Raw genomic sequence first — 115343 nt, forward strand, 5'->3', positions numbered from 1 at the left:
TCTCGCCGACCATCGAGCAAAGAGCGCTGTCCCTTCAGCAGGTCAATCTGTTTGCGCAGATCTGGCAATTGGGCAGCCAATGCGGTCAACGCGGCATCAGGTTGCAATTGCGTACGACTGGTGTGAATGGCCGTCAGTTCGGCATCAAACTGTTTATTAGCATTCTGGATTTCGGATCGTTCGTGCTCCAGTTTTTGCCCCAACTTCTGGGCATTTTTTTCCAGAGCCACTATGTCCTGTTCAATGGCCCTCCGTTGTTGTTCTTTCTGCCGTAGTTCAGCCAATTGCATTTCAATCTTGTCAAAAGCTTCTTTTCCGGCCTTTGATTCCTCAACTATCTTCTGTGCCTGCACGCTCTCGTTGATCCGGAGTTTTTGTTCTGCAGTCTTTCCACTGCCGTCCTTGATTCGGCTCTCAAGCAACTGCACCTCATTGGCCAGGGCAATCACAACCTTCTCGGCTGCATCGAGTTCCACTACTCGTGCCTCGACCGTGACAAGGACTGCCTCTTTATCAGAAATGCTTTGTTTCCGGGTAACAAGATCATTGGTGGTTTGCGTCATTTCAGCCGTCAGAGAGGGCACCACTGCCAGCCGCTCCTGTTTTTCGGTAATTTCTGCGGTCAGGATCTTCACTCGTTCCTGCAATGCCGACAGCATGACACTGGTCCCTTTGTAGGTCTTACGCCAGGCGTCGATACCAAGGATCTCGTCAAATGCCTCCTGCCGTTTGGTCGGTTGCTTGATAATAAACGGGCCGAGGAAGTCGTTCTGAAAGGGGCCAATCACCAGTTTGAACTGATCCGCCAGAGGTCGGCCATTATCCAGCCCGAGCAGTTCAGCAATCCTGGCCTCGGTTTCCTCGATTTTGGCGTGTTCCTCTACCTCGAAGGCGCCACCAACATTCCTGGCCAGAAGCCATTTGGTCGGAGCGCCGACCGTGCGAGTGACCTGCCAGATGTCACCATTATTGGTTTGAAAGGTGACGCTGATTTCACCTCGCTTGGTGCCAATGGTCAGAAACCGCTCAACGTTGGAGACGAAGTCCCGAGCATCAACGCCGAACAGAGCATACCCGATGGCCTCAAAGATGGTGCTTTTGCCGACACCATTCGGTCCGGACAGGACATTGATTCCTGCAGAGAAATCGATACTGGTGTCACGGTGTGATTTGATGTTCTTGAGATGAATGGAGAGTATCTGCATGGCTTATCCCTCACGCAGGAGGCCCAATAGTTCCTCCCCCTCCACATCACCCTTCAGCACCTGGTCACGAATGGCCAGAGCCAGCTTTACCAACTCATCTTCCCGGCCCTTGTATTCGCTCCGGGCAGTTATCAATTCACGCAGAACATCTTTCTCGATCTCTGCCAGATTTTTCTTTTCTCCATCAGCTCCGGCTTCGCGAGTAACCAGGGAGAGATGATTCTTGATTTCAACATGTAGCGGGTTGCAGATCTCATCGATTACCAGCCGCAGCCGCTCACGCCCCAATTCAAATGGATGAAAACGAATGCGGCCTGTAAGTTTAATCTCAAGGAGAGGTTTACGTTCATCAGATATGGCGGTAACTTTTACTGTCAACTGTTCACGGAAACGTTCCAGCGCCTGATCAGCATCTTCCGCGCCATCCAGGTCAATGGTAGTCACCAGCATGGGCCGGGGAGCGGTAGAGCGGAACTCGCTGCTGAATAGTCCATTTTCGACCGTAACCAGGTAATAGCCCTTGTAGTATTTCTCCTCGCCGAAGTTCACGCACTCCGGGGAACCGGGGTTGAAAGCGTAAGGTGTGCCGTCCTGGTCATTGATAATGTATGGCTTATGGCCATGACCAAGCGCCACGTAGTCAAAAACGTCAGCCAATGGCAGCGCCTCCTCCGGTTTCATGTTGCCGATCTCCACCGGTGAAAAGGTCCAGACACCCACATGAAATAGAAGGATGTTGTTCTTGGTGATAACTGACTCGCAGATTCGCTGAACATGATTACCGGCCTGGGTGCCGATGTAGCCGAGGCCGTAGATGTTAAGCCCCTTGATTTCGATATGTCCACCGATTCCCTGTTCGTAATCGAACGGATCGAAATGGTATCCTCCGTTTTCTGTGCGGGTAGGACGGAGAAGATGGATGTATCCCATCTGTGAAAGTGCCTCCATCCAGGAGATGCTGTCCCGCCGGTGAATCCAATCGTGGTTCCCTTCCACTGCGATGCAAGGAATACCGGCATCCTTGAGCGGTTGCAGGGTTTCAATGGTACGGGCGAAGGTGCGGGGGAGTATCTGGCCGGTGTGGAACAGGTCACCGGCAATCAGGACGAAATCAACCTGCTCAGTGATGGCATCGGATACTATGCTGCCGAGAACACAGAAAAAATCTTCGTAGCGTGCGGCTTCATCGGCAGCAGTGCGGTATGTTTTGCCGAGGTGAATGTCGGCGGTATGGAGAAATTTTGAAGTAAACATTGTCACCTAGTTAAGCCTTACCCACAACAAACCAATATGGGCCAAAACGGCACAGTAGTCGATTTATCCAACTCGTGCTTCTCTGAATTGATTCTTGATCATTGCATTGAATGCCTTCCCTAATGAGCCAGCGGATCGAACTTCGTTATATGTATACTCTGGCACATCGTAATACTGCCATACCTGACCACTTGATCGGAACTCAACCTCCACGGTGCCTGAAGATTGGTCGTATCCAATACTTGCCATCATTGATGAATCTACGGTATCCCTATCCATATTTACCTCCCCAATTTTTGTTCGCGTTGTGAAGTTACAACCTGTTTATAATTTTCTACATTTTGTTCGAAATTTTTACGCCAACACTCAACCAGTTGAGGGTCTTCACTTGTAGGTCGTGGTGATCTAAGCGGTATACGGACTCTTGAAGGAATTTTAACAGCTTCTCCGATTACCAGCGCTTCACCCGTTCGTAATGACGGAAGCAAATCAATAAGGCTAATTAGGTTGTCTGGAGCAGACGATTTGACAATCGATTGATCACTTGAATTTGTTAGTCTTAATGCAATAAAAGTCCCTATTTGGGCCAAGATCGTTTCTGAGATTTCAGATGGCCTTTGCGAAATTATCATGGCACCAAAACCAAACTTCCGTCCTTCCTTAAAAATTCTCTCAACCGCATCTTTTGCGTAGTTGTTGCCTTGCGATTTATTAAGGTAAGAATGAGCTTCCTCATATGCTATAAAAAGTGGTCTCTGTCTCCCTGTATAGGGTTCATGCCTACCCCAAAACATGCTGTCAAATACAAATCGAGTTATAAGACCAACTGTTATATCCAATACATTAAATGGGACTCCGGCGAGGTCTAGTATGGTGAGTCTCTCCTCACCGCCAATCCAATCATTCAGTAAATCGTGTAAGTCTTTTGGGGAAGTTTCGTCTGCGTAATCCCCAGGGTGAAAGAGAAAATCATAGGCTGAATCCCTTAGACGGCTAATAAGTTTCTTTTCGTAGACATAGAATTCTTGATTAACCTTCGATTTGTAAGGTGCCGCATTAGTTACGGCATAGGGTCTAAATCGTGGCGGCTCAAGTAAATTGAAGTCTCCAATATCTTCGACTAAGGCATTCTCCTTGGTATGCTTGTCCGCAGAAGCATCAGGAAACGTCGCATTCAGCCACCAGTACATCTCATGCCATAACTCCCGCACATTGAATGGAATCGGTGAATCTGCTGAAACACGATCAGGGTTAACTACACCAGATTTTAATACACCTGCATTTGCTCTCTTTCTTTCAACTACCATTTCGCGTAATTTTCTGTATTCGGGCCGCTGATCATCTTTTGGTTCCGCACCAAAAAGAAAGAAGGCAAGCTCATCAAAAGTCATTAGCCAGAACGGAATATGTAGCGGCCGAGTAGTATCATTAATTCTAAATACGCTCGCATTTGGGAATGCTGAGGCATACTCACCGTGGGGATCAACTAGAATCACTCGTGATCCTGGATACTCACCTAGAATTGCAGATAAAACGCTAACAGTAGTATTTGACTTACCGCTCCCTGTTGATCCCAAAATAGCGCAATGTCTCAATACAAGTTTATGAATATCAGCGTTGACACTGAGATTTTCGGACGATGAGTGCTTTCCGATTTCTATAGATCCGCTGTCCTGTTTTCCGTAAATATCAAACAGATCCTTTTCAATTACCAAGTGCACTTCATCATTTATAGTCGGATAGGTGCCTACCCCCTTTTGAAAATCGTCATCACCGATCTTCTCTCCGACCAGTTGAACAGACAGGAAGCGTGAGCCATGAACATATGAACGATTATCATCCTTAACTGTACTTGGTGTATTACTAACCGCAGAGACAATGCCGTAAATACTTACATTGCCAACTGGAATTTTCACAAAAGTTCCTATTTGGCCAATTTTATATAATCGGCCATTAATAATAGGAGCAGCAGAGGGAATCTCTTCTGAAACCTCAACCTCAACTGTGCTCGAATCAACTCGGATGATCCTTCCCAGAAAAGTAATGTCACCAATCATGGTCTCACCTTTTCAGAACTGTCCCACTTCCCAGAACTAACTACGAGAAAGTTGACAAGAGCGTTGAAGTCACCCAAGCTTAATTGCGATTTTTCTTCGTTCCAGAATGTAGAGGTAACTTCATTTGGCATAATAGCCTCTTTGTTAAAGCTCCATTCACCCAACTCACCGTTTATTATTGCCTTTGTCGGTCCAAACACATGCAAATTCAGATATGCTGAACAAGACTTATAAAGGATTTCCACATCATCATCTTTGTAGAAGAAAACAATTACGAACAACCTGTTGTTTTGCCGCATGCAGTTAAAGACAATTTCATTGATATGCTGGTCTGAAAATGAATATCCGGTGATAATAAAAAGAAGTTCACCACTTAGAAGGTAGTCTCGCATTCTGTCAAAATAGGCAATAAATGGTTGTTTTCGAGAAGAATCATACTTATCTTTTGACGGATAAATAACTAGTTCGTTCTTAATATCATCCACGCAACCAATGTTGCCAATTCTGATGATCCGATGAGATTTTGTTGTCTCAGAGTATCGCCAGAACCAACTTAATGAACCATGGATTTTCCAAAGTCGTATCCAGTTTTTAGTTAAATCCCCGTGCTGTGCATAATGATCCACACTTTCCTGCCAGAAAAAGGGTTCAAAAGAGCCTACAAATCCGTCGAAATACGGAATTTCGCTGGCTTCAAGCGACTTTTCGATAACAAGATCATAGTTTGTTGTGAAGACCTCTTTTGTGAAGTCGCGATTAAGAAGGTTATACCAAGCAAAGAACCGTTTGGTGGAGTCGAGAGTAGCGCCAGATTCTTTTTCGGTGATAATTTGATAAATGGTTTTACATATATCTTCATCGACCGCCGCAGCATCTTTACCACAGACGCCTTGGTAAGTTTTGGTTTCACTTTCTTTCGTAAGTTCACGAATACGTCTCAATTGATTCAGAATATCTTCAATATTGACTTCATGTTCAGGAGTCAATGTCTTCAGATCGTCCCTTATAATTCCAAATATCTTTTTAGCACTGGTATCTAAGGCAGCCTCAACCCCTCTAGTAAGTTGCGCAATATCAGGAATTCCAAGCGCACAGGACGTACCCGCTCCAAAAAAGAAGCCTATGTTTTTTGAATAAGACAAATAGTTTTTAAGTTCTCTTATCTCGCGAAGTACGTCAATATTGCTCATTGGTCCTCCTTGTTCAAATCAGAACTATAGTTCACATTTTTTTAGATACTAATTTGAGCTGCTGCTCAGCACCCCGCCATCACATCATCAATATTCCGCGCTTTGATATACCTCGCTGGATTTTCACCAACAGCCAATGCTAGAAAATGCGCTTCGCCGCACTTGATCTTGGCGCTTTCCTTATCACGGAGATCGTCAGTAAAGAGACTGCTTTTCGTTTCGACAACGAAATACAACCGTTCCACGCCGTCCTTTTCGATCAAAACGGCCCAATCCGGGTTGTAACTGCCCAGCGGGGTCGGCACCTTGAACCAACCCGGCAATTTGGCGTAGACCTTTACTGATTCGTTCTTCTCCAACTGTTCGGCAAAAGTTTTCTCCACACCGGAGGAGTCATACACGACATGTTCGTATACCGACTTCTCCGTCGCAATCATGTTTTTCAGATATCCGGTTAGCTCTTGCTGCTCGAACAACTCCTGAGCGTAGTAATGCTCTTCTCCCAGGCGCTGGTAGCGGATACCATCCACCAGTGCCATACGCTTGGTCCTATTGATCGTCTCTGACGTCAGTTCAATGAATTGCTGCGGATTCCGCTTGAAATCATTCAACCGGCCGCTATCGCTCAGAATCTGCACAATACTGCGCCGGGTCAGTTGGGTCTTGTCCTGAAGATCAGTCAGCAGATCCGGCAACTCGATATCGTGCTCGTCGATGGTAATGGGGGCAGAAACAGATGTCTCTTGCGCATCGATACCTGCCTTGCCAATAGAAAGTTCTGCTTTGCGCCATTGTAGCCGGGTTTTGGCTATCGGTGGACAATCTCTGATTGCCTCGGCGCATTTCGTGATCAATGCGTCGTTGTCGAAGTGGACCCGGTAGGTGGTTTTATGCTTGATCCGGTTCCAGAGCGCCTTGAACTCCTCACCGTTTAGAACTGCTTGCCGGGTCTTGACCGATGTACGTTCGTCTGCATTCTTGATTTCCAACCTCCCGGACAACTTGCGCAAGACTTCCTTTACTTGCGGTAACTGAGCTTTGAACTCATCCGGCAGTGTGATGGTCCCGTCCTTGAGTGCTTTTCTGAGACTATCCTGGACCTTGCCCTTATGATCCACGAAACCTGATTGCTTCAGGTGACTCCAGATCGCCTCGGACTGCTCCACTCCCAGCGGAGACACTTTGCCCGCCGGATCAGTCACCGGTATTGCCGCGAACTGGTGCTTTTCGACAACACCGAAACGGATGCCGGTATCTTCTTCAATTTCCTTCTGTAAATTATCCGCGAACTGTTGATAACTTTCCGTGGCTATGACTGTCAGGGTATTGAGGTCAAAACCCCGTAGCCGCTCTCCCTGCTGATTGACGCAGAGTCGCAGGCCACGGCCAATGGTCTGGCGGCGCTCCCGCTCGGTCCCGATCTCACGCAGGGTACAAATCTGGAATACGTTGGGATTGTCCCACCCCTCGCGTAGGGCAGAGTGGGAAAAGATGAACTTGAGCTTGGTTTCAAAGCCCAGAAGCTTTTCCTTCTCCTTCATGATCAGGTTATAGGCGCGTTCAGCGTTGTCCCGGCTCCCCTGGTTATTTTCGGCGGTTTCCGTCCAGGCGCCTTTCTTGTCGATGGAGAAATAACCGTTGTGTACCTCGGCGGCCTCTGTCTCCAGATCCACATCATGGAAGAGCGTCTGGTAATCAGGGTGTTTGATGAGTCGACGGTACTCTTCCTCGAACATCAACGCATACTTTCCTTTCACCTGGTTGCCGTCGGCGTCGTATTTCCGGTAATGCTCGACGCTATCAATGAAGAACAGGGAAAGGACCTTGACGCCACGGGTCTTGAGCCTCAGCTCCTTGTCCAGGTGTTCCTTGATGGTGCGCCGGATCATCTGGCGCTTGAGTGCATCCTCGTCCACATCGCCGATGGCTTGTCCCGGCTTCAGCCATTCCTCGCCCCCCGGAATCCGAACCTCCACCAGTTCCTGCCCCTTGGCGCAGCGGATCTCACCGATGCTGCAATTTGAATAGATGGCCCGATTTGTCACCAGCTCCAGATCATCACCATCCTGCACATTGACTTCCGCTCGGCTTACCTGTCCGCCGCGCTGCATGTCCAGTTCCACCCTGGCGGTGATACTGCCTCGCTTGTTGGATACTGACAGCAGACGCACGAAAGCTTTGTTGTTGCCGCCTTCAACGCTGGCCGAAGCAACCTCAATCTGTTTCACCAGTTTCTGTTCATAGGCATCCACGGCGTCGAGACGGTACAGCATATGATGTTTGTCCACATGGGTTGCGGAATAGCGCAATGTGCAGAGCGGATTCATGGCCCCCAGAGCCTCTTTGCCTCGGCCTTCCAGACCACCGTCAACACTCTGCGGCTCGTCAACTATGATGATTGGCGATGTCGCCCGAATCAGGTCAATCGGTTTTTCGCCGCCGGTCTTCTCACTGTCCTTGTAGAGGTTGTTGACATCCTTTTTGTTGATGGCACCAACCGTCACTACCATGATCTGAATGTTAGGACTGGTGGCAAAATTGCGCACCTTGCCTGGCTTGGAGGAATCATACTGGAAGAACTCATACCCCTTGGCGCCTGGATAGAGCCCTTCAAAATGATCCCTGGTGATTTCCAGTGTCTTATTCGTTCCCTCCTTGATCGCCACTGACGGGACCACGATCACGAACTTGGTAAAGCCATAACGCTTGTTCAGCTCGAAGATCGACCGGAGGTAGACATAGGTTTTGCCGGTGCCGGTTTCCATCTCAACGGTAAAATCGCCCGATGAAATGGAATCCGATGGCCGCAGTCCATTGCGCAGCTGAATGTCGCGCAGGTTGGCAAGCAGTTCATCTTCAAGCAGTTGCAGTCGGTTACCGATCCCCAGATCATTCTGGGCAAAAGCAAGCAGGTGTTGCTCACCAATGCTGCTGGTAACAGTAAACTCGGTACGACAGATTTCTTGGCCCCGGAAAAGGTCGGCAACCGCTTCAATAGCGGCATGCTGGTAGTCAAGATTTGGCTCAAAGTGCAGTTTCATGAAATCCTCAATTACGTATGTAAGCAAAAAAATATTATTGTCGGCTCTTTATGAAACGGCGGGTTTCGTCTGTACGTTCTAGCCATGTCACAAGCCACGGTGCACAACCGAGACAAGAAGTTTCACGAACCAACTTGCGATTAATCAAATATGCCATTGCCGGATTCAAGCGTCTGGCATTCCAGCCATATTGCTCAGCAATCAATTCCGGAGATGTTGGGAAGTCACTTTTATTAAGCATGTCAGTTGCCAGAGTTAGAGCATCGTCTTTCGGGTCCCATGGCATCCAAAAACAGTCGAACGTTGCAAACAATTCATTTTCCGGGTAGTAGTTCCCAGCCGAATGAACGGTAATCATTCCTCGGAGTTCATGCACAGCATCAATCACATCTTCCTCAGAGAGCCCAGTTTTCTTGATTAGTTCATCAATTTCCACCCATGGATCAAATTTCATTGCATGTTCAGAAGACGTCACGAAAAACTTTGCAATTGCGTTAGCTGCCGCAGAATAACCGGAATCGCTAGATGGAATCTTGATGTTAGATAGGACAGGTGATTTACCTAATGCAGGTTTTTTCGTCACACCATGAATATCATTAATAAGTTGGGATATATCTCGTTCAGGATCATCTACACATGGTGAAAGCATGCCTTGTAAAAGTGGGCTCAACTTTTCAACTGGGAGCTGATTTCTCAAAGGAATAAACTTTGCCCGGGATTTCAGCTTTAACATCAGCCCGGAGTCAATCTCCAGATTAACCCACGGTTTAATGATTGAATTGGGTGTTAGAAGAACGACAAAATGTGAACAGTCTCCTAAACCTTCATCAATTTTCTGGCGTAGACTGTCACCAGCAGATATGCACCATTCATCCCACCATGTATCAATACCATTGGCTTGCAGCGTATGCGCAATCAGTGATGCCGTGTCCTTATCTTCCGAAGCATAACTGAGAAATACCTTTGGCGTTGGATGTGCCACCAACTCTGATTCACCTTCTGACACAGCATCCGTTACGACCCCAAGACGTTCATTGACCAATGCAAGTAATTCCGGTGATCCCTCAATCCGCATATTGATGTCATCAAGAGAAGTTCCAAAGACTACGACTGTTGGAAATTCGCCGGTTACAGGGTGGCGTATTGCACTTACCTTGTCGTGCATTTCAGAAGCTACACTTTCCATAGCCGCTTTAAGAAGCGATTCAGTAAAATTTTGAGGGTCAAACGGTTTTCCGTTGAATTCCAATCTAATCAAGAAAACTCTCCTTTTTCCTTATCCGGATTCACTCACTACATTCAAAGGATAGGTTTACAGGCTCCGCACATCATCTAACCCGTGCTGCTGGAGAATTGCGGTGATGTTGGTCTTGGCCACATCATCGGCAAAGGCGCTGTCCCGGAAAACTACGCGGGTATCCACGGCAGGTTTCAGCTCCTTGTGCCATCCGACGATTCCTTGAGCTAGAGGCTCAATGGTATCGCGATCAATAGTCTCGGACAGACACACCAGCAAGGCACCGGCCCCGACACTGTGAACGAACTTGCCGGCAATCGTTTTCTGTTCAATGGGGACGGTCAAGTCAAGGCCAAGCTTCAGAAGAAGTTCGTAAAGAATGTCTTGTTCGGAGCGACCGGCAACAATATGTTCGGCGTGATCCAGAAGAGTTTTCTCCAGATCGTCACGGTTGGGCTGCCAGGCTCGAATGTTGGAAGAATCAAGCTTGAAGACGCGGAAGCCGAGGTCACCGGCGAAGAGCGGGTTTTGGGCTTTTATTTTTTTACTAGCACGGCGGAGGCGTTCTTTAGTGAGTTCCGCGATTGTACGGAACTTACCAAGTTTGTCGCAATAATCTGCAGCAGTTTTTTGCTCTTTATTTTCTGGGTCAAGTTGTTCGGGGAGTTGCACAAGAATAAATCTACGATTTATGTTTCCACCGGCATTGCTAGCCATAGCCGCGTGACCAGTTGTGCCTGAACCTGCAAAAAAATCGAGTACAATATCGTTTTCGTCCGACCCTTGCTCAAGTATATCCGTAATGAGTCGGACAGGTTTAGGAAAATTGAAAACTCGAACTTCAAATAGACTATCAATATCCGCTGTACCATCTCTAGTAAAGACGCCTTCGCCCACAATTGTTGAAAAACCAGTGAAGTCAGAGTCCAGCTCATTTATGAATGCCTTCCGTCGAGGACGACCGTCAGGTGATGCCGGCCAAAGAATGCGATTTTCAGCTATTAATTTTGCCATGGTACTGCGTTCATATCTCCATCCCATTTCAGGGCAACCGTAGTTCAATCCTGTTGCAGGATCAATGAGGTCGTAATGAAGATTTGGACGACGATCAGCAGTAGCTATACCGACCATGTTTGCACTAGCCCAATCACCGCGTGGATCACCATCTGGGTTAGAGTACTGACTTTTGTCTCGCGCAGCTCCTCTAATTGAATTGCCGTAGCAAACCAGATATTCATGATCAATTGATGCTCCGGTTACAGTTCTGTTGTCTTTATTTTGTCGGCTCTTCCAAATGAAACAGGCGATAAAGTTTTCCTCCCCGAATACGTCATCAGCAACAAGGCGGAGTCCTGGCAGTTCACCGTCATCAATACTTATAAAGATAACACCATCGTTCCGAAGGAGATTCCTTGCGAGCTTTAACCTCGGATATATCATGTTCAACCAATCAGTATGAAAACGACCGGACGCCTCACTGTTACTGGTAATTTTGCGTCCATCGCTATCTATCTGCCCGGTTAGCATCTGGTAATTTTTGATGTTATCTCGGAAGTCGTCAGGGTAGACAAAATCATTTCCGGTATTGTAAGGCGGATCGATGTAGATCAACTTGATTTTGTTTGCATAGCTCTTCTGCAGGAGTTTTAGCACTTCCAGATTATCTCCTTCAATCATCAGGTTCTGTGTGGTATCCCAATCCACACTCTCTTCCGGGCAGGGTCGAAGTGTACCGGTTGAAGGCGTAAGCGCCAACTGGCGAGCACGACGCTTGCCGTGCCAGTTCAGGCCGTACTTTTCTTCACGTTCCTCTACAGTGCCACCAAGAAGCTGCTTCAAGGTATCAAAGTCAATATTTCCCTCGGTGAAAGCTTCGGGAAAAAGAGTTTTCAATTGGTCAATATTTTCCGCAATAACATCGGCGGATTGGCCGTTCAGTTTTTCCATGTAATCAACTCCTGATTTTTTGAGTCAGTTCAGATTATCCGCCTGACCTTTGTGCAATTGACAGTCTGATGATGCCGAATGTTATACATTCATCTGCTTGACATCAGTGTATAGTGTTTTTAAATGTTCAGGCGCCATATCTAAAATCGGTTCATACATGAATGAGTTCAGGTGGATATTCTCTGGTGTCATTAAATTAACTTGTTCGAGCAAAGCGATAGAATCTGTTTCGCCAGGAAAATCTGTTTTAAAGCGTGACAGCAATTTCGATGTCTGATTGGACGTAATTGCATCTACAAATAGTTGATCAGAGATTTTTTTGACCATGAATTCTTCAGCTTGAAGCCTTATAGCAATTGAAAGAATAATTTTGCTCTCCAATTCCGCAGTAGCATCTGCCTCCGGCAAAATCGCGTCAGCAGTCTCATAAACAAGTTCAATGACAGGCTTGGTTGGATCAGTTAAGGTCAGGGCTGCCTTATCCTTTAAAATTTGACGATAAATAGTTTCAAGATCCATTTTTGTAATACTTTTAGTGCCTGTCTTTAAGTGGAGAAGCGAGGTAAGTTGCAAATATTCATGTTCCCAGCCGCAATACTCAGCAAGATTTCTAACGAATGGAATAGAGGATATAACAAATCTGTTATCATCTAAATTTCGTTTCCAATGCTCAAATGGGTTTTTTTGATACTTTTCTTCTACTAAACTCAGATTTCGGCCGTTTTTAATGGCAAATAGCCGACTTGCTCTTGGTATATCTAATCTGCTACTGATTGTTCTGTGAAAATCGAAATTATGGGTCAAGAAAATTGGGTAGAAATTGTTATGCTGTGAAACTTCCTTTAAATATTCAATGATTGCATACTTGTTTTTGTAGTCAAAAGAATCTGCAATGTCATCAACAACTAGAATTGTATCGATTATATGTTTCAACCTAGCATTCAGTTCAAATAGTATATTCAAGATGTAAAGTGCCTTCTTCTCGCCTTGGCTTAGAACTTTTAAAAGAGAGGTCTTGTCAATCGAGCTTGATTTCTCTGGATCAGAAAACGTAAAAGATATTTGCGGACTGGACCCTTTAAGAATGACCTCTTCTTGATTTAATACTTCCATCTTGAATGGCACAGAAAACCTTTTGTTAAAAATACCTACAACCTCTTCCCAATCAGTCCTTTCATTCTTAGCAGCATCAATAGCCTCTTGTATTATGAGTTTTCCACTCCTATATTCTTCAAGCAATCCATTGAATGTTTCTCTCTGACTTGAAAGATAGGAGAGAAGAATCTCTTTCTGAAAAGATTTGTAATCAGCCAGTTCTGCAACAATATCTTTATTATCGAATAAATAATCACGAAATTTTCTTAGTTCGATAGTTGTTAGTTTTTTGTCTATTGCGTCGAATTTCTTTGTCAGGTCGTCGTCGGACAGGATTTTCTTCTTCTCTTCTTCGATTTTTTCATCAAGTTGCTCAGCCGAGGTAATTTCATCTTTTCCAATGCCGTTGAAGAGATTGACAGAATGTTTGGCAGAGAAAAAACCATTTTCTGCTAGATTCTTGTGAACGGTCTTGGCATGATAATGGTTGAAAGTTTTACTTAGAACCGGTGAACGCTCTACTAGTTCATTATATTTATCAATATAATCTGTTAACTGTGTTCTTATTTGTCCCGACTCTAAGAATGCAATAGTTTTATCGTTAAAAAGTTCTGAATAAGTTAGCATTGAAAGTCGCTCGTCGCTTGAAGAGTTAACCTTCACTTCTAAAGCCTCAAACAGATCAAATATGGAAGCCCCTCCAAAACATTTCAACAGTTCCGTCTCAGGAGTTACCGATCTCCCTGTAAGTCCTGATAATTGTTTTAACTTCTTTATCAAGACCTCTTTTTTCTCCTCTATTTTTTGAAGTTCATCATCATACTTCTTTTTTATGGTTTGGTTTACTAAGAGCAGTGAGGTTTTATCTGAATTGAACTCTTCATTATATGGTTCAATGACAAATATGTTTTCACCTTTTATCTCCGAACCATTTTCATCTTTGATACTTCTTGTATTGACTCGATCAGGAAAAATCAAATCTCCAGATACCTTGTTTTTACTTACATCCGAAAATGTCTTTGAGAATGAGGTTTTCATGAAGCCGTTTGGGGCATAAATTGAAAATCCCTTGGTATTACTGAAGTCGAATTCGTGACTCAAGTCCTTAATCCCGTAACAATTCTCAAACTTGAGCATAATCTTATTCACATGTCACCCCGAGGCTTATATCGATTTTTGCAATTTAACGCTTGGCACTAACCTGCATGATTCGTCAACTACTCACTCCCTGACGAATTAATCAACCTACAAGCATACTTTCGTGGCCCCCATTGAACTGCACATGTTTCAGATACTACATACCATTTACCATTAGGGCTGCCAGAGCCATGATTTTCTCCCATACACGAACATTCGCACTCAAATCCGGTAGCATTCCAACAAGCAGGAGCACATTTTTGTTGTTCCACATACGGCTGAATCAAATAAACCCTTCCGAATCGTTTTAGAGTCCGTCTAATTAGATCATCAAGCCAAGTATTCGGGACTTCCCAACACTTGAATTTTGAATCCCACTTAGGCTTACGTTGATGATCATCTCTGAGCCAATCGTAATTATTTTCCGCATATGGTAAGCGCAACAATATCGGTTTTGGTCTACCTTGGCGGTAAACTACAGGGATAAGTTTCTGTGACCATACATTGCGTAATTGCGGGTCCTGATTGTCCATGAAGTTCTCGCTTACTGAAAATAATTACGATTACAACTTCCCTTTTGTCTCGACCAACTCTGCCTCAAGCCCCTTGATCTCAATATTCAACTCTACTCGACGCCCCATTTGCTTCTCCTTGGCCGCAGCGTTCCTCAAGGAAGTAATCTTAGCCTCCAACTCCCAACATTTTTGCACGGCCTCCCGACGGTCGATTGCAGCATCATTCGTGATGGCTTGGCTGAATGACCCACTGATCAATGACGCCTGGAGCGCCACAAGTGTATCAATCCACCCTTGATACAGTTGCCACAGACTTGCTCTCGGCTGCTTACTAAGCGCCAGCGCGGCCAGAAACTGCTTGAAAACCTCTGCAGACGAGGAAGCATTACCGGAAGCAGTTACATCAACACAATCGCCATCCAGAACAAATTTATCCGCCTCATTCTGTGCTCGGCGTTTATGAGTCAGCGAGAGGATGGTTTGATCCCCTTGCACCAGAATAAGAAATAGAGGGTACGGTATGGCGCGATGGATCAATTCAGCCAGTCGGACAGCTTTGGCATCAGGTCGCAGTATGACCGACAACACAGCAATTTCCAGGTATTCCCGGACATCATCACTGTATTCCGGCACACCGATGGTGTTCGGCTTCAGTGCCGCCAGCCAGTGAATCTCCTCAATGCCGTCGTTGATCCGTCGTTTGTCGGCTGCGGTTGGCGCACCATTCTCCACCAACATTTTCTTTGGTACTCGCTGATTTACCAGCACATCAGCAGGTAACGCTAATGCGGCAACCAGAGCTGATTGCCGGGGGACGATCATGTCAGTGCAGCCCCAAAAGATTTGATTGTTTCTTCGCTATCTCGACCTGCAATACTCTTTCCGGTTACCGTTTCAATCAACTTCAGTAGAGCGCTCGCGCGAGCCCACGTAAACCCGTCAAAATCATCACTACGCAGGTATGATACTGGAATTACGTGTGACACAAGAAACGTATCTAAACTGTTCTGATCAACTTGCTTGTGTTTCTGAATACGCGATAGATAATTGCTCGGCGCATCGCCACCGATATAACGGTTAGTGCCCGCCGCCAATGGTGCCTTGTTGATCACACTGTTCCACTTCTCCCTAGGCAGTTTCTGAGCCTCACACCAGGCCCGCGGGAAGATATGGTGGATGTCGATGGCGTTGTTGAAGTAGGTATTCAAGTCAATCGGTGTGCCGGTGATAAAATCTTTGCCACCGTGCTTCATCAAAAGAGCTGCGAGGCCTTTGTAGGCAGCTGCGAGCCGTGACTGTAGCGATAATAGCCTGATCGGGCTGAAGCTGGAATCACGGATAGTCCTGGGTTCATTGCCACCCGCCACCCACTGGATAACATCCGGCAGGTCAAGACCGAACCTCGTCTCATTGGCTCCTCCATAAAGCTCTCCAAACACACCGCACCAGTACCAACGCAATACTTTTTGTTTCACACCATGCTGGTCAATTTTGTCTGCCATGCTCGCGCAGATAGCGGCCAAAGGTATCAATTGAGTTGCATACGGCAGGCTACGATCATCGAAAATCTTTTCCTCGGCGAGAATCTCAGCGGCTTTCTTAAGCCCGGCTTCAATTCGGTCAGCAAGTTTTTTGTAGTCTGAGAGTTCAAGCCGCAGCACATCAGCACGTTTGCACGATACAGGTGCTTTCGTAGCCTGGTGTCGCGTGAAGCTGGCAAGTAGAGTGACTGAGGTAAGAAAAGCGGTACCATCCAACGCCCTCAGTATTTTGTGGTTCCGGGTCATACGGTCTCGCCGGGCATCCCAGTCCTCGCGAAGATTGAATTCATTCGCTGCAAAGGTTGCAGTCATAAGTTCAAACACCGTCAGGGTCACTCCGCCAGTGTTGACCTTCTCGAACACCTGGCAAACGGCTTCTCGCGGGGTATCCTGCGAAAGCTCAATGGCAGGTACCTTGAATTGCTGGAACCGTAACCAGATCTCCTGCTCGAACCTCATGAGGAACATCATCGCATCAGAATCGTTGGAATAATGACTTGCGTACCCCATCTTCCACTGCATGAAATTGGGCGTATCAAATATGAGAGAGATGGGGAACATCTGTTGCTGATATTGCAGGGCCGGCGTGCTTAGATCAAGTTCGACCTTGCGACCGAAATCTGACGTAATTCTGAGAGAATCTGGCATAGAGATTACCGCATCTTCGCGGTCTTCTGCAGGATCGAGGCACTTTGCCATATCGAGGAAGTAGACCCGCAGAATGTCTACTCCCTTCTCCGTCCTAGTCTTGACCGGTTTCCCGCTTCTAAGGGCCAGGTACATCGAAGTGAGGCGCTGTTGACCGTCGAGCACAAGAGTTTTCGGAAGTGGTGCTGGATGAATGGACATTCCCTCGAACAGTCGAGGTTTAAACGGAACTCCTCCGGCCTCAAGGAACATCACAGCACCAATCGGATACGACAAGGATATGCTGGCGATCAATGAACGGATGTGGAAGTCATCCCATACCCAACCCCGTTGAAAATCCGGCAGTTGGGTGTCGCCTTTTGCTATTGCATCTAAGACATCTTTTAATGGTGGTTCTGCTGTTCTGAAGCTCATAGATTACTCCTTCACGTCCGGTTCTCTGATTCCATAACAACTACAAAAGCCACGACCTCAAAATCATTGATCCCGGCAAATTCCCCCTTGATGGCGTGAGTACCGCCCGGCGAAAAGAGGCTGGCAACGGCCCGTTCTTCGCTCTTGCCGACAACCGAGGCGACCGCCGCACTCAGCAGACGCTGTGCATGGCGCATATCTTCGCCCTGCTTGGTGGACTTGTCGAATCTGGCACATGCTGACGCATCAGGCAAATCACGACCAAGACAAAGACGCTTGAGGCGATCAAGAATGCGTTTGGCCTGCGTGTAGGGCAAAAGAACGGCACCATCGTCACCAACATGCACGAGGTAATGGGGTGCCATCGGATAACCGGACTCTGCAACCTTTGTGGCTGCAATCCCCTCTGCACGCAGACAATAGATAACGCCAGGCGCAATCTCCACCTCTGATGTCGTGGTAACTGTGCTGGTTCCCAACGGGAGTTTTTCAAGTTTGCCGGGATGGGCCTTGATATACTGCGCCAGGTCAATGCGGAAATCGGTCAGAGTCAAATCGGTAATGGAAACACCAGTGGAGAGGTCTTCCAGGTCAATTACGGCGTCCTGTAACTTCAGGAGCTGCTTGCGTCGGTATTCCAGATCGTTCATCTGGTTGCCGGACTGCTGCTCAATCAGGTTTTCCTCGCCAGTTGCTGAAATATCCAGCAGAACCATACGCCCGCTGACCCGCTGTTCCAGGTTGATATACTCTTCCAACTCCATATTGGGCCAGAAATTTACCAGCTGGATACGATCATTGGGTGAACCAATACGGTCAATACGACCGAAACGCTGGATGATCCGGACCGGGTTCCAGTGGATGTCATAATTGACGAGCCAGTCACAATCCTGCAGGTTCTGGCCTTCTGAAATGCAATCAGTGGCAATCAACAGATCCAATTCACCTTCGTGTGCAAGGTCTTCCGGACGTTCTTTTGAGCGGGGTGAAAATGTCGTCAGAATCGATGCCAGATCTTTACGAAGACCGGGTAGTGTGGTCTGGTTGCGGCCGGCACCCGTTACCAGGGCGGTTTCAATACCAAGCGTCTCTTTAGCCCAGGCCGCCAGTTGCTCGTAAAGGTACATGGCGGTGTCGGCAAAGGCCGTGAAGACAATGAGCTTACGATTGCCCGGATTGCTGGGATGCAGGCACTTGTGGGTGATGACTTCCTGCAGCGCGGACAGCTTGGCATCCCGGGCGGCACATACCTGTGTGGCTGCTGCGTGTAAGGTCGCCAGACGGTTACGGTCCTCGATGAGGTCCTGTTTCCAGCGGATCAGATCCACATCTCCCAGCAACACCTTTACCTTGCGACCGACCAGAAGGCTTTCGAAAGCGGGATCGTCGATGTCCACATCGGCAATATTGATTTCCTCGAACTCGTTTGCATGGGCCTCGATTCTGGCCAACGTGGCTTCCACATCTTTCAGTTGCCGATGTACGGTGAGTGCAAAGGATGAAACAGCGCTCTCCATACGCTTGAGCACATTGACTCGCAGCAGGTGGATCAAGCTCTCCTCGCGGTCAACCTGGCGGAAAAAACTTTCACCTCCACGAATCTGAGTGCTGTACTTGGCATCGTAGGCAGCCTGTTTATGAGGGAGTACATAACGGAGCGGTGCATAGGAGGCAAGGTTCAAACGGCGGATTTCCGTGTTGATGTCACGAATGGAGCGAAACTCTCCGGCACGATCCACATCCGGCTTTATGTTGATAGGCTTGAGGCGTTCCGGAAAACGGCCGGTCTCGCTGATGCCGTAGTATTTCTCGATATGCTTTCGCGAGCGGGCAATGGTGAGTTGATCAAGCAAGGTAAAGTAGTCAAAACCAAGCATCTCGATAAGTCGTGACGGTGTTTTCTCTGCTTCCTCCAGATCAAGCCAGCGGTTGAACTGCTTCTGCGCCAGCCGAGTGGTGCTGTCGATACTGGTAATGCCGTACTCAAGAAGTGCAGTATCATCACCCTCGGTGGCAAAGGCTATCTGGTTGCGCAAATCAGCCAGGCGGTTGTTGACTGGAGTGGCTGAAAGCATGAGCACACGGGTTCTGACCCCTTCTTTGATGATTTTACGCATCAGGCGGTCGTAACGGGATTCCTTACCCTTGTGTGTAGATTTGTTGCGGAAATTATGTGATTCGTCGATGACCACCAGGTCGTAGTTGCCCCAGTTGACATGGGTCAGGTCGATATCGCCGGATGAGCCGCCATCACGGGAGAGGTCGGTATGGTTGAGGACATCATAGTTGAAGCGGTCGGCAGCCAGGATGTTACGACGGTCATTGGCCTTGTAAATGGTCCAGTTATCCCTCAAGCGTTTGGGACAGAGCACAAGGACACGATCGTTACGCAATTCGTGATACTTGATGATGGCCAGCGCCTCGAAAGTCTTGCCCAGGCCGACGCTATCGGCGATGATGCAACCGCCGAAGCGGTTGAGCTTGTCGATGGCGCCGACCACACCGTCACGCTGGAACTTGAAGAGTTTCTTCCAGACTATCGTATTGCGAATACCGGTGGCGGATTTGACAATCTGGTCCTCATCAAGCTCTTCGCCGCGGTCCTTGAACAGGTGATGAAGTATCAGGGTGTAGATGGTGAAGGGATCACGATGGGAAGCCAAGTCTTGGAGAGAAGCGATGAGGGCACTTTTTGCTTCAGTTGTGTCAGGCAGGCTATTCCAGAGAGTAGTAAACCAGGAACCAAGCATGGCGGATTCTTCAGGGCCTTCGGCGCACTGGATCAGGCTGAACTGATTGCCGGGGGTCAGTCCCAGACCGTCAGTCGTGAAAGGGCAATTCCCGGTTATTATCGTTTGTTTTGCAGCATCAGGCTCGCCTGCAATAATGGTTGATTGGGGAAGGTATGTCGGGGCGCCACGAACTTCTGCTTTTTTTTGAATCCACTCGCAGCAATTTCGAGCCAGCCAGCGAGTTTGCAAATGATTACGGAACGGTCGGTCGGACTCGGAACCGAGCAGACCAAGATTGACGTCCTCGGTAACCGGGATCACCAGGCGGCACCGTTCAAGTTTTTCAAAAAGAGAACGCACTTCTGCGTACGCTAAGAGGGAAAAAGCTGACGAAGCGATATCAAGATTTGACCGGGGCACCAAACATGTGCGCAGTTCATCGATCACTCGATCATTACCAGTGTTCTTGATAAGCTTCATTTGGATGAGGTCCTTGAATTATTGAATATTTATGGGAGATAAAAATAAAGCCGCCTGTCAGCACTTGAGAAGACAATGCGGCATCATTTAGAACAATATGTCCTGAAGGGCACTGAGCCCATCTCCTAACCCTCCATAAATGCATGAAATTACGCCATGTTAATACCTCTTTTTGCCTCAAAAGTCAATTTGATACAAACTCTGCCAGGAAATGCACCACAACAACTCCCTGTCCGAACAGGACTGAGTAGTGCAACTAACCGATATATTAACAAATAAGTGCGATTTGTAATTGACAATTCATTTCAGGCTGGTCAAACTTACTCTGAAATATTGGTGGACATTGACTGTCGAGAAAGGAGGGAGGAAGAGATGACAAGAAAATTTGCAGCACTCGTTATTGCGGTTGCAGGAACTTCTCTCCCTTGCCTTCTTGCGGGAGCATTAGTCGGTTTGTTCTTTAGATCTTCATTCTGGTACTGGACACTGGGTATTGCTATCCTCGCGTTTTTCTATGCGTGCTTGGATCGCATACCAGTCCGCTTGTTTGCAGGAGCAATGAAAGGGCTGTCTCTGGGCGGATTGTTAAAGTATGGCTACACAAGCACAGACAAAAGACCTGTGCCCACTGACGACGAAGTCGAAGAACGACAACGATTCAACATCTATTCTTACGATCATTTCTACGGTGATCGTGACAAATAATCCCAGGCACCTTTTGCTTTCAGGACTTCATCTCTGAGGAGAGTTATTGATCCTCTAAATTCAGGAATCAACTCATACGGATAGACGGCGTAAAAATAAATGCTGGTACCCTCAGCAGTCTCGAAATGCTCAAGAATGGCTCCCGGAAGAGTAACTTCATTTCCTTTTATTATTAATTTTGCTCCAAAATCCTTGAGACTCACTTCTACGTCGTTATCATTCAATGATTCAGGAACTGTAAAATCATCTTGTACCAAACATATGACGCCATCTGAAACTGGTATCAAACGTTCGACTATCATTGGTTATCTCCCCCTTCTGACAGGTGATGGTCCGCCGGATTTCGGCAAATTGCTCGACTTGCTCTGGTGCTGCAGAATTTTTGATGTACGTTGAACTTCCTGCTGAACCTCCCTTGATTTCTCTGCTTTGCCCCTATCAATAGTTCTGATTACTTGGGCTTCTTCTCGGACAGATTCTTTCGTTGCACGTTCTCTTTTTTCCGCCATTTTTAAATTCGGGCCCACGACACCTTCAACATCTCTGACTACACCCGCAGTCTCATGCAGCGCACCTTGCCCAACTGCAATCATGGTGGCAGCCGTGCCGGCATCAATAGATCGCCCATCGGTGAAATCCTGGGTAGCTGCACTCCCAGCCAGATTCTGCTTGGATTCAACCCTCGTCCCAACCACCTGCGAACTCGAATAATCCGCCTTGACCCCGCCATCGGCACGGACACTCCCGGTAATTCCACCACCAGACCTGGTACTGACAACCGCCGCTCCCTGCTGTGACGACTGAACAAACTGATCCTCTGTGATTTCGGAACGCTGCCCGGCAATAAGATTCCCGCTCTTGTCCATCTTTCCCTGAACCTGGGAGTAGTGCAGGTTGCCATCCTTGTCCTTGGCGTACATAAGGACATTACCGTCAAGCCCGTTGGAGAATGAACCGCCGACTACCTCCATATTGCCGGTTTTCTCATTCTTGGCGTAATACCAGTCCCCATTGACCATCATCTGCTTGCCGCCAGCCTGGATCATATAACTGCCGGACTTCCGCGAGACATTCAGAGACTGGTTCTCGTAGCCCGTCTTGATAAAATCACCAACTGTCTTACGAAGTCCCTTGTCTGTGGTCGACACGTTCCGATCCAGACGCTCGATATCAGTCCCGGTTTTACTCTGACCGAGATCGAACTTCTGTACCCGGCCACCCTGATCAATAGCAAACGACGCAAGATTGCCGTTCCGGTCGTAATCTGCCTTGTAGTCGAAGGCTTGGCCAGACAGTTTGGCAACATGGGCGGCGGCGCTTTGGAATCCGGCAGCACGGAGTTGCTTCTGCATTTCAAGAGCCTGTCCTCTGTCACCTTTGGCAACGGTACCGGAATCAGACGAATTGACAATCCCACCATCCATGCCGACATTGACAGCACTCTTGCCATCAGCTGTCGTGAAGTTGATGTTTTGACCCTCCATTGCCTTCTGCATCTCGGCAAAGCCCCGTTCGGTCAGGTGGCCGTTCTGGTACATCTCCGGATCGTTCTTGAGTTGAGGAGCAATCCTGCCTACCATTTGATCCGCTGCCGCGTGGACCAGCTGATTGCGGGCGATCCTCCCTGAAACATCATTGCTGGTGAGCTGCTGGTAGTTCTCGTAGCCACCACCTGCATAGATGCCCTGGATCTTGCCACCGATTTCCGTTGCTAAAACATGACCAGCCTCTGTGCCAGCAGCAACCGGGCCTCCCATTTGATTTGATAGCCCGGTTACCTCTGAAGCATGCTTGCTTTGCTGGAACTGGGCATTCATCTGCATGAGCTGTCCGGAAGAGATACCGTATTTATCCGCAATCTTGTTCACCGCATCGGCATTGGCAAAATCCCCAAGGGCCGTAACCTCAGAACGCATGGCATGGAAATCTCGCCAGTTTCCGCTGAAACCCAATGACTTGGCAGCGGCATAAGCACCCATCTCCCCCTGCAGTTGCCCGACACTCTTGTCCATGTTGGCAGTCAGGAAATCAGAGTAGTTTTCACCGGAGCCAAAGACATTTGCCAAGGCCCGGTCATTGGCAACTCCCATCTTGGCAAAGGCCAGAGTGTTGCCACCATAGCTACCTGAAACAACATCCTTGGTCGCAGTCGACTTATCGAGTCCCAACCGGCCATCAAATGATTTCAATTCGTAGGCTGATGACAGACCGCCTTCCCGCATTGCCCTGCCGCTACCACCGAAACCGATTGATCTGCCAATCTCGCTATCAGCAGATATTCTGCTCGAAAAATCCATCCCGAAGTCCCGGATCATATCACTCGATGCAGTTGTCTTGGCCGACATCCCGACCAGCGATTGCGCCTGTCTCGCCTGGAAGCTGTGCTCGTTACTCCATGCCTGCGTCGGCATGGCTGTCACGTTGCGCTGCATGGCTGATGCTCTACCGGCTGGATCTTCCACCTCATGTGCCGCCCGGGTACCTGCCGACTGCACCTGATTGACCATCCCCCCGGCCATCATTGACATAGCGTGCCCGCCGAACCGAATCAACATCCCGGTAATAACTGTAGCCAGCATCATCCCACTCATCCGGAGTGTGCCAAACATCCCAAGGATCTTCACCGTTTGATCGGGGAAGAAGTAGAGCGCATCCATGCCGAGCTTGTTCTGCCGCACCATCTCATAGGCCCGATTGGCATAGTCCACGGCAAATTGGTGAACTATGGCATCGGTGACACCCCAGGCAGTGAGCCAGATGAAAAAGCCGGCAATGATTCCCACAGCCTTGCCGATCAGCGGCGTGGGTATAAAGAGCGCCAAGAACGGCAGTAGACCAACTGCAATGGCTGTAAGCGCCGCCTTCATGATCGGCAGCCATTCGTTGGCTGATTTCATAGCCCCAGAGGCGTTGAGCAGAAACTGATAGTTGGTGGCGCCGGATGCGTTGCCACTGCGGAAAATCTCCTCCAGCCTCTGGGAGACGTATGCCTGTTTCAGAAAGTCATCAATGCTCGCCGCTCCGAGACCGGTCCCGGCGTTCACGTTGTTCAGCACCGTCTTGCACTGAGTCAGAGCAGCGGCATCAGTAACATCGTAACCAAGATTGGCGCACACCGATTCAATATTCTTCCCCAGATTGGCCGGGGTAAGCGCTGCCTTGATGTTGGTCCAGGAGTCAGTACAGGTAAGCGCTTGGCCCTGCGGGTTGGCGGCATTGAAATATACCGTCCAGATGGCCGGGTTGACCGCCTTGTCCAGGGACCCAACAAAGTTGGTGGTAGTCTTGCGCAATTCATCCACCGTAAGGTTGGCATTGGGATTCATCAGTGCGTAGGAAACGCAATCCTTGACGTATCTCCGCATAGAAGCGTCCAGATTGCTGTCCACTGCTGATAGGGGAATGCTGGTGAGTTGAGCGAGACCCAGGAATCCCTTTCCACCCGCCTGCGTCTGGTAATTAAGGGGATCTCCGGCAGTAGTTACGATATCCACCAAGCCCCGCTCAATCTTGTTCAGAATACCGGCCACTGCCACAACGCCGTCAGGGATTCCGCCTACCGCCTGATTCTTGTTGAAGACCGGATCATAGACATGGATAGTCCCTTTGGGGACGACCAAGGCGAGATAGACCATGACGCCGATCAAAGTCGGCACGATCCAGGTCATGACGGAGCCGTTGGCTGTTCCCAGCGACTTGGCAAAGACCGTCACCCCGCCAAAGAAGAGCCCGGCGGTGATGACCACGAAATAGAGTGACTTGTAAGCGTTGTCGCCGAAGATCAGTGCCAGCTTACCGAAGGCATTCACGACGGCATCGTGGCCTCCCCAGACGTAGAACTCCATGTCCAGAGCCAAGGCCATGGTTGGGATGAGCACCAAGAGTGCCGTAAAAACGAGCCTAGATACTGTCCGTATCGACATGTACTACTCCTGCATCAATCAATTTAAGGTTGCGCCTCCATGCGAACAACATGGCGATAATGGGAATGATGATGAACACCGCCGTGGAAATCAGGACAAAGTAGGCTGAAATAAGGAAGATCCCCTTGAATCCCTGGACCCAGTTATATATTGAGTAAACGGTGCTTTGAGAGGTCTTGGTGTAGTAGAGCTTGGTCACTGCCCACACCACGTTCTTGTCGGTGAAGATCTTGAAATAGAGGAAATGGAAAGCAATGAAGGCCACAACCGCCTTGACGATGGCCCCGAAGATCATTCCGCCCAGGAGGTTTAGCACCATGGCACGTGTGTACTCGCCGATGAAGCACGTGGAGGCCTTCGCCATGAAGATGGCGTAGCCCAACGAGAACCCCAGCGCCAACAGGAAGGCGCTGAACTTGTCAAAGAAGGTCGGCGACGGATCACCGAACATGGGGATGTACTGTTCGATCACCCCTATGGCAACAGGAGTCAGGAATGCCGAAACAATACCCGAGGCAAAGGAACTCCTGAATCCCACTTCCATGAATTCAAGCCTCTGCTTAGTAGTCAGGAAGCGGGACTTGATCATGCAGCCTCCCAGTTCGTTGGCGAAGTTCTGATCGATGTACGAAATTGCCTCCAGGAGCCCTCGCGGGTGGATCTCATTGCTTGGTGGTACCGGCATGATATCCGGAGTGCTGTTGCTATCCTTCGACACGTTATCTCCTATCCCGTGAACGATCTGATCAGGTTCATGATCCCTCCGCCATAGGCGACGATTGCCGCCAGCAGCAGGCAGATGGCAGCCAGGGTCGGATTACGCTGTCGGACTCCTACCCAGAAGGCCGAGACGACAAGTGCAACGAAGAAAAATCGCCCCCAGAAACCGTAGAGCAGCGTCGCGAAGAGTTTCTGCCAGAAGCCGGTATACGCAGCCTGTCCCATATAATGCAGGGGATTGAGTTTCTCAATGGGCACGGAATTCCTCTCAAAAGATCGGGTAGGCTTTCGCCAGGATGCGGTTCTTGTCCACGAAACCGAAATAGCGGGAGTCGTAGCTGTCCTTGTGTTGTCCCATGACGAACATGACACCCTTGGGGATTTGACCATTGAAGACGAAGTGCTGCAGTGGTTCCCCCTTCAGTGAGATGTCTTTGGCACGTACCAAATACTCGCCGTTGCAGTAGAACTTCTTTTCCGCATCGACGGTGAGCTGATCCCCTTCGTTGCAGCCGATGACCTTCAGCATCTCCTCCGACTTTTTCATACCAACCTTGGCCGCAAGTTCCTTATGGTGAAACAGTACGTAATCACCTCTCACCACCTTGTCCGGGTTACGCGTGAGCCAGTAGATCCGATGCTTGAGAGAAGGCGTGAGAGTGACACTGAACTTGTAGGGGATCAGAGTTCCCGCAATTATCAGGCAAGTGATAGCCAGCCAGAGCCGCCAGTTATGGAAATCAAGGTTTAACGGTTTCGGCATTGCGTACCACCGCGTCACCCATGATGATCACCCGGTTCTTTGGAATTGCCGTGATGACGTTTTCCAGTCGATCGAAACTCTTCTTCAATTCGTCATCATTCAGTTTGCCGGCCAGATAGTTGTCCCGCTGCTGAGCGATGTACCCCTTGATATCGACTGCAACTACCTTCTGGGCGAACCATCGGTCATAGCCAACTATGGTGGACAAAGATGCTCCTACAGAGACCGCCACACAGATCGCTATCATGGAAACTAGACTTGGATGCTGTTTTGGATGCTGTTTGGGATACTCTTTGGGTACCGAAACAGCATCCTTGTTGCTTTCCGATTCCTGAGAGACGTTAATCTCCATGTTGGTTTCATCATTCATGCGTAAGTTCCCTCTTTCCTTATTCAGTTTTTGTTTGCAGGAGTGGAAAGCAAAGCGGCCAGAGACTGCGATCCTGTTTCCCTCTGGATCTGATCTAGTAGATATTCCAGGCGGGCATCACCGTATGCCGTATGGTAATCCGCAATAGTGGCGTTCTTGGCATCTCCCTCACTCAAGCCGGCATCCTCAGCTTTGAGCCCCCGGGCATAGACCACGGCTGGAACCCGGTCAATCTGGTACCGCCGGAACAACAGGGGATCTACTGCAAGGCTTGCCGGTATCATCTCGCATTCTCCTTCCTGTGGGCGGCACGACTGGTCACGCTGCAGTACTGAGGCGATGAAGCTGATGGTCGGCTGGATTTTCGTCATCCCATCTACGAACCCGCGCATGACCAGGGTGACGTTCGGGTCTCCCAGGCGGGACACAGAAGCGGCATAGTTCCTGATCGTCTGGAGCGGCATGGCCGAAGAAACGAAAACATAGATGCGCTCGGAGTTGGTGAGTTTCCCTTTGCTTTCTTTTTTGGCCTTATCTGCGTAGTAGCCGGTGACCTTATCCCCAAAGACTTCTTTCTTGATTCGTTCTGTCTCACTCAATACGCGCAACTGAAATTCATCAGAGTGGTAGTAGGAATCAAGCGTTCCGGCCAAATCAGACATTTCGCGGTCATTGCGGTTTTTGGGAATTGCCAATCGCTCTGCAAGTTGGTCGGCTTTGGCCAGGGTATTGGCAAGATCCGGCACACTCATTCCTTCCACGTCAGTCTCCTTCCACACGGTTCCATTCACAACAACCTTCACCTTTTTAAGCTTTGTCTGGATGAAGGCTCTGCCGGGTTTACCGCTACACGTGCCCACTTTATTGAGATAAACCGTATCCTCGACGATCCTATCCACGATGCAGCAGGTATCGGGGGTAGTGATATATCCAGGATTACCGGCAGCAGATACAGCCCAGGGTGCAGCGATAAATAAACAGGACATCAATTGAGTGCATAGCCGACGCAACAGACCCTCCTTCGTGTCAGTGACCAGAGAAAATTGTCAGGAGACGTGTTGGTAGTCCCGAAAGGCGGGTTCTTTGCCGTTCCCCAGATCAGCGAGGGCCTGCCAATGGGTATGCAGTCGTTGCCACGTACCGGTCTAGCTATCTGGAGACGGTAATTGCTTTTGACGAGAATCGGCGTCACGACCCCGGCACTGGCGCACTGGTTGATGCCGGTATCATAGAGAAGCGTTTCTCGCCCGAGCTTGAACAGCATCCGGGCCGCCAGCCCGGCATTGACGTTGAGGGGATTGTTTTCGATCATGCTCCCTGACAGGGGATAGAAAGAGCCCCAGCTCCCCATACACCAGAACAGGGGATCAATCGGATACGTAACAGTTGCCGCCACGCTGTCGGCAACGCACGCCAACTGCGAAACCGGATTACCGAACAGGAGCGCCTCCGGGTTGATGATGAAGGACAGGCTGTCATCGTTCCACATGGGATCGACTTCTGTCATGTAGGCCAGGTCGAACGCCCGGTTCTCCGCGCAGGGGAAATCCATGAACAGCTTCAGGATCGACCAGGCTGGGAAGTAGAAGTAATGTGCCTGCTGGAAGGCAAAGTCCGAATCGCCGTACTCCTTGCTGCGGATCTCTCCGGATGAAAAGCCGGGCTTCGGGTTGGTCATGCCGGTGCCCATGACCGGGAAGCAGAACGGGTCCTTGACCGTCTCGATCAGACGGGCATGCTCCCAGAAAGCAGTTGACACGCCAAGGATCAGTATCCCTTTGCTGTCCGGACAGGCACAGACCGGTGAAGTGACGTTGCCGGGAGCCGGCTCGGCGCCATTGCCGTAGGAGACGCTCCCCATCTTCACGGGGAACATGCATTGCCAGCAAATATCGGTCACTGGGTTGAGCACCTTACCCTTGCAAGCACCGCCAGCCCCGTAGGCAACTGGTACTGTTAGAAAGAGCGTGACCAATACGATGATAGTTATGTTATTGCTCAGGTTCATCCTCATACCGCACCTTGAATTCGGACCCTTCGTCCGTGATTATGATGGCCGCTCCGTTGCTTCCGGTCGGATATCGACCGACAGATCCTTTGCCACGATTGGAATTGCTGTTGGCCTCTAGTTGCTCTGGCGAAACAGCACCCCAGTCGTGGTCACGGAATCGACTCTGCACTGCCAGCAACTCTTCCATGAATTTCCCGTTACTGCTGAAGTCATCCATAACTTTTCGCGACAGGACAAATTGCGTACCTCTATCTGTATCTGAAGATTCCGAGGACTTGCTGGTGACAGCCCTCCCTGCTTTGGCAACCCAGTTGACCGGTGCCAGGATGGGTGCCGCCACGGACGGCAGTCGGGTTGTTTCCTCGACGTTCGTCCAGGATTCGTGTGAACAGCCGGCGCAAAGCGCCAAGATGCCAGCCATACAGAGTGATTGAGTAATAATTGAATTCATTGGGCTCCTTTTTTGTCTTGTGACGATCTGGACGCAGCTTTTGCCTTGCCAACCGGCAGCGCCACTTCAGTTACCTCCATCAACCGACCCTTCTGCTTGATGACCGATGGTACGGCCTTCAGCTTGAGGCGTTCGATCATCTTACTGTCGGCATAGAACAATGGACGACTGATCCGCTTCGACACACCCCCGAAATTCCCCTCGGTCAGGAGGAGCGTTACACCGAGTCGCTTGTCATACTCGGAGGCGGCAAACCACTTCACCTGATCCGGGTCGGTGCCGTTGATGATCACCAGCGTTTTCGGATAGGTCACGTAATCGAGCGGATTGAAGGTGTAACCCTTGGGGTAGAGAATGCTGCCCTTGCCGTCTGGTACGTCGATCTCGGTTGTATAGGTCATGTCAACCGGGAAGCTCCGGCTCCGCTTCGCCCGCGGCAGACTCGCCTTGTCCGGCGGTCCCTGGTAATTCTCGACCTTCCGCTTGTCCAGCACCTTGTTCCAGTCCACTTGCCGGGCCCGTTCTTCGATCTCGGCCAGGGCATCCCGCTCCGTGATTCGGTACGTGGTTCCGTAAGTACCAATCACCTTGGCTTGCACCGACGAAATACCAAGCACCAGAGCTATCACAGCCAATCCTGTGCGCCTGATCATTTCGGCGTCGCCTGGTACTTGTTCTGGATGTTTTGCATGATGGTCTGTTGTGAACCATCAATCTTGGTAGCAAGATCCTTCTGTACATCTTCGAAATATTCCGAAAGATCGATCCTCGAAAAATCCAGTGCCTGGAATTCGTCTGGCGTAAGGCCGCGGCAGTTGGGTGCTTCGGGTACACCCCAGCCGCCGTTCGGCTGAAATGATTGCAGTTGCGGTCTCCCTTGTTCATGTATGATCCTCGCCATTTTCGAGTTGAAGCAGCAGAAACTCTTGGCCTTCTGCACACATCCCACTAACGGCCATTTTTTATAGCAATAGTCCCCCACGTAGTGGCACTGTTTGCCTTCTTTCTGCATCCCGGTCTGAATGTCACCTTGATCACATCCGCTTCCCATCAGCACCTTCATCACTACCAGGACGACTACTGCGATGATGATGGTGGCCGGGTTGAACAGGGCAGCGGCATACGCCTGCAATCCGGCTCCAAGAGCAGAAGCTCCTGTAGCACCACTGGCCATGGTTGCGTATGCACCTGTTGCTGCCGCTCCTGATAGAGTTGTCGTAGTTCCGGTGGCGGTGACTACGGTCATAGAGGTGACTGCACCGGTAGCGGTGGTCGATATGGCAGAAATCTGCGCAGCACCGGTCACCAGAGCGTTGCCGTAATAGGCGACCTGACCTATTTCATAGGCCATCTGAATGCCCTGAACCGCTGTCGAGATGCTGCTGCCGGTATCCTCCGAAGCCACCTTGTCGCTTTCGCAGCAGTTATTGAGGTACCCGACCGTCAAGCCGGGGGGACGGCAACGCGACGCTTTTCCATTGAAGATGTAGATCTGGCCGAGGCAATTTCCATTTGCATCTTTCGGCCCGTCATCCTGAAGCATTGACTCGTCGAGAGTGGTCGTCACCTCAGATCCGGGCGCTCCGGGATTGAAACAGGGGTTCGGGGAACACTGCATCTTGTTCTGGTATTCCATGCAAGCGTACTGAGTCCCGAGCGGACAGGTATTGAACCCCTCGAAGCAGCTGTCCTTCTGCGGATTGTAGATACCGGCGGCGCTGCAGATCGGCACCGCCTCGCACTTGCCGATGGGAAGCGGTGTGTAGGTAGTCCCCGCCGGGCAGTTGTGCTGGACTTCGGAAACGCACTTATCAAGCGTGGTTGAAAAAGTAGTGGTAGCGGCCTGGGAGAAGGTTGGGTCCTTGGGACAGGTAACAGGTTGAAGGCACTTGAAGTCAGCCTGACTCCAGCCGTAGGTGCCGCAATTGCGGGTCAGCGTGGCCTGGCAGACGTTGAGGCTCGCGTCATAAGCACCATTGGCGCATACCGGCGACGAGAAACAGAGATTGGCGGCAGCATCAAAGGAGTAGGTGCCGCAGTCCCTGGTAATGGTTGCTTCGCAGAGGTCAGTTGTGGTGTTTAGGGTGCCGTTCGGACAGGAAGGCACAAGAATACACAGCCCGCTGGCGCTGTCATAGGTTCCCTGGGTGCAGGTTGGCGTATATGCGGCCCAGCAGACATCCATGTTTGGGTCGAAGTTGCCGCCTGAACAGGTCGGGTTGGTTGCAGAAAGGCACTGATTACCATTGATGAGAGCCTGACCGGCAGGACAGACCATCTGGGTCGAAGCCATCGTGAATGCCCCGGATAACATCCAGGCGCTGGCCGGTGAGCCGTCTGAGCAATAACGATCCATGAAGTAGTAGTTGCAGTTGCCGACGCTATCGCATTGCAACGCCGACAGAGCATAACCGGTACTGGTCAACTCGGTTCTGGTCAAGAGGCTGAGGGGTGACTGAATCGTGATAGCGTCAGAACCGAGGCAGCAGTAGTTTGCAGCAACACTAACCTGTCCCTGGGGACCGTTTGGGCAGGAAATACTTACATTGCAGCAGGAGTCGGCATACGGTGCGCAAAGAAATGATTGAGGACTGCAGGATAAGACCTGCTGTGCGCTGGCACCGGTGATGGCGTCACACTTGTTTGTGACCACATTGTAAGTGGTGCCTGCCGGGCATTCGGGAGCTTTTTCGCAGCGCCCCCGGGAACTGTTATAGCTGTAGCCGCTTGGACATGATGGCACGAAGGGCTGGACGCAGAGATTGTACGAGGTGTTGTAGCTGCCATAGGTACAGATCGGCGAACGTTCGCACTTGCCGGTCCCGCCATTGTAGGCATAGCCATTGGCTGCGTCACAGACCGGCATCCATGCTTTTTCGCATCGATCCTTGGCCGCGATGAATGCTCCCCCGTCAGTGCACGTTGCCGACTTCACACAACGGTCATAGGTCTGGCTGGCCGGGTTGGCGTCATAGGTATAGCCAACGGGACAATCGTTTTGAACCAGTTTCTCACAGCGGTCGGCAACCGGATTGAAGGTACCGTTTTCCGGACAGACAACAGCCTTGATGCATTTGTCGATACCAGAGTCCCAGGTATAGCCGCTGCCACACACGTTCTGGGCGTTGGCCTGACACATGTCACGGGTTGTCTCCAGAGTAGAGCCAGCCGGACAGACTGGTGCGGTATAGGTTTCGACGCATTCCGTGGAACCGACCGGGCAGAACTGCCCTTGAGCGGTCTGAATGCAGTTTGCTGTTTCTCCCGGGTCACCGGCATAGCCGTTGTTATTCAGATCCTGACCGCACATGATGTTATTGATGGCATTGGGATCAGGTGGTGGCGGAGGAGGTGGCGGCGGTGGCGGAGTAATCGTGCCGGGATCAATGTACGACAGGGCACAGTCGAGCTTGCCGGGAAATTCGACTATCTGTGAGCTTCTTGTCCCATCGAGACCGCTGGCCCAGATCCCGTCACTCCCCATGACGACTGCCTGCGGGTCCTGTCCGGTATAGGCGCCAGCTGCCGGCCAGTTCGTGAATGGAAGGCCCGAACCGTCAACAGCAGTGAACCCGACGGGCCCGAACTCTTTCCAGGCGTCGATGTAGGTGCTCTTATCCGAGGTTGCTGTCCCCAGATATGCGCCATAGCGCTTGATCAGGAAATCCAGTGTCTGCTGGCTGTCCACGCTGACCGGTTTGGCCGCCCCGAACTGTCCGAGAGAAAGCATCCTCTTGAGCGATGCCGTGTCGGTGCCGGTCATCAGGTACTCCCGACTGATATTCGCAGAAAAGTCGAAATAGATGTCGGGAAGCGACTGACTGCCGCTAACGGCTGACTTGGCGATGGCGTAGGTCTTGCCGTTAAATTCGGTGAAGAACACCAGGGCATCGCTGTAACGATATGTGGTACCCGTCGAGATGGAGTCCTGGCAACTGACAACAGCCTGAGCCGTGGTGGTTATCCCGGAGAGGGAGAGCAGGAGAACGGCATAGAGAACTGAATAGGCGATACGGAATAGCATCTGGTTTTACCTCGACTGCATTGGCTGCTTCTGGCCGCTGGAACAGATATTGTCCTTGCCGGCCAGTCGGAGTGTCTGAATGACCGTGGCAGCCTCAGCAAACTCGTTGATGCACTGGCAATCGATGACGATTTCTTCTCCCGGGTCGGCAGGACAGCTGTTGTTGATGCAGGTCTTGTAGAAAATGTCATAGGACTGTGCCGGTACCCGCATGTCGGTGACATTTCCGGTCGTCGTCACCTGGGTGTCGGTCTTGGCGATGCGGGTTTTGCAGGCCACTTCACATTCGGACGCCGGGTCCCGTTGCGGCAGGTTGATGCTGCCGTTGGCAATGTTCCACCCCGTTGGGCCGAGTCGTGGGTCCTGGAACGTCAGATTCGCTGTGTTGTCGCTGGCAGAAGAGACCACCTTCCCGAAACGGGTTGCCACATCAGAGAAGTCGTATTGCTGGCTGCCGCAGACGTACGTACGCTTCTTGTGCCACCAGTCGCGGCAGATCTTGTTGGTACCCACCTGTCCGGTGAAATTCTTACAGGAAGGAAGTTGGTTGAAGCCGGTCGGATTGAAGTTCTGGTAGGTCACGACACCATCGATATCCTCTTCCTTCAAGCGACAGTCCGGATCGTTGGCCAAGGCGGCACACTTATCCTCAACGGCTTCCGTGTAGGTGTCCTCCTTGAAGTCGAAGAAATAACTCCAGTCGAACGAGACACCTTGAGCACCCTTTGCCGGACAGACGATGCCGGTCTGAACGGAGGTATCGAAACCGTTAATGACACCGTCCACGGATGCTGAAGCGTTATTGCAGCCGCCGCCACTCATGTTGTTCATGTTGAAGGTAGCGGACATGAGCTGGCCGAGCTTTGCCGGGTCTGGTGTGGACACGGTGACGGGTTTAACTGTATGCCAGCCATCTCCGCCCGGACTGCCGCCGCAGTTGTTGTGGGCCGCTCCCGGTCCTCCCGGGCCGGTATCCAGGTATTCCAATTGATAGGTTAGATCATCGATCTTATGAACCCGTATGTAGACCAGGTGATCGGTACAGAGGGCACTGTTTCCTGAGTCGTTGAAGGACTTGGTGGTGGTATCAACACGGCCAGCCCGGTCAACAGTGCAGATGCTTGACTTGCCCTGAGCCTCCCGGGCCGCACCCGAGTTGGAGATCATGTAATAGAAACTGCTCGGGTCGGATGATTGGGAGATGGCAGCAGAATCCCGAGCTGCCGTCAACTGGGGCCAGTTGGTGTAATACCCCGTCAGGGTATCCACTGTTGGGGAAGAAGCGAATGCCGCGACACTCGTGGCGGCATTGTTCGTTTTGGTGGTCACTTGCCCGTAATAGGTAATGGTGGTGATGTCGGTATTGACGTTAGTAATGGTGAAGGAGGTATTGCTGGTATGAACTGCGTTGACAATACCCCCACCGATATCCTTCAACACGATGGCGCTGTTGACCCAGACCAGGTTGCTGCCGCAACTGCTGTTGATGCAATAGCAGCCACCGAGATCGGTAATGGACGCCGGTGCTTCAGTTACCCTGCCATCAGCATCGGCGGCCCACGTATAATATTTGCAATTCGTCCAGCTACCGGCATTACAGGAGATGAAGCCGTTGGCGCAGACCCCTGACACAAGCGACGGCACAGCGTGAACATTGTCGATGGTGCCATCAGTGTTAAGATCCTGGCTGATGATGACCTGCTGCAGGTCACCGGTTCCTGACGGCTGTATCATCACCTCCAGGAATTTTGCCGATGAGGGGGCGTTCAGGGTTGCCGGGAAGCTGGTAGCGCCGTTCACCGTCTGCATGAGGTTCGATGAGTTGGTCATCGGCAACGAGATGTTGCTGTTGACAGAATTCTTACTGCCGAACCGGGAGAGCGCCGACTGACCGGCATTCTGGCCAGCGGTCTTCCCATCGATTCCGAAGGCAGACGTGCTGCCTAACGTCACAGACATCATCAGACTAACTGCGGTATTTCTTGACCATCTCACGGATTGCATCCTCATAACTCACTCCGCCATCAACCATTGCCTCTATTTCAGTTATCTCGCTCGCATCAGACGTGAAGACGTAGTAGGAGAAAGGATCTACGGCCAATCTGCCGACTCCGACGCCGAAAGGAGTGTCCATGAAGATCTCCGAGTACTTGGGCTTGTTGCTCTTCGTTGACTTGAGAATCCGCATGGTAAAATCGTCGTAATCCATCAGCTTCTCGTCCAGAGCCTTCTCAAAGTCGGACGACTCCAGATAGAATTTGAAGGCCGAGTTATTCCGGATGACATCGCCAACCCCGCCGAAGAGCTTCATGTCGAGTACCGACTGGGTGATTATGGTGAAACTGCCATGGTATTTGCGGGCACGACGGTACCCTTCCTCAATGACCTCCTTCAGGGTCGAACTCTCTCCAAGGAATTGCCATGCCTCATCAAAAACGATCAGTCGCTGATCCGACTTGTCGGAGAGATAGAGATCCTGGGTTACGGCATTTATCACCTGAAGGGTGACTACCCGGAACAGTTCCTTACGGGACTTGAGATGTTCCAGTTCCAGCACCACGAATTCGTCGTTGGAGATGTCGAGACTGCTTTTGCCGTTGAAGAAACGGCCAAAGGTTCCGTCGCTCTTGAAGTCGGCCAGGTTGAAGGCGAGTCGGGAAGCAGCCTCCTTGATCTCGCCACCCTCTGACGAGTAGTGGTCGAAATTGAATAGGTACTCGTGGACGGTATCGATATCTGCATCGTTGCCCTTCTGCTGCCAGGCCCAGCGAACTGCTCCCTTGATGAGGGTCATCTCTGTCTCGCTGGGGATGGTTTTTCCGGTGGAAAAGACCATCTGGGCAACGATGGGAGCGATAACCGGGATGTCGTACTCGGGATCGATGATGTTGGTGAAGGGGTTCAGACAGACCTGAGAGTCCTCGCTGAAGTCCAGGTAGCGGGCACCGAACAGTTTGGTCATCTTCTTGTAGGAGCCGCCGATGTCGATGATCCGGATCTTCGATTTCATGGCGAAGTAGTTGTAGACCAGATAGTTGATAAAGAAGCTTTTGCCGGCGCCGCTGGAGGCGCAGACCATGGCGTTGTGGTTGTTGACTCCCTTGTTGAAGATGTCGAGACCGAACAGATTTCCCTTGCGTCCGGCGAAGAGCATTACCGGTTTGCCCAGTCCGGAGAAGTCCCCCTGCACCGGTAACATCACTGCGATACTGTCCACGGGGAGGATATGGTCCCGGTCAAGGGTGTCGATGTTGCTGCCGTGGTCGTAGAGACCGAATGGCAGGGAAGAGATGAACAGGATGGGAAGAATCCCCTTATCCTCCTGCATGACATACCCTTGCCCCTCCCAGACCCGCTTGGCCCTGGTGACGGACTCGTTTACCAGCCATTCGTCGCTGCCGTAGACCCACATGATAGGAATTACCCGGTAGAATTTGGTGCCCCGTTCCAGTTCATCAACCGCCCAGAGGTACTCGTCTTTCTTTCTGGCCAGCGATGGGGCAAAACTGCCGACTCCCTGCTGCTGCAGGACCATGTTGCATTTGGTGTGGAGTTTATTCTTCTGGTTTCGCAGGACGATATTCAGCGTAAAGAAGAATGGCGTCCGAATCTGATCGGAATCGGTAGCCATCCCCATGATTCCACCAAAGAGTTGGTTGGTCTGGATCGGGTCGCCATTCAGAGGGAATGACTTCGGGGTGACGCAGCGGAAGTGTCGGGAACCGAACTTGAGAGAAGAGAACCTTTTCTCTACCTTGGTACCGAGCAGCACCTGCTTGCGGATGATATTGCGATCGTCATAGTGGCTACTATTTGCAGACGGGTCCTCATTCAGCATGCGTCTCAGCCAATCAAGCAAGTTCCCCGGATTGACAACAACCGGTGATAAGCCGGCGCCACGCAGCACTTCCTGGATTGTTCCGAAAACTTCATCAAGATTTACATGAGCACTATCCTTCACCGGAAACTTGACCGTAAAGAACATCCTGAAGTTCCGGATCGGAATACCGCTCAGACAGCCGAGGCCTTCCACACCTTCCTGAAAGAAGCGGGACACGTTGTCAGAAACATCGCGTACCAGTTTGCTGTCACGCAATTTCATGGAAGTGTATGTGTCCACAATCTGATTCACAAAGGGGTCGGCAAACAGGATGAACTGCATGATCGAGCCATCAGGCAGGTTTACACGGAACAACCCCTCCAGAGTTCTGATGGTAGTCTCACAGGCAAAAGCCAGGGGAGCACACTCCCACATCATCCCGAAGGTGTTGTCAGTGTTCAGATAGATCTGATTCTTGGGGTCATGGGCAATCCACGGGAAATATTCGGAAAAATTGTCCCGTTCGGTGAGGCGGCGCAATTCGCTCCTGGTGAAGCCTCCTCCACTTCCAAACAACGCTGACGCTACTCCCATGTCTACTCCTCCTCGCCGGATGTAACGGAGTCACCCATCAACCAGCGCGGTTCATCAACGAAGAAGTAGACATAGCGCAGCATGTAGAATTCATTGTCCTGGCCGGTGTATGGCAGAAGGAGCACCCGCATGGTTTTTGGGGGTGCAACAACCGGTGTGATCGGTTCTTTCAGCAGTCCGCTGAATTTGTCGAACAGTGCCGATTGGTAGCGGTTGTAGGTACCGTTCTCTTTGGCCGACGGATGCAGAGAGATATCCTTCTTGCCTTCGGTGCAGAGACCGGCTGCAGCACTGTCAGCATTACAATCGTCTTCCTTGTGTTCTGCAGGTGCTTCGCTTGATTTGCCAGGGCTTGCTGTCGATTCCTTGTAGGCGGTTTGCACCGAAACGCACTTGCCGTTGCTGGTTTCAGGGCAGCTAAAGCTGCTTTCGTAGGGGTTGAGCAGGGCACAGCCGCTCATTGTCAGCATTCCTATCGTAATAAGGGCTTTCTTCACTTTCCGCCTCCCTTGGCAATTTTCTTGATGTCCAGATTGATTCCTTCGCTGATGACCAGTGTCACCGGCTTTGTGGCTCCGACTTCTATGACCGGCATGGTTTGCCTGGCCAGTTCCATGTAGAACTTCTGGATCTCTTTGAAACCACTCGACAGGCCGGACCCAAGCCCAGACATGGCAATGTCTTTGGGGTCAACGGTTTGTGTTGTACCGAGAGGGCTTACGGACATGGTCGTGGCCGCAGACTTAATCGCGTCACCGGCACCGCCGAAGAAACCGGCCAACATGCTCCTGGCGATCATAGAGCCCATCTTGGCAACGACCCGGCCTCGCAGGCCAATTTTGCCGTCTTCATCAACGACGAACCCTTTGATCTTCTGGTCGACTACCGCCTGCCCCTTACGGTCGAGGCATGACAAGGAAACGAGCAGCAGTTCCGCGCGCTCGGTGGCCAGGTTCCCCTTGCCGTCAGCGATAACAAAGCACCCTTTGAGGTTAGCCTTGACGCTATTGGGCAGTACCGCTGGAGTCTTTACCCTGAGCAGCACCGGCACCGGATTTCCTTTGGCTTCCGAAGTGGTTGGAGCGTCCAAGCCACTCAACAGAGTCGCCTCCATAAAGGAAGGTGGCAGATAGACCGAGACGGTCCCGACGTCTTTTTTTTTATCTTCCGCATCAGCCTTGGCGGGCTTGCCTGATCCAGGAGACGAAACGATGGCGATATCACCGATTTCGGTTTCGGGTGGAGACTGCATCTGACCTGCTGCCATTCCTTGAGCTGTGGCAGGCGGTGGGGGAAGCGAGATGCTGCTGCCTTGCGGCATCGGTGGAATTGGAGGCAACGGTTGTTTTGATATTGCTGTCCTGCCAGAACCGGTCTTTTGCAATTGGCCCTGCTGCTGAGTATGATTGTCTCCCGGTACAGCGGGGGCTGTGCCGATCTGAGCCACCGGCGCTGTAGTCGGATCACCTTTTTTCTCACGGGTGATCTCATCGAGTCTCTTCGTGAGTTCGGCAACCATGTCGTCACGCTTGGCAATCTCCTTCTGGCTTTCGAGGAATTGTGACTTTTCAAGGAGTTTTGGCTCGATGCTCAAGGGCGCCTGCTTCACACTTTTATTGAGAGCAGGATCTTTCCCTTTGTTCATGACGTAATAGCCAATCGTAAATACGGCCACCAGAATGCAGCCAGTCATAATCCAGACAAGATTTCGGCGCTGACTGCCACTTAGACCGTTCCAGAAAGACAGGAGCTTATTTTTCATCGTCTGCCTCCTGTACATCTGACTCGGTACGGTTTTCTGAGGACTCTTTTGGGTTACCAGATTTGTTGACTGTCAGACTCTGCGTTGGTTGATCCATTACCGGCAGGTCACCGGTCAGTCTACGAACTCCCTGTTTCTCGGCACGTTGCTCCACCACAAAAACTCTGGAAGTGTCTCCTGCTCGCAGAACGTGACGTTCAAGAGATACAGCTATGGGGTTCTCCACCAGTGCCGTACGCAGAAACATCTTCTCGTTCATCTTGAATTCGGGAGTTTCTCCCCGCAGTGATGCCTCGTACTCCTTGATCCTGAGACCTTCACCCTCGATATCTACAGTCCGTTTGAGAGTCAGAAGGATTTCACGGAACGTGAAGAAACGTTTTTCTTTCTTGTTGATGCTGTATGAGTCAGGAATGTTCTCGGTGTAAACTTCCCTGATCGCCTTGAGCACTTTCTTCTCGAAGGGTAAACCGGCATAGAGAGACAGGTTCTCCTTGATCTTCTTCTCCTGGCCGGAAGTGAGGCGGATTGTTTGGGATGGCACTCTTTGGGGAAATGCGACCATGCTGAAAACCTTGTCACCGCAGACGACGTAGAGCTCGGTCGGTGTCGATGAGTAGGAAAACTTGTCTCCTTTCTTAATCACCTTGAACTTCACGAATGCATCTTTGCCGGTGATCTTGATCGTTACCCCCTTCTCGGTGGAGGTCAGGACTTCTCGAATGTCAGTTGGGCAGGAGATCCGATTTATGTCGGAACTCGACAGCCGAATACCGGTTGACGATTCGGGCAAGACAACGGTCGGAAACTCCCCTTCGACCGGCTTTTCAATAGCCTGGTCAATTGAAGCTTTCTGTCTCTGGAGACCACCTTGTTCCACTGCATGCGCCAATGTCGGCACCAGCAATGCAGTCAGTAAAGCAAACGTTTTACGCATCACGCCCCCTTGTTCTCGCCTTGCGCTGGCTTCTCATAGAGACGCACCAAGACGAATTTTCCGTTCTCGAAGCGGTATTCGATGAGGTAGACCTTCAGAACGTCCTCTGCCTTCTGATCCACCATGTAGGTCTTCTTGGTACCGGTCACTACGAGACGCCGCTTCTCGGCGTCATTGATGATTGAATGAATGTAAAAGGCACTGGAGGCCTTGGTGTTTTCGATTTTGTCCGCCAGTTCGTACAACTCTTTCCGTGATGCCTGGAATTCGGCGGGGTCGTAGACTGCTAGCAGCTCGCTGAACTGCGACCGGACGTTGACCGGATTGTAGGTAAGCGCCAGACTCAGGATGTAGCGGGTGAATTCCTTGAGGTATTCATCCGAGGCTTTGTCACCGGAAACCGAGATCTTTGAATTGATGGTCGGCGGCACGAGAATCACCCGCTGACTGTTCAATGCAGTGAATAGTCCGGCTGTGTTGATGACAACGGCAATGCCAAGTGCTACGACCACGAACTTGAGCAGCCGGTTTTCGGCGAAAATGTTGGAACTTTTCTGTAGAAATATGTCGAGGTTCACTTCTTTCTCCCTCTGTTTGTGGTCATTCCAGAAAATCTCTTTCGAAGAACTGCGGGTACCCCTTCATCGGTGCCAGACCGATGAAATAGAGAACGTGGCGCAGGAAACCTCGCGGGTACTGACGCTTGAATCGGCTGTATGCCCACGGTACGATGATCATTGTCAGCCAGAGATATCCCCCGAACTGCTGGGCGAAGATAAAACTTGCCGTCATGATGGCCAGGTCATCGGGTTCGAACCAGAGGACCTGGAACGGCTGCGTCAGATATTGGGGAAACTTGCGGATCAAGTACGCCTCCGTTCATGGCTACAAGATGGTGGGGGGGCTTTCGCCCCCCCGGTTGTGGCTAGATGATCATCCCGAGTGAGGTGACGATCTTGTCCGAGTTGATGACGAGTACTCCTCCCAGGATGCAGAGGACTGCCGGGACCATCTTCTGCTGGATCATGACAACGACGCCGGCAATGATGGAGAGAACACCGGCGATGGCGCCGAATGGTCCCTTGAGGATGTTGTTGATGAAGAAGTCGTAGGCCTCGAAACCGAACGAACCGGCTACGGGGGCAACGAGGGCCATGGCCTGGGATGCCGCCAGCGTTACGATCATCGCAACGAGGGTCATCAGAAGCATTTTCCGCTTGTGCATTCATTTCTCCTTTGAGCTGTTGGTGTGATGGTCAGACGATGTTGCGAAGTAGATTCAGTGTGATTGCGGCTTGCTCACCTCCTTTCCCTTGTCCAGCAACCCGGTGATCCGTTGGATGTCTGCACCATTCACGTGAGCACCTTCGATCCAGAGTGCCGGTGTTCCACGTACGCCAAGTCCAGCGGCAATTTTCTCCATCTCCTCCAGTTGCTGTTGCTGTGTGTCATCGGTTATGGAGATTGGCTTTCCGTCCAGCACTCCCTCGAATACCTCATGGAATGCCTTGTCCCTGTCAGATTGCGACAGGATGTAGCGGGCCTTTTTCTCTGCGTCGGGATGTATCCTACGTAGTGGGACGAAATAGACGTAACGGGTCACGTCAGTTCGCTTCGAGAGGAAGTTGTCAACTTTGCGGCAATAGGGGCAGTCAGGGTCGGTGAACTCGATAACCTTTTTCGGGCCATTGCCGATTTTCAGGGCTTTATCCAGGGGGAGGCTGTTGATTCTTTCTGCAACAACCTTCTCCCGCATCTCGGCTGTCAGGTTCTTGCCGTCTTTGGTCCAGATTTCACCAAAAAAGAGGTATCCTTCGGGGCTGAAGTAAAATACCTGTTCGCCTGCGGTGATCTCATATAGGCCTTTGAGCGGCGATTCCCTGAAGCCATCCAATTTCATATTTGGAAAGGTCTTCATCAGGGTCTCTTTCTCCGTTCTTAGATTGTCGTTAGCCATAGAGAAACCCGCCGCAGTCACGATGAACATCATCAGCCCGCCGACCATAAGTTTCTTGTTATTTGCGATCTTCACATTCCCTCCTTTTGTAATCCGATGATTTCTACTCTTCTGTTCTGTTGCTTGTCCTGCGAGGCAGGGCAGCATTTGCCCCTGCCTTCGATAGTGTTGATGTTCACCCCCTTGGCCTTCAGTGCCGTGGCGACGGCTTCTGCTCTTCTGAAGGACAGTTTCTTGTTGTAATCATCCGTACCGATTGTGCAGGTGTACCCGGTTATACCGACGGAATTACCTGCGGGAATATCCCTTGATATCCTTTCCAAATTGCCCTGCTCAAATTGGGAAAGCCTGGAACTGTCGAACTGAAAGTGAACCGTCCCGAGTAGCCCCTTGATTTCAGGCTGCTCATTTCTAGGTACAACGGCTACAACCTCAGATTGAGTAGTAGGCGGCTGTATTGGCATGGAGTCGCTTATTCTCACTGCAAGCTTGGTAATGGCAGGGAGGATGGTCAGCTTGCTGTCCGGGCAATTTGAACAGACAACAAAAGTGTCTCCACTCTGGGCTGATGCTGCATCAAAGGAATACGCGAATGGTCGTTGGCGTATATCGGAAGCTAAGCTTGACAGTGGAACGAGAAAAACGATCGACGCAGTGGTCATAAACTTTGCCAGCATGAGTCCTCCAGAAATTTGATCTTCATATTGATTATCTTCAGGGGGGGAAGGTGCGAGGGTATAAATAAGAAAAACACTACAGACATTTTTAAAGTTGACTTTTGTTATGCGAATATTTATAAACAGACCGGTCGGTATATTATATGGGTGAGTGTGAATTATGAATAGCAAGGGAAGCAAGACAAAACAGGAAATAGTCACCAAAGCTTTGGAGCTCTTCTCGGTCAAGGGATACTACAACACTTCCATCGGTGACATTCTGGAGGCGACCGGACTGACCAAAGGCGGTCTGTACGGTCACTTCAGCAGCAAGGAGGTGCTTTGGGAGGCCACCTATGACGAGGCGGTACGAATCTGGAGTGAGATAGTTTTCAAGGATACACGTGAGATTGAAGATCCTCTGGAAAGACTGGGATGCATGGTGGAAAACGACATGCGCGATTACCTCGGCAAGGATATTTTTCCTGGAGGGTGTTTTTTCCTCAACATGCTGGTAGAGCTTTCCGGTCAGGCGGAAGGGATGAGATTCAAGATCTGGCGCGGCATTGAAGGGTTTTCCAGGTTGATGGCCTCTTGTCTTAAGGAGGCGGAAAAGAAAGGGATCATCAGACCCGGACTGGATCATATCGAAATCAGCGCCTTTTTTATCATTGTCCTGAATGGTGCAGCAGCTCTTTATGCTGCAACCAAGGACCCCCTGGTATGGCAACGGACGATCAGACAGCTTCACGCGTATCTGGATCAACTGAAGGTGTAGAAGGAGTCGATGTGGCCATCCTGCTCAAAAAACATGAGGTGATATCAATACCTGCCGCACTGAGAAATGATATGCGCGTTCACAGTGGATGCATCTGGTTGACCCGTTCAAGAGATCGTCAAGACTATATTTTAAGGCGAACCGAGAAGGTTGTTCTGGATAAGGGTGAAACTGCGATCGTCGAAGCGTTGAAAGATTCATGCATAACGATAAAGAGCGTGCATAACCAGTAAATACAGATAGGAGGAGCAACATGACACAGGTTCTTTATGAAAACCGAAACCGAATCGCTTACATCACTCTCGACAGACCGGACGCACTCAACTCGCTGGATGATAATCTGAATGATGAATTATGGGACGTATGGAGCCGGTTCGGCAAAGATGATTCAGCGGATGTCGCCATTCTGACCGGGAATGGTAAGGCCTTCTGCGCTGGAGCAGATCTGAAAACCTTCATACCAAAGTGGGAGCATGCCACCATGCTGGATGTGCGCAATAATGTTTCTACCGGCATTGCAGGCGGCATCACCCGTGGCCAGCACAAGATCACCAAGCCAATTATTGCCGCGATTAACGGATTCGCCATTGGCGGGGGGTTTGAACTCGCGCTTGCTTGCGATATCCGTATAGCTTCGGAAAAGGCCAAATTCGGTGTGTTCGAGGTGCGTTACGGCTTGCATCAGGGTGACGGTGGGCTTGTCAGATTGGTCGCTATCGCCGGTATGGCTGTGGCTCTGGAACTAACTCTTACAGGGCGTGAAGTTGTCTCCGAGGAGGCATTTCGTCTTGGCTTGGTCAGCACAGTTGTGCCTCATGCCGAATTGATGGCGACTGCAGAACAGTATGCAGCCATGATCCTGGCCAACAGCCAGCAGGCGGTCCGCTCCGCCAAGGAGACAATTCAGGATGTTGTCGGGCGAACTATGGATGATGCTCTGCGCATTGAAACAATTAATTCCTATTCCAACCTGGGTGACTTCAGTGAGGCCAGGGAACGATTGGCCGCTTTCAACGTAAAAGGTAAAGAATCAGGAAAAGCGTAAGAACTGCCTGTGCTGTTCTGGCACCTGATTATCTGACAGCAGGAGCGCTTCAGGGTGATCACAAAGTCCGGATTTAGCAAGGATCGATACAGGAACAGATGCTATTTTCCGGATGATTTCTACTGATGAAGTGTTTCTTCCCGGGTTGACCATGAAGACCGAGGTATTCAGCCATATCTACTTTACTGGCCTCACGATCTTCCCGCGACCGTGTCTCAAACCATAATGGAAATATGAAAAAAACCGCAAACTCCAGAAAGAAGTCCGCGGCTTTCAGTCTCATCCTCGCTGGTGCCGTCTAGCGAGATCTTTTAGGGGCCCTGGTTCCAACCCCTCGAAAACATATGGATTCAATATCTGATTTCCCCACATCAAATTTCGATCAACTTCGCTTAACGATGCATTGTCACAGACAGTCGACCAATTCTGCTCGATGCACGTTATCTGTTTAGCGATAATGTCGACGGCCTCCTCTTCAGAGAGGAGAAATTGCGGAGCGGCAGCAATGCAGGTGGTGATCCGGCTTGACCGATCTTCTCCCGCGATCAGCATTGCCTGTGTGGCGGTTTGCCCATGGCGACCCTGTGGGCAGATATCGTATGCAGGGGTTAACATCAACATCTGCCCATCCCAGAAAGCTGCATGATTGCGGGCGTGGTCGTCAGTATTGCCAACTAGGATATTGAACACGATGCGGGAAAACAGTTCGCGCAATGTTCCGGGAGCATTTCTGAATTTACTCCGGATAATTTCGGCCAACGTTTCGTAGCTTGCGTAACGGGCCATCATCTCATCCAGAGTCAACATCGTCAGTGCCGAAACCAGGCTCTTGCGCTGCCACCCGTTGGCCGTTGCCATCCGATCAAAACGTTCAACAAGTAGCACATCCTTACCGGCGGCAAGTTTCAGAGAGACCTGTGCCACGTCTAGGCCTGCCTTGTCAGCTAGTCTCATGGCGACATACTCTGCTTTGACGACGGAGTAGAGGTCTGTAGAGGTGGAAAATTTCGCTATAAATTTCCGGGAATCGCTTTCTATGAGGGCCTTGGGGCGCGCTCCACCGATAGAGGTGCCATGCTGAAGTGCCTGGGCAAGCTCAGGAGTTAGCGGAATACCCTTCTCGACACGCTCGGTCGCCTCAATCAGTTCTTCAATGGGGGCTCCTGAGGCATATCGTGGCTCGTACTGCGTAGGCGATAGCTGGAAATCCAGGGCGCCTATCCGGTCGGACCCTGACTCGATAAGGTAACTGAGTTCGTCGAGTGCTGCCGGATCGATTCCTGATGCTTTATTTCCGAACTTCTTGTTCAGTATTACCCTGCGTCCCCAGGCATCAGGAGCCGCATCCCGCAGACATCCAGGAATAGAAAGACCAGAAAGGAGAGGAAGTAGCCCCTGACGTAAGGGAAGTTCAGCGTCGTAAATCGGTATAGCATTGCCGCGCTGAAGATAGCTTTTACCGTAGTTGAAGACATATGTCGTCCCTACGGCCGTAAGCATCCCGGCAACCACCGGTTCTGTCTCCCCAGGGAGCCAGATCCAGACATATATTTCTTTGTAATCAGAATTCATCGTTTACCTTCACAGTGCTGCGAACCAGCTTGGGTAGAAGAGCCAGTTTATCGTCTATCCGGCTTATATTCCTGGAGATGTTTGCGTTTCCTTCATCCCCGAACAGGTTCACTCCAACCAGGTTGGCGACCTCGAACACCAGGCCGATCTCACACTTCGTATCACCGCGCTCGATCTTCTGCAAGGTTCTTCTGGAAATCCCTGCCCGTCCGGACAGCTCTTCCTCGGTCATCTTGCGCTCTTTCCTTCCAAGCCGGATGAGCTTGCCCAGCAGTTCTGCTGCATCCCGGGTCTGACGGAGATATGTGCGGTTCACTGGAGACGCCATAGATCACCAATTGAGTATTATCGTAGTCATGTAATTGCTTCGTGATTACGATAATAGCCAAACTTTAAGAATGCGTCAACGATTATTGAGATCTTTCTTCTCGCAAAAAGTGATAGAATATTTTCCGATTTACTTCGTTGATAGCCACGCCAACTGATGTTCCTGTTGGAGCATTTTTATAAAATCCATCGGAGATATGTTGCGTTGCCTTAGTAACAGTATTAACTCCAACTCTTTGCGCGAGATTTCATCACGTCCAAAGTATAGAGTTCCAGACTTTTCGTCAAAAAACAGGGATCGAAGCCAATTAGCTGTCGTCACCCCATCTTGACCCGGAACGATAGATGGATTCTCTATGAGAATTGACGCAATAAGCTCAATTACCTTATGAACATCTTGTCTAGTCATGCTTCCGCTCAAATTTCATACAACCAAGTTCCTGAGCAACAATATCGCCATATTCGTCATATATTTGCTCAGAGGTCTTGTCCAGTATGTATTTACCGTACTTCCTGGTGGCCAGATTCACGAGCAATCTTCCAAAGCGGTCCCCATACTTGATGGTACATTCCTCAGTGAGGAGAGTGACGTGATTGCCCATCTCCTCGTTAAAATCATCAAAACCTAGGTGATCAATTCGTCTCATAGTGTTACCTCCCGCACTTCTCCAGGTGCTGTGTTAATTTTTGAAATCACGTCACTTCTTTCTAAACCAAGCCATTCAGGAAAAATTATTTGCATGGCTGACTTTACTTCGTCATTTCAATATATTGCCAAGAACTGCGGCACAGTAGTCTTCCGACAGTTCCCCAAGTGGTAACGCCTGACGTTCAAGAGTCGTTGGCATTAATGGTGCTGATTCACGTATAGTAATGGGTGTTTCATTCCGATTTGCTTTGGTGATGGTTTTCAGTGGTTCTTCGTATCCCTTGGCCATGAGCGCCATAACCTGTGCCCCCTGTTCCGTTGCCAGAAAGTATTTAAGGGCTTCGTGGGTAAAGGCCGACTGCTTCCGGCTTTTACGAAGGCGTGCGAAAGCATTGACGATGTCGGGATCATAGGTTTTGATCTTGAGCGTGAACTGGGCCATGATTCACGCTCACATTCCGCCAGCGAGTGAACGGAATCCGCGGGCATTCGCAAATTCCGGAACCGGCAGGACGATTACCTCGATATTCTTTGCCGGGAAGCCATCCTTAAGCAGTGCGGCACCACCACCAAACAGCAATACCCGGTCGAAGTCGGCATGCATTCCAACGTGCGCCTGCAACTCTCCCTGGACATCCCTAAGGATGTGCTCGATGTAGGCAACGCCGGCATCGCTGATTTCTCTTCTGACATCGTGTCGCTCGAATCCGTATTGCAGATAACCCTTCTCGATCAGGAAAGCTATTTCGACCGGGGTAAAAGTGCCGGAAGGTGCCAGGTCCTTGATGCGTGGCAGCAGATAGCTGGTTGCCATTTGGTGAACACCCCGTTTGTTGAGGGTCTTGCCGTAGATGATCTGTCTTTTCTGAGGAGAAAAGAGCGTAAAGATGATGGTGTTGAATCCGATGTCTATTCCCAGCACGTTGCCTTCAGGGCGTTCCTCGACATTATCCAGATAATCCCTGAGTCCACCGAGTCCTTGCGGGAATATGGCAACGTCAGTGACGAGCGCTCCAGTCAATGCCTTTGCTAGGGCCGGAACCGCTCCGCCAGGTTTGTTTTGATCCTGCCAATAGGAATATGGCAGACCAACGGCGAGTGTTACTATCCCTTCTGCTCTCGCCGCCTTGAAACAGTGGCCAACAAATTCTGGATAAAACCTTACAAGCTCTTCCATTGTTTTCAGGTAGGACGACCCTGATGACAACAGAGCTTCTTCCCCTAACAGCAGGTTTTCACCGTCATACCTGAATGCGGAAATAATTCTCCCCTTACGATCCTCATACATCCACTTCGCCGACGAAAATCCCAGATCACAAACCAGCACTCCCATGATTGCCTCCTTGGAGAATATTTTGGGGAACAAAACGTCCCCTACACCTATAATCTTGCGGGGGGGAAGGTGAAGGAGACGTTTTTGGGGAATATTTGGGGGAATATTTAGGTTCCATTCAATTATGGACCCTTTTCCGGTACCTTTTTGTTCCCCTAAAAAGGCTCCTTACCTCTGTTTGCGATACATGGAGAACTTTTGTTCTCCACGTTGCGTTATTGGTTTTGTATCTGGGCGATCATCAATTCCAGGCGTTTGATTTGCTCATCAAACCGGAGCGCCACCAGGAAGCGCTGTAATGCGTGCTCCAGATCTATGCCGCCGGCATTTATCGCCGGATTGCCGATCAACTCGGCAACGTAGGCATTGCGGTCGGGATGCCAGACGATTGTTACGGATGGATGTGGATCATGTATTCTGGTGGTTGGGACCCTCTGCGGCGGATCTTCACCAAACATACGCGCATAAACGGCAGGAAAGTCTCTCTTCAACGCTACATGGACAGCTCCTTGTTCACCTTGTGCCAGTTCTCTTGCCGCTTTTACAGGATCAAAGCCCCATCCTGTACACCAGCGCGGGAAGGAATAGCCTTTCTTCCGCAGAACGGATTCCCATTTGGCATCGATTCCGTATGACCTACGCAGACCTTCTTTTGGGAGGGTATCAATGTGGCCGGCACCCCTGAGCAGATCATGAATATGTTCGGCGCTGCTCTTGTTCAGTGTCCTGGTTATTTCGATAACGCTCAAACCGGAGTTAAATGCCTCCTCTATTCGCGAGTTGAGCGTTTCTTCCAGATTTTCTATTCTCATTCCGATTCTCCTTACGTTGATGAGGTACAACATATCTAAAAGAACAAGTTCTTATAGATATGTTTAGTTGTCGACTCTGACAGATGTTTATGACCAAAAATTATCGTGGTTCCCCTCCAGCATGGCCAACTGGATCAAGGTATGTTTGCGACTTCCGGAACGAGAATGACGGCGAAGGTTGTAGGCCGCCTGGCGAACTCGATGAATTTTGAAATGCGGGTACTCGATCTCGAAGTGTTGCCGGATGCGGTTGGCCATATCTCTAGCTCGGAGTTTTGCCCTAGGTTTGAGATTGAGATAGTTGCTAAGGATGTATCGTTCAATTTTACCGAAATTGGGGAAAGCCAGCATGACCGCCCTCTTATCTGGTTTGAAAGTTTTATTCATCTGGGCAACGTACCATTCGTCTGTCCAGATTCGACAGAGAGCAGAAAGAAGCTGCTGATTACTATCCGTAAGCGGGGATTCGATGATGCGGTCTTCAGCAAGGCGCCTGAGCACCTTCTGGGATAATGGCTTGAACTTCTTGATTGCTGCATTGCGTTTCATTATGGCTCCTTTTGCGGGTTGTAATAATCGGTTGCTGTTGCCGTGAAGTGTTTCGATCATGAAGGCGGGCTTCTTGCCGAGAAACCCAAATGCGTGAAGTCCTGAGTGGCTACACAGCCAGACATTATGTCCCGGTGTTTTTGAGTCACAAGCCTCATGCGGTCAACGACTATGGTTCCGTTGTCTGCGAGCTGCTTTATCCGTCTGAACGCCCTTTTCAAAGTGTCACGGACATTAAAATCCGAGCAGCCGTAAAGTTCAGCGATCTCGTAGGTGGATAGTTTCCCTTGTTCCGCTACCCCCAGGGAGAGAGACAGGGTTTCCCTTTCCTTTTCCGTCAAGTGGTGGGAAATAGCCTCGAAGATCGCCTCGATGTTAGCACCATCATCACTCCCGTGAATCGTCTGTTCGACTGCCTCAATGTCGCCATAACAGATATGCGAAGGAATCGAATTGGACCCATGGGTGAAGTTAGGGTCGGGAGTCAGAACGCTGATCTTGTTCCGGAATGTGGTCCAGAAGGCAGCCTCGAACGGGATATTCTTCTCCTGACTGCGGAGAACCGCGACGAATGCAGCCTCGTATGCCTCTTGCTGAAAGTCGCACATTTCATAGGGGGTGAATTTCCGATACTGCCTGATCTTGCTCTTGATCGTGGGTTCGTTGTCCTGCACCCATTGCATTGCCTTGAAGAAATCCATGTGACCTCCGCTCAAACAAAAAAAGCCGGTCACGGAAGTTTTCTCCGTAGACCGGCTTTGCCAGCACATTGAAGTGCCCGGCCGTGCCAGATTGAATCTGTGCTATTAGGTTGTCGTACTACGACTGGAGACCGGGTGTTCCCGGATCACTTTACGGTTTCAGAAAGTCTTACTCCCAAGCATGAAGCGATACGGATAATTTCCTCTGTAGAGGAGATCTTCCGAAGATGATCTTCAACCTTTCTCCTGATTCTCACGGTGTCCCATCCTGAAGGAAGGTAGATGCCAAAAAGATGAATGGTACCGTCTTCAGCAATGCTGATGGTTTGATCACGGAATGCCTTGATGACGACATTGATGTTCGGCAAGCCTTCATCGAGGCGGTATGCATTTCCGGTATGGGTAATGGTGAGTCCTTGCTGACGTAAATAAGCGATGACAATTGTCACAGCGTCATCAGGAACTGGGCAGTTCATGGGGGTCCTCCTTGATGTTTTTCAGCCCCTAATGGTTATAAAAGGTTAAAAGAAGGTTAGGGGGTTGTGGAAAACTCTGTAACATCGCGTGCTGCAAAACGAATTTCCGATGTGCTTGTCGGCCAAAGGTCAATAGTTCTGCCGGTCTAAAGTCAATAGGTTTGCCGGTCAAAAGTCAGTACCTGTAGGGCTTAGGTCTATACTTTGTCGGTCAAAAGTCAGTAGTTCGCCGGTCATAAGTCAATACTTGGTAAGTCATAGGTCAATGCCTCCGTGCGACGGTAACCAGGTCATCCTTGACCTCCCAGGATTCGAGGAAACTCACTTTCACGAGAACATCGAGCGCTTTTCTCAATTCGATACGGAAATGCCTCAGCTCCATTTCGGAACCGCACAGCTTGATGAGAGTCTCAGCCTTTACCGGGAAAGGTTTCCGATGACTTGACCAGTAACCAAACAACTTGGATGCGATGCCGTCTGGGAGCGCTCGCCTCGTTTCCCAGTTCACCCTCGTCAGGAACTCTTCGTCAAATAGGAGGCGCATTTCCTCGCCAACCCAGACTTCCCATCGGGATAGATTTTCATTGTTATCGTTTCTGGATCTGAACTTAAGGATCAGAGAAACACTGATGAAGGTATCAAGGCGTTTTGATTGGAAGCGGATTGCTGTAGCCTGCATCCTGCTCAAGCAGACACGGAGTCGGTCGTAGCTTTGGCCCTTGATGGGCCAGCCAAGCATTTTGATGAAAGAATAGGGGGTGAAGTCGATGCAATCGCCAAGATGGGTCTTTTTTGCCAGGTGCATCAGGTGCAACCAGACAAGTTCATCATCCTGGCGCAGTTCCTCTCCGCGATAAATTACCTGGCCGTCTCCGATCACAGCTATTTCTGCGTCCTTCATGAAGAGACGAGCTTGATTACGGTTCCGGCAATTGAAAAGTGCCGAACGAAGGATTTCATTCGGCATTGCTCTTTGAGTATCAGGCCACTCTGGAAGATACTTTGGTCTCGCTGCGAGGCTTTCAAGAATGCGTTCGAACGAATCAACGCCGCTTCTATCGTCAACTGAACTTGCTCTGTGTTGGAGTCTATTATGTTGCAATGGCCACCTCCCGGGATCGCGGAGGTGGTGACGGTGAAACTCTAATATGTTCGGTTTCACGCACAAAGGCCTGGCGTTCGAGGTCCCGACGGATAATATCCATCACACGATCAAACCTGGCTTCAGGGTCTGGAGATTTTCTGTATTCGATGGTTACCTTCACGGCCTACTCGCAACAAACAGAAGATTAACTAAACATTTTGATGAAAATATTAAATACGTATGCTATAAATGATGAGTAAATGACGATTGTCTGTTCCATATAGACGATAAACCGTTTGCAAATATCATCAATCGGCCCAGAGTGCATCAAATGGCCAACCTAATTCTTTGGCAATCAGCCTTTGCAGACGTTGTGATTTTGCTCTGCCGCTGATTACGTGATAGACCGCAGTACGATGTACCCCTGCTTTTTCAGCGATATGTGATCCTGATATTCCTTTCTGCATCATCAGGACCTTTATTTTAAGCGCTTTCCTCATCATGATGATTATTGTTGCATAAGGATGAAAACCATGTCAAGCCAAAATCTGCATAATGATGATAATTTGATCGAATCTATCATCGAAAAGCTGAAAAAAGCCCTTGATCTGAAGAATGATACGGATGTCGCAAAAGCGCTAGAAAGCGACCCAAGGCTGCTTGGAACCTGGAAAAAGCGGGGAACAGTCCCGTACGATAAAATCATCAAATTGTGTATCAGGCATAACATCAATTTGCAGTGGATTTTCTCAGATGATAGTTCTCTTCCGACCGTGTGCCGTGACAATGGACTTGTCTCGGAGGCTGATGGCTACGTCCGAGTTCCTCGTTACGAGGTCAAGGCCAGTGCTGGAGGAGGTGCAATTATTCATAGCGAACAGATTGTAGATCACTTGTATTTCAAGACGGAGTGGGTAAAAAATGTGTTGGGAATCCCCAGGGATTTTCTGGCACTCATTTCAGTTCAAGGCGATAGCATGGAGCCTACCCTGAGCAACGGCGATCTAATCTTAATCGATGTCCGGACGTCGAAGGTTGAAGATGGCGCTATATACGTTGTGCAATACGACGATGCCTTACTTGTGAAGCGTCTTCAGAAGAAGTATGACGGCTCTGTTGTGATCCGAAGCGATAACACCCTATACGAGCCTGAAATTCTGCATGGGGAAGAGGCGTTAAATCTTAAGATCGTCGGTAGGGTGGTTTGGGCCGGCGGGGTGATTTAGACAGGAATGACGGGATGAACGTTGGGATATGGATAAGGGTATCAACAGAAGACCAGGCGCGGGGAGAATCGCCAAAGAATCATGAAGCCCGTGCTAGAATGTATGCAGAACTCAAGAGATGGAACATAGTAGACTTGTATGATCTGTCAGGCGTTTCAGGCAAGGATGTCCTTGACAATCCCGAAGCCAAGAGAATGCTTGATGATGTAGCCGCTGGTCGAATACAGGCTCTTATCTTCTCAAAACTTGCTCGCCTTGCCCGCAACACCAAACAACTCCTAGAAATCTCCGACTACTTCCAAAAGCACGACGCTGCACTCGTAAGCCTTGAAGAGAGTATTGACACGTCCTCTCCTGCCGGCAGACTCCTCTATACCGTTATCGGCGCATTGGCTCAGTGGGAGCGTGAGGAGATCTCTGCCCGTGTCGCAGCATCAATTCCTATCAGGGCAAAGTTGGGAAAGAATACTGGTGGAAAGGGGGCCTTCGGTTATCACTGGGTTGATGGAAAGATCGTTCCCAATCCGGATGAAGCTCCAGTCGTCAAAAGAGCATACCAAATATTCCTTGAAACCGGCAAGCTGCTCACCACCTGTAATCAACTCAAAGATGAAGGTCTCTATTCAAGGAGCAAGAAGGTTTACAGGCCGACATCTCTCAAGCGGCTTCTCTCGGATACAATCTACAAGGGCATACGCAGAGCCAACTACGCAAAGAGTCTTGGTAACAAGAAGAATTGGGTGCTGAAACCGGAGTCAGATTGGGTCTATACCAACGTTCAACCGCTGGTGTCGGAAGAGGACTGGGACGCAGCGAATAAAATCTTTGAGGAGACTGCTCGACGATACACATCATTCAAATCGGTTCCAAAGGTTGGAAGGTTTTTGTTTTCAGGAATATTGAAATGCCAGTGCGGAGAAAAACTGTACGTTGCTCCATATCCGTCGATGAAGATTCCCCGTTATGCTTGCAAGAAATGTGGAATGAGAATCAACGAGGACATCATCGAGGAGAACTTCCAGAATGCCTTGAAGGAGGTGGTTGTCGCACCTGAACAGCTTGGTGCCAACGAAGATCTGGAAAATGAATTGGTGGAAAAGCAGGAGAGGCTTGAACTGCTGAAGAAAGAGCAGAAGGAAGTAAACGGGAAAGTTGATGTTTTAATCGACTTGTACGGTAAGCAGGTTCTTGATCAAAACGGGTTCAAAGAAAGATATGATCCGATCAAGACCAGGCTTGACAACATTACCCTGGAGATCCCCCGTCTGCAGGCAGAGATTGATTTCATCAAAACAAATGAGATTGGCAAGTCGTATGTAATCGAGAGAGCAACTACGCTGGCGTCACTGTGGCCATCGTTGAGTTATGAGGCTAGGCAGCAAGTCGTGAAAGAACTTGTCGAGAGGATTGATGTCGGCGAGGATTCCCTTCATTTTGTCTTCTTTTATATCCCTTCGTTCGCGCCAGTAGAGAAAGGTTCACACATCTCCAGGGGTTCATGGCCGCCACCAGCATCAGCCGCGACGGGTAGGTCAGGGAAACTAGCGAGCGGGAGATGGTCACGCGTCCGTCTTCCAGCGGCTGCCGCAGCACCTCCAGAACATTTTTCTTGAACTCGGGCAGTTCATCCAGGAACAGGACACCGTTGTGGGCCAGGGAGACCTCGCCCGGTTTGGGGGTGCTGCCGCCGCCGATCAGTCCCACATCCGAGATCGTGTGGTGCGGTGAGCGGAACGGTCTGACCGCCAGCAGGGCGCGATCCTTATCCAGCATGCCGCTGACACTGAAAATCTTGGTGGTTTCAATGGCCTCTTCGAAGGACATGCGTGGCAGGATGGTGGGGATGCGCCGGGCCAGCATGGTCTTGCCCGAGCCGGGCGGGCCGATCATGATCAGGTTGTGGCCTCCGCTGGCTGCCACTTCCATGGCGCGTTTGGCGTGTTCCTGTCCCTTGACCTCGCTGAAATCCTCGCCATACTCACAGCTGCTGGTAAAAAGCTCCTGGAGATTTATACGGCACGGATCAATGCCTTCGCGGCCGCTCAAGAACTCCACGACCTGGGAGAGGGTCGTGGCGCCGATGATCTCGAGTCCCTCGACCACTGCGGCTTCGGGGGCGTTTTCAAGCGGCAGGATAATCCCTTTCAACCCGGCCCGTTTGGCGGCTACGGCCATGGAGAGGGCGCCCCGGATCGCCTTGAGACCGCCATCCAGGGAGAGTTCTCCCAGCAGGCTGTACTGCTGCAGGAGTGTCGGTTTGATAACACCGGTGGCAGCCAGGATGCCGATGGAGATCGGCAGGTCATAGGCCGCGCCTTCTTTCTTGATGTCGGCCGGGGCCAGGTTGGCGGTGATTCGGCGGGCCGGGAAATCGTAGCCCGAGTTCTTGAGCGCTGCCCGGACCCGGTCCTTGCTCTCCTTGACTGCGCCGTCCGGCAGACCCACCGTGGCAAAGGCCGGCAGTCCCGGGGCCAGGTCAACCTCTACATCCACCAGGATAGCGTCGATTCCGATCAGTGCGCTGCTGAGAACCTTTGCGAGCACTTTTAACCCCCAATTTTGAATTATGAAGGTATGATTTAAAGTCATTCATAACTCATAATTCTGACTTCATAATTGCAGTTAAGGTTTCAGCATGATGAAGCCCATCTGCCGCCCGGTTTCGCCACCATCCCGGCGATACGAAAAAAAACGCTCGCGCTGGCAGCTGACACACATACCCGACACCTGGATCGCGCTGTCCGGTACCCCGGCCAAGAGGAGCAGCTCACGGTTGGCGGCGGCCAGATCAAGCTGCCATTTTCCCGCGCCGCTTGGCTCGGCGCAGACCTCCCACGGAATCTGGCTCTGGGCAAAGGCCTGTCTGACCGGCGCGTCCACCTCATAGCAGCACTTGGAGATGCAGGGGCCGATCGCAGCCTGCAGCGTCCCGGGATTGCAATTGAACAGGGATCGCATCCCGGCCACAGTCTTGGAAACCAGACCCGCTGCGGTGCCCTGCCAGCCGGCATGCACCGCGGCGATGACCCGCTTCTCCGGGTCCAGCAGCAGGATCGGGGCACAGTCGGCCACGCAGACTCCGATCATGACGCCGGACTGGTTGGTGATGATGGCATCGCTTTCCAGTGTCAGGAAGTGGGAGTAATCCTCGTTTGGTTCGTCGATTACCAGGATGTCGCTGCCATGCACCTGACGTACGGTGACCAGCGCTTCCTGGGCGATACCGAAGGCGCGCGTCAGCAGGCTGCGGTTGCCCTCTACATTGTGTAGCTGGTCCTGAGTGGTGGTTCCAAGGTTGAGCGAATTGTAGGGCGGTCGTGAAACCCCCTCATGGCGGGTGGTGAAACCCTGTACCGAACAGGCCGGCTCGCTGAATTCAGTGGCAATATAATGGATTTGATTGATGCGCTTCATCTGCATAATACGTTCTCCTCTGCCGATTGGCAGATTGTAATCAGTTGGAAGTTGTTTCTGCTGTGAGTTAAAAATCCCTTTGCCTTCCGTAGCGCTTTACGCTTTAATACCTGCACGTCGTCGGTGCCACCAGATATAAGCGCCAATCAGGGCCAGGCTGAACAGGAAAACCCAGACCACTGCCTGGTGGGCATACTGCATGATCAGCTGTTGATTTTCGCCGATAACATAGCCGATGCCGGTCAGGATGCTGCACCAGATGCCTGCACCCAGCAGTGTGTAGATCGAGAAACGCAGGTGGTTCATGCCCGACAGGCCGGCCGGGATGGAGATGAGATGGCGTACCACCGGCAGCAGCCGACCGACAAAGGTGGAGATCTCACCATGCTGCAGAAAGAAGCGCTCCACCCGTTCAAACTTTTCCGGCGGGATCAGTACATAGCGGCCATATTTAATGATCAGCGGTCGCCCCAGGTAGTGGGAGGCGAAGTAGTTGGCGTAGGCTCCCACCAGGCTTCCCAGTGTGCCGCACAGGATGGCGACTGCCATATTCATCTTGCCCTGAAAGGCCAGATAGCCGGCCGGCGGCATGACCAGTTCGCTGGGTACGGGGATGATGGAGCTTTCCATGGCCATCAGCAGGAAGATACCCGGGTACCCCATTGCGCCGATAGTATCGAGCAGCCACTGGACAAGTACATGCATTGAATAACTCCATTCGGGAAAATATTTCGGAAAGGTAATCTTATACCCCATATTGGGGATTCGGGCAACAGCAGATACAGTCGGCTAGCATTGAGTTGGGATGTCGTTTTCTGACTTTTAGCGGGTATTGGGCAGGGCCACAGGGATTACATCAGCCAGAACGGTTCGATACTCTATCACCACAGGACACCATGAACATACTTGACAGGCTGAAAATCGAAATTCTGACCGGTGACGGTGCCGTCGGCACCATGCTGTATGCCAAAGGGGTCAGTCTTGACAGCAATTTTGAACACCTGAACCTCGTGCGGCCTGACCTCGTGCTGGAGCTGGCATGCGAATACGTTGCTGCCGGCGCCCAGGTGATCGAGACCAATACCTTTGGCGCCAACCTCACCAAGTTGGCGGCTATTGGTCTCGGGCACAAGGTGGCCGAGATCAACACCGCCGGCGCCCGTATTGCCCGCCAAGCGGCCGGACAGGGGCAAGATATTCTGGTGGCCGGCTCGGTTGGCCCGCTGATACGGGTCAAGGGTGACGAGCGCGAATTGACCGCAGCTGAGATGGTGGACGAATTTGGCGTCCAGTGCAGGGCTCTGGCAGGGGGGGGCGTTGATTTTTTTCTGCTGGAAACCTTTGGGGCGTTGCCGCAGTTGATTGCTGCAGTGCGGGCCGCCCGCTCCACCGGTCTGCCGGTCTGTGCCTCGATGGCTTTTCTGGAAGGGGGCCGCAGTGGTGACGGCACCTCGGTAGAGGCATTCTGTGTTGCCATGGAACAGGCCGGTGCCGATGTGATCGGAGCCAACTGCGGTGCCGGCCCGCTGGAACTGGTCAAGGTGGTGCGGAGGCTTGCAGGCTTGACGCAGAAGCCGATTGCCGCCTATGCCAACAGCGGTTTCCCCGAATATCACGACGGCCGCTACATCTACCGCACCACCCCCGATTATTTTGCTGCCATGGCCGGGGAGATGGCCGAGGTGGGCGCCAACCTGATCGGCGGATGCTGCGGCACCACCCCCGAGCACATCGCTGCCATGGCCGGGGCTTTGACGGGACGTTTGCCGGTTCCGCGCACTCCGTCGGCTTCCGTCAGTGTTACGATAAACGCCGGAGAGGAACCCGCCGGGCGGACTTCGTTTCTGGACGCCTGGGGTCGCCGCAAGGTCATAACAGTTGAACTTGACCCTCCCAAAGGCATGGAGTGCAGCAGGATTCTGGAAGGCAGCCGGCGTCTGAAAGAAGCCGGTGTAGATGCTATCAACCTGGCCGAGAATCCGCTGGCCCGCCCCCGCATGGGTAATATCGCCCTGGGCAGTCTGATCCAGCGCGAGGTGGGTATCGAGGTGATCATCCATGTTACCGGCCGCGACCGCAACCTGATCGGCATGCAGTCCGACCTAATGGGCGCCAGTCTGCTGGGACTCCGCTCGGTTCTGGCGGTGACCGGGGATCCGGCCACCATGGGGGATCATGCCGGGGCAAAGTCGGTGTTCGACCTGCATTCATTCACGCTGATCAAGCTGTTGTCCGACCTGAACCGCGGGGTCAACGCCATCGGCAATCCCATCGGCAGCGGCACCGGTTTCACGATCGGCGCGGCTTTCAACCCCAATACCAAAAATACAGCCATGCAGGCCGAACGCCTGCGGAAAAAGGTTGCCAATGGCGCTGTCTTCGCCCAGAGTCAGCCGATCTATGATCCGGCCTTGTTTTTTGAGTCTCTTGATCTGACCCGCGACTGCGGCATCCCGCTGCTGCCCGGGGTCATGCCACTGGTCAGCGAACGCAATGCCGAGTATCTGCACAATGAGGTGCCGGGCATCTCTGTCCCTGACGAAATCCGTGCCCGGATGAAAGGGCTGGAAAAAGAGGCCGGCATGCGTGAGGGGCTGATAATTGCAAAGGAGTTTATTGCTGCGACCTTTCATGCGGCCGGCGGATATTATCTGATTCCCCCCTTTGGGAAATACGAATTGGCGCTTGAATTGATCGATTACATTCACGTACTTGAAAGGAAGTGACTCAATGAAACGATGCTGTCGGTACGTGATGATTTTCATGCTCCTGATGCTGTGCTCGTGCGCATATGCACTGCAGGCCAAACATGCCAACATCCGCGAGGAGTTTGAGAAGAGCATGAAGGGCTACAACAAGATGCTGCGCTGGCGTGATATAGAAAGCGCCGGCATGGTCTATCTGGACCCGGAGTTGCGGGACGCCTTCATGAAGAGCGCCGAGGAGATCAAGAAGCGGGGGGTTACCATCACCGATTACCGCATCCTGACCTCGGAATGCCTGCCGGAGAAGGGTACCGGCGAGGTGGTGGCTGATTTCGACTACTACGCGCTGCCGTCCAATCGCATCAAGACCCTGACCTATCGTCAAAAGTGGACCTACCTCGATACCGAAGACAAGAAGGGCTGGCAGCTGAAGAGCAACCTGCCGCTGTTCGAATAAACGGCAATGGAAGCGCTTTCACGACAGATAACAGAATTCTGCAGTTATCTTGATACGGAGCGCAATGTGTCGCCGCATACCCTGGAAGCGTATCGCCGGGATCTGGAACAGCTGGCGGCCTTTGTACTCCGTGAAAAAGGCGAGGCGGCCTCGGCCGCAGATGTTGACCATCTGCTGTTGCGGCGCTACCTGGCGCTCTTGGGCAAGAGTAACAAGAAGAGTTCCATCGGGCGCAAGCTTGCCGCGATGCGGAGTTTGTTCAGGTATCTTCTGCGCTGCGGGGTCATCATAAAGAACCCGGCTGAACTGATCGCTACGCCCAAAAAGGAAAACCGGCTGCCGTTTCATCTTGATATCGATCAGGTAACGGCCTTGGTCGAAGCCCCGGCTGACGATCAAAAATACGCCCTGCGCGATCGTGCTATCCTGGAGCTGCTCTACTCTTGCGGCTTGCGAGTATCCGAACTGACCGGACTCAACATCGGTGAACTTGATTTGTCCGGCGGGATGGTGCGGGTGATGGGCAAGGGGGGCAAGGAGCGGATCGTACCGGTCGGCAGCCGTGCCATCATGGCTGTCAGCCTGTACCTGGAGGATCGCGGAGAACGGGCCGGTAGCGGGGCGCTGTTTCTGAATACCCGCGGTCATCGCATCAACCGCCGCAGCGTGGCCCGGATTGTCGATGATCACGTGCTGCGCATTGCGGCCTTCAAACGCATCTCTCCCCATATCCTGCGGCACACCTTTGCGACCCATATGCTGGAGGGAGGAGCAGATCTGCGCGCTATTCAGGAACTGCTCGGCCACGCGTCACTTTCCACCACCCAGAAGTACACCCACGTCGGTATCGACCGCCTGATGGAGGTCTACGACAAGGCCCATCCCAAGGCGCATACAAAAAAAGAGGGGTGAGTTGCCTCATCCCTCTTTGATCTTGCCTGCTATATGCAGGCTATGCCAATTGTACCTCGATCTTTTCCCCTTCACTGACCTTGAGTTTTTTCTCAATGCCCGGTCCGACGATGATCGTACCGTCAAACTGCTGATCAATGTCTTTCATGACCATTACCGGAAAGGTACCGCTTGTTCCGGCAGCCGTATTGGTGAGAACAAGTTTTTTAAAGGGCGATTTGTAGAAATCGCTGATGAAGCTTGAGGTTGGCTGGCTGATGGCGATCATGCCGAGGGAGTCGAAGCTGCTGCTGGCATCCCGGTTGGCCAGATGGCTGATCTTCAGGCTGAGCACTCCGCTGTTGGTGCTTTCATCCGCAATACTGCCCGGTTCGTCTTCCTTCGGCAGCAATGACTCAAGTTTTTTTACCGCCAGGTTGAGGGTTATGATCAGGACCTGCAGGTTGATATTCTTGGCGCAGAGCAGGCAGAGCATCGCACCCGGGAAGGATTTTATGATGATGCGTCCTTCGGCGTAACGCAGATCAAGAACTTCCAGTGTTTGAGCGATCTGCAGCCCGTGGATGCACTCCAGCGTCAGTTCCGCTGCTTTCTTAAGGGCATCAGCATCAATCAGGGGAGGAAAGGCATGGCTTAATACCGCTCCCTTTTCGTTGAATACGGCGCTGCCCATGACACCTTCTACACTATTTATGTGACGCAGGATGTCCTGCATAGGGTCCATCCTCCTACTTTCCTGGGATCAGGGCCGACTTGATTTCGTTTTCCATACTGTCAAGGTTGCAGTCGGGCTTGACGGCGATGCTCAGGTAATGTTGCTTGGAGTCATACATCAGCAGATGGTAATTACTGGTTTGTACGGCTGTGGCCTTGATGTCGCCTAGTCCCATGAGATCGCCAAGCTGGTTGCCGGTTGTGGCCAGAAAGAAACCCTTGGATGCCAGAGCGGTAGCCTCAATGCTCGTATCCTGGAGTGGGGTGCCGTCTTTCTCCAGCAGGACAGCATAGGTAATACCGTTGATCTGTTGCAGTCGCGCAGCAATCTTGCTCATTGTACGGCGCGGTGTAACCGAGGGCCCTTTGCCGCTTCCCGGGTCTACCCCTGCCATGCGTTCTTCATCCAGTCGGCGCAGTGCCTCAAGGAGTAAAAAATCGGTACGATAGTGGATGGTGCAGACGTTGGAGGTCATTTCAGGGTGGATATTGAAGTTGCCGCCCGGCCACTTGATGATCTGGTAGATAGCTTCTTCACCGGTTTCGTTGCCTTGGACGGCATGGATGATCTCGCCGTCAACAAAGTAGATGACACCCTCGTTGCCGCCGTAGGTGACGGTGATGCAGCCGGAATATTTGTTGTGTCCTTTGAGCTGGATGACATCAGTGAGCGAAAGTCCCGCCACTGCACCCTGGAAGCCGTTTACGTTTTCAGCCATGTGTGCCAGCCTGATAATGGGATGTGTATTCCCGCTTCTGTATACAAAGCATGCTATTTAAAACATACCTGCACGATAAGTTCAAGTACGAAATAAAAACCTGCATTGAAAAAGCCCCACCGGATTTCCGGTGGGGCAGGTTTTGTACGCTTGTAGCAGAAAATTATTCGCAGAGATCGAGTTTGATGTCCCAGTTTTTGATCTTCATGGTGCCGTTTCTCTCAAGGTTGAGGTGCATCTTGAAGGCGCGATCCCACAGCTGCGGCTCATGGGCAACCTTACGGCGGAGGCACTCAGCCAGAGCCATCTCATAGTACTCGGTCAGGATCGGCTTGTATTCAGGGTGGGCGCACTTCTCGATGATAACCTTGGCGCGGTCACGCGGGCAGAGACCGCGAAGGTCGGCTAGGCCCTGCTCAGTGATGACGACGTCAAGGTCGTGCTCCGTGTGGTCGATATGTGAACAGTGCGGTACCACGCAGGAGATGCCGGTCGGATCGGTCTTGGATGGCCGGCTCGATGGTGTATGCATCATCTTCAGGAAGCCGTTGCGCAGGAAGTCGCCGGAACCGCCCAGGCCGTTAATCATGCGTGTACCGCCGACCAGGGTCGAGTTGGCATGGGCATACATGTCGATCTCAACCGGGGTGTTCATGGCAATACAGCCGAGACGACGGATCGGCTCCGGTGCATTGGAGATGGAGAGCGGACGCAGGGTAATCTTGTCAAAGTACTTGTCCATGTTCTCGAAGAACTTCGGGAAGCCCGGTGAAGCCGAGAGCGACAGCGAGCAGGATGAGGCGCTGTCCAGTTTACCTGAGTCAAACAGGTCGAGCATGGTATCCTGAAGAACTTCGGTATAAACCGACAGGTTGTAGAAGGGGCCCTTGGCCAGGCCGCCGATGACAGCATTGGCGATGGAACCGACACCGGACTGGATTGGCAGCAGGTTGTCCGGCAAACGTCCGGCCTTTACTTCGTGGGTGAAGAATTCGATGATATGGTTGGCAATGGCTTCCGATGTATCGTCCTGCTCGGCGAAGGCGCGACCCTGGTCACGGAGTTTAGACTCGACCACGGCGATGATTTTTTTCGGATCGCAGGGGATCGAGGTGGAACCGATGCGTGAGCCGGCCTTGGTGATGTTGAATACCTGGCGGTTGGGAGGGGTGCCGGGGGAAACCAGGTCATGGATGCCTTCAAAGGAAGGTTGGCCGGTGTTGACCTCAATGATGATTCTGTCGCACATCATCAGGATCTCGGGGATTACTCCGCAGGATGAGGTTGGTACCAGGCTGCCGTCTTCGGTAATTGCGGATACTTCGATGATAGCCAGGTCAAGCTTGCCGCTCTCCGAGTCCTTGGTGTAGAAACCGTAACCCAGGTCCTGTGCAAACAGTGAGAGGTGCTTGTCGCCCATGCGGATGCGGCCTTCATTGATGCCGGCGGCAATGTTTTTTCCGGTCTGGTATGGCCAGCGACGGTCAATCATGTCATTGGCTGCCCAGCGGTCTTCTGTCTCTGCGCCAACCGAGGCGCCGATGAACAGATTGAATTTCCATTTGCCCTGAAGATTGTTCTTTTCAACGTGTTCTGCAACGGCAATAGGAACGACTTTAGGATAACCGGCCGGGGTAAAGCCGGACCAACCCAGGTTCATGCCCGGTTTGAAGAACTGGACCGTTTCTTCTGCGGTCATGACTTTGCTCAAAAGTGACTTGTGGCGTACGCGGTCTTGCAGTGTACCGTAATCTGACATTTCCTACCTCCATGTTTGTATTTGCTGTCTACAGGCTCGAATGTACGTCCTGAAACTCTTGAAAAAGCTATGGTGGACTAATGGGGAAAAACAGAATAAAAATAACTAGTTACGGTGTATACAAATTCATTGAATCAAAGTAGAACCGGATTTTACCCATCCGGTAATGCTTAGTCAAGTTAAAAGTATACACTATCTGCATGCCGCTGCACTGAATCAGATCCTCACTGCCTTAAGTTCAGCTTTCATAGTCCACGGCCACGATGGAGGCACAGACCGATTTCATATGAGGTATAACTTCTCCGGCATGGTAGGGATGGACCTGATACTCCTGGAGGTCTTGAAGCGAGTCAAACTTTGTGATGAGGGCGATATCGTAGGATCGTTCGGAACGGATGACATCAATACCAGCTTCCAGATGACGCAGCTGAGCGATTTTCCCGTGCATGCTGAGAAGCTTGTCACGTGTTGCAGATAGATTCTCAGCCGTTGGATCAGCTAATTTGAACAGAACGATGTGTGTAATCATGGTTGCATTTCTCCTTGACTAAAAGTGTTATAAATCAGCCGTGCTATGTCTACTCAAACCCGGTTCCTATATGTAGAGCTGCAGTTTGTATGAATGCTGGTGCTGGTGTCCGGATACCGGTCTACCTGCTTGCTGCTGGTTCATCATTGCTGCGAAATGCAATCAGATCGGCAATCGAGTACACCCAGAGCAGGGCAAATCCGGCCAATAATCCCCGGCCGAAACCTGTAACCCCCTGAAGCGCAGACAGGACATCTTGGGAACTGAACGTACCGGATACCACCTTGGATGCAATCACGGGAGCCAGTCCCTTCAACAGTACAAACAGTGTCAGCAGCAGGAGCAGGTTGACCAGCAGGATAATGACAATTCCCCGGGCCTTGCGTCCCAGATAGAGCTGACCCAGTCCGGGCAGTACCAGTGCGCTCAACAGCACGGCGGTTATCTTACGTTTCATGCCGCACCTCCAAGGTCAGGGGATGCCAGCAAGGCGATCATCTCATCGTGGATCAGGCCGTTACTGGCCACAATGCGGTGCGAATAAATTCCGTAAGGCGAGCCGTCATAGCTGGATATGCTTCCGCCCGCCTCGCGTACCATCAGGACGCCTGCTGCCACATCCCATGGTTTCAGTTTTAATTCCCAGAAGCCATCCAGTCGTCCGGCAGCAACATATGCCAGGTCAAGGGCCGCCGCCCCGGCGCGACGGATGCCGCGTGCCGTTTTTTGAAAACAGATGAAATGTGCAAAATTATTGGCAGGGTCGCTGGCGCAATCGTAGGGAAAACCGGTTCCCAGCAGGGTGCTCCGCAACGGTGAGCGGGATGATACGTGCATTCGTCGGCCGTTAATAAACGCTCCGCCCCCGCGGATGGCAGTAAAGAGTTCACCATGCATCGGGTTGTAAATTACTCCTGCCACGATTTCCCCCGCGTGCTCCAGGCCGATAGAAACACAGAACCAGGGGAAGCTGTGGGCGAAGTTCGTGGTGCCGTCAAGTGGGTCAATGATCCAGCGGAAGGGGGAGCTTCCCTGTGGATATTCACTTTCCTCGGCGATGATGTTGTAATCGGGGAACGCCGAGAGCAGGTGCGTGACGATCAGCCGTTCTGATTCCCGGTCAACCTCAGTCACCAGATCCTTGTCACCCTTCATATCGATTTGCAGAGATGAGGCGAAACGGTGGCGCTGATAGCTGCCTGCCAGATGTGCCGCTTCGACTGCGATTTCTAGCTGTCTGCAATAATTGTTCATGATGGACCGTTTATAGCAGACCGCCGTGCTGAAGGCAATCTTTCTGCTTTGACATTATGAGAGCTTTAGGGCATATATCACATGTTTATTCATTTGGGGCAAGGGAGCAGTATCGTGGTTCTTCTGGGTAACATAGTTCTGGCTCTGGCCAAGATAGTCGAATTGGCCGACGGACTGCTGACGGTCTACAAGTACATTCTGCTGGCAAGTGTGATTATTTCATGGGTCAATGCCGATCCCTATAATCCGATAGTCAATTTTATCTACCGTGCGACGGAACCGCTTTTACAAAGGATCAGGCGCCATATGCCCGATACCGGAGCGCTCGATCTTTCACCATTGGTGGCGTTTGCCCTTATCTACGTCCTGCAGATCGTTGTATTCAATACCGCGTATGAATACCTAATGACTACAAGTATGGCGCTGAAGTTGCGCTGAATATGAAAGGTTCCACTCTATGAAAATCACCCCGCTTGATATCCAGCAGCAGCAGTTCAAAGGCAAGATGTTCGGCGGCCTGGATCAGGAAGATGTCGATGCGTTTCTGCAGAGTGTGGCCGCCGAGATGGAGAACCTGATCAGGGAGAATAGCGAGCTGAAAGAACAGCAGTCCCGCCAGAGCCGAGAGATGTTCGACATCGCCGAAAGGGAAAAAGAGCTGCGCGAGGTAATGCTGGCCGCGCAACGCATTACCGAAGACATGAAAAACAACGCCCGTAAGGAAGCCGATCTGATCATCTCTGAAGCCGAACTCAAGGCCGAGCGAATCGTGGCCGATTCCGAACGCCAACTGGGTGAACTCAAGGCCAGGATTGAAGATGTTCGCCGCCAGAAGATCCAGTTCGAGATGAGTTTAAAGTCTCTTCTGGACAGCTTTGCCCGCCAGCTATCCGGCGATGAGCCGGCCTGATCACGCTCTTTGTGTCGTCAGCAGTGACGGCATAGTACTCTCCCTTCACATCCAGCCCCGCGCGTCGAAAAACGAGGTATGCGGTGTGCAGGACCAAGCGTTGAAAATCCGGCTTACCTCTCCGCCGGTGGATGGAGCCGCCAACAAGCTTTGCCGCGAGTTCCTGGCCGGGCTGTTCAAGGTGCCGAAATCGGCGGTTGAAATTATATCGGGTGAGACATCGCGCCATAAGCGGGTCAGAATATCCGGCAGCGACATTGCCCGGCTTACACAAATTGTTGATAGCATCATCCAGCCCGGATAAACCGGATAAGTGCGTTAACAAATTTATTTTCATGCCTGCCCCAAAAACGGAATAAGTACGATCACGAAATTTTCTGCAAAAAATTCTATCGTACTAAAAGCGCAGAAAATAATTTTGTAACTTACTAATAGTCCTGCTTTACCCCCATTATCGGCCCTTGCTGATTCCATTCATACACTACTCCCGGAAACATCTGTCGGCAGGCTGAAATACACCACGAAAGGAACTACCACATGGCACAGGCAAAAAACGGCGACAAAGTCCGGGTTCACTACACCGGCACGCTGGCGGACGGCAGCATATTCGATTCATCGGAAGAAACAGAGGCCGGATGCGGAGACGATTGCGGAGATGACTGCAACGACCATGATAAAGAGTGCGAGGACCACGAATGTGGTTGTGGCGGCAACGCCGGTGGACCGATGGAATTTGTTATCGGCCAGGGCAATCTGATTCCGAAATTTGAATCTGCGGTTATCGGTCTTGAGCCGGGGCAGAGCATCAAGGTCACAATTCCGGCTGATGATGCTTACGGACAGCGCGCCGAGGAGATGGTGGCTGTTATTGAGCGCAGCGAGATCCCCGCTGAGATGAAACCGCAGGTTGGCGACCACCTGGAGGTTGTCATGCAGGATGGTTCACCAATGCCGGTGCTGGTAACCGAAGTCACCGAAACCGCGATTACGCTGGATGCCAACCATCCTCTGGCCGGCATGGATCTGACCTTCGACATCAGGCTGGTAGAGATCCTATAGCCTTTACCTGCATTTTAAGCTGGATTGATGCCATAGAAAAAGGGCGCTGACTGTATTGAGTCAGCGCCCTTTTAATTTCGGTATACGTTCGTTGGATTACTGGGCCTTGCCGGTAGCCACAGTGGAGCCGGCCGGTTCAACGCCGTAATCTTTGGCACCTGCGGGTGGTTTGGCTATTACGATCACAAAAGGTATCGCTTTGCCGGGCGCCACTTCCATGTTGGCGAGAGAATCGCCGAACTGATTGGCCATCGCCGCTTCAATTTTGTCCAGTGACATGGTCGACAACTGCTCTTCGGTAAGCGGATTGCCGCAGAATGCATTCTTGCTGGCAAGGACTTCGCCATTGGCCCCGTACACCATGCCTTTGATCTGGATAGCAGCCCGCGGCTTACTGAATTCATTAACCGCTTCACCACTGATTACGAGCAGGTCGCCGATCAACTTGTTCTTGACGAAGGTTGCATCCACCTCGCCCAGGGTAATGCGACCCGATTCCTGTGCAGTGTTGGTTTTGTTGCCGGCGAACATCGCATAGCCAAAGAATGCAACGACACCGGCGACGAGAATGCCGAGTGCAGCAACCAGTACCCTGAAAATTGGACTCTGTTTGCGTCGCGAAACTATGGAAAGCGGCGGAAGTTCTTCCTGTGCCGCTGTGTTCTTTCTGGCGGTGCTAAAATCGGTATCTTGAATGGGCTTCGTCTGGGCTTCAGCCAGCGGTGCAAAAAGCAGTTCCTGGCTCGGTTTGAGTTCCTCCGGATTGACGTGATGCACACCAACAGAGGTCAGTTCATCTCCAAAGTCGATTTCGTCGAGGCTGAAAGGGGTGTCAGATGCAGCGTCTGTCATCGAGAATGCGTTGTTCTGTCCACCTGCAGAATCTTTGACTCCCATTGATGAGGCAAAGTCATCCATGCCAAAATCGAATGAGATCGCTCCATCCGATTCTTCAGGCGCTGAAGGTACGACCTCACCGAACATGTCGTCACCTGAAAAATCCAATCCACTGAATTCTTCGTTATGAGAATCGGTCGGTGCGGGTTGAATCTTGGGTGCATCGCCAAAATCCAGGCCAGGAGAGGTTGCTGATGCGGCGTCCTCATCGTCAGTACCGAAGTCAAACGTACCGAAATCCACATCGTTAATTGAATGCTGCGGTTCGACCTGAACCGGGGGGAACAAGGTGTCCTCTTCCGGTGATGACAGGTCTTGCTCACTACTGCTGATATCTAACGGAAACAGATCCTCGTGGTCGTCCTGGGTCTCAAAGGGAGCGGATACGGTCAGTTCAGACTCATCAAAGGTGCTGTCTGCAGAGGGTACCGTTTCTTCGAACTCTATGGCGGAAGCATCATCAGGCACCATAACGTCAGGCTGCACTTCAGTCGCTTCCTGCCCTGACAATTCAGAGGAGTCCAGCATGGTTCCGAAATCAGTCTGAGGTTCTGTTTCGGGAAGTATTTTGCCAACAGAAAACACGTGCCTGCATCTGGCGCAGCGAACCTTGACACCTTTTTCAGGAACCTTGGAATCGTCGAGCTTGAACTTTGTCTGGCACTGTTCACACTGGATAATCATCTGCGACTCCCCGGTGATGATTGGAATTGGGTGCATCGAACGGCGGAACTGCCTGAAACAACGCTAGTCCTATATCAGAAAGATAAAAGGGTGTCAATTTATTAAAGTGGCATTCATACCGCTAGAGTGCCGCTTTGCGGGCAGATGCCGCGTATGGTGCAGGTCAGGCAGTGCCTGGAATCGGTCCCGTTGCAGCCTTCGGATATCCCCAGGTGAGCAAGCGAGAAATCGTATTTTACCGGGTCAGCCGGGTCCAGGCGTCGCAGCGCGGCCGTGATATCCAATGCCATGCGCCAGTCGGCACTTTTGCGGGTGGTGAAGTTGAGATAGGAACAGATGCGACTGATATGCGTGTCGACCGGGATAATCAGCTGTGCAGGGGCAACGCCCTGCCAGATTCCCAGGTCGATGCCGTCGGCGGGCCGCACCACCCAGCGCAGGAACATGCACAGCCGCTTGCAGGCGCTGCCGGCTGACGGTGCCGGGAAGAGGAACCGAAAATAGGAGGCGTCGGGAGCAGGGTTGTCCCCGAATACCGGTCCATAGTCCAGGGCCAGTACAGCGGATGAATAGCTGTTCAGCGTGCCGGTAACATCCTGTGCCGCTGAATCGTGAAATCGGAGCAAGTAGGCATTGACGCTTCCGGACTCCCGTATCATCGACCGGAGCGCCCACAACAGGGCTACCAGATCGCGGCCGTCGTTGAAACGGTGCTTGAAACGGCTGAATGTATTCAGGCTGTCTGCCGGGATAAAAGTCTCCACGTACCTGCGCGGTGATGGACCCAGTTCAGCGAAGATCGATTCAAGGGTGCGCAGAATGATCTTGATGCCACCGTAGGCAAAGGCTGAGGCGATGACCGCGGCTACCTCCTGATCGACCGGGTCGTGATAGCGATGGCAGAAGGAAAGCGGATCGTTGCTGAGGTGTTCCGGTGAGCGGGCCGCATAGAGACGGTCAAGAACTGATTGTACATCCATGGTTACACATCGGCCTCGCGCAGGAATTGAGCCGCATCCTCGGGCGAGGTTGGATTGATATAAAAGCCGGTTCCCCATTCAAATCCGGCGACCTGGGTCAGGCGCGGCACCAGCTCGATGTGCCAGTGATAATCGTATTCCAGTGAGCTCCAATGACCAGGTTTGCCAGGGCGGCGGTGCATGGGGGGGGCGGTGTGCAAGATGAAGTTATAGGGTGCATCATTGAGGACGGTCTTGACCCGCAGCAACATGTCCTTCATGGCGACGGCCAACTCGGCCAGCTGGGCATCATTCATCAGGGCGAAGTCGTGGCTGTGCCGTTTGGGGAACAGGCGCAGTTCAAAGGGGGAACTGGATGCATAGGGAGTCATGGTTACAAAATTGGAGAATTCCCTTACAATTCTGATACCTTCGCGCAGTTCGAAATCGATGACGTCACAGAAGATGCAGCGTTCCTTGGTGTCGAAGTAATTACGGGCCACCTTGAGCTGGGTGAAGGCCACCGGCGGCAGCAGCGGCACGGCGATCAGCTGGCTGTGGGAATGGTGCAGGGTTGCCCCGGCGCGGGTGCCGTGGTTTTTGAACAGCACCATGTAGCGAAAACGGAAATCTTTGCGCAGATCGAGATAACGGGCACGATAGGCGGTTAACACATTGGTGATCTCGCCGGGGGTCAGATCGGCCAGGGTGCGGTCATGGTCGGGGGTCTCGATGATGACCTCATGGGCGCCGATGCCGTTCATGACGTCGTACATGCCGTAACCGCGGTTGTTGAGTTCGCCTTCCACCCGCAGGGCCGGGTATTTGTTGGGAATCACCCGCACCTGCCAGTTGGACGCGTTGGGCAGCCCGCTCAGGCGAATGGCAAAGATCTCGGGCGGGGTCTTGTCTTCATTGCCGTAGCAGAAAGGGCAGGCGGTCATCCTGCTGGACTCATCCTCCATCTGGAAATCCCGCGGTCGGCGGCCGCGTTCGGTTGCAATGATTACCCAGTGCAGTTTGATCGGGTCCCAGCGTAGTTCTGACATGTTTTCTCCAAGAATTTAGGGTCAAGGGTAATGGCTCGTAGATTAGAACTCCAATCTAGACCCTTGCCTCTGATTTAAATAAGCCAGTTATCCAGTTCGATGTCCGCCCCGGCATAATACAGCATCAAGGGTGCATCGGTTGGCCAGCGGCCGATTTCCTCATTATCGCGCACCAGGGTAATCGAGGCGAACAGTTTGCTCTTTTGGGTCAGTTTAAGGCCGCTCAGGGGTATGCCGATCTCGCAGGTCTTGCTGATTTTCCACAGGCAGTGCCCGTTGGTTGGAACCCAGACACTGTTCTCCTTGACCTGCAGCAGCCCTTCGTCGTTGCGAATCTGCATCGGCAGGCGGTATTCCCGATCATAGATCAGATGCAGGTTGAGAACGTCGCCATCCTTGAGCAGGCGCGAAAGTTCCTGGACGCCGTCAATGCGGATGAAAAGTGACGTCTTGTTGTAGCCGTAGTAAAAGCTCTGCAGCATGCGGTCGGATGAATGCATGGCCGAACCCTGCCGGGTCAGGTCATACAGGCCGGCCGCCAGCCATTCGAAGTAGCCGCTGGTACGGCCATTGATGTCCGGGGTGATGAAGGCTGCCGGCTCACGGATCAGGCCGGCCGGGCTCTTCTTCTTGATCGGCTCAAGCAGTTCGCGGGGCGGATCCTGTCCCAATAGGCGGTAGATGTTCAGCAGGTGCTGGCGGAACAGCCGGTCGAACCGGTCACTGTGGGGAGAAAAGTGATCGTCGCCGTACCACCAGAACCAGTCACTCCCTTGTGCCGCATACAGCGAGCGGCAGATCAATTCCGCTGTGGCATCAACGGGGGGAGAGCCGTTTTCCAACGCCGCTGCCACCGACGGGCTGGCTGCCACGGCCGCCGCACGTGCTCCGGCGACCAGATCCCAGGCCAGGTTTTCCTCGGGGTGTCCGATCCAGATGCCGTAGTTGCCGTTGATCCATGAGCCGGGAAAGATCGTGTGCAGCCGGCCGTCGAATCGGGTGTGTGTCAGCACGTCCGTGCAGGTGGTCAGATTCAGCTGGGGGGCCTCGGCCAGACCGCGGTACATGCCCTGCAGGAAGTCATAGGCGTTGTTGGGGTAGTATTCCCATGCATTTTCCCCATCCAGGATGATCGGCACGACCCTTCCCTCACCGCCGACGCGGGCTTTGATGGCGAGCAGGCGTCCACACAGGTCGCTTACGGCCCGGACAGAGTCCCACTGGGAGTAGGTAAAACCGACCAAGTCGGAAAGCTGGTGATCACGGAAAAATATGCCGACTTCCCCCTGTGGCCCGGAAAAGCGCCAGGGGCGGTAGAGCCGCTCCTTATGGTCGCCCAGACCTCCATCCAGGCTTTTGGCCAGAATCTCTTCGTCGGTTGCAACCCAACTCATGCCGCATTCGGCGATGATGCCGAGGGTCTCGGTGCTGACCGATCCCTCCGAAGGCCACATGCCTTTGGGGCTGAACCCGAAGATTTCCCTGAAATACTCCACACCGCGGCGAATCTGGGCGCGGGCATCCTCGGCATGGCGGAAGTTGGTTGCCGGCAGGATGACACGGGGCATGGCTGTTTTGGCCAGGCGGATATCGCACAGCAGCGGCAGGATCGGATGGTAGTAGGGGGTCACCGACAGCTCGATGCGTCCTTCTTCATGAAGGCGCTTGTAGAGAGGTATGATGGACTGCAGCAGCTCGCGTTGGGCTGCAAAGAGCAGTTCTTTATCGGCAGCGCTGAAATTCTCCCCTTTGGCAACAAGATCTGCAAAAACGGGGAAACGCCGCCGTGCGGCCTCGCCGGTCCAGGCCAGGAAAAACCATACCTGCAGGTCGAGCAGATCCTGGTCGCTGAAGTGCCGTACCCGGTCGCGGGCGCTGCCGGGCTTGCCCTCACCGGCCATGTAGAGCAGCTCCAGGTAGCGGCGGGATGGTTCAATCATGCGCTCGCGGTTGGCGGAGAAAAAATTCTCCAGCAGGAAGATGCGGTCATCCGTGTTCAAATCGGCCGGGTCTGCCATCCCTTTGATCAGGAACGGGTCGACGGCTGTCCCGTTGGCATACTCGAGCAGCTGCTCGATTAGTGACGGCACCAGATTAAAGACCGCCCGTGCACAGGGAGTGTCCTCGACAATGGCCGGCATATCGAAGTAGTCCTTGATCCCGTGCAGATAGGTCCAGGGCAGGGCGTATTCGTTTTTTATCGGATCCTTGTAGTACGGCTGGTGCATGTGCCATACGATGACCACATCAAGCGCGGTGGGCATTACGACTCCTCTATTCCAGTTCCTTCTTCCATTTTTCGATCTTGCTCTGGTATTCCGACAACAGCCGCTGGGCGGTTTTCTGATCCTTGGATTCGGCCACGATATGGATGTGGGGCGAATACTGGTCGGGCAGCACCAGCACCCATTCGTCCCCGAAATGTACCTTGATGCCGTCAATAAAGGTGGCTTCCTTGTCGAGGCTGTCCTCACTCATCCTGCGCATGATGCCCCCCTTCATCTCAAAGGCGCAGGAAAGGCTGGTCTGCAGGAAGGCCCGCTCAGGTACCTCTTTCAGCACCTTGGAGAAGGGAATATTGCTGGCAGCGCCCAGCTCAATCAGGCGGGCGATGGCAAACATGCCGTCAAAGGCGGCCTGGAAGCGGGAAAAGGCGAAACGTCCATCGGTGGATCCTGCAAAAATGACTTCAGAAGAACCGGCCGCTTCCAGCATGGCCCGGTCGCTGCTCTTGGTGCGGCTCACCTGGCAGCGTTTCTGCCCGGCCATGACCTCGATAATCGAGGGAGCCTGGACCGGCACTGCAATAACGCCTTTCTGGCCGCTCCTGAGTGATAAAAATGTCACCAGCGAGAGCAGCTCAATGCCGTTGAGGATAGAGCCGGTCTCGTCCAGCAGGGTGATGGACTCGGCACTGGGATCAAGCCAGAAGCCGGCCTGGGCGCCCAGTGAACCGACGATCTTGGAAAGCTGTTCCAGTGCGGCTTGCTTGTCCTTGGCCTGCTTGCCGCCCCGTCCCTCATCCACATAGGCATTCAGAGCGATGACATTGCACCCCAGTTCACTGAGGATCAGCGGCAGGATCTGGCTGGCGGGAGAGTAGTTGAAGTCCACCACAACGGTCCAGGCGGCTTTTCTCAGCATCTCCTTGTCAAGGGCCCTGAAAAAACCCTCGCGGTAAAAATCCACCACATTGTTGATATCAGTAATGGCGCCCGGCTCGGTATGATGGGCACGGCGGAAATTTTCCTTGTAAAAGACCCCCTCCACGGTTTTTGCCATGCTGCTGGAGAAGTCCAGGCCATCCCCATCCATAAATACAATCTCCATGGAGGTCGGGTCGTCCTGTCCCTGGCGGAAGTGAAAGCCGCCCACCTCGCCGAAGGTCTTCAGTTTGTAGCACAAAACCGGCAGCGGCGTCATCTTCATGTCGCGCACATTGACGCCGGCCGAGAGGATGCCGCCGACGAAGCAGCGCTTGAGCATGCGCGAGGCCAGGTTGGAGTCGCGTCCGCCCAGTACGAAGCTCCCCTTGGGCAGGGTCGTGCCGTAGGCGCACCCCAGCTTTGCCACAAACTCCGGAGTCAGCTCCACATTGGAAAGCCCCTTGATAATGGCGCCCTCGAACAGTGTCTTTTTCCACTTCTCGCCCCAGATAAGGTTGGCGGTCACCGTTGAGCCGGCTTCGATGGTTTTGCGCGGCCAGATCTTTACTCCGGATTTGATGACGGAACCATCACCGATGGATGTGTCGGCGGCGACGATGACGCCCTCTTCCAGCGTACAGCCCTGGCCGATGCGGACGTTGGAGCAGATGACGCTGTCGGAGATCCTGGCCCCTTTCTTGATGTAGGCGTTATCCCAGACAACACAGCGGTTGAGCTTGACACCCGGTTCGATCGTGCAGTTGCGGCCGATAACCGAATCCTTGATGCGCACATCACCCAGAATCTGGGTGTTGTCGCCCACCACGACCGTCCCCTCCAGGCCGTCGGCATGCTCCAGGTTCACATCAACGCCCAGTCGCAGATCCTTGCCCACAAAATCCTGTTTGGGCTCGTCGATCTTCAGGTTGACCCGGCCCTTGAAAATATCATGGTAGGCTTCACGGTAGGAGTCGGTGTTGCCGATGTCACGCCAGTAGCCCTTGACCGGCAGGCCGAACAGCGGGTCGCTGTTGGTCAGCATGCGGGGGAACAGATCCTGTGAAAAGTCGAAATTTTCGCCCTCGGGGATGTACTTGAAAATTTCCGGCTCCAGCACGTAAATACCGGTGTTGATCGTATCCGAAATGACCTCGCCCCAGCCCGGTTTCTCCAGAAACTGGGTGATGCGCCGCTCTTTGTCCGTGATGACGACGCCGAACTGCAGGGGGTCCTTGACCGATGTCAGGGTAATGGTGGCCATGGCCTTGTTGTCGTGGTGGAAATCAACAACCTTCTTGAGATTGAAATCGGTCAGCAGGTCGCCGCTGATCACGAGAAAGCGTTCGTCCAGGTATTTTTCAGCCGCCTTGACCGCTCCGGCCGTACCCATATCCTGCAGCGGGGTGACATAGGTGATCCTGACGCCAAAATCGGAACCATCCCGGAAGAACTTCTTGATGACATCCGGCTGATGATACAGCAGCATCACGAGGTCGGTGATATCGTGCTTCTTGAGCAGTTCAACTATATGCAGCATGATCGGGCGGTTGAACAGCGGAATCATCGGCTTGGGCATGCTGCTGGTAAGTGGTTGGATACGGGTTCCAAACCCGCCGGCCATGATAACGGCTTTCATAAAGGGACTCCTTGAAAATAATTAAATAACACAGAGTCTCAGAGACACTGAAAAGACAAAAAAATGGTACAACAACTGCTGGTAGAGAGCGATCTGAATTGATACGTTTTCTCTGTATCTCAGTGCCTCAGTGTTTAAATGCAAATGATCAGGTTACAGCCCCACCTTGGCCTTCTGTGCCTTCTTGGCCAATACCCGGGCGATCTCCTGCTTCAATTCGGTCAGGTCGCCGGACTTGACCACATAGCCGTCCGCCAGCCAGGCCGAAAAATCGTCCTTGTAGCAGGAAAAGGCCGAACAGAGGATCACCGGCATGTCATGGCGCTCCTTGACCAGTTTCTGCAGCAGTTCGATGCCGCTCTCGTTCTTGAGTTTGATGTCCAGAACCGCCAGGTCAAACTGGCCTTCCTGCAGCCTTTCGGCCGCCTCGGTTATGTTGGCTGCCGTGACAACCTCATAGCCTTCGTCCTTCAACTCCTCCGCGTACAACAGGCGAATGTTGGCCTCATCGTCCACTACCAGTAGTCTGCTCATGTCTGCTCCTCCTTGTGGGTGGGAAGTGTGATTGTATAGGTAATGCCGCCCTCCGGCGGCGCAATGACGATCAGGGGGATGCCCTGCCGTTCCAGCATGGTACGGCAGAGTGCCAGTCCCAGTCCGGTTCCCATGTCGTGAGTAATGGCAAAGGGGGTCAGCAGTGAATCAAGTTCATCCTGGGAAACGATCCTGTTGTTGTCATTGATGCTGACTTGGATCGCATCGTGGCTCCCGGTTGCCTGGATCCGGATGGTTTCCCCGGAACGGCCGTCGATGTCGTTCAGGATCAGGGTCCGCACGCAGTACGAAACCTGCTTGATGTCGATATAAGCCTGGGGGATGCTGGTGTCCGGTTCGAATTGGCATTCGCAGCCCCGCTGTATGAGCAGATCCTGAAGATCTCTGATAGCGGTCTCCACCACCTGATTAATGTCCCAGAAATCCCGGGTCGGGTAGAGCGAATCGGAGTAGTTGAGGATCTCGTCCAGCACCCCTTCCAACTGACGGGTTTCGCTCACAATCGATTCGATGAAGTCCCGCTTGGGGTCGGAGGCGGGGGTGCTCTTGAGCATGGAACGGGCAAAACCGCCGATGATCATAAGCGGATTGCGGATGGAATGGGCGATGCTGGAGGTGATGCGACCCACCAAGGCCATCTTCTCCATCCTGACGATCAGCTCCTGCTGTTCCTTCAGCTTGTTGCTGGCCTCGGTCACCCGGCTGAGTTCCACCTGCAGACGGTCGTAGAGTGACGCCCGCTCAATGGCGAAGGCCACCGGAAAGGTGAAGGTCTCCAGCGAGTGCATGTCATCTTCTGTGATGCGGCGATGGGTGATGCAATTGTCGGCAATGATCAGGCCTACGCGGCGGTTGCGGGAATGGAGCGGCATCAGCAGAAAGGTGTCAACGCCCAGCAGATGCGCTAATCCGGGAGTCACATCCGGGTGATGAAAGGCGTCCTCGATCAGCAGCGGGTGTTTGCCGTCCAGTGCTTTGATCAGGATATGGTTTTCGTCGGACAGGGGAACGGTAAGCTGTTCCAGGATATCGTGAAACTTGGCCCGCTCGGAAGAGAGCTTGTTGACGCGGAAGTTCTGGGCCAGGGTCTGCAGGTCCAGATCATTGCCGGCGATCTCGTCCCAGACCTGGCTGGCTTCCTCATAATTGCGCGGACCTATCGCAAGAAAGCCGGTGAGCTTGGAGTGATCACGATCGGTCAGCAGCAGAAAGGCGCGGTTCATGCCGAAGCCCTTGCCGGCCGTGATGGCTGTCAGGGCAACGGAGAGCACCTCCTCCAGGTCAACGGAGCTTTGCAGGACCGAGCCCAGTTCGTGCAGAAAGCGGACTTCGAGGGTTTTGTTGTCAAGGAAGCTGACCAGGGACTGGATCTGGGATTTCTGGCGCTGATGCTCATCGTGGACCAGGCTGAAAACGGGTGCCAGAGGATGTCCGCTTTCGCGGAATCGCTGCAGGTCCCGCTTGAAATTGGGGCAGTCACAACATTTTTCCAGGATGCGCCGTCGACGGGACGACAATAAATCCTCGTCTCCATACTGGATATTGGGGCAGTCGCCCAGCGCAATGACATCCCTGTCCCAGCAGCATTCCCAGTCCACATCGGTCCCCGTTAAAAGGTAATGAAATCAGTATAACAGGCAAAAACGAGTATGCAACCCCCTCCGACTCCGCTCAGGGATCGGAAGCTGTCTGTCAGGTGGCGAGGAAGTCCGAAGTAGAAGCCTATTTCACGTTCCAGGTCGTTCCCTGCGCCGAATCCAGCAGCTGGATGCCCTTTTCGAGCAGCATGTCCCTGATCTCGTCACCACGTTTGAAATTCTTGGCCTTTCTGGCTTCGCTCCGTTCGATGATCAACTGTTCGATTTCTTCAGGAGAGATGTCTATCTGGTCCGCCTTGGCGCTCTTGATGCCCTCTAGCCACTCTGCCGGACGGCTCCCGAACAGACCCAGTACACCGCCTGTCTCGACGAACAGCTGTCGGACCTGAGCCAGTAACATCATGGCGACCGGACCCACATCCTTTGTTTCAGCCAGAAAGCGATTGGTGGCCCGGATCATTTCGAACAGTACCCCCAGCGCCAAAGCTGAGTTGAAATCGTCATCCATGGCTTCAACAAAACGGGGAATGGCCTGGTCGATCTTTTCCCGCAACTCCAGACCTGCTTCAGGAAGTGATTCCAGTGACGGCAGTTCGTTTGATGCCGGTGGTGCGTTTAAAATCACATCGACTGTCGCCAGGCAGGAATATATCCGTTCCAGTCCCGACTGGGCGTCGTCCAGGTTCTGATCAGAGAAGTCGATCGGAGAGCGGTAATGGGCCGAGAGGATGAAAAAACGAAGTGTCTCCGGATCGTACTTCTCAAGCACCGTACGGATGGTGAAAAAATTCCCCAGGGACTTGCTCATCTTCTCGCTGTTGATGTTGACGAAGCCGTTGTGCAGCCAGTAGCGTACGAACTGGCAGCCATTGGCCGCCTCGGACTGGGCGATTTCGTTTTCGTGATGAGGGAAGACCAGGTCCTTGCCGCCGCCATGAAAATCGAAGGTTTTGCCCAGAAACTCCACGCTCATGGCCGAACATTCGATGTGCCAGCCCGGCCTGCCCTGGCCCCAGGGGGATTCCCAGAACGGCTCGCCCGGCTTGGAACCCTTCCAGAGGGCGAAATCCATCGGATTGCGCTTCTTTTCGCCGATCTCCACCCGCGCGCCGGCCAGCATCTCTTCCAGGTTGCGCCCGGAAAGCATGAGGTAGTCCGGGAAGGTCTCCACGGCATAATACACGTCACCCTCGGATGCGTAGGCATGACCCTTGGAGATCAGAGTTTCAATGATGGCAATGATGCCGCTGATATGGTCGGTGGCCTTGGGTTCCACTGTCGGTTTTGCCAGGCCCAGGCGGTCCATGTCCTCGTCAAAGGCCTGGATGTAGCGGTCGGCAATCGTGCGGTAGTCGACACCCTCCTGGTTGGCGCGGTTGATGATCTTGTCGTCGATATCGGTATAGTTGCGGACATAGGTGACATCATAGCCGGCATATTTCAGGTAGCGGAAGATCACGTCGAAGACCACATTGGCCCGGGCATGGCCGATATGGCAGTAGTCATAGACCGTGACCCCGCAGACATACATGCCGGCCTTGCCGGGGATCAGGGGTACGAAGGTTTCTTTTTCACCCGTGAGGGTATTGTAGACGCGCAATGCCATAGTGCGAACTCCCTGCAGAAAAATGTTGGTTATTGTGCCTTTTTTTGGCGGTGAAGGCAAGCGGTGAAACGTGCTGAGTTATTCAGAAAATCAGCAGATGCAGAATTCCGCGGATAACAATCCCGACGGCAGCGCCGGCGATGGCCGGCCGCACCACCGACGTGCAGCGGGCCCCGGCCGAAACCAGGACCGCCACCCCGACCAGGTCGCAGGGATTGGTGAGAAAGCCGGCCATGCGATTCAACTCCAGGGTTGTAATGGTCCCCTCTTTCAGCAGGTTGAGGGTGACCCCCATCATGGCAGTGCCTCCGGCCAGGTATTTTGTGGCCAGCGGCAGCACGGCGACTGCCGGAAAGCCGATCAGTGTGAACAGGGGTGCCAGTGCGCCTTCCAGCAGGGTGATAGCGCCGATCAGCTTGAGGATGTTGACCAGGAAGATCGCCAGGATCAGCATCGGGATGGCGCCGAGGATGACCTGTACCGCCTCCTGGCCTCCCGTAATCATCAGGTTGAGAGTCGTACTTTTTTTGCCCGCCCCCGCCGTTCCCGTGAAATCCTCGGCCGGGGCATGTTCATCGCCGGCTGAGCGGGCAAACAGGTAGTAGGTCACGGCCGCCGCCGCCAGGCCGCCGACGAACGAAGTCAGTATGATCACCCCCAGGTTCAGCCCGACCGCCACCATGGGAAAGACGACGTTGGCCTGTGACATGGTAAAGATCATGGCCAGGGTTGCGGCGATATGCCGCCGGCCGGTGCCGTCCTTTTCCATGATTGCCAGGGTGGCCAGCGGTGCGGCAAAGCTGACCAGCAGCAGCTGCAGGATGGCAAAGGCGCCGGCGCCGGGGATGCCGAAGACCCGCAGCAGCGGCTGTACCAGCCGGGCGACCAGCGCCAGAATTCCCCGGGCCTCGACGACCTTCATGATCGCCATCATGATGACCAGCACCGGCAGCAGTACATACAGCGCCAGGTCGAGCCCCGCTTTTCCGGATTGCAGCATGATCCTGATGACATCTTCCACGCTCGTTACCTCTCGCTATAATCCTTGGCACATAGAAATAATACGATGGCGGCAGCCAGGCAGACGACCGGCAGCAGAAAGGCTGTGTGATAGGCGGCCGGTGGCGCTTCGCTCGTCCCGCTTACGTAGGCACCGATGATGACCCCCATGATCTGCTGGGTGGAGGCCGCCCCCATCAGGACAAAGAAGTTGAGCGACGTAAGCGCGGTGCCCACGATCTTGACCGGGAACATGGAGCGGATAATGGGGTAGATCATCACTCCGCTGGAGACCGCCAGGCCGATGGCAAAGAAGACCGTCACCAGGAGCGGCTGTGGCAGGAGTTCAATCCATCCCAGAAACCCGGTCATGAGGAGCAGCAGTACCATCTGACCGGCCAGCAGGGTCTTTTTGTACGACCGGAAAAACCGTCGGGCGATGCTGTCGGTCACGGTGCTGCCGACGATGAAGCCGAGCGAGGTGAACATCAGGGCTCGTCCGGTCTCGGCCCGGGAAAGATGCAGTATCTCCATCAGGTACGGCCCGCCCCAGAGTCCCTGCAGTGCCAGATAGTTGCCGTACCAGGCAAAGGCAATGCCCCCCAGCAGCCAGAAATCGCGGGAGCCAAAAATCTCGCCCCAGGCCGCCAGCATGCCGCTTTTTTCTGACTCCGGATTGGCAACAGCGGGTGAAGTCTGAATCGGCGGCCTGTCCCGCACCACAGCAAACACCAGCAGTGTGACCACTATCTGGACAACGCCTATGGCAAGAAAGGAACTGCGCCAGCCGACAACGGCTACCGCCAGGGCCAGCGGCGCCGTGGCAAACAGGTTGCCCAGGTTGCCGACCGCCACCATGAAACCGGAGATGCGGCCGAACTCCTGTTTGCTGTACCAGTGGCTGAAGACCGTGAAGGTGGCCATCAGCACCGATGCCGTGCCGATGCCGATCAGCACACGCGCCGCCATGGCAACGGGCAGGGTGGCGGCCTGGGAAAAGAGGATTCCCCCGATGGCGGTCAGGCAGCCGCTGGCGCTGATCACCAGACGGCTGCCCAGCCGGTCGATCATCGGCCCCAGCGGGATCTGGGCCACGGCATACACGTAGAACAGTATGCCGGACAGGGAGCCGAGCTGTTGCGGGGACAGGTGCAGTTCCCGGGATATGTCGCCGGCCACCACCGCCAGTGAAACGCGGTAGAAATAGACCAGGATGTACATCAGCGCCAGGGTGGCGAAGAGGATCCAGCGCTGGCGGTGGAGGGACAGGGCATTACTCATGGGTAAGCCCGCTTGCTGTAATTGTCTGCCGCAACGGCAGCACAACAATGAAGGCCGCCCCCTGGCCGGCCTCGCTCTCAACACGAATCTCACCGCCATGATCCTTGACTATCCCGTAGGAGACGGCCAGTCCCAGGCCGGTGCCGAGTGATTTGGTGGTGAAAAAGGGTGTGAACAGTTTCTCCCGGACGCCTGCAGGTATGCCCGGCCCGCTGTCGCCTATCGTTACCGAACAGCACCCCGTTGTCCGGTCAACCTGCGTAGAAACCGTCAGTGTACCTCCCGTTTCCATGGCCTGCAGCCCGTTTGCGATCAGGTTGGTGAACACCTGGCGCAGCTGGTCCTCGTCCCCTTCAAGATCATCTCCTGCGGTTGTCTGGTATCTTCGTTCAATAGTGTATCCGTCCAGTGGAATCTGATGTCCGATCTGATTCAGGATGTCATCCAGCAGCGCCTCAATATAGAATGGCCGGATGACCTTTTTCTGAGTTCTGGCGAAGGTCAGCAGATTGGACACGATCCGCTCCACCCGGCCGACCTGCTTGATAATGGTCTCCACTTCCGAGTGGTCCGAGTCGTTCAGCCGTGCCGACATCTCCAGCAGTTCGGCGTTGCCGCGGATAATTGCCAGCGGGTTGTTGATTTCGTGTGACACGCCCGATGCCAGCAGGCCGATACCGGCCAGGCGATCGGCCTGGGCCAGATCCTTCTGGATGGCCAATAGTTGCTGACTTTTTTCCTCCAGCTGGACAGTTCTTTCCAGCACTTTTTCTTCCAGTGTGCGATTAAGAGTCAGGTTCTCGTCATCCCGTTCCCGCAGGCGACGTTTCATGGTATTGAACTCCCTGGCCAGCGAAGCGATCTCGTCATGACCATCCACGGTGATGTCGGGTCGCTTTTCGCCGGAAGCGATCTTGCGGACACCTTCTTCCAATGCCCTGATCGGGCGGGATAGACTGGTTCCAAGCCATGCCGAAAGGCCGATGCCGATCATGGATACGAGCACCAATACGGCTGAGAAGATGATATTAACCTGTCGCCGCAGCAGCAGCAGCGGTTTTTCCGGCATCCCCACATACAGTGCACCGACAACTGAACCCCGCAGGTCGCGAAGCGGCTCATAGGCTGTGAAATTGCGAGAATCCAGGACATAGGCGGTTCCGATCCACTGGCTGCCGTTGGAGATGGCTGAAAACACCTCTTCCGACATCAGGGTGCCTAAGGCCGGTTTCCCCCCATCGTCCAGAACACTTGTGGCAATGCGGACGTCATCGAGAAATATGGTGGCATTGCCGCGTGCGCGGACATCTGCTTCTCCCCGATGGAAGACGACCTGGGTTATACGATCCACCAGGCGGTTGTCATTGTTCAAGAGCAAACCGCCGTAGACAACCCCGGCGACACTGCCGTCAGGCGCCATTACCGGTGAGGCTGCAACCTGGAAAAGTCCGCGTTCTTCCACGTTATTTGTGTGTCGGCGGGCGTGGACGGTTGACTTGACCGGAAGATTCATCATGTGGCTCAGCTGAGGATTCTCCCGTTCTGCCTGGGCAGTTGCCAGCAGCATGATGCCGCTGACGGTTGCCCCCTTGAGAGCGTCAGCGATCAATTTTTCGCTGGTACGGGAATCACCGATAGTAAAAGGATTGGCCGCCCGGTAGCACACGACCCCGTGTCTGTCTACCACTGTCAGGAAGCTGAGCCGGTTGTTTCTGAGAATGGTCTGCAGTGGCTGGATAAGGGTGTCCCTGGTGGGGTGGGCGAGAATTGAGGTCAGCTCGGGAGTTTGGCCGGTCAGGTGGATAATATCGGTGAGTCGCGACAAATCGGAAAGGAAAATCTCGTGGGCTGAATGGAGATTCGATTCGACGGATTGCAGCGCTTGGCTGGTAAAATGGGACGTAATGATTGAAACTCCCACAACCCAGCAGATCACGATTGCGGCTACCAGTGGCACCAGGGTGGCAATGGTCAGTTTGAGGCGTATCGATCTCCACAGAATGTGTTTCATGTGGCCTTGTCGTTCCCCAGTCCGTATTCAAGGATTTTCCGGTCCAGGGTTTTGCGGGAGATGCCCAGGATCTCAGACGCCCGACTTTTGTTGAAGTCGGTCTCCTTCAGGATTGACGTGATGTGCTGACGTTCAATCTTGTCCAGAGCGATCAGCGGAGCAATGTTTGTCGTGGCGGGAAAGCTCTCGCGACGGGCTCCCAGCGGCAGCAGCCCGATGGTTATCATTTTGCTCCGGGCAAGGATTACGGCCCGTTCGATGACATTTTCCAATTCTCGGACATTGCCCGGCCAGTCATACTCAAGCAGTGCCTGCAGGGCATCGCCGGTGAAACCCTGCACATTTTTTTTCATGCGACGGGTAGAAGCCTTCAGGAAATGGAGGGCCAGTGGTTCAATGTCATCGCGCCGTTCACGCAGCGGCGGCAGGTTGATGGAAATTACATTCAGGCGGTAATACAGGTCCTCACGGAAACGTCCTTCTTTGACCTCGGTTAACAGGTCTTTGTTGGTAGCTGCCACAAATCGTATATCCACCTTGCGTGTCAGGGTCGAGCCCAATACAATGAAGTCCTTCTCCTGGGTGACCCGCAACAGTTTGGCCTGTACCGCCGGACTGACATCACCGATTTCATCCAGGAACAGTGTACCGCCGTCGGCTTCCTCCAGCAGCCCTTTCTGGTTCATGACCGCACCGGTAAAGGCCCCACGCACATGCCCGAACAACTGGCTCTCCAGAAGCGTGTCCGAAAGTGCAGCGCAGTTGATAGAGACAAACGGCTTGTCGCGTCGCGGGCTGTTGCGGTGCAGGGCGCCGGCGATCAACTCCTTTCCGGTGCCGGAGTCTCCCATGATCAGGATATTGGCATCGCTTTCAGCCACCTGCAGGGTCAGATTATATACCTCGCGGAACACCTGGCTGCGAAAAATGATATCATCGGCGCCGTTTCCGCTTCGGTTCAGTTCTTCGCGCAGCAATTGGTTTTCCTGTGCAAGTCGGCGATGGTCAAGCAGTCGCTTGAGCATCCCGAGCAGCTTTTCTTTGGGAAAAGGCTTGGTAATGTAGTCGTAGGCCCCCTGCTTGATGGCATTGATCGCATCATCTATTGTTCCGTGGGCGGTCATGATCACCACCGGTATGTCCGGCCAGCGCTTGCAGAGCTGCTCCAGTATTTGCAGGCCATCCATGTCGGGCATGCGTACATCCTGAAGAATTGTGTCGCACGGCATGGATGTGGCTTTCTCCAATCTCATCAACAGGTCGGCACCGCGGGAAAAGGTCTCCACACTGTAGCCGCTGACCTGCAGCAGTTTATCCAGATAGCGCAATATTTCCGGTTCGTCGTCGCAGACGAATATGGTGGGCATGGAAGCACTCCTTGCAGATAACGTATACACCGAGCAAAAAAAACGATACATCACGTTAAAAAAAGAAGCAATCGCTGTTTCATTACGTTGTTTACGTATGGGTGTCTTTATGCTGATTCTGTTGATTCATGTGCTCAATTGAGCCGGAAGGATAACGGTGAACGCAGCCCCCTCGTCCACGTGGCTTGTTACGAGAATCTCCCCGCCATGATCGCTGACAATGCCGTAGGAGACCGCCAGTCCCAGTCCGGTGCCGCGCTGCTTGGTGCTGAAGAAGGGGGTAAAGAGCTTGTCCAGGTCCTCATCCCGGATACCGCAGCCACCGTCCTGTACCGTTACCCTGACCTGCCGGGCAGCTCCCTCCAGATCAACGTTCACAATCAGCTCGCCCCCTTCCGGCATGGCCTGCAGGCCGTTGACGATCAGGTTGGTGAAGACCTGGCGCAGCTGGTCCTGATCTCCTTCGATCTCCACATCCTTTCCCCAATAGCCCCTGATGACACGGTAGCGCTCAAGCGGGATCTGGTGACCGATCTGGTCCAGAATCTCGTCCAGCAGCGCTCCCAGGGAAAAGCGGGAGATCCGCTTCAGGCCGCTGCGGGAAAACACCCGCAGATTGTTGACGATCCGTTCGATCCGGGCGGTTTCCTGGATGATCTCCCCGGCCTCTTCCTGTCCCTCGCCATCAGGCGGGAGGGTGTCCTGCAGCAGTTCGGCGTTGCCGCGGATAACGGCCAGCGGGTTGTTGATCTCATGGGCTACCCCGGCCGAGAGCAGTCCCAGTCCGGCCAGGCGTTCGGCCTTGGCCAGATCCTTCTGGGCGGCCAGCAGGCGCTGGTTCGACTCCTCCAATTGGAGTGTACGTTCCACGACCTTCTGCTCCAGGGTGTTCTTGAGCGAACTGACTTCGCGATTCATGGTGTTGAACTCGTCGGCCAGCAGACTGATCTCGTCATTGGTGGCGACGTTGATCGGCTCAATATGTTCACCGGCAGCAATACGGCGGGCGCCGTCGGCCAGTGCCAGGATCGGTCGCGACAGGTTGGCGCCGAGCCATGCCGAAAGGGCGACGCCGATCAAAGAGACGAACACAAGCACCGCAGCAAAGATCACATTTACCTGTCTGCGGAGCTGGAGCAGGGGTTTTTCGGGCATGCCGACATATAGAGCCCCGACAACGGTGCCCATCAGGTCACGCAGCGGTTCATAGGCCGTAAAATACCGAGAGTTGAGCACGTTTGCTCTCCCGATCCATGAGGTGCCGCGGGAAACCGTAGAGAACACCTCATTCGACATCAGGGTGCCGATGGCCGGTTTCCCCCCCTCGTCCAGAACAGTTGTGGCAATGCGAACATCATCCAGAAATACGGTGGCATTGCCGCGTGCGCGGTTATCCGGGTCGCTGCGCTGGAACACGACCTGGGTAATGCGGTCGGTCAACCGGTTGTTGTTATTCAGCAGCACTCCTCCGTAGACGACTCCGGACATGCTGCCGTCAGGAGCCAGAACCGGAGCGGCGGCTACTTGGAACAGTCCGCGTTCTTCCACCTTCTTTGTGTAGATGCGGGCATGGGCGGTTGCTTTGACCGGCAGGCCCATGACGGATGGCAGAAGAGGATTTTCACGTCCTGTCTGGATTGTTGAGAGTACCATGACACCGCTTCCGGGCACTCCTTTGAGGGCATCAGCGATCAATTTCTCTCCCCGGAGGGAATCACCGCTGAGTGCAGGATTGGCAGCCCGGCAACGCACAAACCCGTACCGGTCAACCACGGTCAGGAAGCTGAGCCGTTCATTTCTAAGAATAGTCTGCAGCTGGGGGATAACGATATCCGGGTGCGGAGCGGCGAGTGCAGTTGCCAGTTCCGGTGATTGGCCGGTCAGGCGGATGATGTCTGAGAGCCGGGACAGGTCGGCAAGGAAGATCTCATGGGCTGAATTCAGGTTTGAGGCAACGGTCTGCAGGGCCTGACTGGAGAAGCGGGTTGTAATAATTGAAGTCCCGATCACCCAGCAGATAGCGATGGCGGTCAGTAGTGGCACCAGGGTTGCGACGGTCAGCTTGATACGTATGGAAGTCCAGAGATGCTTCATTGAAGTTTGTCGGTTTCCAGCTCGAATTCCTCGATCCGGCGATCCAGCGTCCGGCGCGATATCTTCAGGATTTCGGCTGTACGGCTCTTGTGGTAGCCGGTTCCCTTGAGGACCGCCGCGATGTGATGCCGCTCCATCTCTTCCAGCGGCACCATCTGTGATTTCGGGGCCGTCGATATGACCGTTTCAGCTGCAGCGGGGGGAGTCGAGGCGCCTCTCAGGGGGATGACATCGGCAGTGATGCTGTTTCCAACAGTCAGGATGACGGCCCGCTCCATGACGTTTTCCAGTTCGCGCACATTGCCGGGCCAGGAGTACTTCTGCAGTGCCTCCAGCGCTTCGGGTTCGATGCTGTGGATGGCCTTTGCCATGCGTCCGGAAAAACGCCACAGGAAATGTAGCGCCAACGGCTCGATGTCCTCGCGCCGTTCCCGCAGCGGGGGCAGTTCGATGGAGATCACGTTCAGCCGGTAATAGAGATCCTCCCTGAAGCGCCCTTCACTGACTTCGCGTTCTAGATCCTTGTTGGTGGCAGCCAGAAAACGTACATCCATCTTTTTTGTGCGGGTCGCCCCGAGCGGGATATAGTTGCGCTCCTGGATGACCCGCAGCAGCTTGGCCTGTACCGCCGGGCTGACGTCCCCGATCTCATCCAGAAAGAGAGTGCCGCCGTCGGCCTCCTCCAGCAGTCCTTTCTGGTTGACGACCGCACCGGTAAAGGCACCCCGCAGATGGCCGAAGAGCTGGCTCTCCAGCAGCGTGTCCGACAGGGCCGCGCAGTTGAGCGAGACAAACGGGTGTTCGCGCCGCAGGCTGTTGCGGTGCAGTGTACCGGCGATCAGCTCCTTGCCGGTGCCCGATTCCCCCAGGATCAGGATGTTGGCTTCACTGGGCGCTACCTGCAGCGCTAGGTCGTAGACGGCGCGGAATCGCGGGCTGGCAAAGACCGTCGGTTCCCGGCTGCCGGCAATCGAGAGTTCCTCGCGCAGGCGGCGGTTCTCCCGTGCCAGCCGGCGGAACTCCAGTACGTTTTCAACCATGCCCAGCACCTTCTCCTGGGGGAAGGGTTTGAGCAGGTAGTCGTAGGCGCCCTGTTTGATGGCCTGGACCGCATCGTCCACTGTGCCGAAGGCGGTCATCATGATCACCGGCAGGTCGGGGCGGCACTTCTTGACCCGCTTCAGGATCTGCAGGCCATCCATGTCGGGCATGCGCACATCCTGCAGCAGCAGGTCGATATCGGCGCCATCACCTGCCTCGATCCGCGCCAGCAGGTCGCTGCCGCGACTGAAGGTGTCAACCTGGTGTCCGCTCAAGCGCTTCTTCAGATAGCGCAGGATGCCCTCTTCGTCATCACAGATACAGATATGTGCCATGCCACAGACTCCTAGAGTGAAGAATCTAAAACTCGAAAGCTGTCTCACGCGGAGACACGGAGGCGCAGAGAAAGTCAAAAACAAAAACTTGGGGGTAAAACCAAAGTCGTAAGGTTTTTTACTGGTTTTCTCCGCGTCTCTGCGGCTCCGCGTGAGGCCGGTTTTGCCGTACGTTTTTCTCTCCTGTTGCAATGACTCCAGTTCAAGAACCGCATGCCACTCGGCAGATTTGTACATTACTTGACAGAATTGCACAATCCCAAAAAGTTCAGCGCCACATTTCTCGTACAAGCAATCGATTGAATTGCCGGCAAACCAATGGTTCAAGCCATCGGCATGCCCGAACACGTTAGTGTAAACAGCATTGGCACGGCACTTGCCGTATACGACTGGATTGCGAAGGATTTGGGCATTTTGTCACATTTGATAACCCCGAAATCAGTATCAGAAAATTGCAGCATTTAAAATACAGGGATATGGAGGATTGTATGGGTAAAGCGGATCTGTTCCCCGGTGTCAACCGTCGGGACTTTATCAAAACATGCATAACGGTCTCGGCCATGCTGGGGCTGCCCCTCAGCATGGTCAGCAAGGTTGCTGCAGCGGCAGGGAAGACGGACAGCCGGCCCGCGGTTATCTGGCTGCACTTTCAGGAATGCACCGGCTGTTCCGAGTCGCTGCTGCGCTCGTCGCACCCGACAGTGGCCAACCTGATCCTGGACATGATTTCCCTGGACTATCATGAGACGCTCATGGCCGGTTCCGGACACCAGGCCGAAAAAGCGCTGCACGATTCCATGAACGCCAACAAGGGCAAGTATATCCTGGTGGTCGAAGGGGGCATTCCAACCAAGGACAACGGCATCTACTGCAAAGTGGCGGGCAAGACCGCCCTGGAATCCCTGCGCACGGCTGCCGCGGGCGCCGTCGCCATTATCTCCATCGGTACCTGTGCCAGTTACGGCGGCATTCAGTCCGTCGGTCCCAATCCGACCGGTGCGGTCGGTGTGCGGGATATCATCAAGGATAAGCCGATCATCAACATCCCCGGCTGCCCCCCCAACCCCTACAACTTCCTTTCGACCGTGCTGTATTACGTCACCTTCAACAAACTGCCCGAGCTGGACCAGATGGGGCGGCCCAAGTTTGCCTACGGCCGCAAGATCCATGAACACTGTGAGCGGCGGGCCCATTTCGATGCCGGTCGTTTTGCCAAGTCCTACGGCGATCCGACCCATGCCGAAGGCTACTGCCTCTACAAGCTTGGGTGCAAAGGGCCGGCCACCTATGCCAACTGCTCGGTGGTCCGTTTCAACGATGTGGGCGCCTGGCCGGTCTCGATCGGACATCCCTGCATCGGCTGCACCGAACCGGACCTGCTCTTTAAAACCGCCATTGCCGACAAGGTCCAGATCCACGAGCCGACCCCCTTTGACAGCTACGCTCCGGTCGATCTCAAGGACAAGGGCAAAGGGCCTGATCCGCTGACCACCGGTTTCATCGGCCTGGCTGCCGGGGCCGCCATCGGTGCCGGTGTGATGATGGCGAAAAAACTCCCGGACGGGCCTGAGAAGGGGGCTGACCATGGGAAAACCGAGTAGGCGCCAGTTTCTCAAAATCATCGGGGCCAGCGGTGCGGCGCTCCTGGCCGGCCGTGGCGGTGCCGGGGCATCTGAGGGGCATCAGGTCAACAACAACACCATCGGCATGCTATATGACGCCACCAAATGCGTCGGCTGCAAGGCCTGCATGTCGGCCTGCAAACGGGTCAACAGCGATTACGGCAGTCTTTCCTATGAACAGGCCAAATTCGACAAGGATGGCCTGTGGGATGCGCCCCAGGATCTGTCCGGCAGTACCCGCACCCTGATCAAGCTCTTCAAGGAGTCGGACAAGGAATGGTCCTATGTCAAGTACTCCTGCATGCACTGCCAGAAGCCGTCCTGCGTATCGGTCTGCCCGGTCAGTGCCATGACCCGCGACACGATCACCGGCACGGTTGACTATAACAAGAACACCTGCATCGGCTGCCGCTACTGTCAGGTCGCCTGCGCCTTCAATATTCCCAAGTTCCAGTGGGACAAGGCCATCCCCCAGATCGTCAAGTGCGACCTGTGCAAGAACACCAATCTCCTCAACAAGGGCATCCCCGCCTGTGCCGAGACCTGCCCGGTCGGGGCGATCATGTTCGGCAAACGCAAGGATCTGTTGGCAGAAGCCCGGAAGCGTCTGCAGGAGAATCCCGGCAAGTATCTGGATCACATTTACGGCGAGAAGGAGGTCGGGGGCACCAATCACCTGTACCTGTCTGCCATGCAATTCAACAAGCTGGGGCTTCCGGTCCTGAAAGACGAGGCTCCCGCAGAGTTCTCCGAAAAGATCCAGCACACCATCTACAAAGGATTTATTGCACCGGTGGCGCTCTACAGCACCCTCTGTTTCATTGCCCTCAAAAACATGAAAAAAGGGCACGGTGCACAGGGCCATGATCACCATCAGGGAGGGGAGCATCAATGAGCCACGACGATTATCAAATCCACCGGGCCAAGATCCTTACACCGTCGTTCATGGTGCTGCTGGCGTTGACCCTGATCGGCTTCGCCCTGATCGCAGTCCGTTTCATCAAGGGCATCGGTGCGGTATCAAATATGAGCGACGGCTATCCCTGGGGCATCTGGATCACCTATGACGTGGCGACCGGCACGGCCATCGCCTGCGGCGGTTACGCCATGGCGATCCTGATCTACATCAGAAACCGTATGCATTACCATCCCATGATCCGCTCGGCCGTCCTGACCAGCATGTTCGGCTATGGCCTGGCCGGCTTTTCGGTCATGGTGGACGTGGGACGCCCCTGGAACGCCTACAACTTCTTTATCCCTTCCAAGTGGCAGGCCAACTCCGCCATGTTCGAAGTGGCCCTGTGCGTCATGGCCTATACGACCGTGCTGCTGCTGGAATTCCTGCCGGCGGTCCTGACGTCCCTGGAAAAGACCAAGTGGCACACCCTGCAGAACATGATGGACTGGCTGCACAAGTACACCGGCATCAACCGTCCCGAGCGCATGGAGGAACGGCTGGAAGCGGTCAAGGACCTGGCCGCCTGGCTGAAACCGCGTCTGGACAAGGTGCTGATCTTTATCATCGTGCTCGGCATCACCCTGCCGACCATGCACCAGTCTTCGCTCGGTTCCCTGCTGCTGATCGCCTCCACCAAGCTCCATCCGCTCTGGCACACCGGCTTTCTGCCGCTGCTGTTCCTGATCAACTGCATGTTCATCGGCTATTCCATTGCCATCCTGGAATCGGTTATCTCCTGCTACGCCTTCAAGCGCCCATTCGAAACCAAGGAACTGTCCGGCATGGCCAGCATCATCCCCTGGCTGACGGTCATCTGGCTGAGCGTCGTGATCGGTGACCTGGCCTGGCGCGGACAGCTGGGTGCGGCACTATCATTTGACTTCTACTCCGGGTTTTTCCTGCTGGAGTTCTGCCTGGTGGCCGGCGGTTCACTGCTGATGTTCAGCGGCAAGAAGCGCGAATCGATCCGCTGGCTGTTTGTCTCGGCGACCCTGATTGTGCTGGGCGGCGCCCTGTACCGTTTCAATGTGTACCTGATCGGCTTCAACCCGGGCAAGGGGTGGCATTATTTCCCGGCCCTGGCCGAACTGCTGATCACGGTAGGCATTGTGGCCTTCGAGATCCTGGGCTATCAGGTAATCGTCAAGATCCTGCCGGTCCTGCCCAAGCTGCATACGCGGCAACAGCACGATGCGGAGCATGCTGTGGCGGAAAAGGCGTAAAAACCATTTTTTCACCACGAAGGCACGACCAGAAGTAGGCGCTTCCAAGCGAGGACACGAAGTTTTAGAGTCAAAATTTTTTAGGGGTAAACCAAAAGGCCTGTATTGTGGTTTCTTCGTGCTCTTCGTGCCTTCGTGGTGCATCCAGTTTATAAAGATTATAACTATCGGAGGTAATTCATAATGGCCCGTATAACCCTTGACCCGGTCACCCGTATCGAAGGTCACTTGAGGATTGATGTGGAAGTAAACGGCGGCGCTGTCACCAATGCCTGGTCGTCAGCCCAGATGTGGCGCGGGATTGAAACAATCCTGCAGGGGCGTCCTCCCGAAGATGCCTGGATCTACGCCCAGCGTTTCTGCGGGGTCTGCACCACGGTGCATGCCATTTCGTCGATCCGCTCGGTGGAGCACGCCCTCAAGGTGGATGTGCCGCTCAATGCCCAGTACATCAGGAACATGATCATGGCCCAGCACTCGGTGCAGGACCATATAGTGCATTTTTACCACCTCTCGGCCCTGGACTGGGTGGATGTGGTTTCGGCCCTCAAGGCTGATCCCAAGCGGACCGCCCAGTTGGCCCAGAGCATCTCCGACTGGTCCGGCAACAGCGAAACCGAATTCCGGGCAGTACAGTCCAAGCTGAAATCCTTTGTTGATACCGGGCGTCTCGGCATCTTCTCTTCCGGCTATTGGGGTCATCCGGCCATGAAACTGCCGCCGGAAGCCAACCTGATGGCTGTGGCCCATTACCTGAAGGCACTCGACTACCAGCGCAAGGCGGCCCAGGTAGGCGCGATCCTGGGGGGCAAGAATCCTCACATCCAGAACCTGTGCGTAGGCGGTGTCGCTACCGCAGTCAACATGGAAAATCTGGCCACCATCAACATGGAAAAGATCGCGGCCCTGCGCGCTCTGATGGAAGAGACCCGTGACTTTGTCCAGAAGGTCTACTATCCGGACATGATCGCCATTGCCTCGGCCTACAAGGAGTGGTTCAAATACGGCAAGGGGGTTACAAATTACCTGGCGGTCCCGGAGATGCCGGAAGATACCAAAAATACCAAATTTGCCCTGCCGGGTGCGGTCATCAATAATGGCGATGTCAAAGGCGCCCGTATCATCACCAACCATCAGGATGAAGCGCTGATCAAAGGTATAACGGAAAATGTGGCCCATGCCTGGTACGACGGCAGTGGCAGCCACCACCCGTGGGAAGGGGAGACCAAGCCTCATTACACCGAGTTCGAGGACAACGGTAAATACTCCTGGTGCAAGGCCCCTCGTCTGGACGGTAAGGCGGTGCAGGTCGGTCCGCCGGCCCAGCTTTTTGCCGCCTATGCCGGAGGCAACCAGAAGGTTCGGAAGCTGGTGGACGATTCCTGCCGCAAGATCGGCGTCGGGGTCGCTGATCTGCACTCAACCATGGGGCGTCTGGGCGCCCGTGCCATCCGCGCCCATCTCATGGCTGATCTGTCACTTGAGTACCTGGACAAGCTGGTGGAAAATGTCGCCAAAGGTGACAAGGCCTATGCCAACCACACGGAAATCCCCAAGGGGGAATACCGGGGTGTGGGCTTCCACGAGGCGCCGCGCGGTACGCTGTCCCACTGGATCGTGATCAAGGACCGCAAGATCAAGAACTACCAGGCGGTCGTGCCCTCCACCTGGAATGCCTCGCCCCGTGATGAAAAGGGTGCCATGGGACCTTACGAGGCATCGCTGGTCGGCAACCCGGTGGCACAGAGCGACAAGCCGCTGGAAGTGCTGCGCACGATCCACTCCTTCGACCCCTGTATTGCTTGTGCGGTGCATACGATCGACCCGGAAGGCAAAGAGATTACAAATGTAAAAGTAATGTAGTAAGAACCAGATGTCACCACGAAGGCACGAAGATCACGAAGTTTTAAAACCAAAAGATTTTTTTAAAAAAACGTAAAAAAGATTCGGTTGTTGTTTCTTCGTGTCCTTCGTGTCTTCGTGGTGAAAAGGATTTCAAACATGCAAACACTCATATTCGGCGCAGGCAACCTGCTCTGTTCGGACGAAGGATTCGGCGTTCATTTCATCAAGTATCTTGAAAAGCACTACGTGTTTCAGGAAGACGTGGAGCTCTACGACGGCGGTACCTTGGGGATCATGGTCACCCACCTGCTGGAGGAGGCGGACCGGGTCTTTTTGATCGACGTGGTGGATGTCCCGGGGGAACCGGGAGATGTCGTGCGATTTGAGAAGGAGCAGTTCCTGCTGGGTAGGCTGCCGATCAAGATGTCGCCGCACCAGATCGGCATCCAGGAGGTGCTGACGCTCTCGGACCTGCGCGGCAGGACCCCTGAACAGGTGTCACTGTTCGGCATAATACCTCAATCCTATGATGCGGGTGTGGAGTTGTCGCCGCTGTTGGCGGGTAAGCTGCCAGGTTTGGCTGAACTGGTGGTGGGTGAGTTGCGGGCGGCAGGTCATCAGATAACCGCCTTCTCTCAGTGCAGCGAGGTAAATGAATTATAGTATTATTCCCCCGCCACACCCATGGCCCACAGGAGATTGACCTGCGCCACCCGGTAGTCGCGCTGGGCCCGGGCCAGATTGCTTCTGGCCTGCACCAGGTTCAACTGGGCGTCATCCACTTCAAGCCTGATTTTTACGCCGAACTCGTAACCCTTCTCAGCCATCTGCACCAGACGTTCAGCCTGCCTGACCGTGCCGGACAGGGCCTGAACGATCTCGGCCGCCTCTCTGACCGCATTCCCCGCATCCCGCACTTCCAGCGCGACTGAATCCAACAGCCTGGATTCCTCTATCTGCCGGGTCCGCAGGTCGCTTCTGGCCTGGATCACCCTGCCGCTGGTCTTCAGACCGTCGAAAAAGGGAAATGTCAGGAAAACCCCCGCATTCCAGGCCGCACCGTTATCGTTGAGTGTTGTACCCGCACTGTTCACATCCAGCCAGTGCCAGCCGGCCGAAGCTTTCAGGTCCAGACGCGGTTTGTTGTCCGCAGTTGCAATGGTAATCAGCTCGTCGTAGATGCCGATACGCAGTTTGGCATCGCTCAGCTCCGGACGATGCGTGCGGGCAGACTCAAGCGCAGCCTGATACGTTGTCGGTTGTTCAGGGACTGCGTCCAGAGACCCGTTCACGTCCAGGTCCGCTTCTTCCAGAGACAGCAGAAAGCGCAACCGCTCCCGGGCCGTACGAATGCTGTTCTCGCTGCGAATGACCTCGGGACGCGCATTCTCGACGGCAACATCTGCGGCCAGAACGTCATAATCAGTCGCAACACCGATGGCAAACCTGCGCCTGGTCTCTTCCTGGTGGCGTATTTTCTGGGCCAGGTTCTCTCCGGCCAGCCGGTACAGTTCCCTGGTCAGCAGGATGTCGTAAAATGCGGTCGAGACATCGCGGTAGGTCGCCTGGCGATACAGACGCAGCTGCTCATCGGCTGTCTTCAGCCCCACTTCTGCCGCCCTGATGGCCGCGCCGATTTTGCCCCAGGTATAGAGAGGCTGGGAAAGGCTGATATCAGCCGTGCGGCTGAACTGGCGGGACACGGTGCCGAACAGGCCCTGGCTTTCATCCCTGGCTACAGAGGCGGCGGCGTTCAGAGACAGTTGGGGCAGCGCTGCCGAGCGCTCCTCGATGTATCTACCCTGTACGTACTTGGCGTATTCCCGGGCCTTCTCGATATCGCGGTTTTTCTCCATGGCAATGGAAAGGGCCTGGTCGAGCGTCAGGGTGCGGGTCTCGGCGGCGATGGAAATCCTTTCACCGCAGAGGACGCAGAGGACGCAGAGGATTTTGAGCAGAATTTTATATGCCGTTATCTTCATCATACTAATGTCCGGTTTACATTGCCTATTTTCAGTGGGGTGAACGTAAAAAGATCGTTCGTTGTTTCTCTGTGATCCTCTGTGTCCTCTGCGGTAAATAAATCTGGTTTTCATGCTGCTTTCCTCCACTTCCGCTTCAACCAGCCACCCAAATCATCCATCAGGGTGTACATGACCGGTACCACCAGCAGAGTCAGGAAGGTGGAGGTGATCAGGCCACCCACTACGGCGCGGGCCATGGGTGCGCGCCCTTCGGCACCGGCGCCGAGGCCCAGGAAGAGCGGCAGCATGCCGAAGATCATGGCCAGGGTGGTCATGATGATCGGCCGCAAACGGGTGCGGCCGGCCAGGATGACCGCCTCCCGACGATTCATGTTGTCGCGGCTCTGCAGGACCTTGGCATAATCAACCAGCAGGATGGCGTTCTTGGTGACCAGCCCCATCAGCATGATCAGGCCGATCAGGGACATGATGTTGATCGTATCGCCGGTCAGTTTGAGCATGCCGGCCATACCGACAATCGAGAGCGGCAGCGACAGCATGATAGCCAACGGCTCAAAGAACGATTCGAACTGGGCCGCCAGGATCAGGTAGACGAACAGTACGGCCAGCAGCAGCGATTCCCCCATGTAGCCAAAGGATTCAGCCATATCCTCGGCCTCGCCCGACAGATTGACGGCATAGCCGGGCGGCATGTTGATCCGTTTCGCAGCCGCTTCGACATGCTTGGCCGCCGTGCCGACCGGCAGTTGGTCGAGGTTGGCGCTGATCGTTACCTGGCGGGCCAGGTCGCGGCGGTTGATCTCGGTGGGAGAAGCGGCCACCACCGTGGTGGTCAGGCTGGAGAGCTGGATAAGTTTAACCCCGCCGTTGCCGTCTGGTACGGAAATCTTCAGGTCCTGGACTTGCGACTGATTCTGGCGTAACTGTTCCGGCAGCCGTACCCGCACATCCACGGCATCGCCGTCCTCGTCCTCGTAGGTCGAGATGGCTTCACCCCCCACCAGCCGTCCGACGGCGCCGACAATGTCATTGGTAGTCACGCCGGCAGACAGGGCTTTGGCACGGTCAACCCGCATGCGGTATTCCGGGATATCGTTTTCCAGGGTCATGGAAAGATCAACAATGCCCGGCACCTTGTACAGTTCCTCCTTCAGGCGGGCACCAAGCTGTTTGAGGACCGTCAGGTCATCCCCCTTGAGATTGACATTGAGCGGCTTCTGCGCCCCGCCGATCTGACCGACCTCTTCAATGGAGAAGGTGATGCCGGCCACCTGGCGGAGCCGCTCACGCACTTCGCGCTGTAGGACGAACTGATTCTTGTTCCGCTCGTTACGATCCTTGAGTTTGACATACAGCAGGCCGTCACGCACCGTGCCGCTGTCCCCGGCCCCAATGGTGCCGTAGGTATGGTCGACCTCCGGTGCGGCTTGGACCGCTGCCAGCACCGCCTTCATCCGGCCTTCTGTCTCCGCCATGGAGGCCTCCGGCGCTGTTTTGAAGGCGATCTGGAATTCGCCTTTGTCCTCAGGGGCCATAAAGGATGACTCCAGGGTCCCGAAGATCATGATGCCGGCTACGAAAGAGGCCACGGCCATGGTCATGACGGTTGTGCGGTGGTCCAGGGCCCAGGCGACCGCGCCGCGGTATCGGTCGGCGGTCCGGTCGAACCAGCTGTTGAAGGTCTCCAGCCAGCGGGCAATGCCTTTGCGCCTGCCCTGCAGATGGATGGAAGGGTCGTGCCAGCGGGAGGAGAGCATCGGATCAAGGGTGAAGGAAACGAAGAGCGACACCAGTACGGCAAAGGCCACGCTGATGCCGAACTGGTAAAAGAACCGCCCGACGATGCCCTTCATGAAGGCCACCGGCACGAAGACCGCCACGATCGACATGGTGGTGGCAAAGACCGCCAGGCCGATCTCGGAGGTGCCGAAGCGGGAGGCCTCCATATGGTCCTTGCCCATTTCCAGATGGCGTACGATATTCTCGCGCACCACAATGGCATCGTCGATCAGCATGCCGATGGCCAGGGAGAGGGCCATCAGGGTCATGACGTTGAGGGTCATGCCCAGGGCATTCATGATGATAAAGGAGGAGATGACCGATATGGGCAGGGTCACGCCAGTGATGACGGTGGAACGCCAGGAATTGATGAAGCAGAATACGATCAGTACCGTCAGGATACCGCCGATGATCAGGGTTTCCTTGACGTCGGCCAGAGACTCTCGGGTCATGATTGATCCGTCACGCACCAGGGAAATCGTCACCCCGGGCGGCATCTCTTTCTGTACCTTAGTCATCACCCGCTTGACCGTATCAACCAGCTCCACCTGGTTGCCGCCGGACTGTTTGTAGATATCCAGGCCGATGGCCGGCTGACCGTTAACCAGGGCCAGCTTGCGCTTTTCCTCGACACCGTCGCTGACCTGGGCAACCTCGCCCAGGGTGATTGGACGTCCGCCGCGCTGGGTGATGGTCATCTGGCGGTACTGTTCGGCCTGTTCCGGCTTGCCTTCGATCCGCAGAGGGTATTCGGCCTGTCCCCGGGTGATGCGGCCTAAAGGAGTATTGGTGTTCTCGGATTTGATGCCGTTGACCACATCATTGACACCCATACCCAGGCTATCCAGACGGACCGGATCGAGATCGACATTGATCTCGCGTTTCCGGCCGCCGACCATGTCTACCTTGCCCACTCCGGCCACGCTTTCAAAGCGCTTCTTGACTTTCTTCTCCACCAGCGTGGTCAGTTCGCGGGGAGTCAGGGTGCCGGACTGTACCGCCAGGGCGGCCACCGGGGCGGCATTGAAATCAAGCTTCTGGATGATCGGCTCTTCGATGCCGGTCGGCAGGACGCCCCTGATCGAGGCAACCTTGGCCCGGACCTCCTGGGCCGCGTCATTGACCTTCTCCTCCAGGCGGAATTCGACGACCACCGTGGAAACGCCCTCGCGGGAGGTGGAGAAGACGTGTTTGACCCCGGCCACCTGGTTGACCGCTTCTTCGATGCGTTTGGAGAGTTCGCGCTCGACCGTTTCGGGCGATGCACCGGCAAAGACGGTGACGACCGAAACCACCGGGAATTCCACATTGGGGAACATCTCGACCGAAAGGCGGCGGTAGGAGAATATGCCCAGCACCACCAGTGCCAGGATCATGACCGTGGCAAAGATGGGGCGTTTGATGGATGTGTTGGAGAGGATCATTGCGGCCGGGTTCCTTTGTCATTACCTGCCTGTGGTGTGAATAGGCCAATCATGGCCTTGTTGGCGGATTTCTCGGCCGATTGGCGGGGAGTAACGCCGCTGCTGTCGGGACTGTCCGGGTTCGCGCCCGCCTTGAGCAGCAGTTCCACCATCTGGCGGTCCTTGATTTCAACGGCCTGGTGGAGCGGTGTCCTGCCGGTGCTGTTCTGACTGTCCAGCGGTGCGCCGAGAGAAATCAGCAGTCTGCCGGCTTCATAGCCTTTGCGATAGACAGCCCAGTGCAGAGCAGTATTTCCGTTTGCATCCTGGGCAGTCAGGCTGGCCCCCTTGTCGGCCAGCAGCTTGATGCTGGCAGGAACAGCAGACAGAAGCGGCGTCATGCCCTGCTCGTCGCGGAGGTCAACAGCCGCACCGCGCGAGAGCAGCAGGCGGGCCAGCACGTCCCCCTGTGTCTGGGCAACTGCCAGATGGAGCGGGGTGCGTCCCAGATTGTCCTGGGCGTTCAGGTCCAGGCCGCGCTCCAGCAGGAGATTGCAGTTGGTCGCATGCAGGCTGGCGGCGGCCGCGTGCAGCAGGGTACGGCCATCATATTTGTCATTCAGGCTGATGTCATTGCGCACTTCCAGCAAACGGATCAGCATCTCCGTGCTTCCGTGAGCGGCAGCCGCCAGAAGCAGGGGGCCGTACTGTGGCAATTCAATCTTTTTCGGAGGTGCCGGTGGCTCTCCGCTGTTCAGGCCGGCTTCAGCCAGGAGGGCGCGGTATTCCAGGTCCAGTTGGGCCTCGCTTTTTTCTTCTGCGGGCGGAGGCGCCTGCGCTTTCTGCTGGCAGCCGCATATCTGCAGGGAGAAAACAAAAAGGGCCATGCATACAGCCATTTTCATACGATAGGATGTGTCCATCTTGGTTCCTCCTGCGTGGTCATTGTGGCTGTTTCGGGTCATTCACGGGGGTCGTGCTGACCCGATCACCATCCTTGAGGCTGAAACCGCCGCGAACAACGTACCGTTCGCCTTTCTTCAGTCCGGTAATTATTTCTACCTTATCTCCGTTGACGCTGCCGGTGGTTATCTCCCGGATGCGGGCAAGGCCGTTATCAACAACATACAGGCTGCCTTTGCGGGCCGCCAGGTCGAATCTGTTTATAGCGCTTCTCGGGATCTGCAGCACGTCACCCCGTGTGCCGGTGATGATGCGTCCTTTGGCAAACAGCCCGCCCTTGAGGGTTTCCGGCACATTCTGCACTTCGGCAATGACCTTCAGAGAGCGGTCGGCCGCGCTCAGTTCGGGATTGATGAACATGACCTTTCCGGTAAAGGTCCGGCCCGGTTGAGCGTCCACTGAGAACTCGACCGGCTGCCCGGTCTTGATCCTGGCAGAGTCTGCCGATGAGACCGTCACGGTCAGATTGAGCAGGTGGTTGTCCACGATGCGGAATATCGGTTTGCCGGCGGCGGCATCACTTGCCAGATCGCCGACATTGACGTCGCGCATTGCCACGACACCATCGATGGGTGACGTCACCGCACCTTTAGCCTGCCGTGCCCTGGTCTGATGGACATCCCCCTCGGCCGCACTGATCTGGGCCTGAGTCGCCGCAACCCTCGTTTTTGCAGCCTCTGCTTCAGAACGGGCGTCATCCACGGCCTGCTGCGTGGCCAGCCCCGATTCTTTCAGCTTGAGCATGCGGGCCAGTTCCCGATCCGCCCGGTTGGCTACCACACTCGCCTGAGCCCGATTGGCCTTTGCCGATTCGACACCGGCCTCGGCACGTTTAACCATGGCCTCGGATTCAGCTACGTCGATCCGGGCCAGGGCCTGCCCCTTCCTGACCCGCACCCACTCGGTCACGAACACCTGCTTTACCAGGCCGGGGATCTGGGTCTTGATATCCACGGAAAACTTGGGCTCCAGGCTCCCTGTGACCTCGATGCTGTCGGTCAGGTTGGCGCTGGCTGCAGTCAGTGTTTCAACAGCGACTGGTGGTTTGACGGAATGTGCCGGTGTTTTGGTGGCATCACTCCGCGAGCAGGCGCTCAAGCTGATGAATGTTATCGATAGTGTCAATATTTTTGCTAGGGTCCGATTCATTGCAAACCTCATCGTTATCCAATCTGATAAAAATAGTTCTAATCTCGGAGTCACTGCCAAAGACTCTTTCAGCGGTGTTTCTGATCTGAATTTGCTGAAAAATCAACGGACCTCCATGCCGTCAAATACAATGTCCAGCATTCTGCTTATGGAAGCCCGGTCAATGCGGGGAGTGCAATGACAGAGCTGCTCCTCGATGGCAATGCTCAGGCAAGCCAGCGCAGTCCAGACCATATCATTGACATTACCTGGTCGGAGTTCACCCGATGCGATGCCTTCCTCAATCAGCCCGGAGATGACCTGCAGTATCCGGTCGTAATACTGTTCCAGATCAAAGGCCGGAGCGCCCTGTGGTGCGCCGTAGTAGATTGAATACATCAGCTTTACAAGAGACAGCTGCTGAATACTTGTATCGAAAACACCATGACAGAAATGAATAACACGCTGTCGGATGCTGCCGGAAAAGCTGCTCAAGTCAGCCACAGTAGATTCAAACTGGTGGTAGGACTCCTCCATCAAGTGCAGGTAGAGCCCTTCCTTGCTCTTGAAATAATAATAGAGCACCGGTTTGGTAACAGAGGCAGCCTGACATATCTCGCGTACCGATGATGCCGCATAGCCGCGCTGTGTGAACTGTTCCAGGGCAGCGCATAGTAGGCGTTCACGGGCTTCCGGAGCCGGGAATGGTGTGTTGGAATCCTTCTTCATGGTTTCTCCATAGTGTAACTTACCTATCGGTAGGTATAGTAAGAAATGTGGCAACATGTCAATTATAATATTTCTACGCAGTGAGCAGCCCAGCTCAGTTGAACTCATTTATTGAGACTTATTTGTTGTTGGTGTATAGTAAACAAATATGTTAATTAGTATAATTCAATCTATGAAACAGCCAAATTGTCAACGTGGAAACTCGGTATCATTATTGCAGAAGTTATCGTTATCCACGGAACAGCTCCCCTGTAGAGAAAAACCGGCAATGAATTTGGATAGCGCGATTGTATTGGTTGTTTGTTGAGTGGGCGGTTGTTTTTAAGTAATATCTATGCATGTATCGATGCGACAGCTGATACGCCAATTCGCGAGAATTGACATGTCAAAAAAATGTTGCCAGTTAAATATTTTTGGCATCATAGCTTGCATATTTTTCTATTGCTTTTATAATACAGCATAGTTATTATCTCGCATGAGTATTATCTTAAAATCAGTTTGCGTCGATGCTGGATTTGGAAAATAAAAAAAACAACGTAATCAGCCCCCTACGGTTTTGTAGGGTTAAACAGAGAAAAAACAAACAAGGAGGAAGTAATTATGAAAAAAATCGTATTGTTAATGGCAGGAGTATTGGCCGTAGCGCTGGCAGGCTCGGCACAAGCAGCAACGATGTTTGCAGTGCAGAATTCAGGTGCAGTTGACAAGTTCGTTGTTCATGATACCGGGTTGACTGGCGTTGGTACCGCAACACCTACTGGTGGTTCACTTCATGTAGTTGCGACGGATACCCCGGTTCTGAATGATATACTTGGTAATAATCAGGCTGCGGGTATGGGTCTTGATGTTACCACTACAACTGGTACCCCGCCAGCGGGTGCTATTCAGGCTGCAAACTACTCATTTCTGATCAAGTACAATAATGGTGGAGCTGCTATATCTAATAACTTTAACACTTTTAGATTGATCGCCAGAAGTGATTCGACCGTTACCGATCCAATAACTGGAGCAATGGCTGCAGGAAACTTCATGGTTCAGCACAGAGGAACCAACACTGCATCGAACATTATCGGGCTCGTAGCAAACACCAATCTACAGGGAACTGGAAATGTTACGAGTGCAGCGGCCATTAGGGCTGCCGCACCTTCTGTCTCTGGTACGGGGGTTATGGCCAACGCCTATGGAGTAAGCATAAAGCCGCAAAAGCAAGCGGGAGTCACAAATGGTTGGGGTGTATATCAGGAAGGAATAAATGATACAAACCTCTTCGCCGGACTCGTAAATGCACCTAATCTCCCCGTATTTGCTGATAATACTGCTGCTGCAGCTTTGCCTCTGGGGACAATCTATAGAACGCCTGCCGGTGTAGTGATGGTACGTATCCCCTGATTAAAACAAGTTTCATTGCTATAAAAAAACGACTGCTTTATATGCAGTCGTTTTTTTTATTTCGGATACTGAATAGAAAACAAAGGCAAAACATATATCGAATCGTTAAGGCCATTATCACAGAACACCATTCATTAATAATCTACGAACGGGTGGTGGAAAGGCAGGAGAATATTCAAACTTCGCAATATTTGCCTATCCCCTCTGCACAGATATTCTTGGAGATGTCAAATCAAAAAAACACCTAGCATTAGACTCCAAAGCATGGATCTTCTGAGTTGAGTTCCGGTCGCATACCTGAGTAGAGATTGAAGTTGCTCAAGAATCGGCTGTGCCTTGTAAATGATTCTATTGATGCCGTTCCTTAATATTTCTTTTGCCGGTTCACGATGGTTCCAGCGAAAGACTACCTCGTTGACGTATCTCTGAAGGTGTTGTTTGCTTAGGGAGTGAAATACTCCCCATTTCGTCCGTGCGAGTATGGCGTTGAATGACTCTGCTTTGTTGTTGTGGACGTCGCCGATCACAAACTCCTTGGCTCCATGGTTAACTGATGCTTGACTGGCATAATTCAGCTATCTTCGGGTACTCGGTATGATGGTCACTCATAAGATCAGCCGTGTGGTCTACGAACCGGCAAACTAGTGGAGTGATCTCTGAGTTGGTGTCGTTTGCTGCAACGCTTGCCCGTACGTGTCCGGCACGGCTTGCAGTAACGGAAAACACAGGATTTATTGGTGCTTCTACCTCGTTTGTAGTTGACGTCTTTCTGGTATCGCGGCTTGACGCCTGAGATACTTCTCGTCAAGCTCAACTGTCCCGGTAAGGCCAGGCATGGCATCTGCATGTGAGGCCATGATTGCCCGAACAGCATGCCCGACTTTTCAGGCTGTCTTCTGGGATGCGCCGATCCACTTAGCAAGGAATACAGATGAAATCCCCTTGCTGGAATTGATCATGAAGTACATGGCCATCAACCAAGTCCTCAGCGGCAACTTGGTGTGTGAAGCGGAGTCTTTGCAGTGACGGTGAATTGCTTGCCACAGGCAGCACATTCATACAGTCCCGAACGCGGTCTTCTAATGATAAGTTCCAGGACTTCATACCATCACAATGGGGGCAGATTCGGCCTGACGGCCATATCATCCGTTCCAGGTACTGACGGCAGGTTTCCTCATCGGGAAACTGCTTATTTAACTCTTGCATATTCATGGCATACCATCCTTTACAGAGTATGCTATATCAATCATATGACAAATTACGTCATAGCAGCCATATTATTGGTTATAGGTCCGTTGTTTGAGATACATATCCCTAAGTAATTTATTGATATTGTGTTCGTGTATTCGTCCGCAGTATTGTTTTTGCTCATAGATAATTGTTAGCTCGTTTAGTGAAAACAACTGTGGAAGATTTAAATTAATAAAAAGTTTCAGGATTTTCTCCTGATGTAGTATTTGTTTTAGAGTCAGGCGTTTTCATCTTAATCAGATAAAGGCGTGTATTGAAGTGCGATTGTGACTTAATGCTCTACTTATCTTTGAGCGTTTACCGCGTCTCAGTCCGGGAATTACATGTAGCGTTCTATTCGTTATTATCATGCTCAGTGGTTGAAATAGAGGTCAATATTGTCTTTGTTCGTGTGTTTCTGATGTATAGTGAAAAGAGAAAAACGTTATGCAAATCTATGAACGGTGATGGAATATTCACTTCAATAAATTTATATGCCAAAGATAACTAGTGATATCTTGCACGTTCAACGTGAGCGGCGACTTGTCGCTATACAACTTACGCTACTTCATTCTGAAGTCGTACGATGTTGGAGGCCAAACGGAGTAATAATGTGAAAATTTATATCTATAAGGGGTATATTCAGGCAGGTGGCACTTATATGGCCTACCACATTGGAAGAATCCTGTATGAATATTTTGGATTTGAAGTAATGATTGTTGGAAACCATCCGGGTAAAATGATGTTTTCGTATCCGATTGATTTTCCGACCATCTCGCAAGCAGTTTTTGAGGCAAAGGTCACACAGGATGATCTGCTCATCTGTAATCCGTCGTTTTCAGATCAGAGTTTTGGACTACGATTACCGTGCAAAAAACTTTCTTATGTTCAGAATGTTCGCACGTTCAGAGTGCTAGATGTTTTTTTTGACCACTATGTCTTTGTCTCGGACTGGGTCAAATGGTTCATTGAAAAATATTACGGCATCTCAGGAAATGTTATACCGGCTTTTATCCACACCGAACGGTTCAGTTGCTCCGATGCATGGCCTGATCGGCAGACATCAATCCCTATAACCAGTTATAAAAATGACAGCCTTGTACTCTCCAGATTTAGCACACTGTATTCTGCCAAATATCCTGATTCACGTCTTGAATTCAAAATATATCCTGTGTCAGATCAAAGGGAATTCGCCAGCACCCTCGGAAGACATCGATATTACCTTAGTTTGGCGAATATGGAGGGGTTCGGCCTTCCAATGCTTGAGGCTATGGCAGCGGGATGTACAGCGGTAGGCTGGGATGCAGGCGGCAGTTCGGTATATACCCTGCACGGCACGAATTGTATGGTTTCACGATATGGGGATCTAGAAAATCTTGTTGATAACGTTCATTTTGTGTTTTCGAACCCGCTCGAGGCACAGCGGATGGCCATTGCAGGTGCCAATACTGCACTGCAGTTCAACAAAAAACGGTTTGATGAAGCTTGGGTGGCAGAACTTGGACAGTTTTTGAATGCTACACCTTCGCTCCATCCACGAGAGGCAGGCTCCCCCAAAGGTAGGTTAGGCAGCTTTATTGAAAAAATGTTGAGGTAAATGACGATGTTCTTTATATTCGGTTCTCCACGTTCAGGTACCACACTGTTGGCCCAGTCATTGAGCAGTCACAAGGATATTGTCATCCCCCATGAAACCGACTTCATTATCCCGATGGCCTTTATATTCGACCGTATCCGTGATCCACATACCGGCAAAGACATAATCGGCAAATTGATTACACAATCGGTTGCATTCAGCACAAGCATCGGTGAATACTTGACCGCAAACGATATCTTAAAAATCGTTGCTTCTTGTAAGTATCACCCTGCCGATATTCTCGCCTCTCTCTATGCTGCGATCTCACGGAAAGCTAATGCAGTTATCGCAGGGGATAAATCACCAAACGATCTGCTGTTTTTGCGGATGCTAATAAAGGGGAATGGAATATCTCCTGACATGAAGATCATACACATTGTCAGAGATATTAGGGATGTAATGGTATCGCTCAACAGAGTGGGATGGGGTACTGATTTTGATCTTTATTTTCCAAGATTCTGGTCGAATTCCAACTTGTATCTCAACTCTCTCTATAAAACAAAACCATCTCAATACATGCTTATTCGATATGAGGATATGGTGCGGGAGCCGAGTGAACAATTTACTAAAGTCTGCTCTTTTTTAGGAACTACCTTTCAACCAAAGATGCTTGATTCCCGCAACTTTCATTCACGTTATGCAGACATGTCGCATCATTCAAAACTGTTTGTTCCTATCTCAACTACCAATATCGGAGAATACAAGAACGTACTGAGTCAGGAGACGTTTGAGAACTATGAACGCCAAGCCTATGAGGCATTGGAAGCTTTCGGCTATGTAACCTGAACACTTAAAAGACTATTAAATTGAAGATTGATTCATTAAGCATGGTATTGATATTTGTCTTCATTTCCGTCTGTGGAGTTTACAATGTCCATATTTCAATGGTCGCAAAGCAGTTGGTGCCTGCTAAACAAGATTATTCCATTTCTCCCTCGAACATCGTGTCCATCGCATCAAGGTTACTGCGAGAAACCGCAATATGAGCATATACCAGTAACGCTGGAAAACTTCCATCGTTTCACTTATTCTAAAAACAGCCATTTTAATGTGCTACGTAGTCATAATGATCAATCTGAAGTTGATCATTATGACTACGAACTAAAAGTTTATCAGGATATGCTGACATACAACTTCTTGCTGGATAATTTTTCGCAGGGGGCTAAATTGCTTGAAATTGGTGGCGGCGAATCGCGCATTATCCACCTGCTTAAGGATCGCTATGAATTCTGGAGTTTAGATAAGCTGGAGGGTATAGGGTGGGGATCGAAAAGATTAAAGAAAATGGATGGATTTAGGCTCGTGAAAGATTATATTGGTGCGTTTTCTAAGGAGTTGCCTGATGAATATTTCGACGGAGTATTCAGTATATCTGTGTTGGAACACGTACCTGAAGACAAGACTGTAATAAAGACAATATGTAACGACATCCAACGATTACTGAAGCCCGGCGGCCTGTCGATGCATTGTATCGATAGAGTTATTTTAGGAGGTACATTTCGTAAATACCTGCTCTTGGAATATCTATATTCTACAGTAGCAGTGATAAATCCACCTGTTTCTGTATCAGAAATGATAGCTGACCCAGATCTATGGGGAATGTCAAAAAAAGTTTATGACAGTAATTGGCGTAGTTTTATAAAATTAGATTACGAGCAGTTCGGAACTCCAATATCATATAATATGATCTGGCGTAACGATTAATACGCATCTTTGGTCCTTACAGAAACAATAATAATCTTCTCAGACAGATTGTGCTAATACGCAGCGATAACTATTCTATATTACTCGGATTAATTAAGTTGGTTAGGAGATTGAGTGACAGCAATTTGCATTCTCGGTATGCACCGGAGCGGTACCTCCACGATAACGCGCGCTTTTAATCTCCTGGGAGCTTATCTTGGGGAAGAAAAAGACCTTATGATTCCTTTGCCTGACAACCCCAAAGGATATTGGGAAAGATCTGATATTTATTATCTACAGGAACGGATGTTATCCGAACTGAAGAGGGACTGGGCGTCTCCTGCTCCGCTGCCGGAAAACTTTCACAAGGCTGATGAAATCCGTCCATTGAAAGAAGAACTTATTAACCTAGTAAAAAAGAACTTTTTTGGGTGTCCGTTATGGCTCTGGAAAGATCCGCGATCATGTTTGATGCTGCCACTCTGGAAGGACGTACTCTCGGAGCTCAACATAGATCTTAAGGTTGTGTTTGCGGTGAGAAATCCCCTCGATGTGGCACGATCTCTGGAAAAAAGAGACGGATTTACCTTAGATAAGGGAATGGGGATATGGTTTAATTACACACTTTCTGCTCTGAAAGGGATCGAAGGTCTGGATACCGTTTTCTTGTCGTACGACCGTTTTCTAGATGACTGGGAAACAGAATTGAAACAGTGTGCAGATGTACTTGGAATCGAGTGGCCTGCAGATGTCTCCGGTCTTAGGGACGAAATGCTCTCTTTTCTGCAACCTGACATGCGGCACAGTTCATCAGGACTGGACGAACTTCATGAAGTGAAGGCCCCGGAACCTGTAATCCGCATGTATGGGGTTCTTCTGGAAATTTTATCGGGGTCTGGTAAGTTAGATCCGGATGCTGCAAGGATGATAAAGGATGATTATAAGGAGTTCCTGAGTTATGCTAGGTTATTCGACTTTGAAATGGCGTTATTATCGGATTACCGCTTAAGATTTGATGAGATAGCAAGCTCCCCTGAGGTGCTTCCAAAACTTCTTGGATTAAAAAAAGATTTGGATATGAGGACTAAATGGGCGTTGAAGCTCAATAAGGAAGTAAATATGTTAAGAGAGCTAGTTGTTTCCAATCAAAAAAAAATAGCAGAGCTGCTTCCTCTTACTGAATCTGTGGATTATAATCTGCAAAAAGTTCTGAGTAGCATGAGCTGGAAAATCACGAAACCTCTCCGGCTTGCACATGGGTTTCTGTTTAAGCTACGAAAAGACAAATAATGAGCCGCTCATAATATGCAACCTTTAGTCTCAATAGTGTATTTAGTTAAAAATGGTGGCCAACTCTTCAAGAAGTCGTTGGATGCCGTATTTTCCCAAAATACAAATTTTCCCTTTGAAGTTATTGTGGTCGATTCTGGTTCTACAGACGGCACAATTGAACTGATGAGACAACGAAATCTTCGCTTTTATGAAATCTGCCCAGAATCATTCAACTTCGGTCTTACGAGGGATTATGCTTTTTCTCTTGCGAATGGACAAATTATTCTAACTCTTTCTCAGGATGTTGTTCCCGTTGGCAATGATTGGCTGCAATTAATGGTTAAGCCTTTTAATGATCCTCAAATTGCAGTGGTCCAAGGCTTGGACGTTGTCCCCCCTGACGAGGAACTGTTTTTCTGGTATGCGAATGGCCTGTTTTATTACACCAGGGATACAGTCAAATGGAATAGAGATAACGACCGAATAGGCCTTTCATTTACTTCATGCGCAATACGAAGCTCTGTGTGGTCCGATAATCGTATTGGCAAAGCAGATATGAATGAAGATAAGGTATTTCAGCTGAAACTAAGGGGGAAAGGTTTCAAGATTATTCATCAGCCGTTGGCAAAGACGTACCATGCTCATATGTATAATGTGAAAGAGTTGGCCAAGCGATGTGAAAATGAAGGAATGGGTTGGCGCTATTGTTCTTTTGATTATGCAATCATCGATATGTTGATTGACATGTTCAACATAAAGATTATTAGTGTATTGGTAGTTGGTTTATTTATGGGAAAAGTAAAACGATGGTCCGAATTGTTGTTTCCAGTAATAAGGCCATTTTATCTTTATAGAGGTAATCATTATACAACTGCTTATATTAAGTAAAGAGGATTCATGGACGGCGTAAGCCTCATTATCTGTTGCCACAACAGTGCGAACAAATTGCCGCAAACACTGAAGCATGTCAATGAGCTTAAGGTTTTTAGTCATATTCCTTGGGAGCTGATTATAATTGACAATGCATCAACCGACGGCACATTTGCAACCGCCACACAACTTCTTTCTGCTGATGTCAAATGCGCGGCGAAAATTGTCACTGAAAAAAAGTTAGGCCTCAGAAACGCCCGGCTAAAGGGAATTGCTGAGTCTCAATACGAATATATATGTTTTATAGATGATGACAATTGGATTTGTTCCAGTTGGGTCAATGTCGTTTATGAGATTATGTCTAACCATCCGGAAGTTGGTGCTTGCGGTGGTTTGGGACTGCCAAGTTTTGAATCAAATCCACCACTATGGTTTGAACAATATAGTGGGTATTATGCAGTAGGTCCACAAGGAGAATCGAGCGGATACATACCTGATTCAAGAGGATTTCTATGGGGTGCCGGTTTGACTATAAGAAAGTCAGCGTGGGATGAAATAATAAATAATAATTTTAACTTTATACTTTCTGGAAGGCATGGAACTGATCTAACTTCTGGTGAAGATACAGAGCTCTGCTTTGCACTTAGATGCAATAATTGGCGGCTTTGGTATGACGATAGGCTTTTATATTATCATTATTTGCCCGCTTTCAGACTTGATAGGGGCTATTTAAAAAAAATGTGTAGGGGAATGGGAGCTTCAGATGCCATCTTAAGTATATACAAAGAATATATCAATTCGAACATTATCATCACTCCTGATTTTCATAACGCGTGGGCGGTTGATCTATTTAAATTATTTAAGAAAAAAAATATTAATCGCATTGATATAAAACATGAAGTCAAGATGTCTTTGAATGAGATGCGGTTGCATGCCCGATTTGGCAAACTATGGGAAATAATCAAGTTGCGTAATAGATATGATGAGATAAAGAAACAAATATTCACGTTTTACCTGCATTCCAAGCACTATCGAGGGGTAATTGAAGCAAGTGATCTAAATAAGAGCAAATCTTTTGCAATTTCGCCAAATAACCATGAGTCATGTTTCAAATAACTAGTTATTTTTACACGCTTCTCTCAAAAAATGAAAAGGCAAAATTGTATCTTATTTTTGCTGCCACTATAATTTCGTCTTTTATTGAAATGGTAGGAATTGCTTCTATCATGCCATTTATGGCCGTTGTTTCTAACCCTGATGTAATTCGAGTCAACACGTGGATGCAAAGGACATATCAATATTTCAAATTCGATTCCACACACAATTTTCTTTTCTTTTTAGGAATAATTCTATTTGTGCTGCTGATTTGCAGTAACATCTTCAAGGCCTTGACTGTCTGGTCAACCCTCAAATACTGTAATCGTTTTAATTATATTCTATCTCGTAGACTTCTTGCACAATACTTGTCGCGACCCTATTCATTTTTTCTGAGCCGCAACACATCTGATATGGGAAAAAATGTATTAGCTGAAGTTAAAGTTGCTATCGACGGCTGTTTCATTGCAGGTATGCAAGTATTGTCGTGCGGATTGGTTATTTTGTTTATCATGGGGCTGCTTTTGGCTATTGATCCTCTTATCGCTGTAACGATTGCCGTTTTTCTTGGTGGAGCCTATACAGGAATTTTTCTACTAGTACGGCACATCTTGACGAGGATCAGTAAAGAACAGGTCTATGCCCAAACCATGAAGTATAAAACCACATCTGAGGCCCTAGGCGGCATCAAGGATATAAAAATACTGGGTCGCGAACTCCAGTTCTTGAAAAAATTTGTAGTGCATGCAGAGCAGCATTCATTGAACGTTGTTATTGCAGGAACAATCTCACTGCTTCCAAAATATGTTTTGGAAGTGTTGTCGTTAGGCGGCATTCTGTTGATCACAATTTACTTCATAGGGGCAAAGAACAACTCGACAACTCAGATGGTGCCAATTCTGGCTGTTTACGCCTTTGCCGGCTACCGCATTCTCCCAGCCTTGCAACAGATCTTTGCCGGCATTGCAAATGTGCGGTTGTACTTGTCCACACTGGAATTGTTGCACCACGAACTGAAAGATGACGAGAGTAATTGTGATCCTGAATTTGCTCTTCAAAATCGTGAGGAATTGCAACCATTTCCGTTCTGTAGTTCTCTTGAGCTTAAAAACGTAAGTTTCAGCTACAGAGCAGACCAGGGACCTGTTGTAAATGAGGTTAATATTACAATAGCCCGAAATACGTCCATAGGTTTAGTTGGCGCAACCGGCTCAGGCAAAACGACCCTTGTTGACATAATCCTCGGTTTGCTGCCCCCAACATCAGGGCAATTGCTTGTTGATGGCACTGAAATAAGCGGGGAAACCCTTGCCTCATGGCAACGCAACTTTGGCTACGTGCCTCAGCAGATCTACCTCTGCGACGACACACTTACTAGAAATATCGCTTTCGGAGTCCCTGACGAGAAGATTGATATGCCGGCCGTGATCCGTGCTGCTCGAATAGCCAATCTGCACGTGTTTGTCGAAAAGAAACTGCCTAATGGCTATGAAACAATCATCGGTGAGCGTGGCGTGCGGTTGAGCGGCGGACAGCGGCAACGTATCGGGATTGCCCGTGCACTTTATGAAGATCCTGCGTTTTTAATAATGGATGAGGCGACTAGTGCTTTGGATGGCATTACTGAAGAGGCGGTTATGGAGGCGCTTGGTACCTTGTCTGGTAAAAAAACTATAATTACGATCGCGCACCGTCTGACGACGGTGAAGGGTTGTGACATTATTTACATTATGGAGCACGGACGTATAACTAACAAAGGCACTTATGATGAACTGATGAGATCATCAGCTTGGTTTCTGTCAGCGACACGTCATACGTAATTGTGTATGTTGCGATTTATAGGGAGTGTAGATGAGGGAGATGCGCCATGAACAACGAAACTCTCCGATTTAGCTTGAAAGATGCCAATGTCTGACAAACGTTCGCTTACAATTATGGACGAGTTAGAAGCAGAGGCGATCTACATTTTGAGGGAAGTTGCCTCCGAATTCGAACGACCAGTGATGATGTATTCCATCGGAAAGGATTCGTCGGTTCTTCTGCAACTTGCCCGGAAGGCTTTTTATCCCGGACCGGTACCTTTTCCGCTGCTGCATGTAGATACCGCTCTGAAGTTTCCGGAGATGTACGCGTTTCGTGACAAGCTAGTTACTGAAACCGGCTTAGATCTGCGGGTCTTTTTAAGTACGACAGATGAGTCTGACACTGTGAATCCTTGGGATCAGGGAACGGTGCGTTGCTGTAGTATCCTTAAGACAAAAGGATTGCTGGATGCCCTGCAGGAGGGTGGTTACGACGCTGTTATCGGTGGTGCGCGGCGGGAAGAGGAACGTTCACGGGCTAAGGAGCGGATTTATTCGTTTCGTGATTGCCATGGTCAGTGGGATCCTCGGCACCAGCGACCCGAGATGTGGGACCTTTTCAATGGCCGTATCCATGCCGGCGAAAGTATGCGTGTGTTTCCGCTTTCAAATTGGACCGAGCTTGATATCTGGCGCTATATTGCTTGTGAACATATCCAGGTGGTGCCGCTCTATTTTGCTGCTGAACGAGAGGTGGTTGTGCGAAATGGCCAGTTGATACCGGTTGGAGTGTTGACCCGCTTGCTGCCTGGCGAAAGGGTGGAACGTCGTATCTGTCGTTTCCGGACTTTGGGCTGTTATCCATGCACGGGTGCAGTTGAATCATCAGCTGCGACAGTTGAAGAGATCATAACGGAGCTTTGCGGGATTCGACTTTCAGAACGTACAACGCGCGTTATTGATCATGATCAGGATGGCTCCATGGAGATGAAGAAGCGTGAGGGATATTTTTAATGTCACAGTTAACTCTCCGCGAACCAGACCTTCTCCGTTTCATGACAGCCGGCAGTGTAGATGACGGCAAATCTACGTTGATCGGTCGTTTGCTGTTTGATGCCGGTGGATTGTACGACGATCATATTGAGTCGTTGCAGGGCAGAGCGGGAACTAATCCTGGTACAATGGATTTTGCCCTGCTGACCGATGGCCTGAAGGCCGAACGGGAGCAGGGTATTACCATCGATGTAGCGTATCGATATTTTGCAACTGCTCGCCGTCGCTTCATTATTGGAGATGCTCCCGG

The 115343-nt window shown here is 52.2% G+C and carries 98 protein-coding genes and 2 pseudogenes (2 of these 100 running past the window's edge); 28 read left to right on the forward strand and 72 right to left on the reverse strand.

Annotation, left to right across the window (positions count from 1 at the left end; translation table 11 throughout):
- The 12 genes from ACOCF6_RS13490 to ACOCF6_RS13545 form a co-directional block, all read right to left on the reverse strand.
- Positions 1 to 1205: the beginning of an AAA family ATPase gene (locus tag ACOCF6_RS13490; protein WP_482460855.1), read on the reverse strand. It extends 1237 nt beyond the left edge of the window; 1205 of the gene's 2442 nt are visible here — the first part of the coding sequence; it begins with the start codon at positions 1203 to 1205; its stop codon lies beyond the left edge, outside the window.
- Between the two features lie 3 nt (positions 1206 to 1208).
- Complete coding sequence (locus ACOCF6_RS13495) at positions 1209 to 2459, reverse strand: metallophosphoesterase family protein (RefSeq protein ID WP_482460856.1); 1251 nt, start codon at positions 2457 to 2459, stop codon at positions 1209 to 1211.
- Positions 2460 to 2522: 63 nt separating this feature from the next.
- Positions 2523 to 2738, reverse strand: a complete 216-nt coding sequence (locus ACOCF6_RS13500; RefSeq protein ID WP_482460857.1) for a KTSC domain-containing protein — start codon at positions 2736 to 2738, stop codon at positions 2523 to 2525.
- 2 nt (positions 2739 to 2740) lie between these two features.
- On the reverse strand, positions 2741 to 4516 hold the full coding sequence (locus ACOCF6_RS13505; protein ID WP_482460858.1) for an ATP-binding protein: 1776 nt from the start codon (positions 4514 to 4516) through the stop codon (positions 2741 to 2743).
- On the reverse strand, positions 4513 to 5706 hold the full coding sequence (locus ACOCF6_RS13510) for an SIR2 family NAD-dependent protein deacylase (RefSeq protein ID WP_482460859.1): 1194 nt from the start codon (positions 5704 to 5706) through the stop codon (positions 4513 to 4515). Before ACOCF6_RS13510 ends, ACOCF6_RS13505 begins: the two co-directional genes overlap by 4 nt.
- Positions 5707 to 5771: 65 nt before the next feature.
- Positions 5772 to 8747 carry a type III restriction-modification system endonuclease gene (locus ACOCF6_RS13515; RefSeq protein ID WP_482460860.1) on the reverse strand — a complete coding sequence of 992 codons (2976 nt, stop codon included), beginning with the start codon at positions 8745 to 8747 and terminating at the stop codon, positions 5772 to 5774.
- Between the two features lie 34 nt (positions 8748 to 8781).
- Positions 8782 to 10005, reverse strand: a complete 1224-nt coding sequence (locus ACOCF6_RS13520; RefSeq protein WP_482460861.1) for a toll/interleukin-1 receptor domain-containing protein — start codon at positions 10003 to 10005, stop codon at positions 8782 to 8784.
- Positions 10006 to 10059: 54 nt separating this feature from the next.
- Positions 10060 to 11931 (reverse strand): site-specific DNA-methyltransferase, encoded by a 1872-nt coding sequence (locus ACOCF6_RS13525; RefSeq protein ID WP_482460862.1) that lies wholly within the window; start codon positions 11929 to 11931, stop codon positions 10060 to 10062.
- An 81-nt stretch (positions 11932 to 12012) separates the two neighbouring features.
- Positions 12013 to 14175 carry a hypothetical protein gene (locus tag ACOCF6_RS13530; RefSeq protein ID WP_482460863.1) on the reverse strand — a complete coding sequence of 721 codons (2163 nt, stop codon included), beginning with the start codon at positions 14173 to 14175 and terminating at the stop codon, positions 12013 to 12015.
- A 551-nt stretch (positions 14176 to 14726) separates the two neighbouring features.
- A complete protein-coding gene (locus ACOCF6_RS13535; protein WP_482460864.1) occupies positions 14727 to 15500 on the reverse strand; it encodes a DUF4391 domain-containing protein in 774 nt (257 codons plus the stop codon).
- On the reverse strand, positions 15497 to 17281 hold the full coding sequence (locus tag ACOCF6_RS13540; RefSeq protein ID WP_482460865.1) for a GmrSD restriction endonuclease domain-containing protein: 1785 nt from the start codon (positions 17279 to 17281) through the stop codon (positions 15497 to 15499). Before ACOCF6_RS13540 ends, ACOCF6_RS13535 begins: the two co-directional genes overlap by 4 nt.
- Positions 17282 to 17292: 11 nt before the next feature.
- The gene (locus ACOCF6_RS13545) at positions 17293 to 20493 is read right to left on the reverse strand and encodes a helicase-related protein (protein ID WP_482460866.1); all 3201 of its coding nucleotides are present in this window, start codon (positions 20491 to 20493) and stop codon (positions 17293 to 17295) included.
- A 372-nt stretch (positions 20494 to 20865) separates the two neighbouring features.
- On the opposite strand from ACOCF6_RS13545, the gene ACOCF6_RS13550 reads away from it, so the two are divergent.
- On the forward strand, positions 20866 to 21198 hold the full coding sequence (locus tag ACOCF6_RS13550) for a hypothetical protein (RefSeq protein WP_482460867.1): 333 nt from the start codon (positions 20866 to 20868) through the stop codon (positions 21196 to 21198).
- Here ACOCF6_RS13550 and ACOCF6_RS13555 read toward each other — a convergent pair.
- The 21 genes from ACOCF6_RS13555 to ACOCF6_RS13655 are packed head-to-tail and all read right to left on the reverse strand — an operon-like array spanning position 21177 to position 43207.
- Positions 21177 to 21500: a hypothetical protein gene (locus tag ACOCF6_RS13555; RefSeq protein WP_482460868.1), complete on the reverse strand. Its 324-nt coding sequence runs from the start codon at positions 21498 to 21500 to the stop codon at positions 21177 to 21179. The genes ACOCF6_RS13550 and ACOCF6_RS13555 overlap by 22 nt on opposite strands.
- A gap of 3 nt (positions 21501 to 21503) precedes the next feature.
- On the reverse strand, positions 21504 to 25121 hold the full coding sequence (locus tag ACOCF6_RS13560) for a conjugal transfer protein TraG N-terminal domain-containing protein (protein WP_482460869.1): 3618 nt from the start codon (positions 25119 to 25121) through the stop codon (positions 21504 to 21506).
- A complete protein-coding gene (locus tag ACOCF6_RS13565) occupies positions 25099 to 25839 on the reverse strand; it encodes a hypothetical protein (protein WP_078788903.1) in 741 nt (246 codons plus the stop codon). The genes ACOCF6_RS13560 and ACOCF6_RS13565 overlap by 23 nt, the downstream gene beginning before the upstream one ends.
- A gap of 8 nt (positions 25840 to 25847) precedes the next feature.
- Positions 25848 to 26099, reverse strand: a complete 252-nt coding sequence (locus ACOCF6_RS13570) for a hypothetical protein (RefSeq protein ID WP_012468392.1) — start codon at positions 26097 to 26099, stop codon at positions 25848 to 25850.
- Positions 26100 to 26109: 10 nt separating this feature from the next.
- Positions 26110 to 26604, reverse strand: coding sequence for a S26 family signal peptidase (locus tag ACOCF6_RS13575; RefSeq protein ID WP_482460870.1), 495 nt, complete (start codon positions 26602 to 26604; stop codon positions 26110 to 26112).
- Positions 26582 to 26974: a hypothetical protein gene (locus ACOCF6_RS13580; RefSeq protein WP_482460871.1), complete on the reverse strand. Its 393-nt coding sequence runs from the start codon at positions 26972 to 26974 to the stop codon at positions 26582 to 26584. The genes ACOCF6_RS13575 and ACOCF6_RS13580 overlap by 23 nt, the downstream gene beginning before the upstream one ends.
- A gap of 23 nt (positions 26975 to 26997) precedes the next feature.
- Entirely contained in the window at positions 26998 to 27960 is a 963-nt protein-coding gene (locus ACOCF6_RS13585) for a type-F conjugative transfer system pilin assembly protein TrbC (RefSeq protein ID WP_482460872.1), read from the reverse strand.
- Positions 27960 to 28982: a TraU family protein gene (locus tag ACOCF6_RS13590; protein WP_482460873.1), complete on the reverse strand. Its 1023-nt coding sequence runs from the start codon at positions 28980 to 28982 to the stop codon at positions 27960 to 27962. Before ACOCF6_RS13590 ends, ACOCF6_RS13585 begins: the two co-directional genes overlap by 1 nt.
- Positions 28966 to 29436 (reverse strand): hypothetical protein, encoded by a 471-nt coding sequence (locus ACOCF6_RS13595; protein ID WP_482460874.1) that lies wholly within the window; start codon positions 29434 to 29436, stop codon positions 28966 to 28968. Before ACOCF6_RS13595 ends, ACOCF6_RS13590 begins: the two co-directional genes overlap by 17 nt.
- Entirely contained in the window at positions 29433 to 30089 is a 657-nt protein-coding gene (locus ACOCF6_RS13600; protein ID WP_482460875.1) for a hypothetical protein, read from the reverse strand. Before ACOCF6_RS13600 ends, ACOCF6_RS13595 begins: the two co-directional genes overlap by 4 nt.
- Entirely contained in the window at positions 30086 to 33460 is a 3375-nt protein-coding gene (gene traN, locus ACOCF6_RS13605; protein WP_482460876.1) for a conjugal transfer protein TraN, read from the reverse strand. Before traN ends, ACOCF6_RS13600 begins: the two co-directional genes overlap by 4 nt.
- A gap of 6 nt (positions 33461 to 33466) precedes the next feature.
- The gene (locus tag ACOCF6_RS13610; RefSeq protein ID WP_482463360.1) at positions 33467 to 35464 is read right to left on the reverse strand and encodes a hypothetical protein; all 1998 of its coding nucleotides are present in this window, start codon (positions 35462 to 35464) and stop codon (positions 33467 to 33469) included.
- Positions 35427 to 37874, reverse strand: a complete 2448-nt coding sequence (locus ACOCF6_RS13615; protein ID WP_482460877.1) for a TraC family protein — start codon at positions 37872 to 37874, stop codon at positions 35427 to 35429. The genes ACOCF6_RS13610 and ACOCF6_RS13615 overlap by 38 nt, the downstream gene beginning before the upstream one ends.
- A gap of 2 nt (positions 37875 to 37876) precedes the next feature.
- The gene (locus ACOCF6_RS13620) at positions 37877 to 38371 is read right to left on the reverse strand and encodes a TraV family lipoprotein (protein ID WP_482460878.1); all 495 of its coding nucleotides are present in this window, start codon (positions 38369 to 38371) and stop codon (positions 37877 to 37879) included.
- Complete coding sequence (locus tag ACOCF6_RS13625) at positions 38368 to 39636, reverse strand: TraB/VirB10 family protein (RefSeq protein WP_482460879.1); 1269 nt, start codon at positions 39634 to 39636, stop codon at positions 38368 to 38370. Before ACOCF6_RS13625 ends, ACOCF6_RS13620 begins: the two co-directional genes overlap by 4 nt.
- A complete protein-coding gene (locus ACOCF6_RS13630) occupies positions 39626 to 40573 on the reverse strand; it encodes a type-F conjugative transfer system secretin TraK (RefSeq protein ID WP_482460880.1) in 948 nt (315 codons plus the stop codon). The genes ACOCF6_RS13625 and ACOCF6_RS13630 overlap by 11 nt, the downstream gene beginning before the upstream one ends.
- Complete coding sequence (locus tag ACOCF6_RS13635) at positions 40573 to 41151, reverse strand: type IV conjugative transfer system protein TraE (RefSeq protein WP_482460881.1); 579 nt, start codon at positions 41149 to 41151, stop codon at positions 40573 to 40575. The genes ACOCF6_RS13630 and ACOCF6_RS13635 overlap by 1 nt, the downstream gene beginning before the upstream one ends.
- 22 nt (positions 41152 to 41173) lie before the next feature.
- On the reverse strand, positions 41174 to 41440 hold the full coding sequence (locus ACOCF6_RS13640; protein ID WP_173201758.1) for a type IV conjugative transfer system protein TraL: 267 nt from the start codon (positions 41438 to 41440) through the stop codon (positions 41174 to 41176).
- A gap of 58 nt (positions 41441 to 41498) precedes the next feature.
- On the reverse strand, positions 41499 to 41798 hold the full coding sequence (locus tag ACOCF6_RS13645) for a hypothetical protein (protein WP_078788887.1): 300 nt from the start codon (positions 41796 to 41798) through the stop codon (positions 41499 to 41501).
- A gap of 54 nt (positions 41799 to 41852) precedes the next feature.
- Entirely contained in the window at positions 41853 to 42605 is a 753-nt protein-coding gene (locus ACOCF6_RS13650) for a DsbC family protein (RefSeq protein ID WP_482460882.1), read from the reverse strand.
- The gene (locus ACOCF6_RS13655; RefSeq protein WP_482460883.1) at positions 42602 to 43207 is read right to left on the reverse strand and encodes an OmpA family protein; all 606 of its coding nucleotides are present in this window, start codon (positions 43205 to 43207) and stop codon (positions 42602 to 42604) included. The genes ACOCF6_RS13650 and ACOCF6_RS13655 overlap by 4 nt, the downstream gene beginning before the upstream one ends.
- Positions 43208 to 43367: 160 nt before the next feature.
- Between ACOCF6_RS13655 and ACOCF6_RS13660 the strand changes: the two genes are divergently transcribed.
- From ACOCF6_RS13660 to ACOCF6_RS13670, 3 genes are read left to right on the forward strand one after another with little or no spacing between them, the layout of a single operon-like run.
- Positions 43368 to 43964, forward strand: a complete 597-nt coding sequence (locus ACOCF6_RS13660; protein ID WP_482460884.1) for a TetR/AcrR family transcriptional regulator — start codon at positions 43368 to 43370, stop codon at positions 43962 to 43964.
- 11 nt (positions 43965 to 43975) lie between these two features.
- The gene (locus tag ACOCF6_RS13665; RefSeq protein WP_482460885.1) at positions 43976 to 44197 is read left to right on the forward strand and encodes a DUF2917 domain-containing protein; all 222 of its coding nucleotides are present in this window, start codon (positions 43976 to 43978) and stop codon (positions 44195 to 44197) included.
- A 20-nt stretch (positions 44198 to 44217) separates the two neighbouring features.
- A complete protein-coding gene (locus tag ACOCF6_RS13670; RefSeq protein WP_482460886.1) occupies positions 44218 to 45009 on the forward strand; it encodes an enoyl-CoA hydratase/isomerase family protein in 792 nt (263 codons plus the stop codon).
- A 279-nt stretch (positions 45010 to 45288) separates the two neighbouring features.
- Here ACOCF6_RS13670 and ACOCF6_RS13675 read toward each other — a convergent pair whose 3' ends face one another.
- From ACOCF6_RS13675 to trfA, 10 genes are all read right to left on the reverse strand, one after another.
- Positions 45289 to 46581: a type II toxin-antitoxin system HipA family toxin gene (locus tag ACOCF6_RS13675; protein WP_482460887.1), complete on the reverse strand. Its 1293-nt coding sequence runs from the start codon at positions 46579 to 46581 to the stop codon at positions 45289 to 45291.
- Positions 46571 to 46909: a helix-turn-helix transcriptional regulator gene (locus ACOCF6_RS13680; protein WP_482460888.1), complete on the reverse strand. Its 339-nt coding sequence runs from the start codon at positions 46907 to 46909 to the stop codon at positions 46571 to 46573. The genes ACOCF6_RS13675 and ACOCF6_RS13680 overlap by 11 nt, the downstream gene beginning before the upstream one ends.
- Positions 46910 to 47309: 400 nt before the next feature.
- Positions 47310 to 47555 carry a hypothetical protein gene (locus ACOCF6_RS13685; protein WP_482460889.1) on the reverse strand — a complete coding sequence of 82 codons (246 nt, stop codon included), beginning with the start codon at positions 47553 to 47555 and terminating at the stop codon, positions 47310 to 47312.
- Positions 47556 to 47666: 111 nt separating this feature from the next.
- The gene (locus tag ACOCF6_RS13690) at positions 47667 to 47999 is read right to left on the reverse strand and encodes a hypothetical protein (RefSeq protein ID WP_482460890.1); all 333 of its coding nucleotides are present in this window, start codon (positions 47997 to 47999) and stop codon (positions 47667 to 47669) included.
- A 9-nt stretch (positions 48000 to 48008) separates the two neighbouring features.
- Positions 48009 to 48890, reverse strand: a complete 882-nt coding sequence (locus ACOCF6_RS13695) for a ParM/StbA family protein (protein WP_482460891.1) — start codon at positions 48888 to 48890, stop codon at positions 48009 to 48011.
- A gap of 215 nt (positions 48891 to 49105) precedes the next feature.
- Complete coding sequence (locus ACOCF6_RS13700; RefSeq protein ID WP_482460892.1) at positions 49106 to 49702, reverse strand: hypothetical protein; 597 nt, start codon at positions 49700 to 49702, stop codon at positions 49106 to 49108.
- A gap of 87 nt (positions 49703 to 49789) precedes the next feature.
- The gene (locus ACOCF6_RS13705) at positions 49790 to 50311 is read right to left on the reverse strand and encodes a hypothetical protein (protein WP_482460893.1); all 522 of its coding nucleotides are present in this window, start codon (positions 50309 to 50311) and stop codon (positions 49790 to 49792) included.
- Entirely contained in the window at positions 50308 to 50952 is a 645-nt protein-coding gene (locus tag ACOCF6_RS13710) for a sigma-70 family RNA polymerase sigma factor (RefSeq protein ID WP_482460894.1), read from the reverse strand. Before ACOCF6_RS13710 ends, ACOCF6_RS13705 begins: the two co-directional genes overlap by 4 nt.
- A 146-nt stretch (positions 50953 to 51098) precedes the next feature.
- Entirely contained in the window at positions 51099 to 51428 is a 330-nt protein-coding gene (locus ACOCF6_RS13715; protein ID WP_173201767.1) for a hypothetical protein, read from the reverse strand.
- A gap of 262 nt (positions 51429 to 51690) precedes the next feature.
- Positions 51691 to 52590, reverse strand: a complete 900-nt coding sequence (trfA, locus tag ACOCF6_RS13720) for a plasmid replication initiator TrfA (protein WP_482460895.1) — start codon at positions 52588 to 52590, stop codon at positions 51691 to 51693.
- A gap of 455 nt (positions 52591 to 53045) precedes the next feature.
- Between trfA and ACOCF6_RS13725 the strand changes: the two genes are divergently transcribed.
- Positions 53046 to 53738 carry a LexA family transcriptional regulator gene (locus ACOCF6_RS13725; protein WP_482460896.1) on the forward strand — a complete coding sequence of 231 codons (693 nt, stop codon included), beginning with the start codon at positions 53046 to 53048 and terminating at the stop codon, positions 53736 to 53738.
- Positions 53739 to 53752: 14 nt separating this feature from the next.
- Complete coding sequence (locus tag ACOCF6_RS13730; protein WP_482460897.1) at positions 53753 to 55351, forward strand: recombinase family protein; 1599 nt, start codon at positions 53753 to 53755, stop codon at positions 55349 to 55351.
- Here the strand turns inward: ACOCF6_RS13730 and ACOCF6_RS13735 are convergent.
- The 3 genes and pseudogenes from ACOCF6_RS13735 to ACOCF6_RS13745 form a co-directional block, all read right to left on the reverse strand.
- Positions 55269 to 56327 (reverse strand): annotated as a pseudogene (locus tag ACOCF6_RS13735) (YifB family Mg chelatase-like AAA ATPase); the annotation flags it as partial. The gene ACOCF6_RS13730 and the pseudogene ACOCF6_RS13735 overlap by 83 nt on opposite strands.
- Before the next feature lie 33 nt (positions 56328 to 56360).
- Positions 56361 to 57158 (reverse strand): peptidoglycan editing factor PgeF, encoded by a 798-nt coding sequence (gene pgeF, locus ACOCF6_RS13740; protein WP_482460898.1) that lies wholly within the window; start codon positions 57156 to 57158, stop codon positions 56361 to 56363.
- Positions 57159 to 57248: 90 nt separating this feature from the next.
- Entirely contained in the window at positions 57249 to 57857 is a 609-nt protein-coding gene (locus tag ACOCF6_RS13745) for a DedA family protein (RefSeq protein ID WP_482460899.1), read from the reverse strand.
- A 191-nt stretch (positions 57858 to 58048) separates the two neighbouring features.
- Here ACOCF6_RS13745 and ACOCF6_RS13750 point away from each other — a divergent pair, with 191 nt between their 5' ends.
- The 3 genes from ACOCF6_RS13750 to xerC are packed head-to-tail and all read left to right on the forward strand — an operon-like array spanning position 58049 to position 61226.
- A complete protein-coding gene (locus ACOCF6_RS13750; protein WP_482460900.1) occupies positions 58049 to 59878 on the forward strand; it encodes a bifunctional homocysteine S-methyltransferase/methylenetetrahydrofolate reductase in 1830 nt (609 codons plus the stop codon).
- A gap of 4 nt (positions 59879 to 59882) precedes the next feature.
- Complete coding sequence (locus tag ACOCF6_RS13755; protein WP_482460901.1) at positions 59883 to 60314, forward strand: hypothetical protein; 432 nt, start codon at positions 59883 to 59885, stop codon at positions 60312 to 60314.
- 6 nt (positions 60315 to 60320) lie between these two features.
- On the forward strand, positions 60321 to 61226 hold the full coding sequence (xerC, locus tag ACOCF6_RS13760) for a tyrosine recombinase XerC (protein WP_482460902.1): 906 nt from the start codon (positions 60321 to 60323) through the stop codon (positions 61224 to 61226).
- A 40-nt stretch (positions 61227 to 61266) separates the two neighbouring features.
- Here the strand turns inward: xerC and ACOCF6_RS13765 are convergent, their stop codons facing one another.
- The 6 genes from ACOCF6_RS13765 to ACOCF6_RS13790 form a co-directional block, all read right to left on the reverse strand.
- Positions 61267 to 61941 carry a roadblock/LC7 domain-containing protein gene (locus ACOCF6_RS13765; RefSeq protein ID WP_482460903.1) on the reverse strand — a complete coding sequence of 225 codons (675 nt, stop codon included), beginning with the start codon at positions 61939 to 61941 and terminating at the stop codon, positions 61267 to 61269.
- 13 nt (positions 61942 to 61954) lie between these two features.
- Entirely contained in the window at positions 61955 to 62659 is a 705-nt protein-coding gene (locus ACOCF6_RS13770; RefSeq protein WP_482460904.1) for a DUF4388 domain-containing protein, read from the reverse strand.
- A gap of 163 nt (positions 62660 to 62822) precedes the next feature.
- Positions 62823 to 64418: an acetyl-CoA hydrolase/transferase C-terminal domain-containing protein gene (locus ACOCF6_RS13775; RefSeq protein WP_482460905.1), complete on the reverse strand. Its 1596-nt coding sequence runs from the start codon at positions 64416 to 64418 to the stop codon at positions 62823 to 62825.
- 238 nt (positions 64419 to 64656) lie between these two features.
- The gene (locus tag ACOCF6_RS13780) at positions 64657 to 64947 is read right to left on the reverse strand and encodes a Dabb family protein (protein WP_482460906.1); all 291 of its coding nucleotides are present in this window, start codon (positions 64945 to 64947) and stop codon (positions 64657 to 64659) included.
- A gap of 121 nt (positions 64948 to 65068) precedes the next feature.
- On the reverse strand, positions 65069 to 65404 hold the full coding sequence (locus ACOCF6_RS13785; RefSeq protein ID WP_482460907.1) for a hypothetical protein: 336 nt from the start codon (positions 65402 to 65404) through the stop codon (positions 65069 to 65071).
- Positions 65401 to 66201 (reverse strand): inositol monophosphatase family protein, encoded by an 801-nt coding sequence (locus ACOCF6_RS13790; RefSeq protein ID WP_482460908.1) that lies wholly within the window; start codon positions 66199 to 66201, stop codon positions 65401 to 65403. The genes ACOCF6_RS13785 and ACOCF6_RS13790 overlap by 4 nt, the downstream gene beginning before the upstream one ends.
- A gap of 114 nt (positions 66202 to 66315) precedes the next feature.
- Here ACOCF6_RS13790 and ACOCF6_RS13795 point away from each other — a divergent pair, with 114 nt between their 5' ends.
- The 4 genes from ACOCF6_RS13795 (at position 66316) to ACOCF6_RS13810 (ending at position 68170) form a co-directional block, all read left to right on the forward strand.
- A complete protein-coding gene (locus ACOCF6_RS13795; protein WP_482460909.1) occupies positions 66316 to 66639 on the forward strand; it encodes a YggT family protein in 324 nt (107 codons plus the stop codon).
- A 19-nt stretch (positions 66640 to 66658) separates the two neighbouring features.
- A complete protein-coding gene (locus ACOCF6_RS13800) occupies positions 66659 to 67111 on the forward strand; it encodes a DivIVA domain-containing protein (RefSeq protein ID WP_482460910.1) in 453 nt (150 codons plus the stop codon).
- The gene (locus tag ACOCF6_RS13805; RefSeq protein ID WP_482460911.1) at positions 67098 to 67415 is read left to right on the forward strand and encodes a DUF167 domain-containing protein; all 318 of its coding nucleotides are present in this window, start codon (positions 67098 to 67100) and stop codon (positions 67413 to 67415) included. Before ACOCF6_RS13800 ends, ACOCF6_RS13805 begins: the two co-directional genes overlap by 14 nt.
- 233 nt (positions 67416 to 67648) lie before the next feature.
- Positions 67649 to 68170, forward strand: a complete 522-nt coding sequence (locus ACOCF6_RS13810; RefSeq protein WP_482460912.1) for an FKBP-type peptidyl-prolyl cis-trans isomerase — start codon at positions 67649 to 67651, stop codon at positions 68168 to 68170.
- A gap of 96 nt (positions 68171 to 68266) precedes the next feature.
- On the opposite strand, the gene ACOCF6_RS13815 is transcribed toward ACOCF6_RS13810, so the two are convergent.
- The 14 genes from ACOCF6_RS13815 to ACOCF6_RS13880 form a co-directional block, all read right to left on the reverse strand.
- Positions 68267 to 69751, reverse strand: a complete 1485-nt coding sequence (locus ACOCF6_RS13815; protein ID WP_482460913.1) for a DUF3426 domain-containing protein — start codon at positions 69749 to 69751, stop codon at positions 68267 to 68269.
- 113 nt (positions 69752 to 69864) lie between these two features.
- Positions 69865 to 70731: a TIGR02757 family protein gene (locus ACOCF6_RS13820; RefSeq protein ID WP_482460914.1), complete on the reverse strand. Its 867-nt coding sequence runs from the start codon at positions 70729 to 70731 to the stop codon at positions 69865 to 69867.
- A gap of 2 nt (positions 70732 to 70733) precedes the next feature.
- Complete coding sequence (galT, locus tag ACOCF6_RS13825; RefSeq protein WP_482460915.1) at positions 70734 to 71759, reverse strand: galactose-1-phosphate uridylyltransferase; 1026 nt, start codon at positions 71757 to 71759, stop codon at positions 70734 to 70736.
- A gap of 74 nt (positions 71760 to 71833) precedes the next feature.
- Positions 71834 to 74023 carry a glycoside hydrolase family 57 protein gene (locus tag ACOCF6_RS13830; protein ID WP_482460916.1) on the reverse strand — a complete coding sequence of 730 codons (2190 nt, stop codon included), beginning with the start codon at positions 74021 to 74023 and terminating at the stop codon, positions 71834 to 71836.
- A 10-nt stretch (positions 74024 to 74033) separates the two neighbouring features.
- Positions 74034 to 76541, reverse strand: coding sequence for a sugar phosphate nucleotidyltransferase (locus ACOCF6_RS13835; protein ID WP_482460917.1), 2508 nt, complete (start codon positions 76539 to 76541; stop codon positions 74034 to 74036).
- 153 nt (positions 76542 to 76694) lie between these two features.
- Complete coding sequence (locus ACOCF6_RS13840) at positions 76695 to 77075, reverse strand: response regulator (RefSeq protein WP_482460918.1); 381 nt, start codon at positions 77073 to 77075, stop codon at positions 76695 to 76697.
- Complete coding sequence (locus ACOCF6_RS13845; protein WP_482460919.1) at positions 77072 to 78694, reverse strand: sensor histidine kinase; 1623 nt, start codon at positions 78692 to 78694, stop codon at positions 77072 to 77074. Before ACOCF6_RS13845 ends, ACOCF6_RS13840 begins: the two co-directional genes overlap by 4 nt.
- A gap of 124 nt (positions 78695 to 78818) precedes the next feature.
- Positions 78819 to 80300, reverse strand: coding sequence for a cysteine--tRNA ligase (gene cysS / locus ACOCF6_RS13850; RefSeq protein ID WP_482460920.1), 1482 nt, complete (start codon positions 80298 to 80300; stop codon positions 78819 to 78821).
- Between the two features lie 82 nt (positions 80301 to 80382).
- On the reverse strand, positions 80383 to 81321 hold the full coding sequence (locus ACOCF6_RS13855) for a nucleoside recognition family protein (protein WP_482460921.1): 939 nt from the start codon (positions 81319 to 81321) through the stop codon (positions 80383 to 80385).
- A 5-nt stretch (positions 81322 to 81326) separates the two neighbouring features.
- Positions 81327 to 82580: an MFS transporter gene (locus ACOCF6_RS13860; protein ID WP_482460922.1), complete on the reverse strand. Its 1254-nt coding sequence runs from the start codon at positions 82578 to 82580 to the stop codon at positions 81327 to 81329.
- Positions 82573 to 84591 carry a cache domain-containing protein gene (locus ACOCF6_RS13865; protein WP_482460923.1) on the reverse strand — a complete coding sequence of 673 codons (2019 nt, stop codon included), beginning with the start codon at positions 84589 to 84591 and terminating at the stop codon, positions 82573 to 82575. The genes ACOCF6_RS13860 and ACOCF6_RS13865 overlap by 8 nt, the downstream gene beginning before the upstream one ends.
- Positions 84588 to 85958: a sigma-54-dependent transcriptional regulator gene (locus ACOCF6_RS13870; RefSeq protein ID WP_482460924.1), complete on the reverse strand. Its 1371-nt coding sequence runs from the start codon at positions 85956 to 85958 to the stop codon at positions 84588 to 84590. Before ACOCF6_RS13870 ends, ACOCF6_RS13865 begins: the two co-directional genes overlap by 4 nt.
- Before the next feature lie 126 nt (positions 85959 to 86084).
- Positions 86085 to 88052, reverse strand: a complete 1968-nt coding sequence (locus ACOCF6_RS13875) for a cache domain-containing protein (protein ID WP_482460925.1) — start codon at positions 88050 to 88052, stop codon at positions 86085 to 86087.
- Positions 88049 to 89428, reverse strand: a complete 1380-nt coding sequence (locus tag ACOCF6_RS13880) for a sigma-54-dependent transcriptional regulator (RefSeq protein WP_482460926.1) — start codon at positions 89426 to 89428, stop codon at positions 88049 to 88051. Before ACOCF6_RS13880 ends, ACOCF6_RS13875 begins: the two co-directional genes overlap by 4 nt.
- A 488-nt stretch (positions 89429 to 89916) precedes the next feature.
- Between ACOCF6_RS13880 and ACOCF6_RS13885 the strand changes: the two genes are divergently transcribed.
- The 5 genes from ACOCF6_RS13885 (at position 89917) to ACOCF6_RS13905 (ending at position 95739) form a co-directional block, all read left to right on the forward strand.
- The gene (locus tag ACOCF6_RS13885) at positions 89917 to 91029 is read left to right on the forward strand and encodes a hydrogenase small subunit (RefSeq protein WP_482460927.1); all 1113 of its coding nucleotides are present in this window, start codon (positions 89917 to 89919) and stop codon (positions 91027 to 91029) included.
- Positions 91013 to 91945, forward strand: a complete 933-nt coding sequence (gene hybA, locus ACOCF6_RS13890; protein WP_482460928.1) for a hydrogenase 2 operon protein HybA — start codon at positions 91013 to 91015, stop codon at positions 91943 to 91945. Before ACOCF6_RS13885 ends, hybA begins: the two co-directional genes overlap by 17 nt.
- On the forward strand, positions 91942 to 93231 hold the full coding sequence (gene hybB / locus ACOCF6_RS13895; protein ID WP_482460929.1) for a Ni/Fe-hydrogenase cytochrome b subunit: 1290 nt from the start codon (positions 91942 to 91944) through the stop codon (positions 93229 to 93231). The genes hybA and hybB overlap by 4 nt, the downstream gene beginning before the upstream one ends.
- A 183-nt stretch (positions 93232 to 93414) precedes the next feature.
- On the forward strand, positions 93415 to 95094 hold the full coding sequence (locus tag ACOCF6_RS13900) for a nickel-dependent hydrogenase large subunit (RefSeq protein WP_482460930.1): 1680 nt from the start codon (positions 93415 to 93417) through the stop codon (positions 95092 to 95094).
- Positions 95095 to 95232: 138 nt separating this feature from the next.
- The gene (locus ACOCF6_RS13905) at positions 95233 to 95739 is read left to right on the forward strand and encodes a HyaD/HybD family hydrogenase maturation endopeptidase (RefSeq protein WP_482460931.1); all 507 of its coding nucleotides are present in this window, start codon (positions 95233 to 95235) and stop codon (positions 95737 to 95739) included.
- A gap of 2 nt (positions 95740 to 95741) precedes the next feature.
- Here ACOCF6_RS13905 and ACOCF6_RS13910 read toward each other — a convergent pair whose 3' ends face one another.
- The 5 genes from ACOCF6_RS13910 to ACOCF6_RS13930 form a co-directional block, all read right to left on the reverse strand.
- A complete protein-coding gene (locus tag ACOCF6_RS13910; protein WP_482460932.1) occupies positions 95742 to 97061 on the reverse strand; it encodes a TolC family protein in 1320 nt (439 codons plus the stop codon).
- Between the two features lie 107 nt (positions 97062 to 97168).
- On the reverse strand, positions 97169 to 100264 hold the full coding sequence (locus ACOCF6_RS13915) for an efflux RND transporter permease subunit (protein ID WP_482460933.1): 3096 nt from the start codon (positions 100262 to 100264) through the stop codon (positions 97169 to 97171).
- Positions 100261 to 101166, reverse strand: a complete 906-nt coding sequence (locus ACOCF6_RS13920) for an ankyrin repeat domain-containing protein (protein ID WP_482460934.1) — start codon at positions 101164 to 101166, stop codon at positions 100261 to 100263. Before ACOCF6_RS13920 ends, ACOCF6_RS13915 begins: the two co-directional genes overlap by 4 nt.
- Positions 101167 to 101185: 19 nt before the next feature.
- Entirely contained in the window at positions 101186 to 102355 is a 1170-nt protein-coding gene (locus tag ACOCF6_RS13925) for an efflux RND transporter periplasmic adaptor subunit (protein WP_482460935.1), read from the reverse strand.
- Positions 102356 to 102457: 102 nt separating this feature from the next.
- Complete coding sequence (locus ACOCF6_RS13930; protein ID WP_482460936.1) at positions 102458 to 103063, reverse strand: TetR/AcrR family transcriptional regulator; 606 nt, start codon at positions 103061 to 103063, stop codon at positions 102458 to 102460.
- A 600-nt stretch (positions 103064 to 103663) separates the two neighbouring features.
- On the opposite strand from ACOCF6_RS13930, the gene ACOCF6_RS13935 reads away from it, so the two are divergent.
- Entirely contained in the window at positions 103664 to 104452 is a 789-nt protein-coding gene (locus tag ACOCF6_RS13935; protein ID WP_482460937.1) for a hypothetical protein, read from the forward strand.
- Positions 104453 to 104679: 227 nt separating this feature from the next.
- Here the strand turns inward: ACOCF6_RS13935 and ACOCF6_RS13940 are convergent.
- A pseudogene (locus ACOCF6_RS13940) lies at positions 104680 to 105664 on the reverse strand (IS1595 family transposase).
- 631 nt (positions 105665 to 106295) lie between these two features.
- Here ACOCF6_RS13940 and ACOCF6_RS13945 point away from each other — a divergent pair.
- From ACOCF6_RS13945 to cysC, 9 genes are all read left to right on the forward strand, one after another.
- Positions 106296 to 107279, forward strand: a complete 984-nt coding sequence (locus ACOCF6_RS13945; RefSeq protein WP_482460938.1) for a glycosyltransferase — start codon at positions 106296 to 106298, stop codon at positions 107277 to 107279.
- Positions 107280 to 108104 carry a sulfotransferase family protein gene (locus tag ACOCF6_RS13950; RefSeq protein ID WP_482460939.1) on the forward strand — a complete coding sequence of 275 codons (825 nt, stop codon included), beginning with the start codon at positions 107280 to 107282 and terminating at the stop codon, positions 108102 to 108104.
- An 84-nt stretch (positions 108105 to 108188) separates the two neighbouring features.
- Positions 108189 to 109022, forward strand: a complete 834-nt coding sequence (locus ACOCF6_RS13955; protein ID WP_482460940.1) for a class I SAM-dependent methyltransferase — start codon at positions 108189 to 108191, stop codon at positions 109020 to 109022.
- Between the two features lie 114 nt (positions 109023 to 109136).
- A complete protein-coding gene (locus tag ACOCF6_RS13960; RefSeq protein ID WP_482460941.1) occupies positions 109137 to 110291 on the forward strand; it encodes a sulfotransferase family protein in 1155 nt (384 codons plus the stop codon).
- Between the two features lie 15 nt (positions 110292 to 110306).
- Positions 110307 to 111161 carry a glycosyltransferase family 2 protein gene (locus tag ACOCF6_RS13965; protein ID WP_482460942.1) on the forward strand — a complete coding sequence of 285 codons (855 nt, stop codon included), beginning with the start codon at positions 110307 to 110309 and terminating at the stop codon, positions 111159 to 111161.
- Positions 111162 to 111170: 9 nt separating this feature from the next.
- The gene (locus ACOCF6_RS13970) at positions 111171 to 112259 is read left to right on the forward strand and encodes a glycosyltransferase (RefSeq protein WP_482460943.1); all 1089 of its coding nucleotides are present in this window, start codon (positions 111171 to 111173) and stop codon (positions 112257 to 112259) included.
- A complete protein-coding gene (locus ACOCF6_RS13975) occupies positions 112247 to 114058 on the forward strand; it encodes an ABC transporter ATP-binding protein (RefSeq protein ID WP_482460944.1) in 1812 nt (603 codons plus the stop codon). The genes ACOCF6_RS13970 and ACOCF6_RS13975 overlap by 13 nt, the downstream gene beginning before the upstream one ends.
- A gap of 87 nt (positions 114059 to 114145) precedes the next feature.
- Complete coding sequence (cysD, locus tag ACOCF6_RS13980) at positions 114146 to 115054, forward strand: sulfate adenylyltransferase subunit CysD (RefSeq protein ID WP_482460945.1); 909 nt, start codon at positions 114146 to 114148, stop codon at positions 115052 to 115054.
- On the forward strand, positions 115054 to 115343 hold the start of the coding sequence (gene cysC / locus ACOCF6_RS13985; RefSeq protein WP_482460946.1) for an adenylyl-sulfate kinase. The gene runs 1606 nt beyond the window's last position; 290 of the gene's 1896 nt are visible here — the first part of the coding sequence; its start codon is at positions 115054 to 115056; its stop codon lies off the right edge, out of view. Before cysD ends, cysC begins: the two co-directional genes overlap by 1 nt.

This window comes from Geobacter psychrophilus (assembly GCF_056821595.1).

Coding starts and splice junctions, on each gene's coding strand:
- ACOCF6_RS13495 (WP_482460856.1), bottom strand. CDS start 2,459: ATGTTTACTTCAAAATTTCTCCATACCGCCGACATTCACCTCGGCAAA.
- ACOCF6_RS13500 (WP_482460857.1), bottom strand. CDS start 2,738: ATGGATAGGGATACCGTAGATTCATCAATGATGGCAAGTATTGGATAC.
- ACOCF6_RS13505 (WP_482460858.1), bottom strand. CDS start 4,516: ATGATTGGTGACATTACTTTTCTGGGAAGGATCATCCGAGTTGATTCG.
- ACOCF6_RS13510 (WP_482460859.1), bottom strand. CDS start 5,706: ATGAGCAATATTGACGTACTTCGCGAGATAAGAGAACTTAAAAACTAT.
- ACOCF6_RS13515 (WP_482460860.1), bottom strand. CDS start 8,747: ATGAAACTGCACTTTGAGCCAAATCTTGACTACCAGCATGCCGCTATT.
- ACOCF6_RS13525 (WP_482460862.1), bottom strand. CDS start 11,931: ATGGAAAAACTGAACGGCCAATCCGCCGATGTTATTGCGGAAAATATT.
- ACOCF6_RS13535 (WP_482460864.1), bottom strand. CDS start 15,500: ATGATCGTCCCCCGGCAATCAGCTCTGGTTGCCGCATTAGCGTTACCT.
- ACOCF6_RS13540 (WP_482460865.1), bottom strand. CDS start 17,281: ATGAGCTTCAGAACAGCAGAACCACCATTAAAAGATGTCTTAGATGCA.
- ACOCF6_RS13545 (WP_482460866.1), bottom strand. CDS start 20,493: ATGAAGCTTATCAAGAACACTGGTAATGATCGAGTGATCGATGAACTG.
- ACOCF6_RS13550 (WP_482460867.1), top strand. CDS start 20,866: ATGACAAGAAAATTTGCAGCACTCGTTATTGCGGTTGCAGGAACTTCT.
- ACOCF6_RS13555 (WP_482460868.1), bottom strand. CDS start 21,500: ATGATAGTCGAACGTTTGATACCAGTTTCAGATGGCGTCATATGTTTG.
- ACOCF6_RS13560 (WP_482460869.1), bottom strand. CDS start 25,121: ATGTCGATACGGACAGTATCTAGGCTCGTTTTTACGGCACTCTTGGTG.
- ACOCF6_RS13575 (WP_482460870.1), bottom strand. CDS start 26,604: ATGCCGAAACCGTTAAACCTTGATTTCCATAACTGGCGGCTCTGGCTG.
- ACOCF6_RS13580 (WP_482460871.1), bottom strand. CDS start 26,974: ATGAATGATGAAACCAACATGGAGATTAACGTCTCTCAGGAATCGGAA.
- ACOCF6_RS13585 (WP_482460872.1), bottom strand. CDS start 27,960: ATGTCCTGTTTATTTATCGCTGCACCCTGGGCTGTATCTGCTGCCGGT.
- ACOCF6_RS13590 (WP_482460873.1), bottom strand. CDS start 28,982: ATGAACCTGAGCAATAACATAACTATCATCGTATTGGTCACGCTCTTT.
- ACOCF6_RS13595 (WP_482460874.1), bottom strand. CDS start 29,436: ATGAATTCAATTATTACTCAATCACTCTGTATGGCTGGCATCTTGGCG.
- ACOCF6_RS13600 (WP_482460875.1), bottom strand. CDS start 30,089: ATGATCAGGCGCACAGGATTGGCTGTGATAGCTCTGGTGCTTGGTATT.
- traN (WP_482460876.1), bottom strand. CDS start 33,460: ATGCTATTCCGTATCGCCTATTCAGTTCTCTATGCCGTTCTCCTGCTC.
- ACOCF6_RS13610 (WP_482463360.1), bottom strand. CDS start 35,464: ATGCAATCCGTGAGATGGTCAAGAAATACCGCAGTTAGTCTGATGATG.
- ACOCF6_RS13615 (WP_482460877.1), bottom strand. CDS start 37,874: ATGGGAGTAGCGTCAGCGTTGTTTGGAAGTGGAGGAGGCTTCACCAGG.
- ACOCF6_RS13625 (WP_482460879.1), bottom strand. CDS start 39,636: ATGAAAAATAAGCTCCTGTCTTTCTGGAACGGTCTAAGTGGCAGTCAG.
- ACOCF6_RS13630 (WP_482460880.1), bottom strand. CDS start 40,573: ATGCGTAAAACGTTTGCTTTACTGACTGCATTGCTGGTGCCGACATTG.
- ACOCF6_RS13645 (WP_078788887.1), bottom strand. CDS start 41,798: ATGCACAAGCGGAAAATGCTTCTGATGACCCTCGTTGCGATGATCGTA.
- ACOCF6_RS13655 (WP_482460883.1), bottom strand. CDS start 43,207: ATGCTGGCAAAGTTTATGACCACTGCGTCGATCGTTTTTCTCGTTCCA.
- ACOCF6_RS13660 (WP_482460884.1), top strand. CDS start 43,368: ATGAATAGCAAGGGAAGCAAGACAAAACAGGAAATAGTCACCAAAGCT.
- ACOCF6_RS13670 (WP_482460886.1), top strand. CDS start 44,218: ATGACACAGGTTCTTTATGAAAACCGAAACCGAATCGCTTACATCACT.
- ACOCF6_RS13675 (WP_482460887.1), bottom strand. CDS start 46,581: ATGAATTCTGATTACAAAGAAATATATGTCTGGATCTGGCTCCCTGGG.
- ACOCF6_RS13680 (WP_482460888.1), bottom strand. CDS start 46,909: ATGGCGTCTCCAGTGAACCGCACATATCTCCGTCAGACCCGGGATGCA.
- ACOCF6_RS13685 (WP_482460889.1), bottom strand. CDS start 47,555: ATGAGACGAATTGATCACCTAGGTTTTGATGATTTTAACGAGGAGATG.
- ACOCF6_RS13690 (WP_482460890.1), bottom strand. CDS start 47,999: ATGGCCCAGTTCACGCTCAAGATCAAAACCTATGATCCCGACATCGTC.
- ACOCF6_RS13695 (WP_482460891.1), bottom strand. CDS start 48,890: ATGGGAGTGCTGGTTTGTGATCTGGGATTTTCGTCGGCGAAGTGGATG.
- ACOCF6_RS13700 (WP_482460892.1), bottom strand. CDS start 49,702: ATGAGAATAGAAAATCTGGAAGAAACGCTCAACTCGCGAATAGAGGAG.
- ACOCF6_RS13705 (WP_482460893.1), bottom strand. CDS start 50,311: ATGATCGAAACACTTCACGGCAACAGCAACCGATTATTACAACCCGCA.
- ACOCF6_RS13710 (WP_482460894.1), bottom strand. CDS start 50,952: ATGGATTTCTTCAAGGCAATGCAATGGGTGCAGGACAACGAACCCACG.
- ACOCF6_RS13715 (WP_173201767.1), bottom strand. CDS start 51,428: ATGAACTGCCCAGTTCCTGATGACGCTGTGACAATTGTCATCGCTTAT.
- ACOCF6_RS13725 (WP_482460896.1), top strand. CDS start 53,046: ATGTCAAGCCAAAATCTGCATAATGATGATAATTTGATCGAATCTATC.
- ACOCF6_RS13730 (WP_482460897.1), top strand. CDS start 53,753: ATGAACGTTGGGATATGGATAAGGGTATCAACAGAAGACCAGGCGCGG.
- pgeF (WP_482460898.1), bottom strand. CDS start 57,158: ATGCAGATGAAGCGCATCAATCAAATCCATTATATTGCCACTGAATTC.
- ACOCF6_RS13745 (WP_482460899.1), bottom strand. CDS start 57,857: ATGCATGTACTTGTCCAGTGGCTGCTCGATACTATCGGCGCAATGGGG.
- ACOCF6_RS13750 (WP_482460900.1), top strand. CDS start 58,049: ATGAACATACTTGACAGGCTGAAAATCGAAATTCTGACCGGTGACGGT.
- ACOCF6_RS13755 (WP_482460901.1), top strand. CDS start 59,883: ATGAAACGATGCTGTCGGTACGTGATGATTTTCATGCTCCTGATGCTG.
- xerC (WP_482460902.1), top strand. CDS start 60,321: ATGGAAGCGCTTTCACGACAGATAACAGAATTCTGCAGTTATCTTGAT.
- ACOCF6_RS13765 (WP_482460903.1), bottom strand. CDS start 61,941: ATGCAGGACATCCTGCGTCACATAAATAGTGTAGAAGGTGTCATGGGC.
- ACOCF6_RS13770 (WP_482460904.1), bottom strand. CDS start 62,659: ATGGCTGAAAACGTAAACGGCTTCCAGGGTGCAGTGGCGGGACTTTCG.
- ACOCF6_RS13775 (WP_482460905.1), bottom strand. CDS start 64,418: ATGTCAGATTACGGTACACTGCAAGACCGCGTACGCCACAAGTCACTT.
- ACOCF6_RS13780 (WP_482460906.1), bottom strand. CDS start 64,947: ATGATTACACACATCGTTCTGTTCAAATTAGCTGATCCAACGGCTGAG.
- ACOCF6_RS13785 (WP_482460907.1), bottom strand. CDS start 65,404: ATGAAACGTAAGATAACCGCCGTGCTGTTGAGCGCACTGGTACTGCCC.
- ACOCF6_RS13790 (WP_482460908.1), bottom strand. CDS start 66,201: ATGAACAATTATTGCAGACAGCTAGAAATCGCAGTCGAAGCGGCACAT.
- ACOCF6_RS13800 (WP_482460910.1), top strand. CDS start 66,659: ATGAAAATCACCCCGCTTGATATCCAGCAGCAGCAGTTCAAAGGCAAG.
- ACOCF6_RS13805 (WP_482460911.1), top strand. CDS start 67,098: ATGAGCCGGCCTGATCACGCTCTTTGTGTCGTCAGCAGTGACGGCATA.
- ACOCF6_RS13810 (WP_482460912.1), top strand. CDS start 67,649: ATGGCACAGGCAAAAAACGGCGACAAAGTCCGGGTTCACTACACCGGC.
- ACOCF6_RS13815 (WP_482460913.1), bottom strand. CDS start 69,751: ATGATTATCCAGTGTGAACAGTGCCAGACAAAGTTCAAGCTCGACGAT.
- ACOCF6_RS13820 (WP_482460914.1), bottom strand. CDS start 70,731: ATGGATGTACAATCAGTTCTTGACCGTCTCTATGCGGCCCGCTCACCG.
- galT (WP_482460915.1), bottom strand. CDS start 71,759: ATGTCAGAACTACGCTGGGACCCGATCAAACTGCACTGGGTAATCATT.
- ACOCF6_RS13830 (WP_482460916.1), bottom strand. CDS start 74,023: ATGCCCACCGCGCTTGATGTGGTCATCGTATGGCACATGCACCAGCCG.
- ACOCF6_RS13835 (WP_482460917.1), bottom strand. CDS start 76,541: ATGAAAGCCGTTATCATGGCCGGCGGGTTTGGAACCCGTATCCAACCA.
- ACOCF6_RS13840 (WP_482460918.1), bottom strand. CDS start 77,075: ATGAGCAGACTACTGGTAGTGGACGATGAGGCCAACATTCGCCTGTTG.
- cysS (WP_482460920.1), bottom strand. CDS start 80,300: ATGGCATTGCGCGTCTACAATACCCTCACGGGTGAAAAAGAAACCTTC.
- ACOCF6_RS13860 (WP_482460922.1), bottom strand. CDS start 82,580: ATGAGTAATGCCCTGTCCCTCCACCGCCAGCGCTGGATCCTCTTCGCC.
- ACOCF6_RS13865 (WP_482460923.1), bottom strand. CDS start 84,591: ATGAAACACATTCTGTGGAGATCGATACGCCTCAAACTGACCATTGCC.
- ACOCF6_RS13870 (WP_482460924.1), bottom strand. CDS start 85,958: ATGCCCACCATATTCGTCTGCGACGACGAACCGGAAATATTGCGCTAT.
- ACOCF6_RS13875 (WP_482460925.1), bottom strand. CDS start 88,052: ATGAAGCATCTCTGGACTTCCATACGTATCAAGCTGACCGTCGCAACC.
- ACOCF6_RS13880 (WP_482460926.1), bottom strand. CDS start 89,428: ATGGCACATATCTGTATCTGTGATGACGAAGAGGGCATCCTGCGCTAT.
- ACOCF6_RS13885 (WP_482460927.1), top strand. CDS start 89,917: ATGGGTAAAGCGGATCTGTTCCCCGGTGTCAACCGTCGGGACTTTATC.
- hybA (WP_482460928.1), top strand. CDS start 91,013: ATGGGAAAACCGAGTAGGCGCCAGTTTCTCAAAATCATCGGGGCCAGC.
- hybB (WP_482460929.1), top strand. CDS start 91,942: ATGAGCCACGACGATTATCAAATCCACCGGGCCAAGATCCTTACACCG.
- ACOCF6_RS13900 (WP_482460930.1), top strand. CDS start 93,415: ATGGCCCGTATAACCCTTGACCCGGTCACCCGTATCGAAGGTCACTTG.
- ACOCF6_RS13905 (WP_482460931.1), top strand. CDS start 95,233: ATGCAAACACTCATATTCGGCGCAGGCAACCTGCTCTGTTCGGACGAA.
- ACOCF6_RS13910 (WP_482460932.1), bottom strand. CDS start 97,061: ATGATGAAGATAACGGCATATAAAATTCTGCTCAAAATCCTCTGCGTC.
- ACOCF6_RS13915 (WP_482460933.1), bottom strand. CDS start 100,264: ATGATCCTCTCCAACACATCCATCAAACGCCCCATCTTTGCCACGGTC.
- ACOCF6_RS13920 (WP_482460934.1), bottom strand. CDS start 101,166: ATGGACACATCCTATCGTATGAAAATGGCTGTATGCATGGCCCTTTTT.
- ACOCF6_RS13925 (WP_482460935.1), bottom strand. CDS start 102,355: ATGAATCGGACCCTAGCAAAAATATTGACACTATCGATAACATTCATC.
- ACOCF6_RS13930 (WP_482460936.1), bottom strand. CDS start 103,063: ATGAAGAAGGATTCCAACACACCATTCCCGGCTCCGGAAGCCCGTGAA.
- ACOCF6_RS13935 (WP_482460937.1), top strand. CDS start 103,664: ATGAAAAAAATCGTATTGTTAATGGCAGGAGTATTGGCCGTAGCGCTG.
- ACOCF6_RS13950 (WP_482460939.1), top strand. CDS start 107,280: ATGACGATGTTCTTTATATTCGGTTCTCCACGTTCAGGTACCACACTG.
- ACOCF6_RS13955 (WP_482460940.1), top strand. CDS start 108,189: ATGTCCATATTTCAATGGTCGCAAAGCAGTTGGTGCCTGCTAAACAAG.
- ACOCF6_RS13965 (WP_482460942.1), top strand. CDS start 110,307: ATGCAACCTTTAGTCTCAATAGTGTATTTAGTTAAAAATGGTGGCCAA.
- ACOCF6_RS13970 (WP_482460943.1), top strand. CDS start 111,171: ATGGACGGCGTAAGCCTCATTATCTGTTGCCACAACAGTGCGAACAAA.
- ACOCF6_RS13975 (WP_482460944.1), top strand. CDS start 112,247: ATGTTTCAAATAACTAGTTATTTTTACACGCTTCTCTCAAAAAATGAA.
- cysD (WP_482460945.1), top strand. CDS start 114,146: ATGTCTGACAAACGTTCGCTTACAATTATGGACGAGTTAGAAGCAGAG.